Here is a 115,343-nt window from a genome sequence, read left to right as displayed (position 1 = left end):
TTTACAATACCTGTATTGGATGACACTTCAAAAGCTTCTGAGGCTGAAATCACGCCGTAACCGCCCCGTTTGGAGTCACGCACTTTGGCACCATAGAAGCTTACCACTCCTTTTTCGGTGTCCACTACGTAACTGGTATCTATCACTTTATCTTCGAGTGCCGCTATTAAGGACATGAGCTTGAAGGTAGAACCGGGCTCATGCGATTCGCCTACGGCATAGTTGAGCTTTTCGTAATATGTGCCTTTGGAAGTGCGCCCTAAATTGGAAATTGCTTTTACCTCACCGGTAGCTACTTCCATAACTACCGCAGTACCATGATCTGCTTCATATTTCTGCAACTGCTCCAAAAGAGCATGATGGGCAATATCCTGAATATTGATATCTATGGTAGAAATTACATCGTAGCCATCTTTAGGCTCTTTTTCATTGGTATCGCTAATAGGTTTCCACTGCCCCTTAGCTATTTTCTGCTTAAGTCTTCTGCCCTCTTCTCCTCTCAGATATTCTCCAAAAGCTCCTTCCAGACCTACTCTGGTAATATACCCCTCTTCATCAATCCGCTCGTACCCCACACTTCTTTCTGCTATTTTACCTAAAGGATGCTCTCTTACAGTTCTTTGTTCGGTAATAATGCCTCCTCTGTAGGGCCCAAGGTTGAAAAGCGGAAAGCTTTTTATACGCATATATTCGGCATACCCGAGATTACGGGTTACAAGTAAATATCTGTTTCTAAGTGTTCGCGCCTTTCTAAAAATATTTTGGTAATAGGATGCCGGCCTGCCCAACATAACTGAAAGAGAGTCTGACAGGGGCACCAGCAGGGATTCAAAATTCTTATCTCCTGGAGCCAGGGCATCAAAACGAATATCATATCGGGTTACTGAAGTGGCCAATAAACTACCGTCATCAGAATAGAGATTCCCTTTATTGGGGGGAATAATAAAATTTCTGATGGTACTTTTTTCTGCAAGCTCTTTGTATTTATCACCTTCTCCAATCTGGATATACATGAGTTTACCGGCAACGGCCAGCGCAAACAAAAAAAGTAAACCTGCCACAAAGTACAGGCGGTTTAACATATGTTTCTCTGCAATAGCCATACAATCAGTCTTCTTTTATGATCTTAATTTTTTTAGGAGGTGTTACCGAAGGCTCCAACCCTTTTTCTTTTACCCGGTAAGTTACCGTAGATTCAAGCTTTAACTTTTGAAGCCTGGAGCGCGTATCTACAAATTCGCTTCGCAACTCCTTTACTTCGTTATTCAGATCTGCTATTTTTAGCACTTTTCTATCTACGCTATGCGAACTGGCAATCATAATAACAGCCAGCAGGGAAGAAAAAAGAATAAATCGCCAGTTTTTAACTGAATCGTCACTCACCAGAAATTTTCCTTTTAAAATATCTATGAGGTTTTTTTTCATCCTGATCTTGTTTTAAATTCTTTCTGCGATCCGGAGTTTTGCACTCCTTGCCCTGTTATTATCTCTAATCTCTTCTTCCGAAGGCACTACAAGCTTTCCTACTTTTCGGAAAGGGACCTGAATGTTTCCGTAAAAATCTTTTTCAGCCTCCCCTTCAAACTTTCCGTCTCTAATAAACCTTTTTACCAGCCGGTCTTCAAGGGAGTGATAACTTATTAAACTCAACCGTCCTCCCTTTTTTATAAGCTGCGGGGTTTGTAAAAGGAACTCCCGAAGCACTTCTATTTCCTGATTCACTTCAATACGTATGGCCTGATACACCTGGGCCAGTATTTTGTTTTCGCGATGAGGTGGCAATTGTGACCTTAACACACTTTTTAAACTTTTAGTGGTCTTAATAGGCTCCTGCTCTCTACCCTTCACAATTAATCGCGCAAAAACGGTCGCATTCCTGATCTCTCCATAGGTTTGAAAAATGTATTTCAACTCGTTCTCGTCATATGTATTCACTACCTCATAGGCACTGAGCACTCCTGTTTGATTCATTCGCATATCGAGTGACGCATCAAATCGGGTAGAAAAGCCTCTGTCTGCTTCATCAAACTGATGAGAAGAGACCCCAAAATCTCCCAGTACCCCATCTACTTCTGTTATGCCATAGAACTTTAAAAACCTTTTCAGGTGCCTGAAATTCTCATTAATAAGCACAAACCGCGTATCTTTAATGATGTTTCTGAGCGCGTCTTTATCCTGATCAAATGCATACAGCTTCCCGTCTTTTCCCAACCTGCTCAGTATTTCCCTGGAGTGACCTCCCCCGCCAAAAGTAACATCTACGTACACCCCGTTCTCTTTTATAGCTAACCCGTCCACCGAGGGCTTTAACAATACCGGTTTATGATATATCTGGCCCATCGTCATCTCCCATTACTTCTTCTGCCAGATCTGCAAAATCTCCCGTAGCATCATCTATAGCCTGCTCGTACATTTCCTTATCCCATATCTCGATAATATTGATAGCTGAAGACAATACCACCTCTTTATCTAAAACAGCAAAACCAAAAAGGTCTTTAGGAATAAGCAACCTGCCCGTAGCATCTACCTCTACAACCTTTACACCTGCGGTGAACCTCCTTATAAAATCATTGTTTTTTTTCTTGAAACGATTTAGTTTGTTCATTTTAGCCATGAGTGCATTCCACTCAGACATAGGGTACAATTCAAGACACTTTTGGAACACTGCTCTTTTAATGACAAATCCTGACTGCAGCATGGGAGCTATCTGATTTTTAAGAGCTACCGGTATCATGATCCTGCCCTTGGAATCTGCTTTACACTCATATGTCCCAATAAAACTGCTCACAATGTGGTACGGGTTTCCAATATTTGGTTTTTCAAATATATAGAATTATTTACCACATTTTACCACATTTTACCACTTTGTTGATAAGTTTTGGTTTTTTCGCCAATAATCGCTAAGAAAACTTTGGTTATCAACAGGTTGAAAAGCAACTCTGCACTATAAGTACATACCTTTAAAAGGGCACAAAAAGTGCTTTTCAAGAGATTCGATAAACATTGATTTACATATGTATGAAATGCCTATATTTGTTTTTTTGAGAACTATAACTAACCATTGATGTTACATAGCGTTAAGAAGGAAAAAAAATTCAGTTATCTGGAAGTTGGCGAGGGCACTCCTATGATTATTCTACACGGACTCATGGGAGGATTGAGCAATTTTGAGGAGGTTACCCGATATTTTTCTTCAAAAGGCTATAAGGTGCTCATACCTGAACTTCCGGTGTATTCTATGTCTCTTTTAAAAACCAATGTTAAAAGTTTTGCCCTTTACCTGGAGCAGTTCATAGAATTTAAAGAGCTTCATGAAGTTATTCTTCTGGGCAACTCTCTTGGGGGCCATATTGGCCTGCTGTATTCTAAACTTTTCCCTGAGCGGGTTAAAGCTCTGGTTATTACGGGTAGTTCCGGGCTTTATGAAAGCGCTATGGGTGATGGTTATCCCAAACGCGGAGATTACGAGTTCATAAAGAAAAAAAGCCAGGACGTTTTTTACGATCCCGAAGTAGCCACAAAAGAAATTGTTGATGAAGTATATGCCACTGTTAACGACCGCAACAAACTGGTAAAAACACTCGCTATTGCCAAAAGCGCTATACGTCATAACATGGCAAAAGACCTTCCTCATATGCAGACACCTGTTTGTATAATATGGGGGAAAAATGATACGGTAACACCTCCCAACGTCGCCGAAGAGTTTCACAGCCTTTTACCGGATTCTGATCTATTTTGGATAGACCGATGTGGTCACGCCCCTATGATGGAGCACCCGATCACTTTTAACAAATTGCTGGATAGCTGGCTCAGCAAAAGGAACCTGTAATCTGTAAAAAATCATGAAAATCAAGTCGGCAGAATTTGTGGTTAGCAATTCTGACGTTGCCAAATGCCCGGGAGAACCTATCCCGGAATATGCTTTTATTGGCAGGTCTAATGTTGGCAAATCATCTCTCATCAATATGCTTACCCAGCGTAAACACCTGGCTAAAACTTCAGGAACTCCGGGAAAAACCCAATTAATTAATCATTTCAAGATTAACAAAGAGTGGTTTTTGGTAGATCTTCCCGGATACGGTTATGCCAGAACGTCTAAAACTAACCGGAAAACTTTCCAGAAGCTTATTACCCAATATTTTGAAAAACGCACGCAACTGGTATGTGCTTTTGTGCTAATAGATATCAGGCACGAGCCTCAGCCCATTGATATGGATTTCACGAAATGGCTGGGAGAAAACCAGGTGCCGTTTGCCATTGTTTTTACCAAAGCAGACAAGCTAAAACCGGGAGCGATTAAAAACCATGTAGAACATTATCAAAAACAGATGCTCAACTTTTGGGAAACACTCCCTCCTTTTTTTATAACCTCTTCGGCTAAAAATACGGGCAGAGAAGAATTGCTATCTTATATTGATGATATAAACAAACGGCTTTAAATCATTTATTTACCTGTGCAAAAAAAGAATCGAAACTCTGCGCGGCTTAAAAATCAATTCACCCTTTCCTGCACCAGGGCTATAAGCTGTGAAATATTCTCAAGCGCATTTAACTCTTCGGTTTTGATTAAAAGTTCAAGACCGTTAGCACTTTCTGCCAACACAACAGGGAATGTAAATTTGTAACCAAATTTGGATCTGTAACTACTCTCAAACTCATCGCGATGTAAAAAAGACATAGGGACCCCGGATGAGTCACAAAAGGTTTTCCATTCTTTTTTTTCACTTATCAACCCATAGGTAAGGCTACAAAGCCTGCAATCAATATTATAAGGATCTACCACTTTACGAACGGAATCAAGAAAAGCATTCATCTTCCCCGAATTGGCATTATAGATAAATACGAGTTTTTGTACGGGCGCTCTCACAGGGAGAAAGTATTTTTTTAAGAATAGTTATAATTTATGCAGTTCTTGTTTTTCTGCAAAATAGTCACAAAAATCTTTCATGGTAGCGACCATTTTTTCATCGTTCGTGGCTCTGAGAAAAGTGTCACTCATAGCGACCAGTGTTTGGTGAAAAAAAATTTTCATCTCATCCAGCGGCATGTCTTTAGTCCAAAGGTCTATTCGGAGAGTTTCTTTCTGCTCACTGTTCCATATAGACAAAAGCACAGCTTTTGCTTCTTCTTTTTCAACACCTCCGTCTGAAGCTGTCCATGTAATGGTTTCGGGAACCTTGTTATCGTCAAGCGCTACTTCGAGTTTTATGTCTGATATATGGGTTTCTGCCATTATCGTTGGGGTTTATAACCGGAGGCTGCAAATAATTCTTCTCCGGGCAGGTTTAATAAATGCTGCAAAGATACGGCATTATTTCTCATATATGCACGAACAATTTGCCAACCTATATACTGGCCTACCCTGCCGGGTGATTCTGTATCCAACTCAAGGTAAAACTTTGAAAATGGCGCCGGGTTTATAAAGCGTGCAGTCAAACCGGAATCTGTTGAAAAAAGCAATTCACGCTCTACAAAATACCTCCATATTTCCGGTTCGTTTTCCCGTACCCAGATGAACTCCTCTTCGCTATAACCCATTTTTCTCGCATCTGAAACCGAAGGAATGAGTTGATCTTTTAAATAGAGTAACTTCCCGTGATACACCATTCTTTCAATAAAAGAACGACTCTGTAACCCACCTACTTTTTGCTCCGCAAAAGCTACAGCCACATCAGGTATAATCTGATCTCTTGTAAAGTTTTTTCTTATGTACTGTTGAATCCCTTTATAGAACCTATGGTTTTCCCCCAGATATGTATCGAGCGAAATCAGCAACAAAGTATCGGTATAGATCACTTTGTTCCTGTAATCAACATCTGAGGTAAGGGTTACTACTTCTGGTATAGAGGTATCAGGGAAATAGTAGCGTATATATTGAAAAAGATTTTCAAGTTCTTTTTGCTCTTTTTTAAAATCAGGAAACGCTTTTATAGTTTCCTTTAAAAGTGATTTCTGTAAGGTATCTCTGAGGCGATATATCCAAATACTATCAGGAAAATTCTTTGGAAACAGATATGGAAAATCTGATCTTGTTTCTTCCAATGTTTCAAGAGTGGTTTTTGAAAAGGCTACCTCAAAACGCTTTACCTGTAACTGGATTTTTTCGCCAGGAGCAACGTTGTCATTGCCCTTGTCCTTTTTGCAGCCTGCAGTAAATAGCAAAAGCGATACTATTACTACATAGTTCTTTATGCTCTTAATATATGCACAAAACACTTTTATAATACGATCTTTTTCCAACTAAGGGGGTAACTTGCTTCAAACAGTTACAAATAAAGCACAAAAACAATGAATATCAATTATATGACAGAAACATTTATTTTTGTTTTATCAACAACCGTTTATAACAAAGAAACCTTGTATATGAAAACAGAAAAAGTGATTACCTATATATGTGACTGGCTTCGTGATTATTCGGCCAATGCCGGGACAAAAGGCTTTGTTATAGGCATTTCAGGTGGAATCGATTCTGCAGTTACCTCTACGCTTTGCGCCCGAACCAACCTCCCTGTTTTATGTCTTGAAATGCCCATACACCAGGCAGAAAATCAGATAACCCGGGCACAGGAACATATTTCTTGGTTAAAAAAGCGTTACCCAAATGTACGTTCAGAACACATAGAACTTACAGATGTGTTTGAAGAACTTATCAAAGCACTGCCTCCGGTTGCTGATGAAGAAGACCGTTTTATGTCTCTCGCTAATACGAGAGCCCGGCTTCGAATGACTACCCTGTACTATTTTGCAGCCTTAAACGGACTGCTAGTAGCAGGAACCGGAAATAAAGTAGAAGATTTTGGTGTAGGCTTCTTTACAAAGTATGGAGACGGCGGGGTTGACTTAAGTCCTATTGCTGATTTACTAAAAAGTGAGGTGTACGAAATTGCTGAATACCTCGATATTGTACAATCTGTTATTACAGCACCTCCCACTGACGGGCTTTGGGGTGACAACAGAACTGATGAAGATCAGATTGGCGCTACATATCCTGAGCTTGAATGGGCCATGAAAATGCAGGAACACGGGAAAAAAGCTGACGATTTTAATGACAGAGAAAAAGAGGTTTTCTTAATTTATGAGAAACTAAATATGCAAAATAAGCATAAAATGCTTCCCATACCTGTATGTAAACTTCCCGATGATCTAAAATAGTCGTCGTTAGAACGAAAATTTGTAAAGTTTTTGTTGTAATCTGATTTTTTAATTACTTTTACTTACTGAATACCCCTACTAATAGTAATATATAACTGTATTATTATTAAGTAAAGGTTTTTAAAAAGTTAAAAACTAACTCTAAACCCTTGTATTATGATTAAAGTTCTCGTGGCTGACAACCACCCCATCGTGCAGGCAGGCATAGCATCTGCTTTACAGGATTCTAAGGATATCCAGATATCCGGAAGTGTTTCAACAACTGAAGAGTTGTTTCAGAAACTTTCAAAGAAGAAGCCGGATCTGGTTTTACTGGAAATGGACATTCCTGAAGTGAATGGTATTACCGCCCTTAGAAAAATGAAGAAAGAATATCCTGATGTAAAAGTACTTATGTACAGTGCACAACCCGAAGATGTATATGCTTTGAGTACACTGCGTGCTGGTGCATCCGGTTATCTTTCAAAAAATGCGGAGACTTCGCTAATTGCTGAAGCTATCAGAAAGATCTCAAACGGAGGTGTTTTTATCACCAATGAACTGGCGCAACGCCTTGCGGTAGATGAAAGTACCAACAAACCAAGAAGATTTTTTAGAAAGCTTTCTACCAGAGAGATCGAAGTTCTTAAGCTGCTTGCTGCAGGAAAACGCAACAAACATGTAGCTGAAGAATTAAATCTTAATGAGAAGACCGTAAGTACTTATAAAGCGAGATTAATGAGAAAATTAAATGTTGATAATCTCGTTGATATGCTACAGCAGGCCAAGGCATTGGAACTTCTTTAAAAACAATAACGTGTTTATAAAACACGATTTAGTTTTTTAGATAACAATTTTTTTAACTGATGGTAATTCATGATCTCTTCTAAAAGTTCATGATTATCATCAGTTTTTTCTTTGGTTTTATCTCCCAGAGTAGCTACCTGTTTATCGATAAGATAACATCGTAAATTAAGAATGATCTCATTTACTAATTGTGCTATGGCAGATTCTTTCCCTTTCACAAAAATATCTTTTCGGCTCCAGTCATGAAGTATATACTTCTCTTCTTCCATCAAAATAGACGTTACGGCTGTTGAGATATCCTGGGTCGCATTTCTGATAAATTCCTCTGCACGAAAATTTTCTTTGCCCTGAAAGTTTTCAATAAGCACTGTATATATCTTACGAAATTCTGGATTGCTAAACTGAATTTCGTCCTGTTGCAGATCCAGATACACTTTTTCAAAGACTTTCATTTCATGGGTTTCCGGTTCCAGGATAAGTTCGCCATTTTCATTTTCTTTTAATATATAATCTTCAAAAGTCTCCTCTCGTAAACCGTATAACAACAATATTTCTATTACTTTCTTTTCCAACAGATGTTGCACATTTACTTTTTCAACCGGTGCTTCTGTCCTCACTACTTCAAAAGCTTCCTGCTTTTTTTTATGCTGTTTGGAAGCTTCTCGTAATTCTTTTTTTTTAATTTGGGCCAGGGTATTAAATAGTACCTGCTCTGAAATATCCATAAGGCGAGCACACTCCTGAATATATACCTCTTTTTTAATACGGTCTGGTATTTTGGAAATACTGTTAACTATATCACGTATGGTATCGGCCTTTTTAATAGGGTCATCACGGGTTTCTTCATAAAGAAGTGATGCTTTGAACTGAATAAAGTCACGGGTATGCGTTTCAAGATACTCCTTAATCTCTGCGGTAGAGTGCTCTCTCGCAAAACTGTCTGGATCTTCACCTTCGGGAAAGGTACATACCCGAACGTTCATCCCGGCTTCAAGAATAAGATCTATTCCTCTTAAAGAAGCTCTTAGCCCTGCCGCGTCCCCGTCAAAAAGTACCGTAATATTGGGAGTAAGACGGTTAATGAGACGTATCTGTTCCGCAGTTAGTGCCGTACCACTGGAAGACACTACGTTCTCAACTCCTTTTTGGTGTAGTTGTATAACATCGGTGTACCCTTCTACCAAATAACAGTTATTCTCTTTGGCTATGTGTTGTTTAGCATAATAAATGCCATAGAGTACTTTGCTTTTATGGTATATATCACTTTCAGGAGAGTTAAGATATTTGGCAGCTTTTTTATCACTTGTTAAAATACGCCCTCCAAAACCCAATACACGGCCACTCATGGAGTGAATGGGAAACAAAACTCTACCCCGAAAACGGTCAAAATGTTTTTCTTCTTTAACAATGGTGAGGCCTGTTTTTTCAAGAAACTCCAATTTATAGCCTTTTTCCAAAGCATGACTGGTAAAGGCGCTCCATTCATTGGGTGAGAAACCTAGTGCAAACTTCTCAATAGTAGCATTGGTAAACCCTCTTTCTTTGAAATAGGTGAGCCCTATGGCTTTACCACTTTCTGATTCCCATAAGGTGTTCTTGAAATATTTGGCCGCAAAATCAGTAACCAGATACATACTTTCCCGTTCATCGGCCTGCTGCCTGGCTTCATCACTCTGTTCGGTTTCTTCTACTTCTATATTGTATTTCCTGGCCAGGTACTTCAATGCTTCAGGATAGGTAAAATGTTCATGTTCCATTAAAAATGCAACTACATTCCCTCCTTTACCACTACTAAAGTCTTTCCATATCTGCTTTACCGGTGAAACCATAAAACTGGGTGTACGCTCATCGGTAAAGGGACTTAATCCTTTAAAATTGGTGCCTGATTTTTTTAATTGCACAAAATCACCAATTACCTCTTCAACCCTGGCAGCTTCAAATACTTTATCTATCGTGGTCTTTTTGATCAAAACAAACTGATTTTAATGATTTTTAGGACGCATCCCTTTTAGAAATGTAATCAATGCTTCTGGTTTCTGAGTGCCGATAAGTAGTGTTTTACCATCTCTGAAAGTAAGTTTTAAAAGGCGATTTCCTTTTACATTAAACACGGTGCCCTCTGGTGAAAACCTGATACCATACCCTAAAACTAATCTTTTTACTACCTCGGCAGACTCGATATCTTCCCATTTGTAGGTACGCTTAAACAACGGAAAGAAATGTATATGTATTTGTAACCTGTCAATATATGTGCGTAGCTCCAGGTTGTAGAAAAAAACTGTAAGCAGCACCATTAATGAGGCTGCAATGATCATGCCGAGATTTGACATACTGTTGGTACCAAAGTTTTTTTCTAAAACTAATTGCTGATACAATCCATAAGCAAAAAGCCCATTAATGCCAAGTAGAATGATCCATAACCAAAGCTGTGTAAACTTTTGATTTTCTTGAAAGACTTTCATATTTATTTCATAAATGATAAAAGTAAATAAATTTCATTGTATCCTAAAACAAAAACTCCGCATGACCTGCGGAGTTTTGAATGCTTCACCAGAGTACACTAGTCCATATCGAAACGAACACCTAGTGATATATTACGTTGTTCAGGCTGATTGTCATTGAATATAGGGGAGAGATCATACTTGGCGTAAAGACCTACAGTACCCCAGGAAATGTAACTACTGAGCCCGTAAACAAAATTGTTGGTATTAAAATCTCCTCTCATTTCTTCTTTAATACGCTCTCCGTCAAGATTGTACTTTAATTTTTGTTTGGTACCTATATTAAATCCGGCATATCCCCCTATTCCTATTTTAAACTTTCGGCGAATAGAGTAACGAACGTAGTCATCTCTTTGGATTTTTCTTGAAGGACCAAATTCAAAATGCACAGGAAAAACAAGGTTGGTAAATCTCAGTTTTGATTTGTCTAACTGTTCCGGAAATTCCTGTAGTACTGTTTCACCATTGTTATCTACAAAAAAGCGGTTGCCGGTGGGTTTAAGGTTATTAATATGAAGCGAAACCCCGTATCTGAATCTTACAAAATCAGAATTTTTAAATACCCAGGTTCTCCACGCCCATCCTATCTCAAAAAAGCGGGAACCTGCCAAACGGTATTCCGAATCGTTTAAAGACTGTTCTTCCTGTATCACGTTATTAAACCCAAGGGCCAGTACCAGATCTGAGGTAGTACGTCTTCGGTATCTTCGCTGTTTACGTCTCTCTTCCCAATCGTCAAAAACGACCTCGATTTTTGATGTTACGGAAGCTGCTTTGTTTAAGGCAGCCAAGGTTTTTTCTAGCTCAAGTGTTCTCACATTAATGTAAGTAACCCGCTTTTCGGCTGCTTCTTCTTTTAACTCCTGAGCCTTTGCTTCTGAAATCTCCCCCCGTTCCAAACGTTGGTTAATTTCCTCTACTTCTGCTTTTAAAGCAGCTCTCTCTTCTTTGTTTATAGTTTCAATTTTCAGCTTGATCGAGTCGATCTTTCGCATAATGTCTGCATCCTGAGCCCAGGTGCTCTGAAAACATGAAAGTACAGCCAAAACAACTATACAGAATAACTGTTTCATTTTAATTGATTTTAGATGAATGTAATTATGATGGTATCCCTTATACGTAGGATCTGTTTATTGATCTCTGTTGGCCACGGCTGAGCGTACTTTTACAAAACCATTTTTTAAAGCTTCAAAAACACGATCTTTAAAAGACCTGTCCAGTTCTTCTTCAACATCATCAAGCAAAGCGAGTGCTTCTTTTGAGATCTGCCCGGGGGCCGCCTTTACCCTTTTTTCCAATTTTTTTTGTGCATTCAGAATGAGGGTATCGATCTCTGCTTCGGTTACCTCTCCTTTTTGGGAATGAATTGCTTCGATTTGCTTAAGTACCTTTTCAACTTCGGCCTGCATTTCTGTATTTTCTGTAGTTTTTTGTGCAACCTGCTCTTCTACATTTGCTGTCGCCACCATTTCTTTCTTTTGCATTACTTGAACGGGAGTTTTCTTTACTTCCGGTGAAGCTGCTGCTTCTGCTACTGCTGATTTTGATGCGTTCTGTTTTTTAAAGGGAACGGGGGTATTTTTTGTGCGGTGTTGATCTTCTGAAAGTGGATCGTTTTCCTTTTCTGCTTTTACTTCAGGCTTTTCTATGGGCGCATTTTTAATAGTACCATCTACTACCGGCAGTTCATTTTCTGCCGGGAAACGACCTGAAAGACTAAAAAATACAGACCCCAGTAATACAATTACTGCAATAGCGGCCGCGATCCAATAGAATCTGGTAAAGTTATTTTTTCTTGCCGGAACCGCAGGCAGTTTTGCTTCCAGTTTATTCCAGGCATCACGGGAAGGTGTTAATGACCTGTCCTGCAGTTTTTCTCGTATTTCTTTTTCCATTGAATTCATCTCCATTTCACCTGAGTATTTAATTGTAAATAGTTTTGTTGTAAAAGTTTACGCGCTTTGAAAAGTTGCGATTTGGAAGTGCCTTCTGAGATACCGAGTTCTCTTGCAATTTCATGGTGTTTGTATCCTTCTACCGCGTACATTACAAATACGGTTCGGTAACCTTCCGGTAACATGTCCAGTAGTTGCTGTATTTCACCAACGGTCAACTCTGCTTCAAAAGTACTTTCTGCTACTACCTGAACATGATCTGTTATTTCAGAAACCAGCTCCATCTTTTTACTTCGTCGCAAAAACGATAAACATTCTCTTACCATGATCTTGCGTATCCACCCCTCCAGACTTCCTTCATTTCTAAAGGTGTGAAGGTTTTTAAAGACCTTTGCAAAAGCTTCGATCATCACATCTTCGGCATAGTGAATGTCATTTATATATTGCCGGCAAACACTTAACATTTTTGGCGCATGCTTTTCAAAAAGAAGCTTTTGGGCTTCTCTGTTCTGCCCCATCGCTTTTTTGACAAGCTTTTCCTGATTACTATAAAGTTGAATTACTTTCAAGCGCAACATATTTATGCTTTCTGTTTATATAGACGATACTTTTGGAAAAAGGGTTGCCTGTCTTTTTAATTTTTTACAAGTTATTTAATTTTTAGCGCATACTGTCCTGAAAAACAGCTTAAAGTGTTTTACAACCATAATCAAGAAAACCTAATGAAATGGGAAGTGCTGGTTTTACTTTTTACGATCTATCACGTAATTTATCATGGTTTCCAACGCATTTTTATATTCCGAATGCGGGTACCGATCCAGGATTTTACCTGCCTGCTCCTGAAATGTTCTCATTTTTTGTTCGGCATAATCCAGCCCCCCTTTTTCTTTTACAAAAGCAATGACTTCACGAACTCTCTTTTTATCCTTATTGTGGTTTTTTACAGAGTTGATGAGCCATTTTTTCTCTTTGTCAGATACATTGTTGAGAACATAAATGAGCGGGAGGGTCATTTTCTGTTCTTTTATATCTATACCGGTAGGCTTGCCTATGGGCCCTTCACTATAATCAAAAAGATCGTCTTTTATTTGAAAAGCCATCCCTATAAGTTCTCCAAATTTTCTGAGATTTTCTACTTCTTCACGGGAGGTATTTACTGAACAGGCACCCAAAGCACAACAGGAAGCTATGAGTGTAGCTGTTTTTTGACGTATGATCTCATAGTAAATTTCCTCTGTAATGTCCAGTCTGCGGGCTTTTTCAATTTGAAGGAGTTCGCCTTCACTCATTTCCCGCACGGCTACGGAAATGATCTCCAAAAGGTCAAAATCACCGTAATCTATAGAAAGAAGCAATCCTTTAGATAATAAATAATCTCCTACCAGTACGGCAATCTTATTTTTCCATAAAGCATTTATAGAGAAGAAGCCTCTGCGCCGGTTACTATCGTCAACCACATCGTCATGTACAAGGGTGGCTGTGTGTATAAGCTCTATAACTGAAGCCCCTCTATAAGTACGTTCATTTACATTTCCACCTGATACCATTTTAGCTACCAGAAACACAAACATGGGTCTCATTTGTTTTCCCTTCCGGTTTACTATATAATGGGTAATACGATTGAGAAGGGCTACTTTGGAGGACATGGATTCATAGAACTTCTTTTCAAAAAGCTCCATTTCCTGACGAATAGGCGTCTTTATCTGCTCTACAACTTTCATTGATCTCCCAAATATACTATTTAGGGCGTGAAAAAAAGAAAAAGAAGGTATTTAGACGTGGTAATTTTTTGTTTTAGGATGATTTATTGGCCAACTGCCCGCAGGCAGCATCTATATCTTTCCCACGAGATCTGCGCACGGTGACAATGATCCCGTTTTCTTCGAGAAGGTCACAATACATATTAACAGCTGTATCTGGCGCTTGCTGAAATTGATCATCATCAATGGTATTATACTCAATAAGGTTTACTTTTGACGGAGCAAAGCGGCAAAATTTCACTAATGCCTCTACATCTTTACGGGTATCATTGATACCTTTCCATACTACATACTCGTAGGTTATCCTGCTTTTGGTTTTTTGATACCAATATTGTAGCGCCTCACGCAAGTCTTTAAGCGGAAATGTGGCGTTGAAAGGCATTATGGACGTTCTTACCTCATCTATGGCCGAATGTAAGGATACTGCCAGTTTAAACTTAACCTCATCATCAGCCAGACGTTTTATCATCTTAGGCACACCCGAAGTAGAAACGGTAATACGTTTGGGGGACATTCCTAATCCATCGGGAGCAGTAATTTTATCGATGGCGGCCAGCACATTTTTATAATTCATGAGTGGCTCCCCCATACCCATAAAAACAATATTACTGAGAGGACGGTTAAAATAGAGTTTACTCTGATTATCAATCGCTACTACCTGGTCATATATTTCATCGGGGTTGAGGTTGCGCATACGCTTAAGGCGTGCAGTGGCACAAAACTTACAGTCAAGGCTGCACCCCACCTGGCTGGATACACAAGCTGTTGTTCTGGTATCGGTAGGTATTAATACTGACTCTACAATGAGCCCGTCATGAAGTTTTATGGCGTTTTTTATAGTTCCGTCTGCACTGCGTTGCATTCGGTCTACCCGTATATGGTTTATGACAAAATGCTCTTTGAGCATTTGACGGGTTTCTAAAGAAACGTTTGTCATATCTTCAAAAGAATGCGCTGCCTTGTTCCATAGCCATTCATACACCTGATTGCCTCTGAAAGCTTTTTCTCCTCTACTTTCAAAAAAATCTCTAAGCTGTTCCCGGGAAAGTGCCCGTATGTCTTTTTTTAAGGTCTGCATTCTTGTCTAATCAAACGTAGCGTTCAGAAGAAAGGTCTTTTTTATATGGTAAAAGGCCCTGTTTTCACAGGGCCATAATCTACACTTTTATAGTATAAGCATGGCATCACCATACGAATAGAACTTGTATTTTTCCTTAACAGCTTCTTCATATGCCTTTTTTATAAGATCATGCCCCGCAAATGCTGAAACCATCATTAACAAGGTTGATTTTGGGGTGTGGAAGTTGGTGATCATACAATCGGCAATACTAAAATCGTACGGAGGAAATATAAATTTATTGGTCCATCCTTCAAAAGGATTGAGGGTATGTTCTGAAGATACTGAACTTTCCAATGCTCTTATTACGGTGGTCCCCACTGCACAAACCCGTTTCTTTTTAATTTTTGCTTTGTTTACAACATCGCAGGCATCGGTATCAATAGATAGTTCTTCGCTATCCATTTTATGCTTAGACAGGTCTTCTACTTCTACAGGGTTAAAGGTGCCAAGCCCTACATGCAATGTAACTTCTGCAAAGTTAATTCCTTTTATTTCAAGTCGCTTTAACAGGTGTTTTGAGAAATGCAGCCCTGCGGTAGGTGCTGCCACGGCACCTTCGTGCTTGGCATATATGGTTTGGTAACGTTCTTCATCTTCCGGCTCAACACTTCTTTTTATGTATTTGGGAAGTGGGGTTTCTCCTAACTCTTTAAGTTTTTTTCTAAATTCATAATAAGACCCGTCATAAAGAAAACGCAGGGTTCGCCCTCTGGAAGTGGTATTATCAATAACTTCTGCTACCAGGCTCTCATCATCTCCAAAATACAACTTATTCCCAATTCGTATCTTTCTGGCCGGATCTACCAGTACATCCCATAAGCGTTGTTCGGCATTGAGTTCTCGTAAAAGAAACACCTCAATCCTGGCACCGGTTTTTTCTTTGTTACCATATAAACGGGCAGGAAATACCTTAGTGTTGTTAAGCACCATGACATCTCCTTCATCAAAATAATCGATCACATCTTTAAAAAGACGGTGTTCTATGGTATTGTCTTTTTTATTGACTACCATTAAACGTGCTTCGTCACGATTTTCGGAGGGATATTCTGCTAAAAGTTCTTTAGGAAGGTCAAAATTAAAATGAGATAATTTCATGTATCTTTTATTTTACATTATTAAGGAGTGGTTATCTGCTTGTACTCATTCCTCTATAGTGACCAATCATGGTATATTTTTGATCTACAGACCGATTTTATCACCCATTCTGTGGTAAAGAGGGCTGCAAATATACAACCCCGCAACAGGGGTTGTCAAGTATTCTGTAATATTTATGATTTTAAAGGGTTATAATGTCTGTTTAATATGATCAATTCCCGCTAATTTAAGATCATTCCAAAAATCAGGATACGACTTGGAAACTACCTCGGCATTATTAATAAGTATGGGTTCTTTCATCGCCAAAGGAGCAAAAGCCATAGCCATTCTGTGGTCATCATAAGTATTGATAGCCACTCCTTTTTTTATGGAACCTGAAGGCGAAAGTATGAGTTCAGAATCGGTAACCTGTATTTTTGCACCCAGTTTACCAAGTTCTGTTTTTAGTGCCTCAAGCCGGTCGGTCTCTTTTATTTTTAAAGTATGTAGTCCGGTAAGATGACACGCTTTTCCGGTAGCAAAACAGGTCACGGCTATAGTTTGGGCAATATCAGGGGCCTGTGTAAGATCTTGTTTTAAAACTGTATTTTTTGCTGCTCCCAAATGGGTAAGCCACATCACTCCGTCTGAAAACCGGGTATCTACACCAAAAAAACGGTAAATATCCTGTAAAATATGATCTCCCTGTAAACTGTTTTTGTGATAACTGGAAAGCCTTATATTAGCTTTGGGAGCGATGGCCGCCAAACTGTAATAATAAGATGCCGAACTCCAGTCAGATTCTACTGTAAACTCTGCCAATGGTATTTCGTGAAACGGAGATACTTTAACCGTATGCCCCTTAAAACTACAGGACACACCTAACTTTTTTAATAAAGTAAGTGTCATTTGTATATACGGAAGTGAAGTGACCTTGTCTTCCAACTCTATTTCAAGGCCGTTTTGCAGTCTGGCCCCAATGAGCAAAAGTGAAGATATATACTGACTGCTTACATTGGCTTTTAAGCGCACTTTCCCACCTGAAAGCTTTTTTCCACGAATGTGAAGTGGCGGATACCCTTGTTTTTCAAGGTACCTGATATCTGCTCCCAGACTGTTAAGTGCCTCTACCAGTATTTTAACGGGCCTTTCTTTCATTCGATGGGATCCGGTAAGTATCACACTACGGTTTTCCTGAATGGCAAAATACGAAGTGAGAAAACGCATGGCCGTACCGGCATGATGAATATCTATTTCATGTTCCTGAGAGGCAAGTGCCTTTTGCATTACCTGCGTATCATCAGAATTTGAAAGGTTGTTAATAGTGATTGAAGGAAATAGTGCTTTGAGTATCAATAAACGATTGCTTTCGCTTTTCGACCCGGTTATACGTATCCGGGCCTCTACGTTTTTGGTTGTATTTTGCAGGAGCAGCTTCACTGGTTTACTTTATTTTTCACCTTAAAAACACATATTCCCGCAAAAGCGGGAATATAAATTTATCGCTTATGCAAGATACGCGTATTATTTTAATTTTTTATTACCGTGATGCCGGTCATGGTCTCTTTTTGTTTTCTTTTCCATTTTGCGATCAAAGGCTTTCTGCAGGTCAATTCCTGTTTGATTGGCAAGACAAAGCACTACAAAGACCACATCTGCCAGTTCTTCTCCCAGGTCTTTATCTTTATCACTTTCTTTTTCGCTCTGTTCCCCATAGCGCCTGGCAATAATTCGGGCTACCTCACCTACTTCTTCCGTGAGTTGTGCCATGTTGGTAAGTTCATTAAAATATCGGACACCATGCTCCTGTATCCAACTATCTACCGCTCTTTGTGCATTTTTTATATCCATATCCGTTAAGCTTTAGTAAGTACTACTTTTTCATTCTCCTTATCGATCATTTGCTTATAAAACTCCTTAATACTATCATAATAGTGGGCTGGTATGACTGCCTGATCGATCTCTGTTGAGGTTAACAATTGTAAAAGATTATCTTTTACGGTCATTGTATATCGAAACATACCCATATCTTCCGGCAACTTCAAAGCTATGTTCTCGGGAACGGATTCTATTTTAAAGCCTTCCGGTAATTTAATATTCACCATGTACTTTTTATGTTTGGGATAGGTGAAATCAATAGGATATTCTCTTTTCTCCAATTTAAAAGGATTTTCGTTTATGGCCATAAAAAGCAGTGGAGAAATATACATTTTATCTCCTATGATCTCTACGGCATCTTCGGCATAGAAGCTATAAGTCTCTACAATAGGTTTGGATACATCATTTGCATTCTGTATCTCATAATCTGAAATCTCAATACCCCCGTGTGCATCTTCAAGTCTTTCCAGGTACTGTTCTCTTACCATAGGTTTTATGTTTTGCCTGAAAAAGAGCGCGGTTTGATCTGTGCTATGCACCCGAATCTTCCCTTCGGCAATTCCCGCATCATCAAGTGTAACGTTCATACTGTAGGTTTCTTTAGAGGGCTTTTTAGGGATTAAATTTACTCCGGAAGAACTACCATCTTCACGAATCAACCTGCCGTTCCAGTTTAAAACTCTTTTGGGGAGTACGTTGGGGTAGGCATATTTTTCGGTAGCATCCAACAGTATAAGTCCGTTTTCGATCTCAATAGCTGCAATTACATAATTAAAACCTTCCCGGGTGGGAAACAAGGGTATGCCGTGAGAACGGGTACTTACCAGCACAGGATTAGCGTTTACTCCCGCATGACGCAACATAGAAACCAGCATAAGGTTAATTTCGGCAACATTACCCACCCCATCTTTAAAGGCTTTTCTAACACCTACATCGGTTGTGACTGAGTTAAACTGATTCCAGGTCATTTTTTGTTGTACATAGTTGTAAACAAGTGCTGCTCTTTGCATTTTATCACTCACTCCTCCTATCAGGGCTTCCAGATCTTCTTCATAGTAGCCTTTTTTATCTAGTTCATTTCCAAAACTACTGAGCTGATAAATACTTTTTGCTACATTTTCCCAGGTTTGAGAGTAGAGCTTGTAGGTCTCTCCGGGCCATTGGGTGGATGATAGCTCAAAAGTTAGCGCAGTTCTGTAATTATCTATATTACTGGTATATTTTTCTTCTTTAAGCGAGGGTATATTTTGAGCAGACAGCAGATAAATGCTCTCTCTTACATTTAGTTCTTCCTGGCTGTAATTAGAACCGGATTTCAGTCCAAAATCATTAACCCTGTTATTATTTTTTTGGGTAAAAGAAAGTTTTCGGTTTTCCATACTTTCCTGATAACTTATAGGAAAAAAGCCTTTGCTATAGGTCTTGAACTTTAAATACTCCGGAATGTCGATCTTGGCATGTATTTCATCTACGGGAATATCGTATTGAAAAACAAATTCTCCTACGTTAAAAATAAATGGAGATACGGTTTTGTAATGCAGGTCTATCACACTGCCTTCTCTGGCATTAGGCATGGTTATTTTGGATACACTCCAGTACTTATTTCTATTTTCTTTGAATTTCCCGTCACTCTTAAGCTTACTTGTAACTATTTTCCCGTTTTCTGCATTAAATGTATATCCCTTTATAGACATTATTTTTTCTTCCTCACTTCCCGAATGGTAAAGAGGTATTTCAAAAGTGGCCCAATCCATGCCTTCTTTGTTATATATCTTGACACGAATTTCTACATCTTTTACCAGAGAAAACCCTTCTCGTTGTGTAAAATCGAAAAAACAGCGTTCTTTTCTGTAAATAATTGCAGCTCTTGCGTCTTTTTCGATTGGATGTTCTGACTGGGTTACTAATTCTTTTGAAGGTTTGCCTAATTTAAAATCTTTCTGAGCATTGCTTACCTTAAAAGTGAATACCAGGCATAGCAACCATAGAAAAAACGGTTTATTCATTTTTATTACTGTGTTTTGATTAAAACTATTTTTGCGTTATCTGTTTTGGCCACGGTTCTTTTAAATTTTCGATAGGCATCGTAGTCACCTTTATCATAAGTTCCCTTTTTTAAAAGCAGATCCCGGTAATAGTGAAGGGTTTGGCCGCTGACCTCAAGTTTCATTTTATAATGGCCATACTTGTTTTCTATATCAACCGGTTCGGGGAGTGCTTCTATTTTATACCCTGGGGGTAGTGTTATGGTATATTCGTCTTCATACCAATACCCTCTTTCAATTCTGAAGTCGGAAATACGGTTTCGATATCTTTGAGGCACATGAGTTTCTTTGTTAAAAAAATTAGGGGTGAGCAAAAGACGTTCTCCGCTGCTTGTGGCATAGGTATCAATCTGAACATTCAGGTGTTCTTTGAAACTAATATCGTCCCGGTTGTTCTCTAGAGAAACTGTGGAAACATGTAGGTTATTAAGATAGTGCCAGTCTCTTTTGTAAAATGCAATCTTATCTTTTTCTGAACTGTGCTCCAGATAAAAGCGACGGTCATACTCAATTCCCTTGGAGATAATACTGACTTCAGCATTTACTGTTCCTTCCGTATTTAAGGCAATCGATGCTTTGGTATGTTTATGATTAGTTTCATTGGCATATACCGGGGTCCTTTTTATGACTCCTCCTTCGGGTGTCATGACTAATACTTCCCGGTCATCAGTAAAATCGCCTACAAACCCGAACGGATGTACCTGACTTGTGCAATCCAGCCAAATTTCGTCATTCTCATTTGGGATATAAAGGATGGCATGATTTCCCTGGTTCATGGAAGCAAAATCATTTTCCATATCAATTTTTTCGGTACCTGCTTCTACATGAACGTAGTACGATTCTATACCCACGGCACTTAGCAGTGCCATAGTATAGTTGGTAAGGCCTTTACAATCACCGTATTTTACCCGGTCCACATCACTTGCCGGAATGGGTTGATATCCTCCTATGCCTACCTGTACACTAATGTACCGGGTATTGTCCTGAATATATTTATAAACAATTTTGGCTTTTTCCACAGGATCTTCCAAGTGTGCTGTAAGTTGCTGAACACGGCTTATGGTTTCAGGATCAAGATGGTCTCTGCCCTGAAGTAAATGATCGTACATCCATTTCCCAAATTCTTGCCAGTTAGAAGCAGATCCATGCACTCCGTGAGCGTTGAACTTTGTACTGGCTACCATAACACCGGGAGTAAACTCATTAATAGGCAAAGCCAGATATTCAGGTTTTAAAGCTTCTAAATTTGTAGCCTCATAATGTACTAAACCGTCAGTTGACTTATTTGCTATGGAAAAGCCATTAAAATGTCGTTCTTTTACCCTTACATCCATACCCTCGGCATAGGTAATTTTATAAACAGACTTTTGAACGCTTTGAAAATATCTGGAAAGTGGTGACCAAGAAGGGATAAAAACTGTTATGGGTGTTTTGGTTTCATAAGAAAACTCTATGGTATAAGGATAGGAAACCGGGGTATAATCTAAAAACTTCACCCGCGATTCAGAATAAAGCGTAGCGCCATCTACTGCGCTTTGATCCTTGAAATCTTTGTTTCTCACTTTTTTGATCTCATTTCCCATTGTATCATAAATCACTGCCTGAAGCTGTGTTATGCGCGTATCGTCATCATAAAAAGCGAAGGCACCTACTAACCGATTCCCTTCTTCATTGAGAACGGTAATTACCCTTTTATAAGAAATGATCATCTTATCTGTATTCTCGAGTAAGATATCTTTTTCCTCATATCGTACTACTGCATTGGCATTTTCCTTAAGTTCTTGTGGAACTGTGAGATAGGAATAGTTTAAATCCTGTGAGAAAGAAAGTAACGGAAATACGGCAAAAACTAACTGGAGGGCACAGAAATTAATTTTCATTAATTAACAATTTCTTAGGATGTGCAACTTACAAAAAGTTTACAAAAAAAGCAGATATCCCTGTTACTTTTCGACCTACTCCCTTTTCTTACTGTCAATGACAATAGTAACCGGTCCGTCATTTAAAAGTGATACTTTCATATCAGCACCAAAAACCCCTGATCCTATTTTTTTACTTAACAGATCTTCTAGCTTTTTAATGAAATTTTCATAGAAAGGAACTGCTATATCGGGGCCGGCAGAGTTAATATAAGAAGGCCTGTTCCCTTTTTTAACGGAAGCATGCAGAGTAAACTGGCTTACTACGATGGCATCCTGCCCGGTATCTGCCAGAGAAACGTTCATAACTCCTTTAGGATCATTGAAAATGCGCAATCTGGCTATTTTACCAGCCAGCCAGTCTATATCTTCTTGTGTATCATCATGGGTAACTCCCAATAAAATAAGGAGCCCGCCTTTTATAGACGCTACCGTTTTTTCATCTACGACCACGCTTGCATGAGATACTCTTTGAACCACTGCTCTCATAAAATGGTATTTTACTCTTCTCCGTAAATATCGGTGCGATACGGTTCTTCTTCTCCTTCCAGCATTTGCAAATAGCTTTTGTAACGGCTCCACGCGATCTCGTCATTCTCCAGTGCTTTTTTTACGGCACAGTTAGGCTCTTCCATGTGAAGGCAGTTATTAAACCTGCATTCTCCTTTAAGTGCAAAAAACTCGGGAAAATAATCTCCAATCTCATCTTTTTCCATATCTACAATCCCAAAGCCTTTAATTCCCGGTGTGTCAATGATCCGTATTCCATCGGGAAGGTCAAACATCTCTGCAAATGTAGTGGTATGTTGTCCCTGCCTGTGTTGTTCAGAAGTTTCGGCTGTGCGCAGATTGAGAGAGGGGTCTATACAATTAATGAGTGTAGATTTTCCGGATCCGGAATGCCCTGAGAACATACTTACTTTGTTTTTCATAAGCGTGATCACCTTATCTACATTTTTTCCGGTAACTGCTGAAATCCCTATACACCTATACCCTATTTTACGATATAAAGCAGCCAGATACTTGACCTCCAGTAATTCATCTTCATTATAAGTATCGGCTTTGTTAAAAAGTAAGATCACATCTATATCATAAGCCTCTGCTGTCACCAGAAAACGGTCAATAAAACCGGGAAGAGTGGGTGGATTGTTAAGGGTTACCAGCAGAAATACCTGATCTATATTTGCAGCGATTATGTGAGTACGCTTTGAAAGGTTCACTGATCTTCGAACAATGTAGTTGCGACGATCGTGTATTCTGGTGATAACACCCTTTTCAGTATCTGTATTTTCTTCCAGTTCAAAGGAAACATGGTCTCCCACTGCCACAGGATTGGTGCTTTTAATACCTTTCATCCTGAACTTGCCTTTTATACGGCATTCGTAGTTTTTTCCTTCTTCTGTCTTAACTGTGTACCAGCTTCCGGTAGATTTATAAACCGTACCCGTCATTTTGATAGTTTATTTTTGCAAGATACCATAATTTATATTTGTTAAAATGTTAAAAAAAGTATCTTAGCACAAACAATCACCTAAAACTAAGATTATGAAAAAACACTTTCTTTTTATTTTTTTCGCCGTATGTGCCTTTACAGACATGTATGCCCAACAGTATGAATACAGAGTGATTACTTCGGTAGAATCTATTGTTCCTAACGGACTGGGAAGATCCCGTATCATTTCGTCTGATGAGCAACGGGATTACAAAGAATTTACTTCACAACGCTCAGAACAGGATGATGAACGGAACAAATCAAATAGAGGGGAAATACGAGTGAAAAATTTTGAAGAAACCAAACTGCTTAACTTTTTTAATCTGGGAGGTATCCGTTTTCAGAACATTGCTGCCAATGATGCGGTAATTACTTCTAAAATAAACACAATGATCGAAGAAGGATGGGATCTTGCCTTTGTAACCAGTGGTGTGGAAAGTGACGCGGGAAAAGGAGATGGTAAAGGGATTTTCATTACCCGCTTTATTTTCAAGAGATTAAAATAATGGTAATAAAAGAGCGGCCCGGGCCGCTCTTCTCTTATCTTTTTATTATTTTTTCCTGATGATTAATGGACTCCTGATGAATTGCCTTGAAAAGGCGTAAAACAAATTCTTCACTAAGGCCCTTTTCTTCTCCTTCCAGGATCATCTTACCCAGGATCTCATTCCAACGTTTACTCTGCAAAACGGCTACATTTCTTTTTTTCTTGAGAGAACCAATCTCATCTGCCACTTTCATGCGTCTTCCTAAGTTTTCCAGTAATTGCTGGTCTATTACATCTATCTGAGTTCGTAAATTGGCCAGTTTCTGGGTGAAATCGGCTTCCTCATCGGTTTCTTTTCGTATTCTTAGGTCTTTCATGATCTGTACAAGGGTTTCCGGGGTTACCTGTTGTGCAGCATCGCTCCAGGCATTCGCAGGATCACTATGAGTCTCTACCATGAGTCCGTCATAATTAAGGTCAAGAGCGGTCTGGCATACATCAAACACCATATCACGCTTTCCTGTAATGTGTGAAGGGTCGCAAATAAGGGGGAGATCTGGAAAACGATTTTGAAGCTCTATAGGTAACTGCCATTCGGGTATATTCCTGTATTTGGTTTTCTCATAGGTAGAGAAGCCTCTGTGTATAGCCCCTAGCTTTTTAACATTGGCTTTGTACAGTCTCTCTATAGCTCCCAGCCATAGTGCCAGATCTGGGTTTACAGGGTTTTTAACCATTACTATTTTATCGGTTCCCTTTAATGAATCTGCTATTTCCTGCACTATAAAGGGGCTCACTGTACTGCGGGCACCAATCCAGAGTATATCTACATCGTGTTCCAGGGCGAGTTGCACGTGTGTTGGGTTTGCTACTTCGGTAGCAATTAGCATTCCGGTTTCCTGTTTTACTTTTTGCAGCCATTTAAGTCCAATGGCCCCTACTCCTTCAAACATACCGGGTCTGGTTCTGGGTTTCCATATACCTGCCCTGTAAACGGTAGCATCGGTATCTTTAAGAGCATGCGCAATTTGTAATACCTGTTCTTCGGTCTCTGCACTGCAAGGGCCCGCAATAACCAGCGGATGAGGCAGATCAAAGTGGTTTAGCCAGCTTCGTAATTCTTTATTGTTTTCCATAGCTTTTAGCTTTTCTCAGGTTTTTGTAAAGTTATTCCGTTTAATATTTCCCGTATATAATTGGTGTCTTCCATTTCTTTATATACTGATTTGAAGTCGCCTGCTTCCATATACGATTTAAACTTTTTGAGATTATTAATGTATTCATCCAGAGTTTCCAAAATATTCTCTTTGTTCTGATCGAATATGGGTGTCCACATGGCCGGAGAACTTTTTGCCAGCCTCACGGTACTTTCAAAACCGCTACCTGCCATATCAAAAATGTCTCTTTCGTTTTTTTCCTTTTCAATTACTGTTTTCCCAAGCATAAACGAACTTATATGGGAAAGGTGTGACACGTAAGCTATGTGCTTATCGTGAGCGGCGGCATTCATATACCTAATACGCATTCCCAGGTCATTGAACAGTTTTAAGGCTTTTTCCTGAAGTTTAAAAGCGGTCTTTTCTACTTCGCAAATTATATTGGTTTTTCCGTTAAACAATCCATTCACGGCAGCTCCCGGACCGGAAAACTCGGTGCCGCTAATGGGGTGTGCAGCTATAAAATTACGACGCCTGGCATGCTGCGCCACACTATTGCATATAAGGCTTTTGGTAGAACCCACATCAAATACCACGGTCTCATCGTTAATATGGTCCAGTACTGTGGGAAGCATTTCTACAATAGTATTAACAGGGGTGGCTACAACTACCAGTTGTGCCTTATACAGATCTGCAAATGCAGCCTGCTTATCTATGATCCCCAACTGCAAGGCTTGATCTATATGAGCGTTATTTATGTCAATACCCAAAACATGCGTGTCAGGGTATGCCTTCTTGATATCAAGGGCCAATGACCCTCCTATTAATCCCAATCCAATTACAACTACGTTCATTTTTTCTATTTGCAGGTTTTACTAAAATTCTACAACCTTCCCATGGCTTCTTCAATTTGCTCTTCTTTCACACACAAAGAGAACCGAATGTATCCTTCTCCATTTTTTCCAAATACAGTTCCGGGGGTTATAAAGATATTTTTGTCGTATAACAGGGCATCTATAAATTGCTCTGATGAAGGTACTCCGTCAGGTAACTTTGCCCACACAAACATACCGGCTCCTTTAGAATCGAAGGAACAACCTAATCTGGAGGCTATTTCAAAAATACCATCTCTTCGGGAACGGTACATGGCATTTAAAGAATTAAACCATTCGGAGGCACTGGAAAGTGCCTCTACAGCTCCTTTTTGTATGCCGTAAAACATGCCGCTGTCCATATTGCTTTTTACTTTGAGTATGGCCTTGAGGTATTCACTGTGTCCGGCCACCATACCAATGCGCCAACCGGCCATATTAAATGTTTTGCTGAGGGAATTGAGTTCCAGGACACATTGAAGACCGGGGTCTGCTTTTAAAAGGCTCAGGGGTTCATCATTCAATATGAAACTATAAGGATTGTCATTTACCAGGAGTATTTGATTTTTTGCGGCAAATTGAATGAGCTTTCTGCAAAATGAGAGGTCTGCCCTGGCACCGGTGGGCATGTGCGGGTAATTCACCCACATAAGTTTTACTCTACTCAGATCCATAGTCTCTAATGCTTCAAGGTCTGGCAGCCATCCTGTTTTTTCAGTAAGGTCGTAATATCTGGGAACAGCTCCTAACAAGTGGGTTACGGAAGTATAGGTAGGGTAGCCGGGATCGGGAATAAGTACTTCATCTCCTTCATTGAGAAAAGCCATGCTAATATGCATAATACCTTCTTTTGACCCCATAAGCGGAAGTACTTCCCGATCGGGATCGAGTACCACATCAAAATGGGTCTGGTAAAAATCGGCCATTGCCTGGCGGGTTTGCGGTAAGCCCTGATAGCTTTGATACTGGTGTGCCCCCGGCTCGGTTACTGCCTGCTGAATGGCTTTTATAACCATTTGTGCGGGAGGGAGATCAGGACTTCCTATTCCCATATTGATAATAGGTTTCCCCGCTGCAGCCAATTGGCTTACTTCTTTCAGTTTTTTAGAAAAGTAATACTCTTCTATGGTATTCAACCTGTGCGCCTTATGTATCATATTCTGGCTTTTTTATATTCTCCTAATACTTTAAAATGATCTGCCATAATAGTTATAATGGTTTTGGCTTTTTCAAAATCAGCATACCTGAAAAAAGTAACATCTACAAAAAATGAATATTTCCAGGGAGTCTCTATTTTTGGTAACGATTGTATTTTGGTGAGGTTTAATTTGCAATCACTCATCACGTTTAATATGGCAGCCAGGCTCCCTCTTTTATGATCGAGCTCAAACATAAGAGAAGCCTTATTAATTTGATGTGGAGGCAGCACATGGTTTTTAGTCTGAAGGATCACAAACCGCGTTTCATTATTCTGTATGGTCTGTATGCCAGCGGCCAGGATAGGTAGCGCATACATTTGAGATGCGGCTATACTGGCTACTGCTGCCAACCCCTTCATTTTTTTAACATGTATCCTTCGAGCGGTTTCTGCAGTATCTACATCTTCCACCAATTTGATGTGAGGATATTTTTTAAAAAATTCTTTACATTGAAGCAATGCCATGGGGTGTGTATGCACTTCTTTTATATCTTCAATTGCCTGCCCCTGTAAAGCCATCAGATTGTGCTGTATGTGTATATAGTGCTCGCCTACTATATGTAAGCCATTTTCGTTAATACGTGCATAATTAGGGATAATGGAACCTGCGATAGAGTTTTCAAGTGCCATAACTGCACGAGATGCTTCACCATCAATAAGGCTTGTGATCACTCCATCAAATGAAAGGCACTCTTTTACGGGAACATCTTTGGTAAAATACTCTTGTGCCACCTGATGGTGAAAAGACCCTTTAATACCCTGTATGGCAACTGTACTTTTGTTCATAAACCGGCATAAAAAAAGTCCCGGTTCACGGGACTTTTTATTTATAATTTTTGGATAAACTAATTAATTATAACATGGAAGTCCCTCTTTTCTTTTAAAATAAAAAAAGAAAAAATAAAAACTTTGCCAGATGTAATTAATGTTTAACACGATGTTTTTTTAGTTAAATCTATAGCTAAAGTAGCACTATTTTTCAAATAACAAAATAGTTATCTTATCTTTTTTAAACGATAACGTTTGCGAAATTCACAAATTTTACGGGCCATTGCCTTATAACTGGTTAGAATATTTATTTTTGAAAAAAAACAACATGTCAATCCAGGTAGAGAGCATTGTAAAACGCTATGGAGATCAGTTAGCGCTCAATGAGGTTTCATTCCATGCAGAAAAGGGGGAAATTGTTGGGTTTCTGGGGCCTAATGGAGCGGGTAAATCGACCATGATGAAGATACTCACCACCTATTTAAAGCCAGATGAAGGCCGGGCTTTAGTAAGTGGCTACGATGTATGTACGCATCCCAGAAAGGTACAGGCCTGTATAGGGTATTTACCGGAACACAACCCCCTGTATCCTGACATGTATATTAAAGAATACCTCAGGTTTAGTGCAGACATTTATGGCACGGCAAAGGAACGGATACCTGAAGTTATGCATCTCACCGGATTGCTCCCGGAAGGACATAAAAAGATAGGTCAGCTTTCCAAAGGGTACCGCCAGCGCGTTGGGTTGGCAGCAGCTATGTTGCATAACCCGGAAGTACTTATACTGGATGAACCCACTACGGGCCTCGATCCTAATCAGCTTGCCGATATACGGCAGGTAATTAAACAGGCGGGCACGGAGAAAACTATTTTGCTATCTACGCATATTATGCAGGAAGTAGAAGCAGTATGTGATCGTGTGGTTATTATAAATAAAGGGATTTTAGTAGCAGATAAAAAGCTTAAGGCCCTGCGTGAAGGTCAGGAGCAGATTGTTGAAGTAGAGTTTGACTACCGGGTAGAAGAAATTCTTCTGGAAAAACTTCCGTATGTGCAGCACATAAAAAATATAAACGGTTTTGTTTATGAGCTTTCATTTGCTACTGAAAAAGATATGCGTCCGGCTGTATTTGATTTTGCTCATGATAACGGGCTAAAAACTTTACAGTTGCGGCAAAAAAATAAAAATCTGGAAGGCCTTTTCAGGGAACTTACTACTTCTTCTCGGGATCAATAGCATTAATTACGGCATCGAGCAAGCGCCTGATCTTTTTATCCATACGGGGGTTGCTCATGTTAGTGAGCATAGAGAATACGATCTGTTGTTCGGGGTAGATCCTGAAAATAGCATATCCTCCAACACCACTGCCGGTATGCCCTCTATACGGGCGATTTCTATGATCATAACTTACCTCCCAGCCAATTCCGTAATAGGTAAGCTTATCCTGAATTTTTTGTGAAGTTAGAAACTGTGCTGCAGTACTTTTTGATAAAAAACCTTCTGTTAAATAGGCATTCCCCAATCGGCAAATATCTTCTGATGTAGATAGAAATCCTCCTCCAGCCAGTTTGAAAAAGTTATTTACGGGAGGAGCTTCCTTAAACCTCCGTATTCCTTTACGGCTGTAAAAAACAGCCATCTCGGGTATTTGTGTTCGGTCTTCTTTAAAAAAAGTGGATCGCATGCCCAACGGTTCCAACACTTTGGTATATACGTATTCTTCAAAGGGAATATTGGCTACCTTTTGTATGATAAGGGATAAGAGTACCCAGTCATAAGTATTGTATTGGTAACTTGTTCCGGGTTCAAAAAGCAGTGAGTCGTTTTCAAAGAGGGCCACTCCTTCCCGAATGGAAAGCGGTTGGTTACTAAAAAACTCATTCCCACGATATGAACGAATACCGGCTAAATGCCCACCTAATTGCCGCAAGGTAAAATCATACGGTTTTGGCGGATATTCTGGAAGGTAATCATAGACAGAAGCATCCAGTTTTACAAGGCCCTCTTCTACCATTTTGGCCAGAGCTGTTGCGGCCAAAGGCTTAGAAACACTGGCAATCCTAAAAACGGTTTTGGCGGGATGCACCGGGGTGCGGGTATTGAGATCGGCAAACCCCAGTCCTGCCTGCCATACCATATCTCCCTGATAACTTACTGAAATAGCCATGCCGGGTACTTTTCTCTGTCTTACAATCCTTTTGGCAATACGATGGGCTTTTTTAAACATCTTGTCTGATGGTGGTATATGCGAACGTTCCTGGGCTGATAGCTGATTTAAAAATGAGCTTATACTGAATATGCACAAAATAAAGCAGTGCCTAAATCTCATTCTCTTATAATTAATCTGCCACGATAATGTTCTATAACCTCTATTTCCAAAGGCTTTTTTACTAAAACAATATTGCCTGTACCAAAAATATTGCCGGCCACTTTATTGTTTACCTGTATGATCATGTCATTGGTTCCCCGGTGAAAGATAGTTGCGTTCTCCGCCACCAGATCTGCTCCTTCAAAGCGACCGTTCCCGGACTGGAACTGAAGGTTGATAGACTGGCTTTTTCCTTTAATAAAACAGTTAGAAAGGTTATTAAAAACCAATCTGAATGTTTCGGTATCAATTTCAAGATAAAAATTACCTACACTCTGTAGCGACCGGTTTAAAAAATCTTCGGAAATAACTGAAAATTCAGGATAACTCAGTACACCATCTGAACGTACATCAAATTGTGTAGAGCTTCTTATCTCTTTTAGGTCTGGTGCTGTCACATAAATAGTAGTTATCCCATAATCACGAACAAAATTACAGATATTATTATCGGTAAGGAGAAGTCTCCCTTCTTCTACTTTTACATCAATATCATTCATTAGATTTTCTCCGGTCTCTACTTTAACCGTATATTCCGTATCCTGTTTTACTATGAGTTCAATACCTTCATTAACGAGAATACGGGAAAACTCAGGCACCTGCCTTTGTTCGGTAATGATTGGCCCTGCAGTTTGAAAACAATCCGGTGCATTTTCACTATCGCATGAAAAGCAGAGAACTAAAACCAGACTATAAAAAAGTTTTTTCATTACAACCGTATGCCTATACCAAATTCAAGAGTTTCCGCTTTGGCCCCATGTGACCTGAGCGTTAGCTCTCCAAAAAATCTTTTTCCAAAATACCTTTTTAATCCTGCACGAAAATATACACGACCTTCAAACTCTACAGGATACAAAACATAATACCCTACCTGTGAAAGTACGGAAAACTTGTTTATGTACAATTCATGACCAACAAAAATACCGGCTCTTGTGAAATCTTCATCGCCATCTATACCAAATTCTCCGGGAAAGGCTATTCCGCGAAACCTGATGAATTCTTTGAGAAAATTGGAAAAAAGGACTTCGGCCCCTGCATGTATTCCACTTTTCCTGCTCAACCGTTTATCTACATACCCGGTAAAAATATAAAAAGGATACTGGCCGCTCCCTATTACATCACTTTCATTAGCCCCGGTCCTGAACACCAGATTGTAATGCAACCGCTCTGCATAATTTTTCCCTTCGGAAGGAATGGTTACAAACGGAGGGTCTTCTTCATCCAGATTATATACTACCCCTAAATTAAGGGTAATGGAATTAATACTTGTATTTGGGGCTTTAAAATTAGCATTGCTGTAATGAATAAGAGACAGCCCTGCCTGTAAGCCAAACCTTCCGAAAATACGCTCTTTTTTATAATTGAGCATGGCATAGGTACTACTCAAAAGGCGTGTGCCGAAAGCTACATTCCTAAAATTGGTTTCCCGGTCATAGGGGTTGGTGGTCACTGCCAGCCCCTGCCCAATACGAAACATTAATTTTCTTTTGAAAAAATAAAAATTATAATGTGCATAAAGGCCATAATTCTCTCCCAGAAACTCATTCTTAAGGTTTTGGTAAGTGAATGAAAATCCGTAATCGGGATAATTATACTCCTGATGCCACTCTTGGCTACCAAATGTTTTTTTGTTCCAACTTACGATAAGTCCTTCCGGGCGGTCGGTAATTAAATGAAGGATATCGTCATTATGTCTGGCAATTTTTCCATAAAAGTAGTTGACGTCTATGAACGAACTATTCTCTTTTTTCTGGGAGTAGAGAATAGTTGTACCGGTTATGAATACAAGTAATAGAAGCCGTTTGTTCATAAACAGCCGTAAAAGTAGTATTATTTAAAAAATTTCTTTGGCAATCGCTTTAATATTTTTTGCTTTGCCCATAGAATAATAATGTAATACGGGTACGCCTCTCTGTATGAGCTCTCTGCTTTGAGAAATGCACCACTCTACTCCTGCTGCTTTTACCTGTGCATCGGTAGTACATTGAAGAACACTTTTTACAAGGGCATCAGGAAGATCTACTTTAAAACGATGCGGTATCAAATTAAGTTGTTTTCTGCTGGCAATGGGTTTAAGGCCAGGTATAATAGGAACTTCGATCCCGGCAGCTCTGCACTTTTTTTCAAACTCAAAAAAACGTGAATTATCAAAAAACATCTGGGTTATTATATACGAGGCTCCGGCTTCTATTTTTTTCTTGAGAAAATGGATATCACTTTCCATACTGGGGGCTTCCATATGTTTTTCGGGGTATCCGGCCACACCTATACAAAATTCGGTTTTGGCTACGTTCAATACTTCTTCATCAAGATATTTACCTTGATTGAGATCCACTATCTGCTTTACCAGATCGATCGCATACTGGTGCCCGCCTTTTTCAGGCTTAAAGTAGGTTTCCGTTTTCACTGCATCACCTCTCAGGGCCACTACATTTTCTATTCCCAGAAAATTCAGATCTATCAAAAAGTTCTCGGTATCTTCTTTTGTAAACCCTCCGCAAAGTATATGGGGTACTGCATCTACGTTGTATTTGTTTTGAATAGCCGCACAAATACCCACGGTGCCGGGACGTTTTCGAACTACTTTTTTTTCCAGTAAACCATTCTCTCTTTCTTTATATACATATTCTTCACGGTGATAAGTTACATCAATAAACGGAGGGTTAAATTCCATTAATGGATCGATCCCGTCAAAAATGGACTGAATGTTCTGTCCTTTTAGAGGAGGCAGGATCTCAAATGAGAAAAGAGGGGAGCCATTGGCCCTGGTGATATGATCGGTTACTTTCATTTTTTAGATTCTGTTTTTTGAAGAGAGGATGTTCGCTGCTCTCTTAAATTAGGACTTAGCCATTTTCGGGCCTGATCAAGTGTAATTGCTCTTCTTTTAGCGTAATCGGCCAGTTGGTCTTCTGCTATTTTTCCCAAACCAAAATAGCGGCTTTCGGGATGCGCAAAATAATATCCTGAAACAGATGCTGCCGGCCACATGGCCATACTTTCGGTAAGGGTCACTCCTATGTTTTTTTCTACTTTCAACAATTGCCATAGGGTTTGTTTTTCCAGGTGATCGGGGCAGGCGGGATAACCCGGAGCGGGCCGGATGCCTTTATAGGCTTCCTGAATGAGCTCTTCTTTTGACCAGGCCTCTGCTCTGGCATATCCCCAGGTCTCTTTACGAACCTTTTCGTGTAAGAACTCGGCAAATGCTTCAGCCAGACGATCGGCCAATGCTTTTACCATAATGGCATTGTAATCGTCATGGTCGGCTTCAAATGCTTGCGCCATGGCATCGGTACCAAAACCGGCTGTTACACAAAAACAACCTATGTAATCCTGAATCCCTGAATCTGCCGGTGCTATAAAATCGGCCAGGGCCATATTGGGTTTTCCATCGTGTTTTTTTAATTGTTGCCGCAAGGTTAGAAAGCGATAATTATTACCGGAAAGTGTATCTTTTACTTCAATATCATCATCGCTTATGGCTGATGCTTCAAAAATACCATACACTGCTTTTGCGGTGAATTTCTTTTTGGCAATGATCTCTTTCAAAAGCCTGCGGGCATCTTCGTAAAGAGAAGTGGCCTGTTCTCCCACGACATCATCAGATAATATTTTAGGGAACTTACCATGCAGATCCCAACTTCTAAAGAAAGGCGTCCAGTCTATATAGCTTTCCAAAGTATAAAGATCCTGCTCTTCTATTACCTGAATCCCTGTTTTTTGAGGAGTTACGGGAGAAAAGGCGGCCCAGTTAAGCTTCAGTTTGTTCTTTCGGGCCTCTTCCAGACTCAAATACACTTTCTGTTTACTTCTTGAAAGGAATTGTTCCCTGAACTTGTCGTATTCCTCTCGTATGGATTGTTTAAATACATTTCTGTTTTTATGCAAAAGGCTTCCCACTACGGTCACGGCTTTAGATGCATCGGTCACATGAATTACGGCACTTGAGTATTCGGGTGCGATTTTAACAGCCGTATGTGCCCGTGAAGTGGTTGCGCCACCTATAAGTAAGGGAATTGAAAATGATTGTTTTTCCATTTCGGCAGCCAGATGCACCATTTCGTCCAGCGAAGGCGTAATAAGGCCGCTAAGCCCTATGACATCTACATTTTGTTCAAGGGCTTTTTGAAGTATCTTTTCGGGAGGTACCATCACCCCCATATCTATGATCTCATAGTTATTACACCCCAGTACAACTGCCACTATATTTTTACCAATATCATGAACATCACCTTTTACGGTGGCCATGAGTATTTTTCCTGCCGATTCTTTTTTCCCGCTTTTTTCTGCTTCAATATAGGGTAATAAATAAGCAACTGCCTTTTTCATTACTCTGGCCGATTTAACTACCTGTGGAAGGAACATTTTGCCACTTCCAAAGAGGTCTCCTACTACATTCATCCCTTTCATCAGGGGTCCCTCAATTACCTCAATAGGTTTCTCTACCAGTTGCCGGGCCTCTTCTACATCGACTTCGATAAATGCATCCAATCCTTTAACCAGAGCATGGGTAACTCTTTCCTGAAGGGGTAATGAACGCCATTCCTGTATCTTTTCTTCTGGACTTTTTTGATTTTCTTTTACACTTTCGGCATAATCAAGAAGGCGTTCGGTGGCATCTTCTCTTCGATCCAGTAATACATCCTCTACATAATCAAGTAACTCTTTGGGAATATCATCATATACCTCGAGAAGTTCGGGATTTACAATACCCATATTCATACCGTGTTGAATGGCATGGTACAAAAAAGCAGAGTGCATGGCCTCACGCACGGCATTGTTACCCCTGAAAGAAAAGGACACATTGCTTACCCCCCCGCTAACGTTAGCGTATGGAAGGTTTTCTCTGATCCAGCGTGTAGCTTTAAAGAAATTCACAGCATTCCTGCGGTGTTCTTCCATGCCGGTAGCTACCGGAAAAATATTGGGGTCAAAAATGATGTCCTGAGGCGGGTAACCTACTTCTTCCACGAGTATATTATATGAACGTTTGCATATCTCTATACGGCGTTCAAAAGTGTCGGCCTGCCCTTTTTCATCAAAAGCCATAACTATTACGGCAGCGCCATACCTTCTAATACGTTGTGCCAGTTTTATAAATGCTGCTTTCCCTTCTTTCAGGCTTATAGAGTTTACTACACTTTTACCTTGTACGACTTTAAGTCCGGCTTCAATAATTTCCCATCGTGAACTGTCAATCATGACAGGTACTCTGGCAATATCGGGTTCGGCTGCGATAAGGTTTAAGAAGGTGGTCATGGCTTCAACGCCATCAATGAGACCTTCATCCATATTAACATCGATGATCTGAGCGCCTCCGGCTACCTGTGCCCTTGCTACCTCAACAGCTTCCTGATATTGTTTTTCTTTGATAAGCCTCAGGAACTTTCGTGATCCGGTAACATTGGTGCGTTCTCCAATGTTAATAAAATTACTGGTTGGGCTCACTATGAGGGGTTCTAACCCGGAAAGCTTTAAATATTGTGTGGGGGCATGTTTTTCCTTGTCTGGTTTATACACGTGCAGGGATTTTTCGGGGTTGGTGCCTGGCGGCTACTTCTGCTATGAGCCGTATATGTTCTGGTGTGGTACCACAGCATCCGCCTACTATGTTAACGAGATGATCCTGTAGATACTTCTCTATATACGATTGCATTTGAAGGGGTGTTTCATCATATTCACCAAAAGCATTGGGCAGGCCGGCATTAGGGTGGGCCGATGTATAAAAACCGGTTTCCCGCGACAACCTCTTTAAATAAGGCATTAACTGTTCTGCACCCAAAGCACAATTAAAACCAACACTGAGCAAGGGAATATGCGATACGGAAATAAGAAAAGCCTCCACGGTTTGTCCTGACAAAGTTCGTCCGCTGGAATCGGTGATCGTTCCGCTTACCATAACGGGAATGTCTTTTTCAAGGTACTCTTTCACTTCTTCTATAGCGAAAAGGGCTGCTTTGGCATTTAACGTATCAAAAACGGTTTCTACTAAAAGAAGGTCACATCCGCCCTTGACCAGTGCTTCTGCCTGTTCAAAATAAGCCTCACGAAGCTGGTCGAAAGTAACGGCCCGAAAACCGGGATCGTTCACATCGGGCGACATACTGGCGGTTCTATTGGTAGGCCCTATGGATCCTGCTACAAAACGAGGTTTTTCCGGAGTAGCTGCAGTATATTCGTCTGCTGCCTTTCTGGCAAGCCGGGCTGACTCATAGTTAAGCTCAGCAACAATATCTTCCATTTGATAATCGCTCATGGCGATGCGCGTGCCGGAAAATGTATTGGTTTCTATGATGTCTGCTCCTGCCTCTAGATAGTCACGGTGAATATTCAAAATGGCTTCGGGCTGGGTAAGTGATAAAAGATCGTTGTTCCCTTTTAGTGGCAGGTGATACTTTTGAAAACGGCTCCCACGGTACTGGTCTTCGGTAAAGCCATGTTGCTGGATCATGGTACCCATAGCCCCGTCTAGTATGAGAATGCGCTTTGCTAACTCTTCAGAAATAGTATTCATTTTTGGTTTTCAGTATTCAAATAGTTGTGTAACAAAAATTTACACTAAATGTTGTAGTTATGAAAACAAGAAAACGCGATGGAATACGACTGAAAAGTCTGTATGTGTCATCTTCCCCTTTTAGGGTAGAATTTAGCACCTTCTCCTAAAAAGATAAGGAGGGTTGCTAAGGCTTCATAGGGTCTATTCCCTTCACCTTTCCTGATAACTACAATAGATGATTAGTGAACGTGTTTACAAAATAAAGTATAAATTTTATCTTAGACAATACTTTTAACTACTTCTTTACGAGCTTCTTTTTTACTACCGTCAAAACCGTTAATTCCGCTTACTGTGGTGTATTTCATAACGTATCTTTTCCCGGGGTTAATGCGTTGGTATGCGCTCTGGCACATAACGGCGGCTTCGTGAAAACCTGATAATATGAGTTTAAGCTTTCCGGGATATGTATTTACATCGCCAATGGCATAAATACCGGGAATATTGGTACTGTAATCATAGGCATTATTTACTTTAATGGCATTTTTTTCTATTTCCAGCCCCCAGTTAGCAATAGGTCCCAGCTTTGGCGAAAGCCCAAATAAAGGTATGAATGCATCGGTTTCCCGTAAGGTGGTCGTTCCGGAATTATAGGTAATGGTAACACCGGTTAACCGCGCATCACCATGAAGTGCGGTTACTTCTGCTTCTGTAATGAGCTCTATTTTTCCCTGTTTTGAAAGTCTGGCTACTTTTTCTACAGAATCAAGTGCTCCGCGAAATTCTTTTCTACGATGAACGAGTGTCACTTCTGCTGCTATATCGGCCAGATATACGGACCAGTCTAAAGCTGAATCTCCTCCTCCGGCTATCACCACTTTTTGACCTTTAAAGATCTCGGGGTCACGAATAATATAAGATACTCCTTTGTCTTCATACCCGGCTATATGGTCTATAGGTGGTTTTCTGGGCTCAAAAGAGCCTAACCCTCCGGCTATGACCACTATGGGTGCCTGATGTTGTGTTCCCCTGTTGGTTGTTACAATAAAAGTATCGTTCTCGTCTTTTTCTATAGTTTCTGCTCTTTCACCCAAAGTGAAACCGGGATTGAAAGGCTTTATCTGTTCCATAAGGTTCGAAACCAGATCTCCTGCAAGCACTTCAGGAAATCCGGGAATATCGTAAATGGGTTTTTTAGGGTATATTTCAGAACATTGTCCGCCTGGCTGAGGAAGTGCATCAATAAGATGTGTTCTCATTTTAAGCAGGCCTGCTTCAAATACGGTAAACAGGCCTGTGGGGCCCGCTCCTATTATAAGGATATCTGTCTTGATCATGGGTAGTGGTTTAGTAATTATATAATTCGAATGTTTTATTGGTTCTTTTGAATTGCTGGTTTATGAAAGTAATCCCCTGGTCACATCATTCATTTTTTCTACTTTCTCCTCAAAGTCTCCTTTAAGTGTTTTTCGGTATTCATGAAGGTTTTTTACAAGATCATCTATATCTTCGGGGAGCACTTCTTCAAAAAATTGACGCAGCCGTTTGGCGGTGGTAGGCGATTTGCCATTGGTGGAAATAGCCACTTTCACGTTGCCTTTAGTGACTATACCCCCTAAATAGAAATCACAATAATCGGGAGTATCTGCTACATTTACGAGAATATGGCGCTTTTTGCAATCATTATAGACCTGTTTGTTTACGTCTAACGAATCGGTCGCGGCAATTACCATATCTTTTTCCGCAAGATCACTTTTTTCATAGGCTTTTTGTACCCGTTTTACCTGAGGGTGGCTCTCACATAAGGCTATTAATTCTTCATGAAACCATGTAGCTACTATTTCTACCCGGGCACGGGGGCTGGACTTAAGCATAAAAAAAAGCTTTTCAAGACCTACGTTCCCGCCACCTACAATAAGTACATTAAGTGTGTGTACTTTTAGAAAAACAGGATATAATTCATTCTTTTCCATATCTCTTTTTTTTTATTATCCTGAAACGGCCATTGCCTGTCTGTAATATTGTTTTAGCTTATGACTTTCTCTTACTACTTCACCAATAACTATTACTGCGGGAGAAGAAAGTTGTTTTTCTTTTACCACATAAGTAATAGTATCTATGGTACCTACGCCTACATTTTCGTTTTGAGTGGTGCCGTTTTGAATAACTGCAACCGGCATGGCGCCTTTACCTTCATTTCTAAAAAGCCTTACGATCTCACCCAGCTTACTCATACCCATAAGAACAACAACGGTAGCGGTTGATCGTGATGCGTGATACAGGTCTTTAGATAGTTTTTGTTGCGAGGTGGTTCCTGTAATGACCCAAAAACTTTGGGCAGTACCACGTCTGGTGAGCGATACTCCCTGGCTGGCCGGTACGGCCAGTGCTGAAGAAATACCGGGTACCACTTCGCAAGGGATACCGAAGCTTTCAATGTATTCTATCTCTTCGGTTCCCCGGGCAAAAACGAAAGGGTCTCCTCCTTTTAATCGTACCACGTGCCCGTAAGAAAATGCATGTGACACTATAAGTTCATTGATCTCATCCTGAGCAAAGGCTTTAAACCCCTTACGTTTTCCAACAAAAACTGTTTTGGTCTTTCCCGGGACATACTGAAATAAACGGTGGTTTACGAGTGCATCGTACAACACAACATCTGCACTTGCCAGTGCCTTTGCGCCTTTTATGGTGAGAAGATCAGGATCTCCGGGCCCTGCTCCTACCAGGGTTACTTTTGGTGATTTATTGGTCTGCATACTCGAGTTCTTTTTTTCTAAAAACATCTATGGCATGATAGAAGCTCCGGGCATCCTGGTCGTACTTTTGAGCAAAGCTTTCTGTAGGTTCATGATCGCGAAGTTGATACACCAATCCATCAAAATCCGTTTCCAATGCCAGTTTGCCGGTATCTATAAATACCTCCTGAAATTGTTTGATAATGCCTGCGTGAGAATTGGTTGTTACATCTTCTGATAACAATAAAGCTTTAGCAGTATTTACTATGGCAGTATAGGAATGATAAATACTGTCTGCCCATTTTTTTTGCTCAATTGCCTCTTTTGATAAATCCAGTTTTTCTTCGCTTTCAAAAAGAAGGGTCGCTACCAGATCAATTACCACACCGGCACATTCTCCTATCCCTACGGCTTTGATATAGGGTTTATTATGGCCCCAGTCAATAAAATCAGATTCCTCAAGATTGGTTACATCTGCAAGGGGCTTTAGTAATTCATAAAAGTATTTTTGCCCTTTCTGATCATAATAATCTGTAAAAGAAGTTTCTTTTTGGGTATTTGCTTCATAATCATCAAGAATAATTCTAAGGGCCTCCGGGCCTCTTTTACTGGGTATCTTAATTACTTTATCGGCAAAGCGGCCCAGACCATTCCCCAAAACACCACCTCCCAGCAACACCTGAAGGGCCGGGGCCACCATTTTTCCTGACTTAACGGACATTCCCTGAAAACCAATATGCGCCATATTATGCTGTCCGCAGGCATTCATGCACCCGCTTATCTTTATGGTCATATCTTTATTCTCTACATAAGAAGGGTACTCTTCATGTAATACTTTCTCTAACTGTGAGGCGATCCCGGTACTGCTGGCAATACCCAGATTGCAGGTATCTGTTCCCGGACAAGCTGTAATGTCAACGGTAGAATTATATCCGAGATCTGTAAAGCCCAACTCTTTTAAAACATTGTAAAAGTGGGGTAGCGCCTCTTCTTTTACATATGGAATAAGAATGTCCTGGCGCAATGAAAGCCTAAGTTCATTAGCAGCATGCTCTTTTACCAGTTTTGCTAAAAGACGTGCTTTATCTGTATAAAAATCTCCGAGATAGACTTTCACTCCTACGGCTACATACCCCTTTTGTTTTTGTGAAATTACGTTGAGGGCTTTCCACCGGTCAAAATCTTTTTGATCACTCACTTCTACGTGAGGTGTATCTTTTAAATGGGTAAAATCTGGAACAAACCCTTCTTCGGGTATGGGATACTCTTTTACCGACAGAGCTTTATATTCCTGTTTAATAAGCTCTAGAAAAGTTTCAAGACCTATATCTTTGATCAAAAACTTTATTCGTGCCTTTAAGCGTTTGGACCGCTCGCCGTGACGGTCAAATATTCGAAGTACTCCTTCTGTAAAGGGTATTATTTTCTCAGTTTCAAGAAAATCATATACCACATCGGCGTGTCTGGGTTGTGCACCCAAACCTCCTCCCAGCAGTACTTTGAAACCTCGCTTTCCATTCTCCAATACGGGTATAAACCCCAGATCGTGAATATAGGTAAGCGCGGTGTCTTTGGCAGATGAGGAAAAGGCTATTTTAAACTTTCTCCCCATTTCCTGATTAATGGGGTTACGCAAAAAATAACGAAAAAGAGCATCGGCATACGGGGTAACGTCAAAAGGCTCGTCTGCATCAATACCAGCAGTTTCACTGGCGGTAATGTTACGAACTGTATTTCCGCAGGCTTCCCGAAGGGTTACTTCATCTTTTTCCAACTCTGCCCATAATTGTGGCGTTCTGTCCAGGCTTACATAATGAATCTGAATGTCCTGCCGGGTGGTAATATGTAACCTTCCGGTTGAATACTCATCAGATACATCTGCAATACGAAGTAGTTTTTGCGAAGTTAAGCGTCCGTAAGGTATTTTTATACGTATCATCTGTACGCCGGGCTGTCTTTGTCCGTAAACACCTCTTGCCAGGCGGAGGCTTCGAAACCGTTCTTCATCTATCTTGCCTTCTTTAAAAAGATGTATCTTTTTTTCGAGTTCTATAATATCTCTCTCTACGGTTGGGTTTTCTATTTCAGTTCTAAAGCTTTGCATGATTAATCTATTTAGTCTATAGATTTATAGTAATTTATTGCTAAAGTAAGATTTTCTGTTAAAACTTCTTACTTTTTTTTATTTTTTTAAGGTTACTAATGCCTGATCAATATCGGCTATGATATCATTTGCGTGTTCTAATCCCACAGACACACGTATGAGTCCGTCTGTAATCCCTACGCTTAACCTGTCTGCTTTTGTAAGTTTGCTATGGGTGGAAGAGGCAGGGTGGGTTACAATGGTGCGGGTATCTCCCAGGTTGGCAGATAAGGAACACATATGCAGGGTATTCAGGAATTTTTGACCTGCCTGTAAACCTCCCTGTATTTGAAATGCGACGATGTTGCCCCCCGCTTTCATTTGCTTTTTTGCTATTTCATACGCGGGATGTGATCTCATGAACGGGTATTTCACCTCATTAACCTGCGCGTGATTCTCCAGGAACTGAGCCACTTTAAGCGCGTTATCACAATGACGATCTACTCTTACAGATAGTGTTTCCAAGCTTTTTGATAAGATCCAGGCGTTAAAAGGAGATAGTGAAGGACCTGTATTTCGGGCAAATGTATAGATCTCTTTTATAAGGCTTTCTTTTCCTACGGTAATTCCTCCAAGAACACGCCCCTGCCCGTCCATAAGTTTGGTTGCAGAGTGTATTACCAGGTCTGCACCAAAAGTTATGGGTTGTTGCAAATACGGGGTAGCAAAGCAATTATCAATAATTAACAGGAGGTTATGAGCCGAGGCAATTTCACTTAATTTTTTCAGATCCAGGACATCCACTCCGGGATTAGTGGGGGTCTCTGCGTAGAGAATACGTGTAGATGGCCGGATCAAGGCACTAATTTCTTCCGGGTTATTGCAGTTAAAATATGATGTATGGATATCCCATTTGGGAAAGTACCGGGTAAACAGGGTGTGAGTGGAACCAAAAACCGATCTTGCCGATATAATGTGATCTCCGCTTTTCAGAAGTGCAAAAAAGGTGGTAAATATAGCTGCCATACCACTGGCAAATGCGTATCCCGCTTCGGCCCCTTCTAGCCGGCACACTTTCTCTACAAATTCTGAGGTGTTGGGGTTACTGTACCGGGAATAGATATCGCGCTCTTTTTCTTCGGCAAATGAGGCCCTCATATCTTCTGCATCCTCAAATACAAATCCAGATGTAAGAAAAAGAGGAGTAGTATGTTCCTGATACTTTGTTTTTGGGATACCTGCGCGTACCTGAACTGTTTCTATATTCTTATAACGCTTCATATTTTTCTCCGTTTACATGTACTTCGTACGAAATAGGCACTGTTTTTTCCAGCGTTTTGGAAACCGAGCAATAGGTATCAAAAGACAGTTTTGCTGCACGCAGGGCTTTGGCAGGTTCTATAGAGCCCTCTAAAAATATTTTCACATGAATACTTTTAAAAAGTGAGGGTACTACTCCTTCTTCCCTGTCGGCATCTACTTCTACGTCATACGCTGTAATTTCCTGTTTTTGTTTTTTTAAGATAGAAACAATATCTATACCGCTACAACCGGCAACTGCCATAAGCAAAAGTTCCATGGGCCCGGCGCCTTTCACCTCTCCGTCTTCTCTTCCCTTGTTATCCATAAGAACGGTATTGCCTCTTTCATTACGAGCTTCAAAAAGGTATTCCTGGTCTAATCTTTTAAGATGTATTTTCATGTGATTTGTATTTATCTGATTTTAATTATAAGTATGTACCTCTTGTTGGTATGGGTTTGTATTTCTGTTTTTATACGTACTGTTGGCTATAGCTGCTATATCTGCTAAAACACCACGAGCTGTGATCTCTTTACCTGCCCCTGCCCCTTGTATCACCAACGGTTTCTCTCCGTAAGAAGCTGTGTAGATCTCAAAGAGACAGTCGGAACTTTGCAATTGACCTAACGGCGAATTTAAGGGTTCAGAAATTAATTTTACTTCTAATTTATGGTTTCGCCTGTCATATTCTCCTATATACCTTAAAACATGATTTGGTTTTTGGGTGATCTTTGCGGTTTCAAAAGGTTTGTCAAGCTCTGATAAATTTCTGTTGAAGCAGGGTAAGGACACATTGTTATCTAAATTTGGGAGCAGCAATGACCGTACGTTTATTTGATGAGGTTCTGCCGTTATCCCTAATTCCCTTACCAGAATAAGCAGTTTGCGGGCTACGTCCTTACCGCACAGGTCTTCTCTCGGGTCTGGCTCGGTAAATCCTTTTTGAACGGCTTCCCTCACTATTTGCGAAAAACTGTTATTTTCATTACAAAACCTGTTAAATATATAGCTAAGTGAGCCGGAAAAAACACCTCTTATTTTTAGTACCTCATCTCCCGAAAGTAAAAGAGAGCGCAATGTATGAATAACCGGAAGTGCTGCACCTACGTTGGTCTCGTACAGAAATTGCCTTTTGTTCTTTACCAGGCTCTTTCGCAAAATGTCATAAAATTGCTGTGAACCTGAATTCGCAATTTTATTGGCTGTTACAATATGGAATCCGTTTTCTATAAGATATGGGTATTCTTCAGATCTTGTACTTCCTGAGGTAACATCGACTGCTATAGGGTCTTCAAATTTATGATCTTTACAAAAATTCACTACATTTTGAACAGTATAGGGGATGCTCTTTTCTTTAAAATTGCTTTTCCAGTTATCTGTAATACCTTCAGAGCTGTAAAGTATATGTTTCGAGTTGGCAATAGCTATTATTTTCAGGTCAATATGCCTGCTTTCGAAAAGAAGGTTCCGGAATGTGAGTATCTGATCGATCAAAGTGCCACCTACGCTCCCTTTTCCAAATACAATAATTGGGACGGATCTAGTTTTCATGCGTTTTTTCTAATGGTTTAAAAATGGGTTCTAGTAATTGAGTAACCTGCTGGTGCTCTATAAGAAAGGCATCGTGCCCGTGAATGGATCGTATTTCATTGTAAAAAACGGTTTCACTGTTTTGCCGCAGCAGGCGCCAGGTGTCTTTATTTTCATAAGCTGTAAAAAACACATCCGAATCTATAGCTATAATGTAAATATGTGCCTTTGACCGTGTGACTACCTCCTCAATGGTTTGTACACCAGATGTAGCATTAATGGTTTTTAACAACTGATTCATAAGTTTATATGCGGGCAGACGAAACCGGTCGTCTAATTTTTTCCCATGATGAAATAACCATTTCTCAACATCGAAATACCTGCTTTCACTGGTTTTTCCTCTGTGAAATTTATGTTTAAGTGATTCGGGAGAACGATAGCAAAGCATGGCATGCATACGGGCATCATGTACCGGGTTTTTTGAGTTATTGAGAATTTGTTCCTGAACGGCACAATTAGCGATTAACCAGTCGGTAGATTTCCAGTCACTTGCAATAGGTATTAAAAACCGGGTAAGATCTGGTGCCTGAGCAAGCATTTCCCAAGCGATACCACCGCCTACAGAACCTCCAATAATTGCATACAGTTTTTTAATTTTCAAGTAATTAAGACCTCGTATAAAAATACGGGCCGTGTCGGCAGCTACAAAATCCTGATAATTCTTTATATAGAAACCATCGTACCCGTTTCCCGGAATATTAAAAGCAATTACAGAGAAAACGTTGGTGTCTATTACTTTCCCGTTTCCTACTATTGCATTCCACCAACCTGTAGCACCTGTTACCTGAGAATTGCCTGTTAAGGCATGGTTTACCAATATCACGGGAGCTGTTCCCAAAGGCTTACCAAAAACCTGATAAGACAATGGGAGTATTGGATAGTATGCTCCGCTTTTGGTGGTAAAGCCAGCCAGATGTATTTTTTTGAGTTCTTTTTTCATACGTTCTCCTTTTTACTATTGGAGGGTTTTATATTTATAGTACCTGTACCTGATGCTTTACTTTGTCTAGTGCCTGCCTCAGATCGGTTATCAAATCTTCTATAGCTTCCAACCCTACAGATATTCTAATAAGGTCTCCGGTAACTCCTGTAGATACCTGTTGCGCCTCCGTAAGCTGTTGATGGGTTGTACTGGCGGGGTGTATGATGAGTGATTTGGTATCTCCTATATTGGCCAGTAGCGAGAAGAGTTTTGTTTCATCGGTTACTATTTTTGCGGCTTCAAAGCCTCCTTTTACTCCAAAAGTCACAATACCGCTTTGACCCTCGGGAAGGTATTTTACAGCAAGGTCATAATATTTGCTTTCTTCGAGTCCGGGATAATTTACCCAGGAAACTTCTTCCTGCTGCTGAAGCCATTTTGCCAGTTGCAACGCATTTTTACTGTGTTTTTTAATTCGTAACTGCAAGGTTTCCAGTCCCTGTATGATTTGAAAAGTATTAAACGGACTAAGGGCAGCTCCGTAGTCCCGAAGACCTTCAATACGCACTTTGGCTATAAATGCGGCTTCTTTTAAAGCTTCATGATATATGAGTCCGTGATACCCGGGAGAAGGTTCTGTAAACTCCGGAAATTTTCCATTAGACCAGTCAAAAGTACCGGCGTCTATAATAGCACCTCCTAAAGCGGTGCCGTTACCGTTGATGTATTTAGTTAACGAATGTATTACGATATTGGCTCCATGTTCAATAGGGTTGAGTAAATAAGGTGTAGCTACCGTGTTATCTACAATAAGCGGGACTTTGTTTTCCCTGGCCCATACTGCCACTTCTTTAATATCGATCACGTCCAGTTTAGGATTCCCTAATGACTCTAAAAAAAATGCGCGTGTATTGGGGCGTACTGCCTTTTGGAAGTTTTCCGGCTGGGACGGATCAACAAAGGTGGTTGTGATCCCCAAACGGGGTAAGGTTACATTTAAAAGATTGTAAGTTCCTCCGTATAAACTGGAAGATGCCACTAAATGGTCTCCTGCTTTTAGCAGTACGAGTAAAGTAGTAGCAATAGCTGCCGTACCGGAAGCGGTTACTACCGCAGCGATGCCTCCCTCCAAAGCGGCAAGCCGTTGCTCCAGGATATCATTGGTAGGGTTGTTAATACGTGTATAAATGTATCCCGGTTCTGCCAGGGAAAACAAACTTGCCGCATGATCTGTATTTTGAAATACATATGATGTGGACTGATAAATGGGCACCGCGCGTGTACTTTTGGTTTCGTTTACATTGTGACCCGTGTGTAATGCCTGCGTAGCAAATTTTTGTGTACTCATGATTTTTGTTTTAAGTATATTCATAAAAAAAGGGCCCTTTTAGCATTGCCAAAAGGACCCCGTGTTTAACCAACTATTAGATTACGTCTTTTTTCGGCAATGAGCTTTCGGGCTATAACACATAGCCATCATTATAAACATGCTCATTAAAACCGATATATTTTTCATAAATAATTAAAAAAATAAAGCCTCTGTCGTGACAGAGGCTTTATTGCTGGATTATATATTTTTTCGTTTATGCAATAGAACACTCTGCAGAATTAATCTGCATAAGCATACAAAAACAAGACATAAACTTTTTCATTTTGTTACTAATTGTTTTACAAAGATTAGGAAACTAAATTTTAAATTCCAAATTTTTAAACAAAAAGTGCTTGGTTCTTTCAAATACCAAACACTTCTTTTACTTTATCTACATGATCTAACTTTTCCCAGGTAAAAAGTTCTACTTCTTTTTCAATTTTTCCTTCGTAGGGAGATTCGAACACTTTTTTAACCAGGCGAGGTTCTTTACCCATATGCCCATAGGCGGCAGACTCCAGATAAATAGGGTTTCTCAATTTGAGCCTTTCTTCAATAGCAAAAGGACGCATATCAAAAATAGTTTCTACTTTTTTAGCGATCGTTCCGTCGCTTAAAGGTACTTTAGCGGTACCATAAGTATTCACGTAAACTGAAGTAGGTTGTACTACTCCAATGGCATAACTTATTTGTACCAAAACTTCATCTGCCACACCTGCTGCTACCAGATTTTTGGCAATATGTCTCGCAGCATAAGCAGCGCTTCTGTCAACTTTACTGGGATCCTTGCCACTAAAGGCCCCACCTCCATGAGCGCCTTTACCACCATATGTATCTACTATGATCTTTCGACCCGTAAGCCCGGTATCTCCATGAGGGCCTCCTATTACAAATTTACCTGTGGGGTTAATGTGATAATCAATATCTTCATTAAACAGTTTCTGAACATAGGGAGGTAATTGCGCTTTTACTTTCGGGATAAGAATATTTAAGATGTCGTATTTGATCTTTGCCAGCATTTTGGCATCATCTGTATCAAAAGCATCGTGTTGGGTAGAAATAACGATCGTATCTATTCGCTGTGGAATGTTATCATCGCTATATTCTATAGTAACCTGTGCTTTGGCATCGGGCCGCAGATAGCCAATTTCATCACCATTCCTGCGCAATTGTGCCAGCACCTGTAAGATCTTATGTGATATATCCAGTGCCAGGGGCATATAGTTAGCTGTTTCACTGGTTGCATACCCGAACATCATACCCTGATCTCCGGCTCCCTGCTCTTCGCGTGTATTTCTATCTACTCCCTGGTTAATATCTTTAGATTGCTCATGTATCATAGAGATGACACCGCAGGAGTCACCACTAAACTGATATTCTCCTTTTGTATAACCAATTTTGTTGATTACATCACGAGCTATATTTTGTACATCGAGGTATGTTTTACTTTTAACTTCACCTGCTAAAATAACCTGGCCTGTGGTAACCAGCGTTTCACATGCTACTTTGCTATCGGGGTCAAAAGCTAAAAAATTATCTAAAAGTGCGTCACTAATCTGGTCTGCTATTTTATCAGGATGCCCCTCACTAACCGATTCTGACGTAAACAAATATGCCATAAATTTATTTTAATTTAAAAGGGAGGAAGTATATAGTGTACTAAAGGAGGTTTCTACTGCTTTAGCATTTTTTTTCTGAGGTTGCAATCAGTTCAAATCTCTCCTCCCAATAATTCGGCACCAAAAGTAAACAAAAACATTTGTTTGGGGAAAGATTTAACATTTATTTCTTAACGAAGAAATGGAGGTTTTTACTTACAACCGTATTGTCACATGTAAAAACCTAAAGATAAATTTAGTATATTGTATAGAAATTTAGCTCGAAAGGCCCTCATAAACAATTACATGGTATTTTACGATAAACCCATATTCTTTTTTATTGGCTTATTTTTTTTGTTGGGGTGTACTGATAAGGATTCACCTCAATGTGATATCCTCGTTTCAAACGTAAATATTGTTGATGTAGTTTCGGGAGAAGTTATTCCTTTCCATAATGTTGCTATTTCCGGAAATGTAATATCCCTGGTTGAAAAAGTACATGAAGATAAAAAATATCGTGCCCGAAAGATTATTGACGGCACGGGAAAATATATCATGCCTGGTCTTTGGGATAACCATGTTCATTTAAGAGGTGGAAATGCATTGGTAGAGGCTAATAAAGAATTTCTTATTCTATTTTTGGTAAATGGTATTACCGGAGTGAGAGATGCCGGAGGAGACCTTACGAACGAGATATTACAGTGGAAAAAACAAATCCAAAATGGCTCACTGGTGGGGCCTCGTATATTTACAAGTGGCCCGAAAATAGATGGTAAAAATGCTTCATGGGAGGGGAGTCTTGAAGTAGAGACCCCTGAAGAGGTAAAGAAAGCTTTAGATTCTCTGGAAGTATTGCACGTTGATTTTGTCAAGATCTACGATAGTAAAATATCAAGAGATTTGTATTTACAAACACTGGAACAGGCACGTGAACGGCACTTTATTACTTCGGGCCATATGCCTTTTACTGTACTTCTGGAAGAAACGGTCAATCAGGGTATTGGTTCTATCGAGCATCTGTATTATGTTTTAAAAGGCTGCTCATACAGAGAAAAAGAGATAACCCTTGAAATTCAGCAGGGCACTGTGGGTTTTTGGGATTCATTCGGAAAGATCCTCGATACATATGACCCGGTAACGGCAAGACACACTTTTAACCTTCTAAAAGAGAAAAACACTTATGTGGTACCCACACTACACATTGGCAATGTACTTAGCAATATAGGGGCTGAAGATCATGAAAAGGACCCTTATTTACAGTATGTAAATACAGAACTTGTAGAAACCTATGACCGAAGAATACAAAACCTTACCAAGACAAGCCCCGAAATGAAAAAAATGAGATGCAGGTTACAACAAAGATTTAAAGATCTGGTAACCAAGCTACAAACGGCAGGAGTTCCGTTAATGGCGGGTTCTGATTGCGGAGCTTTTAATTCTTTTATATATCCGGGAGAATCTCTTCATTCCGAACTGGAAGCTATGGTAAATGCGGGCTTAACCCCCCTGGAAGCTCTAAGAACTTCTACTTTCAATGGTGCTTCCTTTTTACACAAAGACAACTTTTACGGAACCATTGATGTAGGTAAGTCTTCTGATCTTATTTTGCTTGATAAAAATCCTCTGGAAAACATTTCCCATACGAGAACTGTAAGCACGGTTATAATGAATGGTAAGATATACAATACCAAAAAGTTAAAGAACCTGCTTAATACTACTCTTAATCTTTAAGCAAATACACTACATCGAATAAACTGCCTGTCATAACAGATTATAACTGAAACCTTTTCTGGAAAACAGGGATAACTTGTATATTTACCGAACCACTGTTACGGTTATTAATAAGTTAAATTGTAATTTAAAGTACCATGCACGTTGCTATCGCAGGAAATATAGGAGCAGGAAAAACCACACTTACCAAGCTACTTTCCAAACATTACAAATGGGAGGCCCATTTTGAAGATGTGGTAGATAATCCTTATTTAGATGATTTTTACAATCAGATGGAACGGTGGAGTTTTAATCTTCAGATCTATTTCCTAAACAGCCGATTCAGTCAAATATTACAGATTCGCGAGAGTGGAAAAAAGATCATACAAGATCGCACCATTTATGAAGATGCTCATATCTTTGCTCCCAACCTGCATGCTATGGGGCTCATGACTAACCGGGATTTTAACAACTACCGGTCTCTTTTTGATCTTATGGAGAATCTTGTTCAACCTCCTGACCTTCTTATTTACTTAAGAAGCTCCATACCGAATCTGGTAAAACAAATACACCGAAGAGGACGCGAATATGAAAACTCTATTTCGATTGATTATTTGAGTAGGTTAAATGAGCGCTATGAGGCATGGGTACACAGTTATGATAAGGGAAAATTATTGGTTATAGATGTCGATCAACTGGACTTTGTAGATAACCCTGAAGATCTGGGAAATGTAGTGAACCGTATTGACGGAGAACTTTACGGACTTTTTTAGAGATCATTATTTGATAAAATAAAAAAACTCATCAGTGTACTGATGAGTTTTTTGTTATCATATATTTTAAAAGTAAACTGTTATTAAACAGTCTCTTCTTTCCATAATTATTCTGCTTTTTCTACAACCACGGCAGCGGTAGTGTGCTTAACAGTGGTAGTATCTTCTATCAAAATCTCTTTTTGTTGTATTTCTTCAGAAGCATGTGCTTCTCCCTCTTCCATATGTCCGCCTAATATAGGGGCGATCACTAAACCTACCAAACATGTTAATTTAATAAGGATGTTCATAGAAGGGCCCGAAGTATCTTTGAAAGGATCTCCCACAGTATCTCCTGTAACGGCTGCCTTGTGAGCTTCAGAACCTTTGTAGGTCATTTTTCCATCTATTTCTACTCCCGCTTCAAATGATTTTTTTGCATTATCCCATGCACCACCGGCATTATTTTGAAAAATGGCCCAAAGTACACCAGATACTGCAACACCTGCCATGTAAGACCCAAGTGCTTCGGGCCCCATTATGAAGCCTATAAGTACTGGAGTTACGATAGTAATAAGGCCGGGAAGCAGCATTTCTCTCAAAGCAGCCTTTGTAGAAATATCCACACATTTGGCATAGTCAGGCGTACCGGTACCTTCCATAATACCAGGTATTTCTTTAAACTGCCTTCTTACCTCTTTTACCATTTCCATAGCAGCTTTCCCCACACTTTGCATGGCCAGTGCCGAAAATACAACAGGTATCATACCCCCAATAAAAAGAGCAGCGAGAACATCGGCTTTAAAAATATTAATTCCATCAATACCGGTAAAGGTAACATAAGCAGCAAAAAGAGCAAGTGCCGTAAGCGCTGCAGATGCAATAGCAAAACCTTTACCAACGGCGGCTGTAGTATTTCCAACAGAATCAAGGATGTCTGTACGGCTTCTTACTTCTTCAGGAAGTTCACTCATCTCTGCTATTCCTCCTGCATTATCTGCTATAGGGCCAAAGGCATCGATAGCAAGTTGCATAGCTGTGGTAGCCATCATGGCAGATGCCGCGAGAGCAACGCCATAAAACCCTGCCAGAGAATAGGAGCCCCAAATAGCTAAAGCAAACAACAATACTGATGAAAATGTGGACATCATCCCTGTAGCTAATCCTGCAATAATATTGGTTGCCGCACCGGTAGATGAATTCTTTACGATGTTAAGAACCGGTTTTTTACCCAGTCCTGTATAATACTCAGTGAACGCAGAAATAAGTCCTCCTACTGCCAAACCTATTAAGGTAGCGTAGAATACGTTCATACTGGATACTTCTTTAATACCCTCTCCAAAAAAGTTCATGGCAATCGTATCAGGAAGCATCCACTGAATAAGGAAATATCCAGCAACTGCGGTTATTACGATGGATGACCAGTTACCAAGATTAAGTGCAGACTGCACCTGAGCTTCTTTGGCATTATTATCTTTAATTTTGATGAAAAGTGTACCTATTATAGAAGCAATAATACCTACTCCTGCAATTACTATAGGTAAAAAAATAGGCCCCATACCGCCAAAGGCATCTGTAAACGGAGAACCATTGGCCAGTGCCATATCTTTAATAATGTAATTACCAAGTACCATAGATGCCAGCACAGTAGCTACATACGAACCAAAAAGATCAGCTCCCATTCCGGCTACATCTCCAACGTTGTCTCCCACATTATCTGCAATGGTAGCGGGATTTCTGGGATCATCTTCAGGGATACCTGCTTCTACTTTCCCTACAAGGTCTGCACCTACATCGGCTGCTTTGGTATAAATACCTCCACCAACACGTGCAAAAAGGGCTATAGATTCTGCCCCTAAGGAGAAGCCGGCCAGCGCTTCCAGTACAATGGTCATCTCATCATAGAAAGATCCGTCTCCGGTTAAAAACATTTTTATAAAAACAAAAAAGAAAAGGCTTAAACCCAATACTGCCAAACTGGCTACACCCAGTCCCATTACGGTACCTCCCGAAAAAGAAACATTAAGTGCTTTTGGTAAACTGGTACGTGCCGCCTGAGTGGTGCGAACATTTGATTCGGTAGCGATACGCATACCAATATTTCCTGCCAGTGCAGAGAAAAAAGCGCCGAAAACAAAAGCTACAATAATCAACCAATGCGTGGTAGGCACAAAATAGGAAATAGCCCCCAATGCAATAGCTGCAATTATTACAAAAACAAGTAATAACCTGTATTCTGCATTAAGAAAAGCAAGGGCTCCGTCTTTAATACTTTTTGAGATACCCTGCATTTTTTCATTTCCTGCATCTTGTTTCTTAACCCATAGGGCTTTTACAAGCATAAATGCCAGCCCTAGAATAGCCATGGCTATTGGTATAAAAATAGTGTTTGATTCCATTCTAATAGTCTATAATTAAGCGGTGCAAAAGTATAAAAAGAATGCTATAATAAAAAGACGTACAGGGCTTTTGTTAAAAAAAGAACCCGAAGGCACCGGTAACGCTAAAGCGCCGTGCATCTGGCATGTCAAGATAGTTTCCTCTAAAGTTGAAATCAATACGAAACACTTTAAAAATATTACCTATCCCGAAAGAATACTCCCAATAGATCTCATCGGAAGGAGCTATAAGCTCTATGTTAGAAGGGGCACTCAGTGCACGATTGGCCTCAGAGAGTTCTCCCCATACACCACGAACACCAACAATTTCTCTAAGATTAAGGTCTCTTAGCCAGGGGATCCTGGAAAACAAACGCCCTCCAAAATTATGTTCAAAATGTACTGAAGTATAGGTATCGGTAACAAATTCATAAAAATCGAGGTTGGGAAAGGTGTTGAAAATCGAGAAATACGTCTGGTTACCGGGTACTATGTTTAACAACCCAAGAGGAACTTCTCCAAAGGTTTTTCCGGCTTCTATAGTGGTAAGTAATCTTCCAAAGCCTCCGATCTGAGTAGGCTTACGATAGAAAAACTGAATTTTCTTAAAATCAAAATCACTTTCCAGAAACCCCTGCATACCTACGGTATAGTTCACAAAAAAACGTGAATAGTCATCATTTACATCTTTTCGTTCTACTCCATACCCAATCACTCTGCGGCGAGGGGTAACTTCGAGTGAGATATTCATTTCAAACTGATTCACCTGAGAAGATACACCACCCTCCGCCTCGGGATCAATATAATCAATACTAAAGTCTTCCGGTAATGCCGAGCGCAAGGTACGGTATGCACCTCCTGTTTTTAGCACTATATTCCTAAAAGGCTCAAACTCTATGGCAGCCGTGGTAAGATTAATATTAGTGAGGGTGTTGTTGGCCCCTGCGGTAAACAGTGCGGAAGATGCAAAACTTCGCCCCAGTACATCGGTAGTCGCTGTGAGATTTACTCCTATTTGCTCTACATCTCTGCGGTTACCGGCAGAAATAATAATCCTGTTTTGACGATCTAAAAGCCATTTACCAGATATCCCGTATTTAAATTTACGATCGGTAAAACCATATGCGAGATACCCTTCAAGACGCCAGAGGTCATTTTGCCCAAAATAGGTACGCCCGCCGGTTCGTATGCGTACCCCTTCTGCAGGGTTAAACCCGAAGGTTGAAAAAACGGGACCGTAATCAAAATTCCATTTATCTATTTCGGCATATCCGGAAGCCAGAATGGTCCCAATATTAAATAATCTTTTAAACTTAGGTACATTTTTAAGAGTGTCGATAAGCTTATAAATGCTTTCTTCATCCTTGTTTAACTTTTCGAGCCGGTTTTCTGCCCAGAAACGATCATCTCTTGAAAAAACACGTTCATCAAAAGGATCTACTTTCTGGCTGTAAAAGGAGGCCGGCTTTTCTTCATTAAATTTATATCGGTCATAAACGGTTGTCCTTTTTCCATAAATGCCATTAGCTTCTTCTTTTTTTGACAGTGCAAAGTCACTAAGCATATAATCCCTTTTAAGCAAAAAAACAGAATCGTTCAAAACATCAAATTCCTGCTCGATATAGATCTCTTTTACCCAGTTAATATTAGCACTTTTGGTAACTGCCATTCGTATTCTTTTAATGGCATAGGTACTGTCACTTACCCAAAAGTCCCCTTTAAACGTGAGCTCGTTAGACCTTCTCGGATAAAAAATAATATTGAAGCAACGTTTATTATCTATATAAGTGGTATCTGTAAGAACATAATTATATACATCAATTCCTGTTCTGGAAAGCGGGCTTGTAAAACTTTTATCAAAAAACTTGAGGTAGTTATCATAAATATCATAATCGGCATAAAGATCCTGAACAAAGGCAATGATACTCTGGTTGCTGCTAAAGCCGGAATTTTTATTTCCTATGAGATCTTCTTTTTCTCTGTTAAGTGTATTATCTCCCCATACTTTGTAAAAAGCTTCATTTATAAACACGGGTAAATAGGTTTTTCCTGTGATACGGGAGGTATCTACCTGATCAAAAACAAACTCCAATCCGCGAAAAAGCCTGCTTTTCATCATAGTACTGTCAATTGTATTGAGGTCAAACTCTACCTTTTCATATTTATCATAGGCATATTGATCAAACATTTTCAGTCCGTTCACACGCTTGCGGGCCCAGATCTTCCTGAGCAGGTCAATAGCAGGGTTATTTTTCTTGGATTGCTTTCCCGAATAAACAATAACCTCATCTAACTGCTCACCCTCAGGTAAAACTATTTTCAGATCGTAGGTAACTTTTTTATCCAGCGTGATTTCCTGAGTAGTGTACCCCACAAAGGAGATAACGATCACGGTGTAATCATTATCAGACTCCAGGTAAAAACGACCGTTATCATTGGTAATAGTTCCTTCGGAAGAATCTTTGAAGAGAACATTGGCAAAAGGGACCGGCTGCTCGTTTTGATCAACTACAATTCCACCTACTTTAGTTTGTGAAAAAACGCACGATACTGAAAAGAAAAGAAAAAAGAGCCCTAAAACCTTATTCATATAAATTAAAAATAAAAAACTTCACCAACATACGCCGGTGAAGTTTATATAACGTAACTATACCATTATTATTTGTATAAAACTTTTTTTACAGCCTTTATTACATCTCCCGCATTGGGTAACCACTCTTGCAGAAGTACAGGAGAATAGGGTGCAGGGGTATCTGCTGTATTTATTTTTATAATAGGAGCATCCAGATAATCAAATGCCTGTGATTGTACCTGATAGGTAATTTCTGTAGAAACATTACCAAAGGGCCATGCTTCTTCCAGAATTACCAGTCTGTTTGTTTTTTTAACAGAATCTATAATAGTTTTGTGATCCATAGGACGTACGGTACGCAAATCGATCACTTCGCATGAAATGCCTTCTTCGGCAAGTTCCTCGGCGGCAGCCATAGCTTCTTTAAATATTTTTCCAAAAGATACGATAGAAACATCAGTACCTTCGCGTTTCACATCGGCCACACCCAAAGGTAAGGTGTACTCGCCTTCCGGAACTTCTCCCTTATCACCATACATTTGTTCTGATTCCATAAAAATCACCGGGTCATTATCCCGTATAGCACTTTTAAGAAGCCCTTTGGCATCATAGGGATTGGAAGGAACTACTACTTTCAGGCCCGGGCAGTTGGCGTACCAGCTCTCGAATGCCTGTGAATGCGTAGCAGCGAGTTGCCCCGCAGACGCGGTAGGCCCTCTGAATACCATAGGTATATTGAACTGCCCCCCGCTCATTTGTCTCATTTTTGCCGCATTGTTTATAATCTGGTCAATGCCTACAAGAGCGAAGTTAAAAGTCATAAACTCAATAATGGGCCGGTTACCGTTCATGGCCGAACCTACCCCTATTCCAGAAAAGCCCAATTCGGAAATTGGAGTGTCTATTACTCTTTTAGGACCAAATTCATCCAGCATTCCTTTAGAAGCCTTATAAGCACCGTTGTATTCTGCTACTTCTTCTCCCATGAGGTAAATAGACTCATCTTTTCTCATTTCCTCACTCATGGCTTCTGCCACGGCTTCCCTGAATTGAATTGTTCTCATATATGTACGATTATGAAAATGCGTATTAAAATTGAAAAGCAAAAATAGTAATATTTAAAAAACTTTTCCGGGCGATTCTGTATAAAAATTTACTATGCATGCATAGTATTTTTGAAAAAATATCAGTATCTTCGTGGCGATTTAAAAACATAAAATTCAGCTAGAAATGAAAATATTAGTTTGCATAAGTCATGTTCCGGATACGACATCAAAAATCAATTTTACCGATAATGACACCAAATTTGATGTAAACGGCGTACAGTTTGTTATTAACCCTAATGATGAGTTTGGGCTTACCCGTGCCATGTGGTTCAAAGAAAAGCAGGGTGCCGCGGTTACTGTAGTGAATGTAGGAGGGCCGGAAACCGAGCCTACCCTCAGAAAAGCACTGGCTATAGGTGCAGACGATGCGATTCGGGTAAATGCTAACCCTACCGATGGTCTTTTTGTTGCCAGACAACTTGCCAGCGTAGTGAAAGAAGGCGGGTTTGATCTCATTATTGCGGGAAGAGAGTCTATTGATTACAACGGAGGCATGGTACCCGGTATGCTTGCTGCCATGACCGATGCCAGCTTTGTAAACACCTGTATTGGCCTGGAGGTAGAAGGTGATACTGCTACAGCGGTAAGAGAAATTGACGGTGGGAAAGAGACCTTAAAAACCAAACTTCCCCTGGTAATTGGCGGACAAAAAGGACTGGTTGAAGAAAGTGACCTTCGAATACCCAACATGAGAGGTATTATGATGGCAAGACAAAAGAAACTGAACGTTCAGGAGCCTGTAGAAGCTCAGGCGCCTACTCAGGTTACCAAATTTGACAAACCGGCTCCTAAAGGTGCAGTAAAAATGGTAGATGCTGAAAACCTTGATGAACTGATCTCTCTGTTGCATAACGATGCAAAAGTTATCTAAGCTGAAAAAATATCTAAAGTTTAAACCTGTAAACTCCTTCTCTGTTGAAAAACAGAGATCTTAAATAAAAAAATACTATGTCTGTCTTAGTCTATATAGAATCTGAAAACGGAAAATTCAAAAAAAACGCACTTGAAGTAGCGTCTTATGCCAAAGAACTGGCAAACCAAATGGGAACTTCAGTAACTGCTGTTACCATCAATGCCAATCAAACCTCTGAGTTGTCACAATACGGTACAGATAAAGTACTCTCTGTTAAAAACGAGCAGCTTAACAGCTTTAGTGCAAAAGTGTATGCCAGTGTCTTAAAACAGGCCGCTGAAAAAGAAAATGCTAAGGTGGTAATAGTAAGTTCCAGTGCCGACAGTAAATTTATGGCACCTATTCTGGCTGTAAACCTCAATGCAGGGTACGTTCCTAACGTAGTGGCACTTCCTGAAAGTACTGAGCCTTTTACCGTGAGACGTACCGCTTTTACCAACAAAGCATTTGGGACCACTCAGATCCAGTCAGATATTAAACTACTGGGTATTTCCAAGAATTCTTTTGGACTTCACGAGAATGAAGGAGCCGCTACAGAAGAAGCTTTTTCTCCAGAATTGTCTGATGATCTTTTTGGAGAAGAGATAGTAACCGTAGAGAAATCAACCGGTTCTGTTACTATTGCAGATGCCGAAGTCGTAGTCTCCGGAGGACGAGGGCTAAAGGGTCCGGAAAACTGGTTCCTGATAGAGGATCTGGCCGAAGTACTGGGGGCAGCTACTGCCTGCTCCAAACCGGTTTCCGATCTGGGCTGGAGACCGCACAGCGAACACGTTGGGCAAACCGGAAAACCCGTTGCTACCAATCTGTATATCGCCATCGGAATTTCAGGCGCCATACAACACCTGGCAGGGGTGAGTGCTTCCAAAGTAAAAGTGGTGATCAATACCGATCCCGAAGCTCCTTTTTTCAAGGCAGCAGACTATGGCATTGTGGGAGATGCCTTTGAAGTAGTACCTAAACTCACCGAAAAATTAAAAGAATTTAAAGCTCAAAACGCATAATTTTTGTTAAATTGTGCCCGATTAGGGCTGCCTGAAAAAGGAATGATCCCAATTTTCAGGCAGCCCTTTTACTTTTATGACAGGTATGAGTTTAGTTCGATTAAATATAAAAGGAATTTCTTACAGCCAAACTCAGAATGGGGCATACGCCCTTATTCTTAATGAAGTAGATGGTGAACGCAAGCTTCCCATTGTTATTGGGGCTTTTGAAGCGCAATCTATTGCCATAGCACTTGAAAAAGAAATAAAACCACCCCGACCGCTTACCCATGATCTTTTTAAAAATTTTGCAGATCGCTTTGATATTGCGGTTAAACAGGTAATTATACATAAACTGGTAGATGGTGTATTTTATTCAAGTATTATTTGCGAAAGAGATAAAATTGAAGAGATTATAGATGCACGAACCAGTGATGCAATTGCTTTAGCTCTTCGTTTTAATGCGCCTATTTTTACCTATAAAACTATTCTTGATAAAGCAGGTATTTATCTTAAGTTTACACAGAAAGACGAAGAGGAAGAAGACGGGCAAACCGAAAGCATTGAGGTGGACGAAATAATGTCTGGCAAGGCCAAGAAATCTACCCCCTCTGCAGAAAATTACAAAACCTACTCTTTACAGGAATTATATACTATGCTTAATACTGCGGTTGCCAGTGAAGATTATGAAAAAGCCGCTAAAATACGAGATGAGATCTCAAAAAGGGAAAAGAAATAAGCAGCATACATGAGAAAATTTTGTTTTGTGTTACTCCTCTTTTTGTACACCACTACTCACTGGTCACAAGAATTGAGGAAGCAATGGCATTTTACTTCCATTCAAAATGAAAAACAGGAAAACCTTTTTGCAACTCACACTACGGATTATCTACAATTTAAAGAAGGTACATTTTACTATCAACTCACTGCCAGGAATAATTTAAAGGCAAAAGGTGTTTACATAAAACAGGAAAAGCAATTAATTTTCTATTATCAGGAGCCCACTGATACCATACGCTTCTATAAAATCAAAGAACTAACCGATTCAACACTTGTTCTTTCCGAAAACAATATAAAGTACTCTTTTCACTATACACCTGTACCAAATAATACAACAGGCATTTCAGAAGTGAACACGCCTGACATTATAAAAAGCAAAGGGTTCTCATTTCAAAGTATATGGAAAGGGATCCTGGGCATGGGTACCTTGCTTCTTATTGCCTTTATGTTTAGCAGCAACCGAAAATACATTAACTGGAAAACAGTGGGTATTGGTCTGTCTGCTCAGGTACTGCTTGCTATTGGTGTACTCAAAGTACCGGTTGTTCAGAAAGCATTTGAAGTAGTGGGAGGGTTTTTTGTAAAAATACTGGATTTTACCAGAGCAGGAAGTGAATTTTTACTGGGAGGCATGATGGATGTGGATAGCTATGGATTCATTTTTCTGTTTCAGGTGCTGCCTACTATCATTTTCTTTTCCGCACTTACTTCCGTTTTATTTTATTTAGGCATTATTCAGATCGTAGTAAAGGGAATGGCGTGGGTACTCACCCGCCTTATGGGGATTTCGGGTGCTGAAAGCCTTTCTGTTATTGGAAACATTTTTCTGGGGCAAACCGAGGCTCCCCTCATGATAAAAGCCTATCTTGAAAAAATGACCCGCTCAGAGATCTTACTGGTTATGGTAGGCGGTATGGCTACCGTAGCAGGCGGCGTACTGGCAGCTTATATTGGATTTCTGGGAGGTAACGATCCCGTAATGCGGCTTCAGTTTGCCAAACACCTTTTGGCAGCATCTGTTATGGCAGCTCCAGGCGCTGTGGTGATCTCCAAAATATTATATCCTCAACAGGAAGCCATTAATCAGGATGTAAATGTATCAATTGACAAAATAGGCTCTAATATTCTGGATGCCATTGCCAATGGAACCACAGAAGGACTCAAACTGGCAGCCAATGTAGGCGCCATGCTACTGGTATTCATCGCTTTTATTGCCATGATCAATTACGGTTTCTCATTAGTGGGTGGGCTTACTTCACTAAACGACTGGATCGCTACACATACACCATATAAAACCTTTTCACTCGAATTCCTGTTGGGGTATGTATTCGCACCGCTGATGTGGCTTATAGGTGTGGCTAAAGATGACATGGCACTCATGGGGCAACTTTTGGGTATAAAACTCGCTGCCAGTGAGTTTGTGGGATACATTCAACTGGCCGAACTCAAAAATCCCGAAAACCCCATACACTTTACCTATGAAAAATCTGTGATCATGGCTACCTATATGCTTTGTGGTTTTGCCAATTTTGCTTCTATTGGTATCCAGATAGGGGGTATTGGTTCACTGGCACCCAGCCAGCGAAAAACGTTGTCAGAGTTTGGGATAAAAGCAGTCATTGGCGGTACCCTGGCCTCGCTTATTTCCGCTACACTGGCAGGTATGATCATTGGCTAACGTTAATAACCTTTTAATAAATTGTATGTGCACAACAACCCGGGCTAACTCCTTTTTTTAGTATTTTAGACCCGTAGAATTTCTAGAGTGAAGGTAGTTATGAAGCAGTATCACGATCTTTTAAAGCATGTTCTTGAAAATGGTGACCTAAAAGGTGATCGTACCGGTACAGGCACCCGAAGCGTTTTTGGATATCAAATGCGCTTTGACCTTTCTGAAGGCTTTCCTTTGGTAACCACCAAAAAACTTCACGTAAAATCTATCATACATGAATTACTATGGTTCCTTAAAGGAGAAACCAATATAAAGTATCTTAAAGAAAACGGTGTTCGTATCTGGAACGAATGGGCAGATGAAAACGGTGACCTGGGACCTGTGTACGGGTACCAGTGGCGCAACTGGAACGGAGAAGATATCGATCAGATACAACAGATCATACATCTTCTTAAAAAAGATCCTAACAGCAGAAGAATGCTGGTTACCGCCTGGAACCCCGGTGTACTCCCCGACACTTCGCTGTCGTTTTCAGAAAATGTTGCACAGGGTAAAGCAGCATTGCCTCCATGCCATGCCTTTTTTCAGTTTTATGTAGCCAATAACAGGCTTTCCTGCCAGCTTTATCAACGTAGTGCCGATATTTTCCTGGGTGTTCCTTTTAACATTGCCTCGTATGCGTTGTTTACCATGATGGTCGCACAGGTATCGGGCTACGAACCAGGTGATTTTATACATACTTTTGGAGATGCCCACATTTATAATAACCATCTGGAACAGGTTACACTGCAATTATCCAGAGATCCAAGACCCTTGCCACAAATGGTAATTAATCCGGAAGTCAAAGATATTTTTAGTTTTACTTACAACGATTTTAACCTCCTTAATTATGACCCTCATCCGCATATCAAAGGAGAAGTCGCTGTGTAGGATTTTCATATAAATATGTAAAGATCAGACACACAGTAGTTTTTAAGCAATCTTTTTGAGAATGTAGGTTTAACAGCTTTTTAATTCGCTTTGACGAGGTACTTATCCAAAAATTATTACCTTTAACCAGGAATTAGTAATGCCGATATGATTCTTACAAATAATTTACTTACATTTTTTACAGATACCCGAAAACATACTGAAGATATATGTGCACCACTTGAAACCGAAGATTATGTAGTACAACCGGTAGTAGATGTATCACCTCCAAAATGGCATTTGGGACATACTACCTGGTTTTTTGAAGAGTTTATTTTAAAAAAACACCTTCCCGAATATCAGGTTTTCAATGACGACTTCGCCTTTATTTTTAACAGCTATTACGAAACCGTAGGCAAAAGAGTTGTTAGGGCCCATCGAGGTAACCTATCCAGACCAGGCGTTTCAAAAGTGTATGCATATCGTCGCCATGTAACCCGTGCTATGGAGAAACTTCTTGAAAGAGAACTACCCTCAGATATCATAGATGTTATAGAAATTGGGATACATCATGAAAAACAACATCAGGAACTGTTACTTACTGATATAAAATACATACTGGGTAACAACCCTTTGTTACCCGTTTATCATATTGACTTTAAAGAGAACCATCATACATCAGGTCTGGGAGACTGGATCAGGGTTCCCGAAAGCACCTACGAGATAGGGCACTATGGCAATCAATTTTGCTATGACAATGAACTGGGAAGGCACAAAGTCTATTTACATGAATTTGAAATTTCCAAAAATCTGGTTAGCAATGCCGATTTTCTGGCCTTTATTCAGGATAACGGATACAAACGTTTTGAATTCTGGCATGCAGAAGCCTGGGATTGGGTGAAAAATAAAAATATCACATCACCTCTATATTGGCATCTTGTGGATAACCAATGGCATCAATTTACCCTGAGCGGGCTTCAGGAACTAGACCTTCAGGCGCCGGTTACACACCTCTCCTACTATGAATCGTATGCATTTGCACAATGGAGATCACTAAGGCTCCCAACTGAATTTGAATGGGAAGCTGCTCAACACCTTTTTGACTGGGGGCAACGATGGGAATGGACCGAGAGTGCATACCTTCCTTATCCCGGCTATCAAAAAGCTCCCGGAGCACTGGGGGAATACAATGGCAAATTTATGGTGAACCAAAAAGTATTGAGAGGAGGGTCTATAGCAACCCCTTCAAACCACACGAGACCTACTTATCGTAATTTTTTTCACCCTTATTTACAATGGCAATTTACCGGATTAAGGCTTGCCCGATAACCACCACGAAACAAAGATGAAGACTGCAACTATTACAGAATTCGACACAAAATTTGAAGAAGATGTTTATAAAGGGCTAACCTCCTACCCAAAAAACCTTTCGTCAAAATATTTTTATGACGAAAAAGGAGATAAGCTTTTTCAACAAATCATGGAACTGCCTGAATATTATCTTACCAATTGTGAGTTTGATATTCTAAAACAGCATAAAGAGGCCATTGTAAACGCTTTTCAACATGAAAACGGTTTTGACCTTATAGAGCTGGGAGCAGGTGACGGCAAAAAAACAAAGATACTTCTCAATGAACTGGTAAATGAAGAGCTTGCTTTTAACTACCTCCCGGTTGATATTAGTCAGAATGCATTAAACCTTCTTAAAAAAGCACTTAATGATGAATTGCCTCAGGTAAAGGTTACTCCCAAACAAGGCACCTATTTTGAAATACTCGAAAAACTGGGTTCCTACAATCAACGTAAAAAAGTGATCATGGTGCTGGGGTCTAACATAGGGAACCTTCCTCATGCTAATGCCATTGATTTTCTTAAGCAGATACGGCAATCTATGAGTGCAGGAGACTTGCTTTTCATGGGGTTTGATCAAAAAAAAGATCCCCAGATTATATTGGACGCCTACAACGATAAAACCGGAGTGACCGCAGAGTTCAATAAAAATATCCTTACCCGTATTAACAAAGAAATGGGAGCAAATTTTGATATTGATACATTTAGCCACTGGGAAGTTTACGACCCTGAAACGGGAACAGCAAAAAGTTTTCTGGTAGCTAAAGAGGCCCATACGGTAAATATTGATGCACTATCTTTACAGGTTAGTTTTGACAAATGGGAAACCATTCATACAGAGATCTCTCAAAAGTATGACGACAAAGTAGTGGAATGGCTGGCCGAACAGTCTGGCCTTGCCATAGATTCATCTTTTAGCGACCTCAATAACTACTATAAAAATTATTTGTTTACCAAATTACCTTAGCGTATGAAAGCAATATGGAACGGACAGATTATAGCCGAAAGTGATGACACTGTAATTATAGAAAACAATCATTACTTTCCTCCTGGGTCTGTAAAAAAAGAATTTCTGCAAAAAAGTGAAACCCATACACACTGTCCATGGAAAGGAGAGGCTTCCTATTACCATATTCACGTAAATGGCCAAAAAAATGCAGATGCTGCGTGGTACTACCCCGAAACCAGTGAGCTGGCAAAACAGATAAAAGGTTTTGTGGCATTCTGGAAGGGTGTTCAGGTAACAGAGTAACTATCATATCCCGAACCCACAAGCTTGATATATAAATAGTTCGATCAATGAAAATGCTTCCTGACCATTTAAAAAACGGATTGAGAACAACAGGAAGCAAGTTCGGGATTAACTAACCAACAATTTAATTCATCATTATACGACCAGGACAGCATTTTCTGTACCCGCAAAATCATTCCATTGAAAACGATCGGCTTCCTGATCATTTACATATCTTCCGTCTATAATATACCGAAATTCATATGTTTTATCTTTTTCCAGGTTTACAGTTCCTTTAAAACTTCCATTCTTAAGTTTTTTAAGCATGGCACCTTCGGGGTTCCATTCATTAAAATCACCCACCACCGCTACGTTTTGAGCCTCTGCTGCAGGAACTGTAAAAGTAACCTTGCAAACAGGCTTGCTTTTTAAGTATTGTTTTGTTATTGCCATAATCTGTTTAGTTTAGTTGTTTATAAAACAAAAAAAAAGATAAATCGTCTCATAAACAACTACTTAACACAGAATTGCCATATTCGTAAAATAGCCTTTACAAAAATTTGTTTTTAGCAAAAGAGACCGCCTTAGAATGTAAAATTATTAGTACAAGATTATATACCAAGTACTTTCAAAAGCTTTTTAATATCTTTTTCTGTGTTGTACATATGAAAACTAATACGAATACCGCTTCCTCTCATAGAGGTCAAGATGTTATGAGATCTCAACTTGTTGTAAAGTGCCTGATCGCCTTTAATATTAAATATAGAAGAATGCTTTTCTTTTCGGTTTACAACAAATGCTTCTAAAAATCCTTTCTGCGAGAGTTTTTCAAACACTAATGCAGATAAGGTATCTACATGATCCTGAATTGTTTCTTTTCCAAGCCTGTCAAGAAACCTCAGCGAAAATTGAAGACTTCCAAAAGAAAGCGTATCCTGATGACCGGGCTCAAAATGGTTAATAAGGTGTGCCTGCTCTTCTGAGTATCCTGTATTGGCAGAGCGCATAGCATAAGTATGACTATAAAGCAATGGCAAAACGCCCTTTCTAAAAAACATAAACCCATTGCCATATCCCGCAAGCAGCCATTTATAACCACTGGCACCCAAAACATCGATCCCCGAATCTTCAAAGTGAAAAGGTTCCGTACCACAATACTGTGTACCATCTGCCACAATGAGTAATTCAGGAAACTTTTTTTTTAGGTTTTTTAGAAAATCGAGATTTACCTTAATCCCGTTTATATACTGCACAAGGCTCAAGGCCAGTACATCTGGTTTTTCAGCTATTACCTTTTCTTCGATCGTACTTTCCAGATTCTCGTCTATGGACGCATAACAAACTGAAAAACCTCCGGTAGCAACAGGCCAGCTCACAGAAGGGTAATCATCTTCCAGAAGAAGTATCTTTTTATCAGTACCCAAGCCTTTTAACAAAGTGTTATATCCAAAAGAAAAATTAGGTAATAACGCAATCCTTTCAGGTGCACAGCCAAAAAAAATGCCCAGGTCTTTTCTTACCCCTTTTAAAAAAGTATGATGTGCATCTCTAAACAGACTTCCTTTTATTAAAAAATCCATATCGTGCTCCTGTCGCCAATACATCAGGCTTTCAGAAAGCAGGCCCGAAGAGGCTGTATTCAAATAGGTGTATTGGGTAAGTAGCGGGAATTCTCTGGTGAAATCTTTCATCTGAAACTCTGGTTTAAAAGGCTTACATTTGTAAGGTTAAAGGTAAGAAAGTATGTTTTCAAAAAAGACCCCTCCACAAAAAATAGCACCCGAAGAGCATGAGCTGCTAGAGAATGCTCAAAAGAGAATACGACAAAAGAAAAGGCTTTATTATCATTTTGTATTTTTTCTTGTGGGAAGTGTTTTTCTTATCATAGTGAACAAGGTACTGGGTTATGGGGAGCCATATGACTGGTTTGTATGGGCGGTTTTTTTATGGGTCTTTCTTTTAATACTCCATTTTTTTAATGTTTTTGTTACGCATCGTTTCATGAGTAAAGAATGGGAGCGCGAACAACGGGAAAAACTGGTAGCTCTTCAAAAAGCAAAAATAGCCAGCATACAAAAGGAACTGGACAAAACAATCAGTACCGAAATCCCTCCAAAAAAAGATACCCCATGATCACCATAATAGCGGCTGCATCCGAAAACCATGTTTTAGGAAAAGAGAATGATCTGGTCTGGCATTTACCCGATGACTTTAAAAGATTTAAAGAACTTACAACCGGACACCATATTATCATGGGGAGAAAAACATTTGAAACATTTCCCAAACCTCTGCCCAATCGCACTCACATTGTACTTACACACCAAAAAGATTACCAGGCCAAAGGTGGTGTGGTAGTAAACACTATGGAAGAAGCCCTTGAGTTGTCTAAAAAAGATAACCAACCCTTTATCATAGGTGGTGGTGAAATTTACAGACTCGGAATGCCTTTTGCCGATAAAATAGAACTCACCAAAGTACACGAAACCTTTGAAGGAGATGCTTTCTTTCCTGAAATTGATCCTAATACCTGGCACCTTACAGAAAGTGTTTACCATCCAAAAGATGAAAAGCATGCCTATGCTTTTACCTATTTAACATACGTGCGAAAAGTATAACTTTTCACATAGGCCGCGATGGATGAAGTTTTTAAAAACTTTCTGGAAAATCAGTTAAACACCCGTATAGTTTCCGTTTCCCCTTTGCAAGGAGGCGATATCAACCAAGTGTACCATCTTAAAACTCAGTTACAGAATTTGGTTATCAAGACCAATAATGCCCGTAAATTTCCGGGAATGTTTGCTGCAGAAGAAAAGGGACTCAAAGCGCTTGCCGCTACTCATACCTTGAGAATACCAAGAGTAATTCTTGAAGGTACCTATAAAGAAAAGTCTTTTCTAATACTTGAATACATTCAAAGAGGTGTTCCCAAAAAAGATTTCTGGCCATACTTTGGGCAGCAACTCGCCCGGCTACACATACACACCCGCAGTCATTTTGGTTTTGATACTGATAATTATATAGGAAGCCTGCCTCAATACAATACACATTTTGAAAATGCCGGCACTTTTTATGTTGAGATGAGGCTTCGGCCACAATTCAAAACAGCTTTTGACAATCACTTTACCTTTCAACACCTGGAAAAGCTATTCAGAAATATCCAAACTATCATTCCTGAGGAAAAGCCTTCCCTTATTCACGGAGATCTCTGGAGCGGAAATTATCTTGTTGACAAGTGTGGAGACCCTTGTTTAATTGATCCGGCCGTTGCCTATGCACCACGAGAAATGGATCTGGCCATGATGTTACTGTTTGGCGGATTTCAAAAAGAACTTTTTAACGAGTATCAGGAGGTATATCCGTTAGAGAAAAACTGGGAAACCCGTATTGATCTCTGGCAACTGTATTACCTATTAGTACACCTCAACCTTTTTGGTTCTGGATACTATGAGCAGGTAAAGAACATCATATCAAAATACCGGTGAACTAAAAATCAAGGTACCTCGCTACAAACGCTGTATCTATATCCTTTAAAAACATTTTTAAAAGCTTCACATCAGCATTGGTATAAAAAGCGTGCGTTCCCGGAGTATTTTTATTGGTTAAAAGTTTTTCTTTTTCCAATACAGCTCTTGTTTGCCTTGCTACGGCCTCTCCAGAATCTATGATCTTCACAGAAAAAGGCATCATTTTTTCCAATAGCGGTCTCAAATAGGTGTAATGGGTGCAGCCCAGTACCAGATGATCTACGTTGCCCTCCAACATAGGTGTGATGTACGTATGTAACAGCGTCTCCATTTCTTTCGAATTGGCCAAACCCTTTTCAATAAGAGGTACCAGCCCTTCTCCTACTCTCTCAATAATTGCAACACCATTACGGTGCAAGTGAAAAGTTTGATGAAAAAGTTTACTGCTTAAGGTTCCTTTAGTAGCAAGTACGCCTACCGCTCCTGTATGGGTCTGCAAAGCAGCCGGTTTAATAGCAGGTTCAATTCCTATAAAGGGTATGTCATATTTCTGCCTAAGACAGCTTATGGCATTGGTAGTAGCCGTGTTGCACGCAACTACAATCAGCTTACACCCCATATTGAGTAAAAGCTCTGTGTTCTTGACACTCAATTGTACAATTTCTGCTTCAGTACGTTCCCCGTAAGGCGCATTTTTACTATCTGCCAAATATACCGTTGACTCATGAGGCAACAATGCCTGTACCTCTTTCCAAATAGAGATACCGCCAACTCCCGAATCAAAAAAACCTATGGCCCCTTTATAGTTCATGCTCCAAAAATATAAATTTAAGTTTTTAGCAGGTACGCAATACACAGAAAGTAATTTTCAAATTAGGATATTCCTTAAAAGCAAAGCATACAATATTTGTGATATTCAAAAGAGAACATCTCTTATATTCCTGAATTACCAACTCAATACCATAGAAAAAACACACTCTACAGTTTGTTAATTTTCCCTTAATAAAGATGTTTTTTATTGTAAATTTTGTAAAAAAAGAACTATATTCATGCCTCTTTTTATCTATTAAAATTCTTTACAAAAAATAGCTCATGGATCAGAAAGCCACGCTTGAAAAAAAACTGGAAGAAATAAGTGCCATTTTAAAAGACGAGTCTCAAAAAAATGAGCATCTCGGAGTTCTGGCCGGAATATCTGGAATTGCCCTTTTTAATTTTTATTACTCCAAATACCTCGATGTAGATACGTATGCAGATATTGGTGTTGACCTTCTTAACGAGTCTGTGAACCGTATTAATGAAGGGTACCAATATCCTACCTATTGTACAGGTATTGCAGGGGCGGCATGGGTATTCGATCATCTGGTAGAAGAAGATTTTATGGATTCTGAAAATGATGAGTTGTTAGCAGAACTTGATGAGTTTCTATATGCCATGATGGAGAGTGATATGAGCACCGGAAACTACGACTTCCTTCATGCAGCTATTGGCTATGCCTTCTATTTTTTAAAAAGATTCCGAAATACGAAAGACGACACATTAAAAGAAAAGTACCGCCAGTATCTTCTCAATATGCTGGCCATGTTAGAGAAAACAGCTCAAAAAGACGAAAATGGCCTTAAGTGGGAATCTACTCTTGATATTGAAAAAGGTACCCGAGGCTATAATTTAAGCCTTTCTCACGGTATGTCAAGTATTGTTATTTTCCTTTCCAAACTTCATGATTTCCCTGATTTTAGAGAGAAGGCTGCCCCTTTGTTAAAAGGCGCATTAGATTATATTTTAAGCAAGGAGCTTACAGCACCAGACCGTACCGTTTACTTCCCCAGTTGGATAACGGAACCGGCGCGGGAGGAACAGGGTAGCCGACTTGCCTGGTGTTACGGTGATCTGGGCCCGGGCCTTGCATTGTGGAGAGCGTCTAAAACCCTTAATGATAAAGTAATGGCGCAAAAGGCCCTGGAAATATTCCGGCATTCGGCCGAGCGTACCCAGCCAGATGATACCGGAGCCCGTGATGCAGGTTTGTGTCATGGTTCTTACGGAAATGCACAAATATTTAACAGGCTCTATAAAGAAACCGGCGAAGACATCTTTAAGAAAGCTGCTAATTTCTGGATAGATTCTGGTATTGCTATGGCTGTGCATCCCGACGGCTTTGCCGGATATAAGCAATGGCATGGTATGGATAAAGACTGGAGACCCGAAAACAACCTGTTGGAAGGTATTGCCGGCATAGGACTCTCCATAATAGATCATCTGGCCGACTTTGACACCCATTGGGACGAGTGCCTAATGATCAGCTAGTAATTGCCCGCATTACCCTTAATTTTATTACAATTCTAAATACGAGCTTACGCTTGTCATAACTATGAAGAAATCAACAAATCCTTATAAAAGTTTTGATAATTTTGTTTTAAGAACCCCGCTGCTTCCTCTAAGTTTTTTTAAAGACCTTACTTCGGAAAAAACGGTGAGTGATGAAAAACTAAAAGAAGTCTTTAAAATACCCACCATTAGAGAAGCCATATTTCTGGCATCACCCTCTCTCTATTTTGAAGCCGAAAAGTGGGCTGAAGACCCCGAAAAAAAGGATGAAAAATTAAAGTTTTCTCTACTAAAATACATCGCAAGAATGTCTTCCAGATGTACACCCTTTGGGCTTTTTGCAGGGTGTTCTGTTGGGGATTTTAGTGATGAAACCCATATTTCCCTCAATAAGCCCGAAAAAAATAAGCGTCACACACGTCTGGACATGAACTATCTGGTAGCCTTGTCACAAGACCTCGTAATATCTGAAAACATTCGGAAACAGTTATTGTTTTACCCCAACTCCAGTATTTATAAAACCGGGAACCAACTGCGTTATGTAGAATACAAATATGTAAACAGTAAAAGACACCATCATATCGTGGCTGTAGATCATACCGATTATCTTCAGCTTATTCTGGACAAAAGCCGTGAAGGTGCATATCTTCAAGATCTCGCCCGGGAACTCGTAAGTGATGAAATTGCTATTGAAGAGGCCCAGGAGTTTATTACCGAACTGGTTAACAGCCAGCTTTTAATAAGTGAACTGGAGCCATCTGTTTCCGGACCCGAATTTCTTGAACAAATTCTCAAAGTATTAAAAAAGCTTAAAGGCACTGAACAGATTGTAGATTTTCTTACCAATGCCGACAAAAAAATTGCAGATATTGATAAACGTATTGGCAACAGCCCTTCTGCCTATACAGACCTGAGTGAAGACCTAAAAAAGCTGGATACCAATTTTGAATTAAAGTTTCTTTTTCAAACCGACATGGAACTGTCACCCAAATCCAACACTCTTAATAAAGAGTTATTAAGCTCCATGAAAAAGGCTATAAACTTTCTCAATAACATTAGTGTTTCTGCGAGAGAAACCAATCTCACCAAGTTTAGAGATGCTTTTTATGAACGCTATGAGGAACGGGAGGTTCTTCTTGCCAATGCTATGGATATAGAAGTTGGTGTTGGTTATCGTCAAAATCAGGGAAGCGGTGATGTAAATCCGTTAGTAGATGATCTGGTACTGCCTCCACGAAACAACAATGGAGGAATGAGTGTACAGGATATTCAGTGGAACTCCCTGCACTCTATTATCCATCAGAAAATGATCAATGCTTTTAAAAATAATGACCATACCATAAAACTTAAGGAGTCTGATTTCAAAGATTTTTCACAGGAGTGGTCAGACCTGCCGGATACCATGTCTGCTATGGTTGAATTAGTAGTAGAAAGCGGAGAGCAGAAAATACGGTTTTCCGGTTCAGGTGGTTCCAGTGCAGCCAATCTTTTAGGGCGTTTTTGCCATGGTGATGAAGCCCTCAATGCCTATACCCAATCTATCATTGATACAGAAGCGCTCATCAATAAAGATAAGATCATGGCAGAGATCGTTCACCTGCCCGAATCCAGAGTGGGTAACATACTTATGCGACCTGCCTTCAGGAAATATGAAATACCCTATCTGGCAAAATCTATACTGGACGAAACAAATCAGCTCCCGTTAGACGATCTAATGGTATCTATCAAGAATAACAGCAGAGTAGTACTCCGCTCCAAAAAGAATGACAAAGAGGTCATTCCGCATTTAACCAATGCTCATAATTTTTCTTTTAACTCACTTCCTATCTATCATTTTCTCTGTGATTTACAAACACAGGGCATACGTGGCGGTATTGGTTTTAATGCAGGGCCATTTACCGGTGAATATGAATTTGTTCCGCGATTTGAATTTGAGAACATTATTTTGAGCGAAGCCTTCTGGAACCTCAAAAAAGCAGATATTGAAAAAATGCTGAAAGTTATCAATGACGATGACGCACTGGAGAAAGAACTGCAGGCATTTATGAAAACAAAGAAAATTCCTCAATACGTAATGCTTTCTGACGGTGATAACGAGCTATTGGTAAACCTTCGTAACCTCACTTCTGCACGTATGTTACTTGATACTGTTAAAAAACGGGGTAGCTTCAAACTCACAGAATTCCTGTTTGATGAAAATAGCCTGGTAAAAGGAGATGATGGATATTACACCAATCAAATAGTACTTTCTTTTTATAACGAAGATAAACTCCCCGCAGAAGAAAATAATTAATTACGCATGGAAAAGAAAACACAACGCAACTTTATTCTAGGAGACGAATGGTTATATTATAAAATATATACAGGGCCCAAAACCTCTGATCTGGTTCTCACCGAAATTATTAAGCCCAGTGCTGAAAAACTGCTGGAGGAAAATATTATCACACAATGGTTCTTTATCAGGTATGCAGATCCTAAACACCATATAAGGGTACGCTTTAAATATGCAAAACCCGAGGGAGTAGGTGTGATCATTAATAACCTCTATCCTTACCTGAAACAATTTGTTGAAGAAGACCTTATCTGGAAATTACAAATTGATACGTACCAAAGAGAACTGGAACGGTATGGAGATAACACGATTGATCTGGGAGAAGAACTTTTCTTTTATGACAGTAAAATGATTACTGATTTTCTGAGCCTTATTGAAGGAGATGAAGGAGAAGAATTAAGATGGCTTTTTGGATTGAGAAGTATTGATAACCTACTCGATTCTTTTGAATATACTGATGATGCAAAGCTTACTTTGTTAGACCGTTTAAAAACCGGTTTCGGAAACGAGTTTGGTATGTCCCGGCCTTTGAAAAAACAGTTGGATGATAAGTTCAGGAAGGAAAGAGAACAGATTGAGCATTTCATGGTATTTACCCGTGAAGAAAATGAAGAATTCTCACCTATTATTGATGTACTGGATGAAAAAACGCAAAATACGGCAACAGTTGCACAAAAAATTCTTCAGCATCAGGAGAAAGAGACCTTAAAAGTAGAACTGGATAGTCTTATGGGGAGCTATATCCATATGCTTATGAACCGATTATTTAAATCGAATAACCGATTACATGAAATGGTATGTTATGATTTTCTGTACCGATATTACAGATCTATGATTGCCCGTAAAAAGAAAAAGCAAAAAAGCAAAACTATGGTATGATCAAAGACCAAAAAGACCATAACAAAGTACTCATCAAAACAAAAAAAGGAGCATTTATAAGGCCCATTAACGACATTATGTTTATTCTGGCCGAAGGGAGTTACAGTGAGCTTTTTTTTACTAAAGGAGACAACCTTATGATGAGTAAAAATCTGTCTCAAATACGCTTACCAGATGAGCGATTTTGTAGAATTCATGCCTCTGTTATCATCAATATATCATTTATTAAAAGAGTAAGAAGCGATCATGTGGTACTCACAAATGATCGAAAGTTTGCAGTGTCTCAACGCAGGCGAAAACACTTCTTTGAACTTTTGGATAAAGTATTCTACAACCTCTGAGTTACTGTTTTAGGATCTGGCAAATAAGATCTTTAAAAGCGCCGCTTATCCTTAAAAAACAGTTCATTTCGAATTTATTACCCGAAACCACTATTGCCAGGAAGTGTATTGCTATCCCGTGAACCGGTAATGGCCACTCCAGGATCACCATAAAAAAATCATCTCTTTTTACTACTGCCATAAACACCAAGATCTATCCCCACATCTTTTTAGCCCATATCTATCTGGCATGTTTTTATTACCACACCTCATTATTAATACACTACCTATTTAACATTTTTATAAAGACCCTATGATTTTAATAGTTAATTAATACATATATAAACAAAAAATATGCTTTTATTGTTTATTTCATTACACATATAAAGTATTTGCTTCACTGTTAATACAAAATAGAGAAAACGCATATATTGTGACCTGAAAAAAAATTGTTATGAAAAAGAAATTAGTAAAAACGACACTTACACTTAACAGAAAAGTAGTTTCAAAACTGGATGCTCGCGAAGTAACCGGTGGGTTAAGCAGAGGTTGTTCTCAAACTATGTGTGGCAGCTGTAGCTGCCCCGAAGCATGTTTTGACGGCCCCGCTCCTACCCGGGATGATGCTTCAATGTGTATTTGTCTGTAAGAAATTTGTAAAGATCGATCACTGTTAAGAGATTTCTAAACCTGAACAATATTGATCTTAAAAACACTTTTCACACAATAGCCACTTAGCAAACAGCGTAAGTGGCTATTTTTATATCACTTTACAGTACACATATTTACGAAGGAAAATCAAAAACAGAAAGTTTCAGGAAATCATTCTGTTTTCACAAATACATTTATTTATTACCAACCCTTATTTGGTGTTAAATACCATCAAATCCAAAAATTAGGTATTATGAAAAAAAAGCTCGTAACCCCACTGACCTTGAGAAAAAAAGTGATCTCAAATTTCAAATCAGAGGTAGCCAAAGGCGGTGGTGCATCAAATGAACCCACGGAGTGTTGTATTGACCCAGGGGCTTCTGCATCCTGCGCCCCCACGTATTGCCGTACCTGTGATATTACCTGTCGGTTTTGTTAATCAAATATTAATACAGTAAGCTATGAAAAAGAAAAATCATTTAAAAAAACTACATTTTACAAAGAATACCATTTCGCATTTGTCATTAAAAAAAGTAATAGGTGGTACCCGTACGTCAGATCTTTGTACCGTGTTTTGTACACTTCCCTGCGGAACGGAAGTTTCCTGTGAGATTGGTTGTGAAACTTTTGACTGCCCTGAAGAACCTACTCTTGAAGAGAACTCAAATTGCAGATGCCTTTAATTTAAAAAGTGTTTTAGGAAGTACTTTTTATAGTCTATGAGACCGGAAAGTCCTGTTATATCGTAAAAAGTACTTCTCTTTGGCATATTCAACACAAACTTTTGTAGGGTTCCTGATCAAAAAAGCTGCACACAACCATTTACTTCAGCGACAACTGCCTTTTACAGGTACTCTGGCAAAGTAGCGAGAATCTCTTTTGTCTTCATCACTGCATTATCTTTTCAAAGAAAAAATATTTTATAAAATAAGGCAATTACTACAATAAAAAATTGATTTTATGTATATTTATAGAAATCCTTTATAAGTTAAATCATGAAAAAGCAACAAATTAAAAATCTTTCATTGAAGAAGCGTGTTGTTTCTACATTCAATTCTGAAATCAAAGGCGGACAGGATCTATCCTGGATAGAGACCTGCTATTCAGACTGTGGTTATACCGAAAACTGTGCCACGCGAAGGAACTGTGGTACCGGAGGCGGATCACAAAACTGTGGTACTATACATTGTACCGGAGGCATTTCCTGTCCCGGGTATATATGTTAAACAAATTATTTTATAAACTCTAATTCCATACATTATGAAAAAAAGCAAAGTAAACACATTAAGATTCAACAAAAGCACCGTATCCCGATTTAGGATTCAAAAAGTGGCAGGGGGTAACGGAACCATCTCTACCGCAGAGTGGTGTATTGCTACCGGTGTACCTGACGGGTGTATTATTTCTGAAAATTGCCGGACCAATGGATGCGGGGGTGGCGGTGGCGGAACCCACACCTGCCAGACGGTTTGCCAGATAGACCCTTGTTATGGATAAATGAAAAAGATTTTTATTTAAGGCCTTGGTTTCATGTAATTGTTACACAAAATTACTTCAAGTATAATTCTTACCAAATGAATAAAACAAGTGTATTCTGACTTAACAAAAGTACTGTTTCCAGACCGGGGAAGCCATAAATTAAATAGGTGGCAGAACCCTTTCTGTTAAACCATTTGCTAAGCACATACTTGTTCTCCATAAAAAGAAAGGCTTACTTTTTCTGAAACTTTTTAATCCCCGGCTCTCACCGGGGATTCTTATTTTGTTTTTTGGTTTCCTTTCCGTTCTGTTAGGTGGCTCCTAACACTTCCCGAAGTTGATAAAAAATACGTTGTAAAATAGTTAATTCTTCTACAATTATCTCTGCCGAACCCTGCATTTCCTGTCTAAATTCAATTTCTTTATCATAAGAGGTTTCCAGTGTATTGATATCGACATACATGGCATAATACGGAGCCTCTGATCCTGCTGCCTGTTTAGGCACGTCTGATATATTGGTGATACGGCCCCGTAAACTGCCCCATTCCTGATTAGGGTAATTATCAAGTTTAATGATGACTTCCTGCCCCAGTTTTACTTTACCTGAATTTTGAATAGGCATAGATACCTTTCCTATGAGTTTCTGATAGTCTGATGGTACAATGGTAAAAATTACTTCTCCCGCAGTAACGTTCTGGTATTTGTTCCAGATATCAAAAATGGTGATCCTTCCGTCTATGGGGCTCTTAAGAATAAACATCTGTTCCCAATTCCTGATCTCATTGAACAAATTCTGATACGCTTTTTCAAGCTGTTGCCTGTAGTTATTACTAAACTCTTCGCCCTGTATATTGGTTTGGGTAAGCATATTGTTATTGTTGGCAATCGAGATCTCTGTATTAGAAATAGCTGTTTCCAGATTTTCATAACGCTGACGGTCTGATAAATAGGCACGGGAAGCATCTTCAAACTCTGATTTTGACAGTACTCCTTTTTCGTAGAGCGTCCGGCTCCTTTCAAAAGCAGCTTTTGAGAATGTTAATTCTTCATTAAAAAGTGATAATTGTTTTCGTTGTTTAGACAATAAATCTTTCTGTTCTTCTATCTGTTTTTTAATAACTACCGACTCCCTCCTATTGGGCTCAAGGGTATTAAAAAGGATATAGTTTTGATACTCGGTAATAAATGCCCCATAGGCAGTTTGTATAGGCCCTAACTCCAGTAAAGAAGGAAAAACTAAACGCAAAGAATCTATGTTATAGATGGAAGGAACAAAGTTTTCAATTTTACTTTTCAACAGGTACACATCATCAAAATTTGCTGTATTCTCTATCTCTGCCAACACTTCTCCTTCTTCTACCATTTGATCGGCTTCTACAAAAATATTGGTAAGCCTGCCCGAAGTTTTGGCAGCGAGATAGACCGGAGGATTCTCTGAGGTAATCACAATACGTGCCGGGATGATATCATTATAACTTATTAAAGCCGCTCCCAGCAATATGACGATCACAATAATGAATACTACGGTAATACCCCATTGTATTACCCAATTAGGGGCTCTACCCAGGATCTCTTTTACCTGATCTGAACGTTCGTCCAGTGCTTCAAGCTTATTTTTTTTCTTCTTTTCGGTTTTTTCTTCTTCTTCAGCCATATACTAATTTCCTAGTTCTAACTGGTTTTTTACCAATGTGTAATAAGAACCTCTTTCTTCTGTTAACTCTTTATGGGTTCCCCGTTCAATGATTCTTCCCTGATCCAGCACTATGATCTGGTCTGCATTTTTCACTGTACTTAAACGGTGTGCTACCACCACTACAGTTTTTCCTTTATAGAACTCCTGCAGGTTTTCCATAATTACCTTTTCATTGTTGGCATCTAACGCGCTGGTTGCCTCGTCAAAATAAATAAATTTGGGATCTTTATACACAGAGCGGGCAATAAGGATACGTTGCTTCTGTCCGCCACTAATGTTCACTCCACTACTACCTATTTTAGTATTAAAACCAGAGGGTAATCCTTCAATAAAATCATCAATATTGGCTACGTTTACGGCATGTTGCAATCGGGCTTTATCTGTAATTCCCTCAGAATCAGATTCTGTAATATTACGGGAAATAGTGTCTCCAAAAAGAAAACCATCCTGCATAACCGAACCACATGATCTACGCCATACATTAGTGCTTATATTACTCAGTTTAGTGTTTCCTACTAAGATATCGCCATTAGTAGGTTCATAAAACTTCAACAATAATTTTATAAGGGTTGTTTTCCCACTACCACTTGCGCCTACTATAGCTGTCACTTTTCCTTCGGGAATCTCAAAGTTAAGATCTTCCAGAACCCATGGTGAAGAGGGCCCTCCATAACGAAAACTCAGGTCTTTTAGTTTTATACTTTTATCTTCCGGGAGTTCTCTCACAAAATCTTCATCTCTACTTTCCTCATCGTCTTTTAGGTGAATTTCTGCCAGACGCTCCAAACTTATTTTAGCATCCTGTCCGGTTTGAATAAATGAAATGAAGTTATTTATGGGTAGGTTAAGCTGCCCAATGATGTATTGTACAGACAGCATCATACCCAAGGTAAGATCTCCATTGATCACTGCCCGGGCTGCAATAAACGTTATTAATATGTTCTTTAATTCGTTGAGAAACTGCCCACCGGTATTTTGGGTTTGTGAAAGCGCCAGTCCTTTAATAGATATTTTGAATAACCGAACCTGGATAGCTTCCCATTCCCAGCGTCTTCTTCGTTCTGAACCGTTTAATTTTATTTCCTGCATCCCTGAGATAAGCTGGTAGAGGCTACTTTGATTGTCTGATGATTGATCGAACCTCTTGTAATCCAGTTCTGCCCGTTTTTTCAGAAATAAAAGGGTCCATCCTATATAAGCGATCGAACCTACGAAAAAGAGCAGAAAAATAGTTAAGTTGTAATAGGCCAGGATAACTCCAAAGATCACAAAGTTAAATGCGGAAAACAGTGTGTTTAGTGTGGTTGATGACAAAAAGTTCTGAATACGGTTGTGATCATAAATACGTTGGATAATATCTCCCGTATTTTTCGAATCAAAGAAAGCAATGGGCAACCTCATTAATTTAATAAGAAAATCTGAGATAAGGTTAATGTTGATCCTGCTGGTCATATGCAGTAATATCCACCCTCTTATAAGCTCTACTGTAGTTTGTGAAATAAACAGCGTTAATTGCGCCAGGAGAATAAGGTACACAAAACCCAGATTTTGATAATTAATACCATAATCTACCACTGCCTGGGTTAAAAAGGGAAATATAAGCTGTAGTAAACTACCTACTACTAATCCTAAAATTAATTGGGCAATATATTTTTTATAAGGGCGAAAATACCAGAATAGGAATTTAAAACCATATTCCTTTTTTTCATCGGGGTCAACATTATAGAACTCGGGAGTTGGCTCCAGAAGTAGCAAATACCCTTCTGAGCTGTCTATATCTGCACTCTTTCCTATCCACCCCTGTATAAAATCATTTTTATGGTATTTTACGAGCCCGTGTGCCGGGTCTGCAACGTAAACAGTATCTTTTTTAATTTTATATACTACTACGAAGTGCCTTTGCCTCCAATGGGCAATACATGGTAGCGGTACTTCTTCATCGAGCGTTTTGTAATCTATACTTACTGCGAGCGTATGAAGGCCTATATCTTCAGCAGCTTCTGCAATGCCTCCTAATGAAACGCCTTCTCTGGTAATATTCGCTCTTTTACGCAAGAAATCAATAGGAATTGATCTTCCGTGATGCTTAGCTACCATTCTTAAGCAGGTAGGGCCACAATCCATTTGATCCAGCTGCTTATAAAATGGGAACTTTCTTAACTTCATATAAATATTTTAGCTATAAAAATATTACAATTATTTGGATTACCTACTAATAGCTCCAATATTAAGAAATACTTAAGAAGTAAACTCTGCATCTATAAAAAGAAACAACCTGCCTAACAAAGTAGGCAGGTTGTATTCCTGATTTTACCTTTAGAAGATATACTATCCTAGAACCCTAGTTCCTGCTTTACATCTGCCATAAGGTCTTTACCGTCTGCCAGGATCACAGAGCCTCCCGTACTTGCATCAAGTACATATTCATAACCTTGTGCACGCGCTACTTTTTGTATGGCTGCGTTTGCTTTTTCAAAAATAGGCTGTAGTAATTCTACCTGCTTTTTCTGGAGTTCCTGCCCGGCCATTTGTTCTGCCTGACGAATACTCAATTCTTTTTGTCTTACTTCCTCTGCACGTTTCTCGTTCTCTTCATTGGTTTTAGACGGTGCTTCATTTTGATACTTGGTATAAAGGCTTTGCAATTCTTTAGCCGAGTTCTGAAGATCTGCTTTATACGTCTGTTCCAATTTTTTAATTTCTTCCTGCGCTGCTTTGGTTTCCGGCATTTGATTTACCAACTCTTGTACATTAATATGAGCAACTTTGCTTTGTGCATTCGCAAAACTGGCAGCTCCTACAACTAATGCAACAGCAATTACAAAAGATCTCAACTTTCTCATGGTATTACTAATTGTTTAAGTGTTATTTTAAATTATTATCATTTTCATCGGACTCATCTTTATTTTTTTGGTCCTTCTCTTTTTTCTTCTTTTCTCTGGCTTCCTGGGCTGCTTTCTTTTTGGCTTCCCGCTCAGCAAGCAATTTTTGCCTACGCTCTTCGTATGCTTTTTTAAGCTCTTCTCTTTCCTCTAATCGTTTTTGCCTTCTTTCTTCTAAGGTTTTGGCCTTTTCCTGCCTCATTATTTCTGCTTCTTCTTCTCTGGCCTGCAAGGTAGGATTGGGAGAGGCATCTTCAAACTTATCTTTTTCACTCTCTCCGGGAGGAGTATTCCTTCCTTTTCTCTCGTCCTGCTTACGTGTTCTGTCAATACTTCTTAAAACCAGGTCGCTAATATCGTAACTTTTATTTGAATACAGCATAACCACGTCTGCAGATTTATCAAAAATAAAATCATACCTTCTTTTGGCCGCAATATCCTGCACTGCATTAAACACCTGGTCTTGTATGGGCTGCACCAGTACTCTTTTTTGAATCACCAGATCGCCCTCGGGACCAAAACGGTCCTGCTGGTACTCCAGCATTTCTTTTTCCAGTATATCGATTTCTTCTTGTCTTTCATCAATAAGCTCTTTCGTGAGAAGTACTTTTTCTGCATCCAGGTCTTTCTTCATCCGATCAACCTCACTCTTTTTTTGCTCGATCTCTATCTTCCACTTTTGAACTCTTGAAGCCAACTGCTTATTTGCTTCCTGGTATTCTTCCACATTTTCCAGTATATATTCCATGTCTATATACCCAATACGAACTCCTCTTTGTGCCTGCAGCGCTCCTGCTGCAAACAGTACAAGGAGAATAAAAACCTTTGTTTTCATAAGCTTGCATCTTTATGATAGAAAATATCGTGCCAAAGTTAAAACTGTTGACCAATAATAAAGTGGGTTTCCCAACCGTTTGCTCCGGTGGCTCCGGGTATAGGATCAAATCCGTACCCAAAATCAATACCCAATAAACCAAAGGCCGGCATAAAGATCCGTATTCCAAATCCGGCCGACCTGTTAAGATCAAACGGATTATAATCCCTAAAATTGTCAAAGGCCTGACCTCCTTCGAGAAATGCTAATCCGAAAATAGTGGCAGAAGGATTAAAAGTGATCGGGTAACGAAGTTCCAGTGATAACCTGTTATAAATGGTAGAGCCATCATTATTAGGAAGACCGGTTTCCTCGTTTATGGTCCTGATAGACTGGTTGGGATATCCTCTTAAAGCAATATTCTCTCTTCCGTCGAGTGTAAAGTTCCCTAAACCATCACCTCCCAGGAAGAAACGCTCAAAAGGAACAACGCCTCTGTCATTATTATACGCACCTAAGAAACCAAATTCTGTTTGGGTCTTTAATACCAGTTTATCAATAATATTGGTGTACCATGCACCATTGAATTTTACTTTATAGAATTCCAACCAGCGAAAACGCTGCTGGTCTATTTCTTCTACCCGATTCCGGTCATTATCGGCCAGTGCCTGTTCTCTTTCTTCGCTCAATGCGCTGTAATCGGTATTGTCAAATAATGAATAGGGCGGTGTAAGTTTAGCCGTTAGGCTAAATTGTGACCCCCCCATAGGAAAAATAGGGTTGGTATAAGTATTATTTCTGCTTATACCAAACGTATATGATATGTTATTTGAGAAACCGTCTCCAAAGGTAAACAACCCGGTATTATAATTCTTGAGGTCATAGTGCTGGAAGCTCAAAGAGTGTGAAATTGTAAAAAAGTTATCTGGCCATTCCAGTCTTTTAGCCAACCCGAATGTAATACCGGTAATGAGGAAACGACGATCTCTGTCAACATTTATTCTTCCGTTATTGGTAAAACGGTCAAACAAAAAGTTTACGGTATGTGACAGGGAAGCGGAAAACTGAACGGGTTTTCTTCCTCCAAGCCAGGGCTCTGAGAATGAAAAACTATAGGTTTGGAAAGCCTGACTTGCCTGTAGTCGCAAAGCAAGACTTTGCCCGTCTCCCATAGGTATAGGTTTGTATGCATCTTTTTTAAAGATGTCTTTAATAGAGAAGTTACTAAAGGAAAGTCCCAAAGTGCCTATGAAACCACCGCCACCAAAACCTCCCTGAAGTTCTATCTGGCTGGAGCCACGTTCAACAACACTGTATTGTACATCTACGGTACCTGCATTAGGATCGGCATTTTGAATATCAGGTACTACCTGTTCCGGGTCAAAAAAGCGCAATTGCCCTAATTCACGTATGGTACGTATAATATTACTTTTGTTGTATAGCTGTCCGGGTCTTATACGTAACTCTCGATAGATCACGTGGTCATTGGTCTTTTCATTACCTACGATACGTACATTATTAATGTATGCAGGTTTTCCTTCGATAATACGTATTTCAAAATTTATGGTGTCGTTTTCTGCGGAGACCTCTACCGGGTTTATACGGGAAAACAAATAACCATTGTTTTGATAAAGGTTGGTAATATCTTCAGCATCGGGTTTGGTATTATCTGCAATACGCTTTTTCAGCATTACCCCGTTGTATGTATCTCCTTTTTCAATTCCAAGAAGTGTTCTTAACTGTTCATCAGTATAAGCCGTATTACCTACAAAATCAATTTCTCCAAAATAATATTTATTCCCCTCTTCCAGAGTAATGCCAATATCCAGGGTATTCTTTTCGCGGTCATACACTACGGTATCTGAAATAATACGGGCATCTCTGTATCCTTTTTCTTTATAGGCATCTACTATAGAGACAAGGTCTTCTTTAAAATCTTCAGGAATGTATTTTGACTTTTTCCAGAAACGCAAGGGCACTTTGCGCTTGGTATTTTTCATGGCCGACCTTAGTTTCTTGTCTTTTAGCTTTTCATTCCCTTCAAAATTAATTCTCCTGATCTTTACTTTATCGCCTTTGTCTATGTTCACCAGCAATTTGAGTGCGTTTGCTTCAGTAGTATCTACTTTGCTTACCAGATTAACTTTGGCATTTAAAAACCCTTGTTTTTTGTATTTGTTTACAATATAGTTTTTGGTATTGGTAAGAAAGCTTTCTGTTAATTTCTTTCCTTTTTTGAGTTCGGTGTCTTTCACTATCTCCTGTGCCTTTCGCTTTTTTATACCCGTAACTTTCACTTCTGACAATGTAGGCAGTTCTTGTATATCTAGCTCAAGAAAAACACGGTCTCCTTCTATATTGGTAATATAGAGGTTAATGTCGCTAAATAATTCGAGTTTCCAGAGTTTATTAAGCACTTTACTAATCTCCTCACCGGGAATGGTAATTACTTGTCCTTCTCTCAGGCCTGTATAAGCCACTACGGTTTGCTCATTGTAACTTTTTATACCGGTTACGGTAAGTCCGCCAAGGATATATTCTTTCCCTTTGTCAAAAGGGATATCTTGTGCGGTCATGTTTTGTTGGTTTAAAAATAAAAAGGCCAGGATTACTAGACTAAAATATCCTCTCAGCATGATATTTTTAGTTAAGTTGTTCGCTTGTTTTTCCAAATCTCCGTTCTCTATTTTGATAGTTTAATATGGCTTTAAACAAATCTTCTTTTGTAAAATCGGGCCAAAGAATATCGGTAAAATACAATTCGGCATAGGCTATTTGCCACAATAAAAAATTGCTTATTCGGTGCTCTCCACTGGTACGAATAAGCAGGTCTACGTCTGGCAGATCATGCGTGTAAAGATGTGCATTAATAATCGATTCGTCAATATTTTCTAAAGAAATTATATTATTTTTAACTTTGGAACACAGTGAGATAAAGGCATTTTTAAGTTCTTCTCTTGCCCCATAGCTAAGCGCAAGTGTAAGTGTCATTCTATTATTATGGGCCGTTTTTTCTATTACTTCTGAAAGTTCTTTTCGGGCGGTTTCAGGGAGGTTGTTTAAGTTCCCAATACTTTTTAGCCTGATATTGTTTTCATTGAGAGTTTTCATTTCTTTGCGCAGCGCGTTCACTAACAGTTTCATAAGGGTATCTACCTCTAGTTTGGGGCGATTCCAGTTTTCTGTAGAAAATGCATATAGCGTTAAATAATCTACTCCTAATTCAGCACAACCCTCTACCACCTGTTTAACAGATTTGGTGCCGTTTTCATGTCCGAAAATGCGAAGCTTACCTTTTAATTTAGCCCAGCGACCATTGCCATCCATAATGATCGCAATGTGCTTTGGAAGTTTCTTTGTATTTATTAGATCTTTCGCATTCATTCTATCAAACTACTCGTAGCAGTAATAACATGGCCTCCTGCCAAAAGTATATGTTAAGGTAAATCCTGTAAACACGTACCAGTCATCACTAAATATATTTCCAAACCTAAGGTCTCTATTATTACTTACATCCGGATTGCTACCATCCAGATTATCGGTAAACGCATATCTTGCGCCTATCTCTGCACCCAATACCAAGTGCTGGCCAATTTTACCTTTTACTCCAAGGGTCATTGGAATTGCAAATGTATTACGATTTCCATTATCTACGACCTGATTTCCTTGAAAAAAGAAATCGGAATGGTTAAGGTATGAGATCCCCCCATAAATATAGGGTGTAAACGGCTTTCTGAAATTATGCAGGTTGAAAGGTAAAAAATTAAATTCCATTCCTATAGAAAATTCAGTAACATCACTACTAAACTCCAAACCCCGTTCTTGCCGTGATCTTATATCCGAATCAGCATCATTAGCCGCTAGCCTGGAAAAAAGTATACTTGCCCGGTATGAATACCTGCTACTTTTATTCCACTTATAGATCACCCCCAGTGCGAGGCGATTAGGGTTTATATAATCAGTAGCACCTACATCACCAATGTAATTGCTTCCTCCTGAAAAGATACCAATTTCATGTATTTGAGAATTAACGGAAAACATCCCCATGATCAGAAAAAACAAAAGCACTATTCCTCTCATAAAACTTAAAGTTTGCAAATATAACAATTATGATTGCTCAAGGGCAATTTCACACAAAAACGATGTGTTTGATAAACACTTTTTGTACCTTTTTATTGTTTAATTGCGTTTGTCCTCTCCCCATAAAAGCTTTTTTCTCAGGGTTTTTAAAAAACTTTCAGAGGTTAACTCAATCATTTTAATAGAAAAGGGGGCTTTTTGTATACAAATTTCGGTTTCGTTATCCAGAGTTGCTATACGGGAATCCAGTGAAACCAGAAAGCTTTTCTCTCTTCCGGATACTTCAAGCTTTATTTGCTTATCATCCGGAATAACCAGGGGCCGTGCATTTAAATTATGAGGTGCTATGGGGGTGAGTACAAAGGCACAAGTTTCCGGGGTAATTACCGGCCCTCCACAGCTTAAGGAGTACCCGGTAGAACCTGTAGGCGTAGAAACAATGAGACCGTCTGCCCAGTAAGAAGTAAGATACTCATCATCAATACTGGTAGCTACTGTAATCATGGAAGTAGTATTCTTTCTGCTAACCGCTATCTCATTGAGCGCAAAACTAAGTTCTGACAGTTCTTTATTTTCGGGCCTGGTCTGTATCTCGAGAAGGCTTCTTTTTACTATACGGTAATCATGCTTAAAAACCTTATCAATAGCTGCGGAAATAAATTCTTTTTGAATAGTAGCCAGAAAACCGAGCCTTCCCGTATTGATACCCAGAACAGGGATCCCCAGATCTCTTATATAAAGTACTGTACGTAAAATGGTACCATCTCCTCCTATACTAAAGAAAAAATCAAAAGACGTGTCCAGATCCTCATAATTATCAAAAACCTGATAATCCCCTTCGAGCCCTACCTCTTTTTTAAGAATAGAAAGATACGAGCGCTCTATAATAATGACTGCTTTTCTGGCATGGAGCTCGTGCAATAAACTCTGGATACAACCGTCTGACCCTTCATGATAGAACTGGCCGTAAATTCCAATTTTCATGATTTTCTTTTAAATGTTAAGAAATTTTCTGAGGTAATTGGAGCGTTCTTTAAGGTCTTCTATATACACATCATCTTCATTACCGGAGATGATATTATACCCATAGCGCCTTAATGATTGAAGGATAGATGTGAGTCCCACACTACCTCCTACTTTTAGTGTTACCTGAATGATATCATCCCGACTGTCTGAAATAAATGCTCCCAGAAGTTTTCCATCAGCGGTTTCTACAATCTGAGAAATTTCGCTAAATGAATAGTCACGAATACCTTTTTCTATAATAATAATACCTCCGGGCTCATATAAAAAAGGCGTTTCATTAAACAGCGTGATAATATCTATAAGTTCATAATATCCCACATATTCATTGTTCTCTCCTATTACCGGCATTATGTTTGCATTGTGTTGTGCAAAAGCTTCCAGTACATCCAGCCAGTTGGTGCTTCTACGAACAAAAAACGCATGAAAGGCATATGAGTATTCTTTTATTTTTTTGGAACGATCAAAAGCCTGAACATCGTCTTCCGAAATACAGCCCAAAAGAAAACCATCTTCTACCACGGGTAAATGCGTATAGGTAAGGCTTGTGAACCCGGCAATAACTTTTTCCACCGTTTCTTCCGAAGTTAACGGCTCAACATCATAAAGTATATAGGAGTTTATTTTTATCATAACTACTCTTATGGGTGGCAAATTAATTAATTTATATGACAAAAAGAGATACCTACTTCGTATTTTTGATATCATTTTACATATTCATAATACTGCATAGATGACGAAACTTAGTGTAAACATTAATAAAATTGCTACTCTCAGAAATGCCCGGGGCGGCAATATGCCCGATCTATTAAAGACGGCTACTGATATTCAGGAGTTTGGCGCACAGGGTATAACCATACACCCCAGACCAGACGAAAGACATATACGTTATAATGATGCACGTGATCTCAAAACTTTAGTATATACCGAATACAACATAGAAGGGAATCCTGTAAAAAAGTTTATTGACCTTGTTATAGAAGTACAACCTACTCAGGTAACCCTTGTTCCTGATGCTGAAGATGCTATTACTTCCAATGCAGGCTGGGACACCATTACCCATGAGCATTTTTTAAAAGAAATTATAAGTGACTTTAAAAAAGCAGGGATACGTACATCCATTTTTACAGACCCCATACCTGAAATGGTAGAAGGTGCTGCCAAAACAGGAACTGATCGTATTGAACTCTATACAGAACAGTATGCTGCTTTGTATTCTAACGACCCTGAAAAAGCGATTACTCCTTATCGGGAAGCAGCACGCATAGCCAATGAACTAGGACTGGGAGTTAATGCCGGACACGATCTTAATCTGGACAATATTCGGTTTTTCAAAGAAAATATACCGGGATTACTGGAAGTATCTATAGGCCATGCGCTTATTTGTGAATCCCTGTACCTGGGCCTGGAAAATGTAATTACCATGTACCTGAACAAACTTTCATAAATGTCACAGCTTTTACACAGTAAAATATTGGGCAAAGGAACGCCTCTTATCATTCTCCACGGGTTTCTGGGTATGTCTGATAATTGGAAAACCCTGGGTAATCAATACGCCCAATCAGGTTTTGAAGTACACCTTACCGATATACGAAATCACGGCAGGAGTTTTCACTCTCCCCACTTTACGTATGAGCATATTATGAGTGATCTGGAGTATTACATGAAGTACTACCATCTTAGTAATGCAGCTGTTTTAGGCCATTCAATGGGAGGAAAAGCCGCTATGTTTTTTGCCACACAGTTCCCGGAGAAAGTCAATAAATTACTGGTAGCAGATATTGCTCCAAAATACTATCCGGTTCATCATCAAACCATATTAGAAGGGCTCAATACACTTCATCTTAACCAAATTCAAAATCGTAACGAAGCTAATGAACAACTCAGCCTCTATATTCCGGATTATGGAACGCGACAATTTTTGCTAAAAAACCTGTATCGTGTGGACAAAGACAACTTTGGCTTCCGGTTTAATCTGGAAACCCTCACCAAAACCATTGATAATATTGGTGTTTCCTTACCAGATACCTTTACTTATAAAGGCCCGGCTCTTTTTTTAAGAGGTGAGAAATCAGATTACATTGTTGAACAGGATCAGTATGTTATTCAGAAGCACTTTCCGGAAGCGCGTATTGAGACCATCAAATCTGCAGGGCATTGGTTGCATGCTGAAAACCCTGCTGATTTTTTGACCACCTCTTTAAAATTTTTTAAATAGGCTCTCGTTTTATGTAATGTGTAACAATTCACCTATATAAAAACTGTTTTGTATATTTAAAAAGTAAAAAAACAACCATGAAATATCTTATCAGAATTCTTTTATCTGCGCTGGCTGTAGTAGTTTTATCCAAAATACTACCCGGGGTTTTTGTAGAAAGCTATTTAACCGCTATTATTGTAGCTTTGGTACTGAGCTTTCTTAACTTTTTAGTAAAGCCCATACTTATTATACTTACACTTCCGGTTACTATTATCACACTGGGCCTGTTCCTGTTAATTATTAATGCCCTTATAATTGTTTTTGCAGATAAGCTTATTGACGGTTTTACGGTAGATAGTATTTGGTGGGCACTGCTTTTCAGCTTACTGCTTTCACTGTTTCAATCTATTCTTTTCTCATTGCTTAAGGAAGACCGTATAGATTAACATATCCTTTGAATTTCAAGCGCTTAAAAACTTGTTCGACTGGCAAAAAAGCACTAATTTTGCAAGCCGTTTTAAAATGGCTAGTTTAAATTATTAAAATCAATCATGGATATAACCAGAGAGCATATTGACGATCTTAATGCAATCGTAAAAGTAGCTATCAGCAAGGAAGATTACAGTGATAAAGTAGATGAAATATTAAAAGACTATCGCAAGAAAGCTAATATTCCCGGCTTTCGAAAAGGCCATGTACCTTTGGGCCTGGTAAAAAAACAATACGGACGTGCCGTATTGGTAGATGAAGTAAATAAGTTACTTCAGGATGCCCTTGAAAAATATCTGACAGAAGAAAAGCTGGATGTTCTGGGTAATCCGCTTCCAAGACAACAAGATGATTTTAACTGGGAGGCAGAAAACTTCTCATTTGAATTTGAACTTGGCCTGTCTCCGGAATTTGAAGTGGAATTAGCATCTAAAAAACCTATAACGCAATATAAGATTGTGGCCGATGATAAAATGATCGATCGCCAGATCGAGAGTATGCGTAAACAATACGGAAAACTCATTACCAAAGAAACCGCCGAAGAAAGTGATGAGATTACCGGAACTTTTCTTAATGAAGAAAACAATATTAATAATAAAACCACCTTCCCTTTATCGAGAATAAAAGGTAAAAAGAATACAGACCTGCTTAAAAATGCGAAAAAAGGGGATGAAATTACCCTTAATACCAAAGGGCTTTTTGAAGATGATCATGACCTTATGCGCCATCTTAAACTAGATCATGAAGGAATTCATGACCTGAAGGCAGAGGTTGTTTTTAAAGTAGAGGAAATAAATGGTCATGAGCTTGCTGAGCTTAACCAGGAATTGTTTGATAAACTTTTTGGGAAAGATACGGTTACATCGCTGGAAGAAATGAAGGCACGCATAAAAGAAGATGCCGAACAGCAGTTTAAGCAACAGGCAGACCAGAAACTCATAAATGATATGACCACCTATCTGGTAGAGAACACTAAGTTTGATCTTCCTGCCAACTTCCTGAAAAAATGGATACAAGTAACGGGTGAGGCAGAATTATCAGAAGATGAAGCATCTCAGGAGTTTGAAAAATCAGAAAAAGGCCTGCGTTATCAACTTATAGAGAAGAAGATTGTGCAGGAAAACGACCTACAGGTATCTTTTGATGAGCTTAAAGAATTTGCCAAAGGTTTTATTAAAGCACAAATGGCTCAATTCGGACAAGTTAACCCTTCCGAAGAAGACCTTGAAAATATTGCCTCCAGAGTACTTTCCAATCAGGATGAAGTAAGACGCCTTTCAGACCAGTTAATGAGTCATAAATTATTAGAGGTCTATAGAGAAAAAGCCAATTTAAAGTCTAAGGAAATAACTTACGATGACTTTATAAAAGAGGTATATGGAGATTAATTTTGTAAAAAATATTTTACCTATATTTAAGCGTTGAATAAGGTTTAACGCTTTTTTCGATAAAAACCATTTTTGAAAAAATTTATGGACTACGGAAAAGAATTTAAAAAATATGCCACCGGCCATCACGGAATTAACAGCATGTATTACGACAAGATCGTGAGCAGCATGACTCCTTATATAATAGAGGAACGCCAGTTAAATGTAGCACAAATGGATGTTTTTTCCCGTTTAATGATGGACAGGATCATTTTTATGGGAACCGGAATAGATGACCAGATCGCTAATATTATACAGGCACAGTTGCTTTTTCTTGAAAGTGTAGATGCTTCCAAAGACATTCAGATATATATCAATTCTCCCGGAGGAGGTGTGTATGCAGGCCTCGGTATTTATGACACCATGCAATTCATAAAACCCGATGTTGCTACCATTTGTACCGGTATTGCGGCCTCCATGGCCGCGGTATTGCTTTGTGCCGGAGAAAAAGGGAAAAGAAGCGGGCTCACACACTCAAGGGTTATGATACACCAGCCGCTTGGAGGAGCTCAGGGACAGGCCAGTGATATTGAGATCACTGCCCGTGAGATCCTGAAGCTGAAAGATGAATTGTACCAGATCATCGCAAAACATTCAGACCAGCCTTTTGATAAAGTTTATGAAGACAGTGACAGAGATTACTGGATGAAAGCCGGGGAAGCAAAAGAGTACGGAATGATCGATGAGATCCTGGCACGAGAATAAAATAAAAGTATCGGGTTTTTTAGAAACCGGATGTTAGACACAAAATAAAATGGCAAAAGAAGAACTGGAATGTTCGTTTTGTGGTAGAAAGAAGCCCGAAACCAACCTGCTTATTGCAGGACTGGATGCTCATATTTGCGACCGTTGTATTGAGCAGGCACATGGTATTGTTCTGGAAGAGTCCAGGCAATCTCGTACCAATGAGCTTTCCCAGGAGTTAATCCTAAAAAAACCCCGTGAGATCAAGACTTTTCTTGATCAATTTATAATAGGCCAGTCTGCTACCAAAAAAGTAATGTCTGTAGCCGTTTATAATCACTACAAACGACTTTTACAACCGGGCGGTGACGATACAGAAATTCAAAAGAGTAACATTATTATGGTAGGGCAAACCGGTACCGGAAAAACCTTAATGGCCAAAACCATTGCCCGTATGCTTAATGTTCCTCTTGCTATTGTAGATGCTACCGTACTCACAGAAGCCGGTTATGTGGGAGAAGACGTTGAAAGTATTTTAACCCGTCTTTTACAGGCTGCCGATTATAACCTGGAAAAAGCAGAAAGAGGTATTGTTTTTATTGATGAGATCGATAAAATTGCAAGGAAAAGTGATAACCCCTCCATTACGCGTGACGTTTCCGGTGAAGGGGTACAACAGGCACTGTTAAAGTTACTGGAAGGTACTGTAGTTAACGTTCCTCCTAAAGGAGGGCGAAAACATCCCGATCAAAAATTTATTGAAGTAAATACCGAAAATATTCTTTTCATAGCAGGTGGTGCTTTTGACGGTATTGAAAAAATTATCACCAGAAGACTTAATATGCAGGCCGTAGGTTATAGCGCATCTAAAAGTGAAGATGCCATAGACCAGTCTAACCTGTTGCAATATATTACTCCAAAAGACCTGAAAGATTTTGGACTCATACCCGAAATAATAGGAAGACTGCCAGTTCTTACACATATGGACCCTCTGGATTCAAAAACTCTGAGATCAATATTAACAGAACCAAAAAATGCCATCATCAAACAGTACACCAAGCTGTTTGAAATGGATAATATAAAATTTAAGATCACCGGTGATGCCTTAGATTATATTGTTGAAAAGGCTATTGAGTATAAACTGGGAGCACGGGGTCTTCGCTCTCTCTGCGAGGCCATCCTTACCGATGCCATGTTTGAGCTTCCAAGTTCAGAAGAGAATAATCTGGAAGTAAACAGGAGCTATGCAGAAAAGAAACTCTCCAAAGCCAGGTTCAAAAAATTAAAAGCAGTATCATAACAAAAAAAGCGGATTTATCACCCGCTTTTTTTAATTCATACGAATTAATTCTTCAAGGTAATCCCTCTGATTAGACAATCTTGGGATTTTGTGCTGCCCTCCCAGCTTATCTTTTGTTTTTAACCAGTCGTGAAATAAATTCTTTCTCGCTGTTTGCACCATGGGTTTATTAAGTGTCATATTGTTGTAGCGTTTGGCTTCATAATCAGAGTTAAGTGCTTTCAATGCATTATCAAGCAACTCTGAAAAATAACCTATATCTTCCGGATGTTTTCTAAATTCAATGAGCCATTCATGAGACCCTTTTTCTTTACCATTCATAAAAACAGGAGCTACCGTATAGTCAACAATCTCACTATTTGTTTTTTCGCAGGCCTTTTTCAAAGCTTCTTCTGCATTTTCAATAATAAGTTCTTCACCAAAAACATTTATATGATGCTTTGTACGGCCGGTTACTTTAATACGATACGGGCTTATGCTGGTAAACCGTACCGTGTCACCAATAATGTAACGCCATAATCCTGCATTCGTAGTAATTACCAGAGCATAGTTCTTATTCTTTTCTACTTCCCAAAGTGGTATTACTTTTTGCTGAGGAGTTCCGTAGGTATCCATGGGAATAAACTCATAAAAAATACCGTAATCTAACATAAGCAGCAACTCATCAGAATCATTACTGTCCTGTATGGCAAAAAAACCTTCTGACGCGTTATAAATCTCATAATATTTAAAAGAGTGGTCTGGCAGCAACTTACGATATTGCTCCTTATATGGGTTAAAACTCACTCCCCCATGAAAATACACTTCCAGATTTTCCCATATTTCAAAAAGATGCGACTTTTTGGTTTCTTCCAGTACCTTGTTTAGCAACACTAACATCCATGAGGGTACACCTGCCATACTGGTAACATTTTCACGGGTACTCTCTTTTATGATAGCCTCAAGTTTTGATTCCCACTCACTCATAAGTGACACACGATTACTGGGGGTGCTACTCAGTTCGGCCCAAAAGGGAAGATTGTCAATAATAATAGCTGAAAGATCACCAAAAAAAGTATCATTATCTTCATAAAGTTCTTTACTACCTCCTAAACGCAAACTTTTCCCGGTAAATAATCTGGAGTCTTCATTGTTATTGAAATATAAAGACAGCATATCTTTTCCGGCTTTAAAATGGCAGTCTTCCAGAGCTTCACTACTCACGGGGATAAATTTGCTCTTGGCATTGGTAGTACCACTACTTTTGGCAAACCACTTTATAGATGTAGGCCAGAAAACATTTTGTTCGCCTTTACGGGTACGCTCTATTAAGGGTTCAATTTGCTCATATCTATTTACCGGTACCAGATCCTGAAACCGCTCATACTTATTAATAGTACTAAATCCATGCTGTTTACCGTACTCAGTGTGTTGAGAAGTAGAGAGTAATTGATGAAGCAATTCTGTCTGTACTTCTGCCGGATATTTCATGAACAGCTCCATTTGGTGAATACGCTTTTTAAGAAGCCATGATGCAATAGAATTGAACAGAGGAATTGGCATATTTACATTATCTTTAGGCACTAAAAATAACAAATCTTTTAGCATGTTTGAAGGAGTTTTGACAAAAATGAGAACTGAGTTTGGTACACCTATACAGTATTATCTAAATATGAAAGGTGATTTTATTCATATGAACCAGGCATTAGACAAAAAGGTTAACATCTCTTTCATTAAGTACGAATGCCTGAACTGCCACCTAGACCGCCCTATTTATCGACAGGGGTTTTGCAAAAATTGCTTTTTTGAAGCACCTCAGGCAGCAGACTGGGTATTAAAACCAGAGCTTAGCAAAGCGCATTTGGACCAGGAAGAGCGTGATCTGGTCTTTGAGAAAAAAATGCAACTACAACCCCATATTGTGTACCTTGCCAACTCCAGCGATATTAAAGTAGGCGTTACACGCAAAAGTCAGGTGCCTACACGATGGATAGACCAGGGAGCTCATGAGGCCATTGAAATAGCCGAAGTTCCCAATCGGTATCTGGCAGGGATTACTGAAGTTGCGCTAAAAGCACATATTGCTGATAAGACAAACTGGCGAAAAATGCTTACCAACCAGATAGAAGATAAAGATCTGTTTGAATATCGTGAAAAATTAAAACCTTTTATTCCGGAAGAAGCCTCTGAATATTTTATTAGCAGCACCCGGGAAACGGCTTTGGAGTTTCCGGTATCGCGTTATCCCGTAAAACCTAAAAGCCTGAATATGGAAAAAACACGGGAGTATGAAGGTACCTTAAAAGGGATCAAGGGGCAATATCTTATTTTTGAAGATGATACCGTTTTTAATGTTAGAGGAAACGAGGGATATTACGTAAGCTTATCAGTTTCGTAGTTCGCATGTAATTAACTACTCTACAATTATATCTTTATTATCAATTTTATAGTTATCAAAACGGTCGTCAAAATCTTTTCCAAAAAAGTATGTTAAGGTTAAAATAAAGTTCGTGGTCTTATTACTGGTAAGTATGAACTGGTTAAACGCATCAAAATTACTGCGTTCTATTCTTTCTGTGTTAATGGCAAACAGATCCTGATAAGTAAAACGTACTTCAAGATTATCTTTAAACAAATTAGTTCTTAGATTGATATTCATTCCCGGAAAGGTAGTAACTCTTGAGATCAAAGAGTATACGGGTCCCGTGAAATATCCGGTAAAGGAAACATTGAGTTTGTTTTTAAAAAGATTTGAACCAAAATAAAAATTGGTATTAAAGGTATAGCCATCATTTTGTTCGGTGAGGGTCTCTCCCGGCGAATTGTTGAATTCATGATACGCAAGACCTACATTTAAGTTGGTAAAAATCTTCTTGAACAGCCTGGTACGTGCCGCAATATTAAAACCGGTAGTACGATAACTCGCTGCATTTTCAAGCGACTTGATCAGTACACCATTCTCAGAAGTTTCATAAGCATTAGTGATCAGCCCGTCAGTAGAGGCAGTAAACAATCTTAAAGAAAAGTAATTTCGCTTAAAAAACTTGCTAATGCTTACAAAGTAATAATCTCTTACCTGGGGGTCCAGTTCGCTGTTACCTCTTTCCAGTAATCCCGGATTTATAAAAATCTCATTTTCGTTCAGGTCGTCTGCACCCGGTCTTATTATTTTTCTGGAGTATCCTGCCCTAAGGTCCACATTTTTATTGAAATGATAGACTGTATTGATCGTAGGTAAAAAAAAGAGATAGGTATCTCTAAATGTTTCGTTTTGGTTTCTGGTTTCATCCAGAGAGAAGGCTATGTTATATGAAAATCGTTTTGACCAGGTGACATCAAACTCAACAAAACCATTGATAATACGTTGAGAGACACTAAAATCCGCAGCCAAAAAATTAAAATCCCTGTCTATTACTTTTAGCCCAGTATTGAGCGAAGCTGATTTACCGAATAACTTCCAGTTCCTGTGTTCATAACTTATTACACCTGTTAACTCATTAGTAGAAGATTCAACATCATTCGATAAACCATCTCCAAAATCAAAATTATTAATATCATCATAGTTAAAATACTTACCTCTGATGAAAAGACGACCATTGCTTCCTATTTTTTGCACAAAGGCAGATGCAATATCCCATCTGGTATTCTTTTGCCTGCTAAATGTTTCCAGGTTCTCATTGTCGCCTTCAGAGCTTTCAAAAAACCCGCTACCCGCATTGGTAAAACTGTAGCTTGAAAGACCTGATGACAGTAATAACTTAGACTTATCTGATATCTTAATACTGGCATTGGTTTCAAAGAATTCCTGATTTACATCAGCAGTTGACAGGGTTTGTTGTCTGTAAAACCCTCCATCTGTATCCTGTCTGTCAAGTTTATAGTCAATGAGTTGTTCATTACTCAAATTCCAGAACATAGACGTAACGATCACATTTTTGCTTTTATATGACAATGTGGGTGCCGTACTTACATACTCATTTCTAATTCCGGCAGCTCCTTCTAAAGTTCCTTTAAGAAAATGTTCTATTTTTTGTTTCAACACAATGTTAACGATAGCACCGGTAAAATCAGCTCCAAAAGAGGCCGACGGGTTTGAAATAACCTCTACTCTGTCAATATCATCTGCCTGTACTGTTCTTAAAAACTGTAGGTTTGACTGAATACCATCAATGAGTACCGATCCTTTGAGGGTACCTTCAACAAAAATCTGATCATCCTGAATGGATACCGAGGGTATTCTATTCAGCACATTGGTCGCTCTGGAGTTTTTTATAAAATCTTTTGAATTAACTTTGAATGAAGTTTTGTAGGCACTGGTACTTACATTTTTTTCTCCTGTTACCACTACTTCTTCCAGGTTTTGAACGATTTTTTCAGTGAGATGAAAATTTACTTCTTCGACGGCTTTTGAAATGGTAATTCTTTTTTGTGAAGGTTCATAACTCATAAAAGAAGCAGTAAGCACAATGGTGTCCTGGGTACTTATCAATATCTCATCAAACTTATAATTACCTTTTTGGCCGGTAAGGGCATACTTAACTGTTCTATTTGTTTTTAATTCTATCAAGGCACCTTCCGCGGGTTCTTTATCTATGGTAACCACTCCTAAAACGGTTACGTTGTTTTGAGAAAAAATAATACCACTAAACAATAAAAAGAATACTGAAGTTAATTTTCTGATAGTCATTATAAAAATAAGGAGAGTTTAGTACTTCGAGACTTTGAAATCTTCATTGAGAAGTACTTTTCATGAAGGATTCATTCACCAGGATATAATGTCAATATACCCTAAAGAATTAGGCTTTTTTATGAACAAAAACCCCTCTAAAACATTAGAGGAGTTTTCAAAACATGTTTTATCTTGCTGGATCTATGGTCCAGCTACCGTTTAGCTTAACACCACCCGGAGTTGTTCCGCAATCACCAGTTCTTCTACATCCTTCTGTAGGCTGTTGATCTGTGTCTAAATCAGTAGAAATATCTTGATTTGCTACCTGATACTGATTTCCATTTGTAGCCTGAACGTCGAACGAGCTGAAGGTAGCCAGCGTAATACCTGCTGCCACTACCATTACTTTTAGATAGTTTTTCATAATTAAAAATTAAAGGTTTTTGTTAGTAATTAATTGATCATCATTTATATATCTCGAGAAATCAAAAGATGCAAAGTATGTATCAAAAAGGAAAACAATTCTCTCTTTAGTTCCATAAGTACTCAATATATCATAAGAACTGAATCCTTTGTAATTTGTGCGATAACTGCGTTTATACTCGAAATCGCTTAATGAATAAAAATCGGTAATGATCACATTCGCCTCTTGGGTTCGAGCCGAAAAAACTCCTATTTCACCGTCTCCAAAAAGAAGCCCGTGGTTGTTGTTCCAGGTACTTCCCCGTTTGTAATAATTCATTCCTTCTTTAGATGTAATTACTACAGGGGCAGGGGTTCTGTCTGCCGTATCCATTTCTTTTTTAAAAGTACCTATACTGTTAAAAAAGTATATTTTTGAGTATTTGGTGCAGTAATATACTATAAGATCGTTCGCCGATGATTTTTTAAAATATCCTGAATATTTGAGCATATTCACAGTAATTTTACTTTCTTCATTGTTTTCCAGTGCTTTTACAGGGGTTATCTCATTAGTAGCGGCATCTATTAGATAAAACCCTGTTTCAAAACCGTTACGTTTGTCATATTCAGCTAAACACAAATATTGATTTGGGGTATTAGTTGGTATTAAAGAGGATATTTGTAAGCCTTTGAGATCTATTAACTTTATTTCACCGGTTTCAAAAAAGTATCGATATAGTTTAAATGAAAAAACAAATAGTAATTTTTGAGTATCGGTATAAAGAACATTCACATTTTTTGGAACTACTGCCTTATAGGTACCTAAATTATTAAAGTAGGTGTCATAGTAGTAAAATGAATAGTTTAAAGAGTCTTTTTGCTCGGTTTCTTCATAATCGTAACAAACTACCATGTTCTCGTCTGAAGTTATCCCTAAAACATACTGTGATCTGGAAGGATTTTCAAGTTTATCTGCATACGTCAGTATCTCTTTGGCATCTTTAAAATTCCTTTCAAAACTATAAATCTTAATATTTGGTGAAGTGGTAAAGTTGAGATACACTATCATTAATATAAACACCCCGATAACGGTTAATACTATGGTTAAAAACTTATTTTTCATAAACCCCTTTCTTATATTGCATTAAAACAAAAAGTGCTCCCGCTATTAAGCCCAGATTGACTAAAAGATGGTACTTGTATTGCATTCCGTTAAGTATTCCACCGCATCCGCACACTTCGTATAATTGATTGTAGTTTAAATAGGATATATAAATCGTGAAAGCCATTAACATTGCACTGAAAAGATACAGTCCTAAAACACGTTTAGAGATTAAAATTATGATTAAGATAATTTCAGAAATCACAACGGCATAAGACAAAGGTTCTATGATGTGTTCACTAAAAACCCCGGTTTTGAAAATATTGGTTTGAAAGGAAGACATATTCATCATTTTAAAAAATGATGTATAAGAAAGGAAAAGAATAAGAAAGAGATAAACCATCTCCTTTATAATTCTGGCAAAACTGTTTCCAATTTTCATTTAATTCTAGCTTTTTTTCATATAATTCTTAGCACAAATTACATATAAAATTTCTCGTTTATGTACGTTTTTTCCACACAATATGTTAAAGTTCAAATGGTAAGAAATTACAGATGTATATATAATTTTAGATAAGTCCTCTTCTTTTGGCTTCACTCAACAGGTCCATATCACTAGTGCTCTTATTGCAAAGCACTGTTTTTAGCTTTGCTTTACGTTTTTCTATAGCACTTAATGAAAGAGGAAGATGTTTCGGAATATCTTTTGTTTTAACACCTCTGGCCAGACATTGCAAAATGATTCGGTTATGTTTTTTTAATAAAACCTCTATACCCGAAAGCTGTTTAATTTTTTTTGAAATTAAAGGGCTTACATAGCGGATACCGTTAATAACATTGTTACATGCTGTTTCAAACTCTTCAAAACTGAGATTAAACGTAGTTAGAAAACCATCTGGGACTACTTTTTTTATCATATCATACATACTAATAGCGTCACTACATGATGAGAATATAATAAGTCTGGCGTTGGGTACTTTATTTTTTAAGAGCACTCCCACATCTTCTCCTTTTAGGATACTATCAGATGAGGTAAACACAGAACTCATACTTAAGAGTATGAGATCATACTTCTCGAAGCCCAAAAAATCATTTGATATATGGTTTCTCATATGCTCGTAAGATTTAATTATAGTTAGACTGGAAACTGAAGAAGAGAAAGAATTATTCAAAAAATTTTTATACCCCTCGATAACCAAAAGGTTTTGGTCAATAATTAAAAAATTCATTGGTTTTCAGGTTGTTATTTTTTTATAAAATTATAAGAAAAAATCATTTAATATTAATTTTCTTATAAAATATTAATAATCAACCTTCATGCTTTTAAGTAAAATCATATTTTTTTGTATGGAGAGTAAGCTATATCTGAATAATTCTAATAGAAGAAGATTGTTAAACCTCATTTTGTGAAAAATCAGATCTTATGGGCAAAGAAAAGGTTTACGGTTAATTGGTAAACAGTGAAAGTAATTTCCTCATGTGATCAAGAAATTAAAGAGTTCTGTTTTCTGATTTTTTAATTCAATAATTGAAAAATAGCAATTACCAAAAGCACCGCTCTTACTATAGTATTCATAGAATATGATATGGTTTCGGTTTTTTCTTTCGGATAATGACTTCCCTGGCCATATATGTACAGAGCACTTGTTTTTGCGTATATAAGGCTGTTGTTTTTCACAAAAAATAAGGCGTCATTTCCCTACCCCAGATGGTTATAAATATTGGCCAGACTTTACAACTTCATGGCATTGGTAATTAATCTAAAAAAACCTGAATTACCCCTTATTGTTTATTTACTGAGGTTGTGTCTTTTTCCTTTTTAGTGTTTTTAAGAAGTTTATTAAAAAGTCCGCCGGCCGCTTTTTTAAGCGGGTCAGGCTTCTTTACAGAATCGGTTTGGGTTGTGTCTTTCTTCTGATCTTTACCTAAAAGTCCGCCCAGCGCATCTTTCACGGCATCTTTACCTTTATTTACCAGTTGTTTCTTTTTTCTTTCGGCCAGCTGTTGTGTTAGATTGGTAACTGCCTGTTTGAGGTCTGTACGTATTTCGGGAGCAGTTATGCTTCCTCCTATACTTGCGAGCACCGGTACTGTAATTTCATCCGCTTCCCTGTCTTCTATGCCCGCCAGTAATGAAGATACTTCTTTTCCCAGGTATTTGGCAGGTACATTAAAGGTAGCCTGATAGTTGAGTGATCTGTCAAAACCGTGCCCGCCGGAAACCTCTATAGCCACGTCTTTATATTTTAATTGCAAAGGGCTAATGGTAACCTGCCCGTTCTCAAATGTAAATGATGTTTTAAGGTTGTCCAGATTCACTTCTTTGAGATCTATAAAACTGAGATTATTATCCAGGATATTTAGAGCACTGGAAGATTCCGGACTAAGGGAAGATGCCAGTAACTCTGCAACGGCATCACCACTTATGGTAGAAAGGTTAGGAGTGAGATCACTATTAAGAGCACCAGATAAAGAGAGTGCCGAGTTGAGTTTTCCCTGTATGGCAGCTGCCAAGGGTGAAAGTACTTTAAAAAGCTCCAATGCTTTGAAAGACTCACTAATGTTAAAGGCATTTATACCGAGAGCCATATCAAACACAGGGGTTTCCTGTTTGGTGGAAACACTGCCATTAAGGGCCAGTTGCCCGTCAAAAAGAGAAGAGTTCAGGTTTTTAAGGGAGGCGGTCTCGTCTTTAATCACAAGTGTCCCTTTTACATTTTTAAGTGTAAGGTTATCATAATGTACCTGATCTGCCTGTGCGGTAATGGTACAGTCCAGAAAAGAAGGAATCTTCAGAGCTTCACCATTTTGGCTATTTTGAACATCTTTGGTACCCTCTCTTTCTTCTTCCATCATAAAATCACTTACGGTAAAAGAACCGGAACGAAGGGTAAATACACCTTCCAGATTTTCTTTATTTACCATAAAACCGATAAGATTGTTTATGGTTCCACTGGCCTGAATATCTGAAGTACCTGTGGTGGCATCCAGTTCTTCCAGGGTTACCGTTGTCGGGTTAAAAGTAAGGGCGGTGTTTTTTATGAGCAAAGGGTTTTCCATTTCATCAGACTGGTACTCAAACCCCATTAAGGATATTTGGCCTTTACTACGGGTACGGGCAAAATTTTTAGTTTTAACTGCTTCCATATCAAATGCTGTAGTAACGTCTGCTTCCAGGATGCCTTTAAGGGGGATAGTCAAAGATATAGGGTATGCTTTGCTTACATTGGCAAGATCAAGTCGCCCGTTTATGTCTGCCTGAACATACGGATTGGTAGTGAGGTGCTCAAGGCGGGCTTTTGCATTAAATACGTCTTTATCTATACGAAAGGAAAGTGCCTCTATATCTATGTAAGTGTCATCGGTATTCCCCGTTTTATTAACTACTCTGGTGCGCATCTTGATATCGTTTACTGCTTTGGGCAGGTCGGGGTATTTAAACATAGCATCTTCAGATATTAGAGAAATGTCAAACTGAGGAATACTGTTTTCATCTACCAAGCCATTGATTTCTCCTTTTACGGTAAAATTTCCCCGGGTTTCTATGGTTTCCAGGTTTTTTACGTAGGTTTCCGGGATCACTGCGAGGAAATTACGGAAATCGGAAGATGGGGTTTCAAAAGTAATAGCTACTTCCTGATTGTTTTCATTAACTTTTACAAATCCGTCAAAAACAAGCGGTAATTTATGAACAAAGGCCTCGTTTTCCAGAAAAGAATATTTGTTTTGAGAAAGATCAATTCCCAGAAGTGCATTGAGTTTAACAGGATGTCTGTTCAAGTAATTAATACTATCCATCTCAAACGATACCACTGCCTCCGTACGGGTTTCCAGCTTTGAATTAGTAAGAGAGAGATCCCCTTTTCCTGAATGGTTCATATCTTCAATTACCATATCTATGCCACTCTCCCGGGTGTAATACCGCACTCTTGCATTTGAAATTGAATATTCTTTAAGGGAAAGGGTAAAATCACTCGCTTCTTTGTTTTTACTCCCCTCTTCTATGCTCTTGGGTTTGGCAATGTCATAGTTGGTGTTTCCTTCGGCATCTTCCAGAATGGTAAGCTGTGCTTCATCCAGTGAAAAACTGTGAATATTTAAGGGGGTTCCTGCTCCTTTAAACAACTCCTTTACGGAAAGCTGAAGTTTTAACGTGCCTGCGGCAAACAAAGTATCTCCTTCAAAGGGGGCATGGTTAACCAGTGAGATATTTTTTAGTGCCACAGTAGCTTTCGGGAAATTTCGAAGCAAACTAATATCAGAATCCTCGATAGCCAGGGTCGCATTAAGATTTTTATTGATATTGCTTTTTATAAGCCCTACTATTTTATCTTCAAATAGCATAGGAGCCGCTATAAGAATTACAATAAGAAGGGAAAAAACAATAACTAAAACTTTAAGTATCTTTTTAAACTTTTTCACGATATACCGATTTAATTAGGGCTATAGTTTATATAAATATTTAAATTATTTTTTGAAGGGGTATTTCTTCCCCTAATGCCAATTTAAAGCGCTTTCTAAGAACATATACAAAAAGGTAGAGCAACGGGGTATCCAGAGCGGCTACCATAACTTTAAATACAAAACCGCTAACGAGCAATCCGTAAAACATATGCCAGGGCAACACTTCAAAAACGCACAATAGCAATACTACGGTAAAAGTATCAATGAATTGTGAACTGAATGTAGAAAAATTATTACGTAACCACAAATATTTACCGCCGGTAAGCCGTTTCCAGAAATGATAGATGGTAATATCTATATATTGGGCAAACAGATATGCCAGCATAGAAGCTAAAACGGCAATGGGTGACAATGCAAAGACCGAGGAAAACATTTCATCGCCTACGGGAGATGTAGGTATGGCAGGTACTATATTGGCCAGTAAAATAATTCCCATAGAGAAAAAAGAAGCAAAGATACCGGCAGTAACTACCTGATTTGCCATTTTCTTACCGTAGATCTCTGAAATGAGATCTGTAATAAGAAAGGTAATAGGATAGGGTAATATCCCAACAGATATCTCAAACAGTGGGGCTCCAAAAATCTCTATGTTTCCAAAAGGATGCCAGTAAAAAAACTTTTGGAAAATAAGATTGGAAACTACTAATGAGGTAATAAACAAAGAACCCAGGAAAAGATAGATCCTGAATGCTATTTTCCGGTCTTTTTCAGACATACTTATTGTATTTTGAGTTCGTACGGCAACCGTGCCTGTACCCCACTTTGCCCTGCCAGGTTTTTAATTCTCCGGAGAAGGTTATATGCTTCTGCTCCTATTTCTTCTTTTAAGATACGTTCTTTGCTCATAATACCTGGTATCCCGAATAAGTTTTCAAACATTTCTTCGAAACTGGTTTTATACACAGGATAGCTTACAAGTCCATATTCCTCTACTTGGGCTATTTCTGCGGCATATTTCACTGCATCATCCAGCCCTCCCAATGCATCTACCAACCCAAGATCCAGCGCTTCTACCCCACTCCAGACACGCCCCTGAGCCATACTATCTACCTGGGCAACGGTTAAATTACGTCCTTCGGCAACACGTTGCAAAAATGTGTCGTATATGGTTTCTATACCTTCTTTTGCTTCTGTGTAATACGCTTCAGACATAGGTTCAAAAACCGAATACCCCAAAGATTGTTCATGGGTGGTTACCTGCTCTGCATTAATACCTATCTTATCTGCAAGTCCTTTTATATTGGGTAAAACACTAAACACTCCTATAGAGCCGGTTATGGTAGTAGGTTCTGCAAATATTTTTTCGGCTCCCACTCCCAGATAATACCCGCCGGAAGCAGCCACATTTCCCATAGAAACTACTACGGGCTTTTCTTTTTTGGTAACTTCTACTTCACGCCATATAATATCTGAGGCCAGCGCACTACCCCCGGGAGAATCAATACGTAAAACAATGGCTTTGACCTTGCTGTCTTCCCTGGCTTCCTTAAGTGATTTGGCAATAATACCCTGACCAATTGCCTCATCATTCCCTTCACCATAGAGAATATCTCCCTGCGCATAGATAACCGCTATTCTATTGGCGCGTTTTTTTACTTTATTTTTACTTTGGGCATATTCCGAATATTCTTCTAAGGAAATGAACTCTACATCCTGGGTAGCATCTGCCATTAGTACATTTGCAATGGTTTTGAGATACTCGTCATGGTACAGTGATCTGTCTATGAGGCCCGATCGTACGGCCAATTCGGGAGTACGTGCTCCCAATTCATCGGCAATACGATTTAGGGTTTGTTTATCAACTCCCCGATCGCGAGATACATCGTCTATCATTTCATTCCACAAGGCATGTAATAAAACTGAAATCTGCTCACGGTTAGCATCGCTCATCTTATTTGACAAAAAGGGCTCTACGGCACTTTTATATTTTCCGTGACGCACTACTTCCATAGAGATCCCTGATTTTTCCTGAATATCTTTAAAATATAACACTTCTGAGGCCAGCCCTCTAAAAAACAATTCGCCATGAGGGTTTACAAATACAGAATCTGCCACCGAGGCGAGATAATATTCTTTTTGCCCGTAAATATCAGCATACGCATACACAAATTTACCCGATTCTTTAAAATCAATAAGTGCTTCTCTAAGCGCTTTTATCTGTGCCAACCCCGCGATCATAAAATCGGCATGAATGTTTATTCCTTTTATTTTATCGTCATTTTTTGCATGGGCAATGGCCTGTAATGCATGATTTAACCCATTGTAGTTCTCAAAAGTATAATCCAACTCCTCAAAAAGGTATTTACCCCCGTAATCTTTTAACGGCTCTTTAAAAGAGACGGTCAATACTGAGTTGTTTTTTACTTTTACGGTCTCTTCAGACCCTGCACTTAAGAGAGCAATAAACATGAAGAATACTACAAAAAGAATACCTGCTGCAATGAGTACCCCGAGTGTAGCAGAGAGTACATTTTTAAGAAAATTCATAGCGTCAAAACTTATTAACAATAACAAGCAAAGATAATTGTTTGTGAATTTGTTTTACTTACTTTGCCTTTCTATTATGAAAAGTTTAAGAAGGGTATATATCTCTTTAGGCAGTAATATTGGGGACCGGTGGCAAAATCTAAAATCGGCATTACAGGCACTTGATAAAAATGCAGGAACGGTAAAGGCCGCTTCAGGGGTATATGAAAGTCCGTCCTGGGGCTTTAAAAGTGACCCATTTCTAAATGCCTGTATAGCTTTGGACACAGAACTGTCTCCCGATGAATTACTACAGAAATGCATTGAAATTGAAAAATCACAAGGCAGAGAGCGCTCTTCTACCTCTGGTTACCAGGCCCGAACCCTAGATATTGACATACTGTTTTACAATGACCAGGTTCTGGAAAAAGACATTTTAAAAATACCTCATCCGCAGTTGCAAAACAGAAGGTTTGTACTGTTGCCCCTGGCTGATATTGCTCCGGGTAAAGTACACCCTACTTTAAAAAAACCGGTTATAGACCTTCTTCATGAATGTACTGATAAAAGCCTGCTACGGCAAACACATCATACTTTTGAGATAAATCGTAAAAATGATTTTTCCCGGTTCAATTTTGTTGCTATAGAAGGAAACATTGGGTCTGGAAAAACCACTCTGGCTACCAAAATAGCCAATGACTTTAATGGAAAGCTCATATTGGAGCGATTTGCAGACAATCCGTTTTTACCTAAATTTTATGAAGACCGAAACCGATATGCGTTTCCGTTAGAAATGTCTTTTCTGGCAGACCGGTATCAACAATTTACCGAAGATACTTCACAGCACGACCTTTTCTATCATTTTATGGTAAGTGATTACGATATTTTTAAATCGCTCATCTTTGCAAGGGTCACGTTGCAGGAAGAAGAGTTTAAACTCTACCGTAAACTTTTTAATCTTATGTATAAAGAGGCGGTAAAACCTGATCTGTATGTTTATCTCTATCAAAATACTGAGAGGTTACTTGAAAACATAAGAAAAAGAGGGCGGGATTATGAAAAAAACATTCCTGCAAGCTACCTGGAAGAAATTAATCAGGGATATTTTGAATTTATGAAAACACATAAAGATCAAAAAATACTGATACTGGATATTTCAGATAAAGACTTTGTAAAGAACAGCACTGATTATCAGGAAATAATTTACAAAATACACGATTTTGTCGATTAAACTATACGAAAAAATATTTTTTAAGACTTTTTTTGCATTTATCAAAAAGGTTTGTTTACTTAGTTCACTCAAAAACAGAAAACTAGCTAACTTTACTTAATAAATCAACACCAGGGATCCTTTTGTAAAGGATCCTTTTTTAATGCCTGTTATCGTAATTGCATTTTACTAAACATATCCCACAGAACGATACCTGCACTTACCGAAATATTTAGAGAGTGTTTTGTACCAAATTGAGGTATTTCAAGTACTCCGTGACATGCGGTGACTACTTCCTGTGAGACCCCTTTCACTTCGTTCCCAAAAACTAACACGTAGTGTTTTGTAGTCTCGGGAGTAAAAGTATGTAGCATTTGAGCCCCCTCTGCCTGTTCTACTGCAAGAGTAATCCTATTTTCTTCTTTAAGGCGTTGAATAAGGTCCAAGGTATTTTCTGCGTAGGCCCAGTTCACACTTTCGGTGGCGCCCAATGCTGTTTTGTGTATGTCTTTATGAGGGGGTGTAGCCGTAATACCACACAGCCAGATCTTCGCAATACGAAAGGCATCTGCAGTACGAAATACAGATCCAATATTGTTAAGGCTGCGTATATTATCCAGAACTATCGTAACGGGAGTTTTAGGTGCTGCTTTAAAATCAGACACTTCCATACGCTGGAGTTCATGGTTACTCAATTTTCTCATATCTGTTATTTTTTAAGACCATAGGAAAAAAAACTTCCTTTTCTTCCTGTTTTTGTTTACAAACAAACCTGTAGGTTCGGGCAGGATTCGCCCAAAAAAAGTAACTTCGCAGTTGATTATATTTTTTGCAAAAATAACCTAATAAAAATACATTGGCAGCCAAAAGCAAGAAAGAAACACCCTTAATGAAACAGTTCAACCAGATCAAGGCAAAGTATCCTGATGCCATGTTGTTGTTTCGGGTGGGTGATTTTTATGAAACCTTTGGAGAAGATGCAGTAAAGGCTTCCCGCATACTGGGTATTGTACTCACTCACAGGAATAACGGAGGCGATAGAACAGAACTGGCCGGTTTTCCGCACCACTCTATGAACACCTACCTTCCCAAACTGGTAAAGGCGGGAGAGCGGGTGGCGATCTGTGACCAACTCGAGGACCCAAAACTGACTAAAACCATTGTAAAAAGAGGGGTTACTGAACTGGTTACGCCCGGAGTGGCTTTGAATGATGATATTTTACACTCCCGGCAAAATAATTTTCTTTGTGCCCTTCACTTTGGGAAAAAAGCTTTGGGTATAGCTTTTCTCGATGTTTCCACCGGAGAATTTCTTACAGCACAGGGGCCCCCGGAACATATTGATAAACTACTGCAGAATTTTTCTCCCAGTGAGGTACTGGTTTCTAAAAATAACAAGCTCCTTTTTTTAGATACATTTGGAAAAAACCATCATATCTTCTTTCTGGATGACTGGGTTTTTAAAGAAGATTATGCCAATGAAACACTTACCGTACATTTTCAGACCAATTCACTTAAAGGTTTTGGTATAGACCACCTTAACGAAGCTATTATTGCCTCCGGGGCGGCCCTTCACTACCTCTCAGAAACCCGGCACAGCCAATTAGGCCATATTACCACTATAAGCCGAATTGCTGAAGAGCAACATGTATGGATGGATCGTTTTACTATTCGCAACCTGGAATTATACCACTCTGCTGCTCAAAATGCCGTTACCCTGCTCGAGGTTATAGACCGTACCCTGTCTCCTATGGGAGGAAGGCTTTTAAAGCGCTGGCTGGCCCTTCCTTTAAAAGATCCCGAGGCTATTGCTCAAAGACATGACGTAGTAGGGTTGCTGTTGGCTCAAGATGAGCTCAATGAGCGTATTCGTGAACATATTAAGCAGATAAGTGACCTTGAAAGGCTTATTAGCAAAGTAGCCACCGGAAAGATCAATCCGCGGGAAGTAATACATCTTAAAAATTCGCTGGAAGCCCTTATCCCCATTAAGAGTGTCACCATGAATTCTGAACAGACAGTTCTGAAAACTATAGGGAAAAAACTCAACCCTTGCGATGCTTTACGCGATCGCATAAAACAAACTCTTTTGGAAGAGGCACCTGTACAACTTACTAAAGGTAATGTAATTGCTCCGGGATTTTCTGAGGAGCTTGATGAACTTCGCAATCTCTCTTCTTCCGGAAAAGCGTATCTGGATGCTATGCTGGAACGTGAAACGCAACGTACCGGGATCACTTCTCTTAAAATTGCATTCAACAACGTTTTCGGGTACTATATTGAAGTACGCAATACCCATAAAGATAAAGTGCCCGGAGAATGGATACGCAAGCAGACTTTGGTAAGTGCCGAAAGGTATATTACAGAAGAGCTCAAAGAATATGAGACCAAGATACTGGGAGCCGAAGAAAAAATACAACAGCTCGAACAGCAATATTTTTCAGAACTGGTAACAAACCTTCGGGATTTTATCGTTCCGGTACAGGAAAACGCTTTGTTGATAGCACAGCTAGACTGCCTTTCGGGCTTTGCCAAACTGGCTTCTGAAAACCGCTATGTACAACCCGAGATGAATTCTTCATTTGAACTGGATATACGCAACGGGCGTCACCCGGTAATTGAGAAGCAACTGCCTCCCGGCGAGATGTATATAGCCAATGATGTATATCTGGATCGTGAGAAACAGCAAATTATCATGATCACCGGGCCCAATATGAGTGGTAAATCGGCTATACTCCGGCAAACGGCTCTAATTGTACTTCTTGCTCAAATGGGTAGTTTTATACCGGCAGAACAGGCAACCATTGGGGTTATTGACAAGATCTTTACACGTGTAGGGGCCAGTGATAATATTTCTATGGGAGAATCTACTTTTATGGTAGAGATGAACGAAACGGCTTCTATTCTGAATAATATTTCTGAACGCAGTCTGGTACTGCTGGATGAGATCGGTCGCGGTACCAGTACCTATGACGGTATTTCTATTGCCTGGGCCATCTCCGAATATTTACACGAACATCCGGCCCGGCCCAAAACGCTCTTTGCCACCCATTATCACGAACTCAATGAAATGACTGAAACCTTTGGGCGTATTAAAAACTTCAACGTTTCGGTAAAAGAACTGGAAGATAAAGTACTTTTTATTCGTAAACTGGTGCCCGGTGGCAGCCATCACAGTTTTGGTATTCACGTAGCCCGTATGGCAGGTATGCCACAACAGGTACTAAGCCGTGCCAATAAGATCCTGAAAAAACTGGAAAGGTCACATTCGGGAGAAGAACTTACAGATACCCTGCGAACTGTTCCGGATGATATGCAACTGAGCTTCTTTAATCTGGATGACCCGTTATTGGAGGAGATACGGGACGAGATCATGCAAACAGATATAGATACCTTAACCCCGGTAGAAGCCCTTATGAAACTTAATGAAATAAAAAGAATGCTAAAAAAGACCCGAAAAGGTTCCTTATAAATTAGTCAATTACTTTTTTGCACTCCTTTTTCAAAAAAAATGCTTTGCTTTTTATAGAATTATATTAAATTTGCATCCGCGTTAAAGCATTGCACGTTCTTTACACACTATGCGAAAATAGCTCAGTTGGTAGAGCGCAACCTTGCCAAGGTTGAGGTCGCGGGTTCGAATCCCGTTTTTCGCTCCAGAGATCGCTGACCTTATCAGCGATTTTTATTTTAGACCATCTGATGGGCTCGGGTGGTGGAATTGGTAGACACGCTGGACTTAAAATCCAGTGGGCAGTAATGTCCGTATGGGTTCAAGTCCCATCCCGAGTACAATAAAAGCCGAGATATATATCCCGGCTTTTTTTATTTACCAGGCTAATTGCTTATGCCCCGATTACAGTTTTTTAAGAATAAAGAAACGAGTGTTGGTATCAACCAAATACAATTATAAAAGCTCATCCTTAAGTCCATAATACTTAATAGCCTTTTCCTTTAGAGGGTGGGTGCTCCATTCTTCCCACTCAGCAGTATAAGGGTTGTACCCGCATTTTAAGGGTTTTGAATACATATCAACAGGGTCTTCCAGATAGGCTCTGCAATCGGTACATATATGCCTGAATTCGCAATCTTTACATACATGGATTTGATCTTTATCAATATTCCACACCTTTCTAAAGTCTTTGTTTTCTATGACATCTTCTAAGTTAATATCACTTATATGTCCGTAATTATTCGTGAAGGAAGGACAATTTTTAATATAACCTTCTTTATCAACAGATATTTTTCGATTAAGACATGAATTGAATTGGAGAGATTCAGTAAAGAGCTTTAGATTGATAGCAAAAAATGAAGAATCTATCATTCCGCAACCTCTTTCGTCTATAACTTCTTCTTCTGTAAAAACAATATATCCTCTTTTGTCAAATAAAGGAGGACAAAATCGCGAACTTTTGGCATTATACTGTCTGAGTGAAGTCAATCTTGGGTAAACGGAAAATAACCTTGCACTTTCTGATTCCTGAAATTCAAGTGAAAATGGTAATACCGCTTCTATTGATAGAATTGAAGATTCAACACGGTCTAAATACGTAACAATAGTTTCAATTTCGCTGCGCTTTACCAGTCTAAAAAAACGTAACTCCAAATGTTTACACTGTAAATCAGAAAGCTGAGAAAGTACGGGAAAAACATCATACTTTTTTTCGTGTCCAATATCTATTATAGCATTGGTAATACGCGTTGGTTCTGACCATCTTCTGGATAGCCCGGGGAATAAAGCAGGGGTGTCGGTAAAAAAAATAAACTCTTTTTCCAGTAAAAAATCAAAATATTCATCGATAATATCGTCATACTTATTTTCGTATACCTTCTTAATATATTGAATACTTTTCCCGTTATACCTAAGGAGAATATCATAAAGGTCATTGGGAATGAATTCAAGGTCGTTCCGTTGTAAATCGCAAATAACGCTTCTCACGGCTCCCTTAACGGGTATACAGTTTGCCATGAGTTTAAAACATCTACCCTTCATTATCAAATTCTCTAATAGGTATGATTTTGGAAATAGGTTTATAAAAGTTTTCTACAAATACCCTTTGTGATTGAACATGGTGTATCGCTGCATATGCAGTAACTGGTTTACTTGTGCCTGAAGCTTTGACTTCTGCATTTTGAAAGGTGACGGGTAACTTTCCTTTAAGTTCTGTTATTGACTTCATAGTCATTTAAATAGTTAGCGATTTTTTCTTCAATGTAATAATTGCAGTTTTTTGATAACCAGTCCAATTGTCCCTGGGGATTCACTTCCAGAAAATAGTATTCCTGCTCAGGACTCACTATGAGATCAATAGACCCTGATGTAAGCTTCGATATTCTAATAAAGTTTCTTATTTTTCTGTCCATTTCTGCCGGAAGTTGAAAAGGTACATTCCTATTAGGCTTTTTTACATTGTAATTTCTATAATCAATTCTCGTTTTTTCATCTGCCTGTGAAAAGATGGCCATGGAAAACAACTCGTCCAAAAAGAAAAATATTCTTATCTCATATTCTTTAAAAATCATTTTTTGAAATAGTGAAGGAAAAAAATGATCCTGCATTTCATCAAGGATTTGTGTAGTAAATTTAAAAGTTCCTCCAGACGACCATACTTTTTTACCTTCATATAGATGAATAGGGTATCTGATATCTTTGCAGATTACATGAACCTCCTGTTCTAAAAATTTTTTTAATGTTTTCTTCGATGAGGTAATTAAGGTTTCCGGTATTTGAAGGCCCGCTTTCATAGCAATTTCCAGATATTGGATTTTGTAATTTTCAATTTCATCAAAATATGAGCCAATGTATTTTGCTTCTGCCTTAAATCTCTCCTCCAGACTTTTAAGAATACTTTCCTCTTCTTTTTTAAGATATCCATATACATTGTAAGCAGAGTTTCTAAGCTCTAAAGGCATAAGCCTGGGGGTACCTCTTCTATGCCAAACAATACAGATATCCTGAAGTATATGCTCATTACCTATCGTTAACTGTGTCTTTTTCTGATTTCCCAAATGAAAGGCTTCCAGAATAGTGAAGTCTTCTCCATTAACCCTCTTAAAGTTAGCCCCTAAATAATAAAGATATTCGGAAACAATGTTACACGTCACATCATTGGATTCACCTATTACCAGAATCATTGTTTTGAAAATTAGTTAAAACTAAATGGCTGCCCGGTTCGGCCATTTACATTCCATAGAATCAGGGAATACTCTGCTTTACCAATTCTTTGTGCTTCCAGCTCTTTTTGAAGTAATGGTTTTATATCCTGATGGTATTTTTCAGTGGCATGATGAAATATTAACCAAACGGGTTCAGGAATTCCCGTTCTGGTTGGATATGGAAATCCGTACTCTTTGGTAAAAGCAATAAGTTTGCGCGTATTCTGATCATCAATTTCTTCCTGTAAAGACCAGAGGGAATCCCTTATTACCTCATAATTTAGGTCAGCACTATTGAGATTCCTGATCATACCTCGATATTTTTGATCGCCATCCATCATTTCACATAAAAATTCTTTTAACTTAACTTTATCCAATAGAGATATCTTACTATCCAATGTTTCATATGTTATTGGTTTGGAGGTACAACTCAAAAATGCACTTAAGGAAAGTATTAAAATGAAAGCCTTTACCATAAAAGTTTTAAGTATTTAATTAAGAATTTGTTTTTAGCATTAGTAAGCAGGGGCAATTGTACTATTTTAATAAACCACTTTTCCATTTTTGTCCATCATAGGAGGCATTGATCTTCTTCCTTCCAGATGCCATTGTATATATGCATATTCATACTCTGAGATCCGTTTATTGTGATATTCTGCATTGAGTAAAACTCTAATCTTCTCATGATATTCTTCTGCGGAGTGTACAAAAATGAAATATGCTTTTGCCTTTTTTTCATTGAGTCTTTCTCTACTGGGAAACCCGTACTTAGAGGTCATTTCAATAAGACGAATTGTATTTTTTTTATCAATTTCCAACATGAGCGCAATTAAACTATCTCGCCTGGTAATATAAGCCTGGTAACGATTTCCCAAAAATTCCTTTTTATTTACAATAAACCCTCTTTCCGGGGAAACCCCGAAAAGAGAGTCATTAACAGCCAGTGCTTTTCGAATAGACTGGTCTTTATTATACATCTCGTTTATTTCTTTTCTTATAAGATGTAGGGTACTCTCATTAAGATCATACTTTGAACCACAAGAAACTAAGATTATTTGTAGAAAAAAGACCCATAAAAAAGAATTCGACAAACACCTCACCGCCATACTGCATAATTTAAACACAGCCTCCACTGCTTCCGCAATCTCTTTCAGTACATAAAGATCCGGACTCATTAGCTTGTCTTTGCCCATCACCATTCAAGTCATCAAATGCATCATGAACATGTGTTATGCAGCCACCTGATGATTCTGCCCAATAGGATGTAACCCAACCACCCCCAAGTACTGAATTAATTTTATTTGCCTTTTTAATGATAATATTATCTCTAAATGATTTTAAACTTTTCATAAAATTGAATTTAAGTTATTATCAACAGCTTATTTCTGTACAACTGCTTCCACTTTCATCAACATCCCAAACACCATTACAGTTAGCATCTTGATAAATGTCACTAGTTGTTACCGTGCAGCCGGCAGCATCTTGCGTTACACTATGGGAACGTGCACCGCCATTAATGTTATAAACACTGGCGACTTCTCTTTTTATTTCTTTTTTTCTTAAGTTACTTAAAGACTCCATGTCTGATTTTTTATATTTTTCCTACTCTTTTAAGGATTTTCGGTTTCTCCTGATACTAATTTGCTCGAACATGCTGGTATCTTTTTCCAAAATTGAAAAATAAGAATGATACCGCCAAAATAATTTCTGTTCTAAATTGTTAGATTTTCTTACTATTATTAGTGAGCAAATAACTCTAAGTCGCACAAAATAAGCAGTTTAGCATGCCATTTTAATTCAACTTTTTTTTTACAAATTCTCTAAAATAATTCAACCTGATAAAAAAATCGGGAATATGTGTCTGAAGCCTTACCCTTTTTAGGACAATGCTAAATTCATAAAAATATCTTTATCGTTGACCGTTT

Annotated in this window: 111 protein-coding genes, 2 tRNA genes and 1 riboswitch (1 of these 114 running past the window's edge); of the genes, 39 read left to right on the top strand and 74 right to left on the bottom strand. The window is 39.0% G+C overall.

The window, feature by feature from the left end; genetic code table 11:
* The 4 genes in view from WAO84_RS10470 to mraZ are tightly spaced (at most 12 nt apart) and all read right to left on the bottom strand, a layout consistent with a single transcriptional unit that may run on beyond the window.
* Positions 1 to 1,103, bottom strand: the 5' portion of a protein-coding gene (locus WAO84_RS10470) for a penicillin-binding protein (RefSeq protein WP_340065617.1). Its footprint begins 910 nt before the window's first position; 1,103 of the gene's 2,013 nt are visible here — the first part of the coding sequence; the start codon lies at positions 1,101 to 1,103; the stop codon falls past the left edge of the window.
* A gap of 4 nt (positions 1,104 to 1,107) precedes the next feature.
* Positions 1,108 to 1,425, bottom strand: coding sequence for an FtsL-like putative cell division protein (locus tag WAO84_RS10465; protein WP_340065615.1), 318 nt, complete (start codon positions 1,423 to 1,425; stop codon positions 1,108 to 1,110).
* Positions 1,426 to 1,437: 12 nt separating this feature from the next.
* Complete coding sequence (gene rsmH, locus WAO84_RS10460; protein ID WP_340065614.1) at positions 1,438 to 2,340, bottom strand: 16S rRNA (cytosine(1402)-N(4))-methyltransferase RsmH; 903 nt, start codon at positions 2,338 to 2,340, stop codon at positions 1,438 to 1,440.
* Positions 2,321 to 2,788: a division/cell wall cluster transcriptional repressor MraZ gene (gene mraZ / locus WAO84_RS10455; RefSeq protein ID WP_340065612.1), complete on the bottom strand. Its 468-nt coding sequence runs from the start codon at positions 2,786 to 2,788 to the stop codon at positions 2,321 to 2,323. Before mraZ ends, rsmH begins: the two co-directional genes overlap by 20 nt.
* Before the next feature lie 276 nt (positions 2,789 to 3,064).
* Between mraZ and WAO84_RS10450 the strand changes: the two genes are divergently transcribed.
* Both WAO84_RS10450 and yihA read left to right on the top strand, forming a co-directional pair.
* Positions 3,065 to 3,829, top strand: a complete 765-nt coding sequence (locus WAO84_RS10450; RefSeq protein ID WP_340065610.1) for an alpha/beta fold hydrolase — start codon at positions 3,065 to 3,067, stop codon at positions 3,827 to 3,829.
* Between the two features lie 13 nt (positions 3,830 to 3,842).
* Positions 3,843 to 4,439 carry a ribosome biogenesis GTP-binding protein YihA/YsxC gene (gene yihA, locus WAO84_RS10445; protein WP_340065609.1) on the top strand — a complete coding sequence of 199 codons (597 nt, stop codon included), beginning with the start codon at positions 3,843 to 3,845 and terminating at the stop codon, positions 4,437 to 4,439.
* A gap of 53 nt (positions 4,440 to 4,492) precedes the next feature.
* Here yihA and WAO84_RS10440 read toward each other — a convergent pair whose 3' ends face one another.
* Genes WAO84_RS10440 through gldB form a run of 3 tightly spaced genes read right to left on the bottom strand, consistent with a single transcriptional unit; the run spans position 4,493 to position 6,201 of the window.
* Positions 4,493 to 4,867 carry a GTPase gene (locus WAO84_RS10440; protein ID WP_340065607.1) on the bottom strand — a complete coding sequence of 125 codons (375 nt, stop codon included), beginning with the start codon at positions 4,865 to 4,867 and terminating at the stop codon, positions 4,493 to 4,495.
* Positions 4,868 to 4,894: 27 nt separating this feature from the next.
* The gene (gldC, locus tag WAO84_RS10435; protein ID WP_340065605.1) at positions 4,895 to 5,233 is read right to left on the bottom strand and encodes a gliding motility protein GldC; all 339 of its coding nucleotides are present in this window, start codon (positions 5,231 to 5,233) and stop codon (positions 4,895 to 4,897) included.
* Positions 5,233 to 6,201: a gliding motility lipoprotein GldB gene (gldB, locus tag WAO84_RS10430; RefSeq protein ID WP_479686284.1), complete on the bottom strand. Its 969-nt coding sequence runs from the start codon at positions 6,199 to 6,201 to the stop codon at positions 5,233 to 5,235. Before gldB ends, gldC begins: the two co-directional genes overlap by 1 nt.
* Positions 6,202 to 6,363: 162 nt before the next feature.
* Between gldB and nadE the strand changes: the two genes are divergently transcribed.
* Together nadE and WAO84_RS10420 are read left to right on the top strand one after the other, a co-directional pair.
* Entirely contained in the window at positions 6,364 to 7,152 is a 789-nt protein-coding gene (gene nadE, locus WAO84_RS10425) for an NAD(+) synthase (RefSeq protein WP_340065602.1), read from the top strand.
* Positions 7,153 to 7,308: 156 nt separating this feature from the next.
* Complete coding sequence (locus tag WAO84_RS10420; RefSeq protein ID WP_340065601.1) at positions 7,309 to 7,938, top strand: response regulator; 630 nt, start codon at positions 7,309 to 7,311, stop codon at positions 7,936 to 7,938.
* 14 nt (positions 7,939 to 7,952) lie between these two features.
* Here the strand turns inward: WAO84_RS10420 and dnaG are convergent, their stop codons facing one another.
* The 14 genes from dnaG to rsgA all read right to left on the bottom strand — a co-directional run bounded on the left by dnaG (position 7,953) and on the right by rsgA (position 23,581).
* Complete coding sequence (gene dnaG / locus WAO84_RS10415) at positions 7,953 to 9,908, bottom strand: DNA primase (protein ID WP_340065599.1); 1,956 nt, start codon at positions 9,906 to 9,908, stop codon at positions 7,953 to 7,955.
* A gap of 12 nt (positions 9,909 to 9,920) precedes the next feature.
* The gene (locus WAO84_RS10410) at positions 9,921 to 10,400 is read right to left on the bottom strand and encodes a hypothetical protein (protein ID WP_340065597.1); all 480 of its coding nucleotides are present in this window, start codon (positions 10,398 to 10,400) and stop codon (positions 9,921 to 9,923) included.
* A gap of 98 nt (positions 10,401 to 10,498) precedes the next feature.
* Positions 10,499 to 11,512, bottom strand: a complete 1,014-nt coding sequence (locus WAO84_RS10405; RefSeq protein ID WP_340065595.1) for a coiled-coil domain-containing protein — start codon at positions 11,510 to 11,512, stop codon at positions 10,499 to 10,501.
* 57 nt (positions 11,513 to 11,569) lie between these two features.
* Entirely contained in the window at positions 11,570 to 12,349 is a 780-nt protein-coding gene (locus WAO84_RS10400; protein WP_340065593.1) for a hypothetical protein, read from the bottom strand.
* Entirely contained in the window at positions 12,340 to 12,903 is a 564-nt protein-coding gene (locus tag WAO84_RS10395; RefSeq protein WP_422614485.1) for an RNA polymerase sigma factor, read from the bottom strand. The genes WAO84_RS10400 and WAO84_RS10395 overlap by 10 nt, the downstream gene beginning before the upstream one ends.
* 174 nt (positions 12,904 to 13,077) lie before the next feature.
* Positions 13,078 to 14,055, bottom strand: a complete 978-nt coding sequence (locus WAO84_RS10390; RefSeq protein WP_340065588.1) for a polyprenyl synthetase family protein — start codon at positions 14,053 to 14,055, stop codon at positions 13,078 to 13,080.
* Positions 14,056 to 14,128: 73 nt separating this feature from the next.
* Positions 14,129 to 15,172, bottom strand: a complete 1,044-nt coding sequence (rlmN, locus tag WAO84_RS10385) for a dual-specificity RNA methyltransferase RlmN (protein WP_340065587.1) — start codon at positions 15,170 to 15,172, stop codon at positions 14,129 to 14,131.
* 87 nt (positions 15,173 to 15,259) lie between these two features.
* Positions 15,260 to 16,309: a tRNA preQ1(34) S-adenosylmethionine ribosyltransferase-isomerase QueA gene (gene queA, locus WAO84_RS10380; protein WP_340065586.1), complete on the bottom strand. Its 1,050-nt coding sequence runs from the start codon at positions 16,307 to 16,309 to the stop codon at positions 15,260 to 15,262.
* Positions 16,310 to 16,498: 189 nt separating this feature from the next.
* Positions 16,499 to 17,728: a 3-phosphoshikimate 1-carboxyvinyltransferase gene (gene aroA, locus WAO84_RS10375; protein WP_340065585.1), complete on the bottom strand. Its 1,230-nt coding sequence runs from the start codon at positions 17,726 to 17,728 to the stop codon at positions 16,499 to 16,501.
* A gap of 84 nt (positions 17,729 to 17,812) precedes the next feature.
* The gene (locus WAO84_RS10370) at positions 17,813 to 18,139 is read right to left on the bottom strand and encodes a nucleotide pyrophosphohydrolase (RefSeq protein ID WP_340065584.1); all 327 of its coding nucleotides are present in this window, start codon (positions 18,137 to 18,139) and stop codon (positions 17,813 to 17,815) included.
* A 5-nt stretch (positions 18,140 to 18,144) separates the two neighbouring features.
* Complete coding sequence (locus WAO84_RS10365) at positions 18,145 to 20,172, bottom strand: transglutaminase family protein (protein ID WP_340065583.1); 2,028 nt, start codon at positions 20,170 to 20,172, stop codon at positions 18,145 to 18,147.
* 5 nt (positions 20,173 to 20,177) lie between these two features.
* Complete coding sequence (locus WAO84_RS10360) at positions 20,178 to 22,091, bottom strand: DUF3857 domain-containing protein (RefSeq protein WP_340065582.1); 1,914 nt, start codon at positions 22,089 to 22,091, stop codon at positions 20,178 to 20,180.
* Between the two features lie 75 nt (positions 22,092 to 22,166).
* Positions 22,167 to 22,619, bottom strand: a complete 453-nt coding sequence (dtd, locus tag WAO84_RS10355; protein WP_340065581.1) for a D-aminoacyl-tRNA deacylase — start codon at positions 22,617 to 22,619, stop codon at positions 22,167 to 22,169.
* An 11-nt stretch (positions 22,620 to 22,630) separates the two neighbouring features.
* Positions 22,631 to 23,581: a ribosome small subunit-dependent GTPase A gene (gene rsgA, locus WAO84_RS10350; RefSeq protein WP_340065580.1), complete on the bottom strand. Its 951-nt coding sequence runs from the start codon at positions 23,579 to 23,581 to the stop codon at positions 22,631 to 22,633.
* Between the two features lie 94 nt (positions 23,582 to 23,675).
* On the opposite strand from rsgA, the gene WAO84_RS10345 reads away from it, so the two are divergent.
* Entirely contained in the window at positions 23,676 to 24,128 is a 453-nt protein-coding gene (locus tag WAO84_RS10345) for a hypothetical protein (RefSeq protein ID WP_340065579.1), read from the top strand.
* 34 nt (positions 24,129 to 24,162) lie between these two features.
* On the opposite strand, the gene WAO84_RS10340 is transcribed toward WAO84_RS10345, so the two are convergent.
* The 4 genes from WAO84_RS10340 to WAO84_RS10325 are packed head-to-tail and all read right to left on the bottom strand — an operon-like array spanning position 24,163 to position 28,122.
* On the bottom strand, positions 24,163 to 25,245 hold the full coding sequence (locus tag WAO84_RS10340; protein WP_340065577.1) for a chorismate mutase: 1,083 nt from the start codon (positions 25,243 to 25,245) through the stop codon (positions 24,163 to 24,165).
* A gap of 5 nt (positions 25,246 to 25,250) precedes the next feature.
* Positions 25,251 to 26,120, bottom strand: coding sequence for a prephenate dehydrogenase (locus tag WAO84_RS10335; protein WP_340065575.1), 870 nt, complete (start codon positions 26,118 to 26,120; stop codon positions 25,251 to 25,253).
* Between the two features lie 29 nt (positions 26,121 to 26,149).
* A complete protein-coding gene (locus WAO84_RS10330) occupies positions 26,150 to 27,295 on the bottom strand; it encodes a pyridoxal phosphate-dependent aminotransferase (RefSeq protein ID WP_340065574.1) in 1,146 nt (381 codons plus the stop codon).
* Positions 27,292 to 28,122, bottom strand: coding sequence for a prephenate dehydratase (locus WAO84_RS10325; protein WP_340065572.1), 831 nt, complete (start codon positions 28,120 to 28,122; stop codon positions 27,292 to 27,294). Before WAO84_RS10325 ends, WAO84_RS10330 begins: the two co-directional genes overlap by 4 nt.
* A 310-nt stretch (positions 28,123 to 28,432) precedes the next feature.
* Here WAO84_RS10325 and gldA point away from each other — a divergent pair, with 310 nt between their 5' ends.
* Positions 28,433 to 29,341 carry a gliding motility-associated ABC transporter ATP-binding subunit GldA gene (gene gldA, locus WAO84_RS10320; protein ID WP_340065571.1) on the top strand — a complete coding sequence of 303 codons (909 nt, stop codon included), beginning with the start codon at positions 28,433 to 28,435 and terminating at the stop codon, positions 29,339 to 29,341.
* Here gldA and WAO84_RS10315 read toward each other — a convergent pair.
* The 16 genes from WAO84_RS10315 to metK all read right to left on the bottom strand — a co-directional run bounded on the left by WAO84_RS10315 (position 29,319) and on the right by metK (position 48,587).
* Positions 29,319 to 30,332 (bottom strand): serine hydrolase domain-containing protein, encoded by a 1,014-nt coding sequence (locus WAO84_RS10315; RefSeq protein WP_340065570.1) that lies wholly within the window; start codon positions 30,330 to 30,332, stop codon positions 29,319 to 29,321. The two genes, gldA and WAO84_RS10315, sit on opposite strands and share 23 nt — an antisense overlap.
* A gap of 98 nt (positions 30,333 to 30,430) precedes the next feature.
* On the bottom strand, positions 30,431 to 31,180 hold the full coding sequence (locus WAO84_RS10310) for a head GIN domain-containing protein (protein ID WP_340065569.1): 750 nt from the start codon (positions 31,178 to 31,180) through the stop codon (positions 30,431 to 30,433).
* Positions 31,180 to 32,280, bottom strand: a complete 1,101-nt coding sequence (locus WAO84_RS10305; protein WP_340065568.1) for an acyloxyacyl hydrolase — start codon at positions 32,278 to 32,280, stop codon at positions 31,180 to 31,182. Before WAO84_RS10305 ends, WAO84_RS10310 begins: the two co-directional genes overlap by 1 nt.
* A gap of 24 nt (positions 32,281 to 32,304) precedes the next feature.
* On the bottom strand, positions 32,305 to 33,261 hold the full coding sequence (gene metF, locus WAO84_RS10300; RefSeq protein ID WP_340065567.1) for a methylenetetrahydrofolate reductase [NAD(P)H]: 957 nt from the start codon (positions 33,259 to 33,261) through the stop codon (positions 32,305 to 32,307).
* Positions 33,258 to 35,993, bottom strand: coding sequence for a methionine synthase (gene metH, locus WAO84_RS10295; RefSeq protein ID WP_340065565.1), 2,736 nt, complete (start codon positions 35,991 to 35,993; stop codon positions 33,258 to 33,260). Before metH ends, metF begins: the two co-directional genes overlap by 4 nt.
* Positions 35,986 to 36,987: a homocysteine S-methyltransferase family protein gene (locus WAO84_RS10290; RefSeq protein ID WP_340065564.1), complete on the bottom strand. Its 1,002-nt coding sequence runs from the start codon at positions 36,985 to 36,987 to the stop codon at positions 35,986 to 35,988. The genes metH and WAO84_RS10290 overlap by 8 nt, the downstream gene beginning before the upstream one ends.
* 104 nt (positions 36,988 to 37,091) lie before the next feature.
* Positions 37,092 to 37,198: riboswitch (SAM riboswitch) on the bottom strand.
* Positions 37,199 to 37,247: 49 nt separating this feature from the next.
* Positions 37,248 to 38,303, bottom strand: coding sequence for an NAD(P)/FAD-dependent oxidoreductase (locus WAO84_RS10285; protein ID WP_340065562.1), 1,056 nt, complete (start codon positions 38,301 to 38,303; stop codon positions 37,248 to 37,250).
* Positions 38,304 to 38,363: 60 nt separating this feature from the next.
* Positions 38,364 to 38,939 carry a precorrin-2 dehydrogenase/sirohydrochlorin ferrochelatase family protein gene (locus tag WAO84_RS10280; RefSeq protein ID WP_340065561.1) on the bottom strand — a complete coding sequence of 192 codons (576 nt, stop codon included), beginning with the start codon at positions 38,937 to 38,939 and terminating at the stop codon, positions 38,364 to 38,366.
* A 15-nt stretch (positions 38,940 to 38,954) separates the two neighbouring features.
* A complete protein-coding gene (gene cobA / locus WAO84_RS10275) occupies positions 38,955 to 39,725 on the bottom strand; it encodes a uroporphyrinogen-III C-methyltransferase (protein ID WP_340065559.1) in 771 nt (256 codons plus the stop codon).
* Complete coding sequence (locus tag WAO84_RS10270) at positions 39,712 to 41,808, bottom strand: HEPN domain-containing protein (RefSeq protein ID WP_340065558.1); 2,097 nt, start codon at positions 41,806 to 41,808, stop codon at positions 39,712 to 39,714. The genes cobA and WAO84_RS10270 overlap by 14 nt, the downstream gene beginning before the upstream one ends.
* 78 nt (positions 41,809 to 41,886) lie before the next feature.
* Positions 41,887 to 43,068, bottom strand: coding sequence for a trans-sulfuration enzyme family protein (locus WAO84_RS10265; RefSeq protein WP_340065557.1), 1,182 nt, complete (start codon positions 43,066 to 43,068; stop codon positions 41,887 to 41,889).
* Positions 43,055 to 43,489, bottom strand: coding sequence for an OsmC family protein (locus WAO84_RS10260; RefSeq protein WP_340065555.1), 435 nt, complete (start codon positions 43,487 to 43,489; stop codon positions 43,055 to 43,057). Before WAO84_RS10260 ends, WAO84_RS10265 begins: the two co-directional genes overlap by 14 nt.
* A 21-nt stretch (positions 43,490 to 43,510) precedes the next feature.
* Positions 43,511 to 44,638 carry a homoserine dehydrogenase family protein gene (locus WAO84_RS10255; RefSeq protein WP_340065554.1) on the bottom strand — a complete coding sequence of 376 codons (1,128 nt, stop codon included), beginning with the start codon at positions 44,636 to 44,638 and terminating at the stop codon, positions 43,511 to 43,513.
* Positions 44,628 to 45,617 carry an alpha/beta fold hydrolase gene (locus tag WAO84_RS10250; protein ID WP_340065553.1) on the bottom strand — a complete coding sequence of 330 codons (990 nt, stop codon included), beginning with the start codon at positions 45,615 to 45,617 and terminating at the stop codon, positions 44,628 to 44,630. The genes WAO84_RS10255 and WAO84_RS10250 overlap by 11 nt, the downstream gene beginning before the upstream one ends.
* 34 nt (positions 45,618 to 45,651) lie before the next feature.
* On the bottom strand, positions 45,652 to 46,947 hold the full coding sequence (locus tag WAO84_RS10245; protein ID WP_340065552.1) for an O-acetylhomoserine aminocarboxypropyltransferase/cysteine synthase family protein: 1,296 nt from the start codon (positions 46,945 to 46,947) through the stop codon (positions 45,652 to 45,654).
* A gap of 383 nt (positions 46,948 to 47,330) precedes the next feature.
* Positions 47,331 to 48,587 carry a methionine adenosyltransferase gene (metK, locus tag WAO84_RS10240; protein ID WP_340065549.1) on the bottom strand — a complete coding sequence of 419 codons (1,257 nt, stop codon included), beginning with the start codon at positions 48,585 to 48,587 and terminating at the stop codon, positions 47,331 to 47,333.
* Between the two features lie 285 nt (positions 48,588 to 48,872).
* On the opposite strand from metK, the gene WAO84_RS10235 reads away from it, so the two are divergent.
* Positions 48,873 to 50,297: an amidohydrolase family protein gene (locus WAO84_RS10235; RefSeq protein WP_340065546.1), complete on the top strand. Its 1,425-nt coding sequence runs from the start codon at positions 48,873 to 48,875 to the stop codon at positions 50,295 to 50,297.
* A gap of 137 nt (positions 50,298 to 50,434) precedes the next feature.
* Positions 50,435 to 51,049, top strand: a complete 615-nt coding sequence (locus tag WAO84_RS10230; RefSeq protein ID WP_340065545.1) for a deoxynucleoside kinase — start codon at positions 50,435 to 50,437, stop codon at positions 51,047 to 51,049.
* 107 nt (positions 51,050 to 51,156) lie between these two features.
* Here the strand turns inward: WAO84_RS10230 and WAO84_RS10225 are convergent, their stop codons facing one another.
* The 3 genes from WAO84_RS10225 to WAO84_RS10215 all read right to left on the bottom strand — a co-directional run bounded on the left by WAO84_RS10225 (position 51,157) and on the right by WAO84_RS10215 (position 57,084).
* Entirely contained in the window at positions 51,157 to 53,427 is a 2,271-nt protein-coding gene (locus WAO84_RS10225) for a sodium-translocating pyrophosphatase (RefSeq protein WP_340065544.1), read from the bottom strand.
* Positions 53,428 to 53,500: 73 nt separating this feature from the next.
* Positions 53,501 to 55,996 (bottom strand): DUF5686 and carboxypeptidase-like regulatory domain-containing protein, encoded by a 2,496-nt coding sequence (locus WAO84_RS10220; RefSeq protein WP_340065543.1) that lies wholly within the window; start codon positions 55,994 to 55,996, stop codon positions 53,501 to 53,503.
* A gap of 68 nt (positions 55,997 to 56,064) precedes the next feature.
* A complete protein-coding gene (locus WAO84_RS10215) occupies positions 56,065 to 57,084 on the bottom strand; it encodes a pyruvate dehydrogenase complex E1 component subunit beta (RefSeq protein ID WP_340065542.1) in 1,020 nt (339 codons plus the stop codon).
* A 124-nt stretch (positions 57,085 to 57,208) separates the two neighbouring features.
* Between WAO84_RS10215 and WAO84_RS10210 the strand changes: the two genes are divergently transcribed.
* The 8 genes from WAO84_RS10210 to WAO84_RS10175 all read left to right on the top strand — a co-directional run bounded on the left by WAO84_RS10210 (position 57,209) and on the right by WAO84_RS10175 (position 64,943).
* Positions 57,209 to 57,955 (top strand): electron transfer flavoprotein subunit beta/FixA family protein, encoded by a 747-nt coding sequence (locus WAO84_RS10210; RefSeq protein WP_340065541.1) that lies wholly within the window; start codon positions 57,209 to 57,211, stop codon positions 57,953 to 57,955.
* A 77-nt stretch (positions 57,956 to 58,032) separates the two neighbouring features.
* Positions 58,033 to 59,001, top strand: a complete 969-nt coding sequence (locus WAO84_RS10205) for an electron transfer flavoprotein subunit alpha/FixB family protein (protein WP_340065540.1) — start codon at positions 58,033 to 58,035, stop codon at positions 58,999 to 59,001.
* Positions 59,002 to 59,086: 85 nt separating this feature from the next.
* Entirely contained in the window at positions 59,087 to 59,719 is a 633-nt protein-coding gene (locus WAO84_RS10200) for a bifunctional nuclease domain-containing protein (protein WP_340065539.1), read from the top strand.
* Between the two features lie 9 nt (positions 59,720 to 59,728).
* Positions 59,729 to 61,438 carry a NupC/NupG family nucleoside CNT transporter gene (locus WAO84_RS10195; protein ID WP_340065537.1) on the top strand — a complete coding sequence of 570 codons (1,710 nt, stop codon included), beginning with the start codon at positions 59,729 to 59,731 and terminating at the stop codon, positions 61,436 to 61,438.
* A gap of 99 nt (positions 61,439 to 61,537) precedes the next feature.
* Complete coding sequence (locus WAO84_RS10190) at positions 61,538 to 62,362, top strand: thymidylate synthase (protein ID WP_340065536.1); 825 nt, start codon at positions 61,538 to 61,540, stop codon at positions 62,360 to 62,362.
* A gap of 147 nt (positions 62,363 to 62,509) precedes the next feature.
* Entirely contained in the window at positions 62,510 to 63,670 is a 1,161-nt protein-coding gene (gene egtB, locus WAO84_RS10185; protein WP_340065534.1) for an ergothioneine biosynthesis protein EgtB, read from the top strand.
* A 16-nt stretch (positions 63,671 to 63,686) separates the two neighbouring features.
* Positions 63,687 to 64,658 carry an L-histidine N(alpha)-methyltransferase gene (egtD, locus tag WAO84_RS10180; RefSeq protein WP_340065532.1) on the top strand — a complete coding sequence of 324 codons (972 nt, stop codon included), beginning with the start codon at positions 63,687 to 63,689 and terminating at the stop codon, positions 64,656 to 64,658.
* Between the two features lie 3 nt (positions 64,659 to 64,661).
* Complete coding sequence (locus tag WAO84_RS10175; RefSeq protein ID WP_340065529.1) at positions 64,662 to 64,943, top strand: DUF427 domain-containing protein; 282 nt, start codon at positions 64,662 to 64,664, stop codon at positions 64,941 to 64,943.
* A gap of 135 nt (positions 64,944 to 65,078) precedes the next feature.
* On the opposite strand, the gene WAO84_RS10170 is transcribed toward WAO84_RS10175, so the two are convergent.
* Together WAO84_RS10170 and WAO84_RS10165 are read right to left on the bottom strand one after the other, a co-directional pair.
* A complete protein-coding gene (locus WAO84_RS10170) occupies positions 65,079 to 65,375 on the bottom strand; it encodes an isoamylase early set domain-containing protein (RefSeq protein ID WP_340065527.1) in 297 nt (98 codons plus the stop codon).
* A gap of 158 nt (positions 65,376 to 65,533) precedes the next feature.
* The gene (locus WAO84_RS10165; protein ID WP_340065525.1) at positions 65,534 to 66,613 is read right to left on the bottom strand and encodes an aminotransferase class V-fold PLP-dependent enzyme; all 1,080 of its coding nucleotides are present in this window, start codon (positions 66,611 to 66,613) and stop codon (positions 65,534 to 65,536) included.
* Positions 66,614 to 66,665: 52 nt separating this feature from the next.
* Between WAO84_RS10165 and WAO84_RS10160 the strand changes: the two genes are divergently transcribed.
* The 3 genes from WAO84_RS10160 to WAO84_RS10150 are packed head-to-tail and all read left to right on the top strand — an operon-like array spanning position 66,666 to position 68,404.
* Positions 66,666 to 67,055, top strand: coding sequence for a 2TM domain-containing protein (locus WAO84_RS10160; protein ID WP_340065523.1), 390 nt, complete (start codon positions 66,666 to 66,668; stop codon positions 67,053 to 67,055).
* On the top strand, positions 67,052 to 67,537 hold the full coding sequence (locus tag WAO84_RS10155) for a dihydrofolate reductase (RefSeq protein ID WP_340065521.1): 486 nt from the start codon (positions 67,052 to 67,054) through the stop codon (positions 67,535 to 67,537). Before WAO84_RS10160 ends, WAO84_RS10155 begins: the two co-directional genes overlap by 4 nt.
* Before the next feature lie 18 nt (positions 67,538 to 67,555).
* Positions 67,556 to 68,404: a fructosamine kinase family protein gene (locus WAO84_RS10150; RefSeq protein ID WP_340065520.1), complete on the top strand. Its 849-nt coding sequence runs from the start codon at positions 67,556 to 67,558 to the stop codon at positions 68,402 to 68,404.
* A 1-nt stretch (position 68,405) separates the two neighbouring features.
* Here WAO84_RS10150 and murI read toward each other — a convergent pair whose 3' ends face one another.
* Positions 68,406 to 69,197 (bottom strand): glutamate racemase, encoded by a 792-nt coding sequence (gene murI / locus WAO84_RS10145; RefSeq protein WP_340065519.1) that lies wholly within the window; start codon positions 69,195 to 69,197, stop codon positions 68,406 to 68,408.
* Between the two features lie 281 nt (positions 69,198 to 69,478).
* Here murI and WAO84_RS10140 point away from each other — a divergent pair, with 281 nt between their 5' ends.
* The 4 genes from WAO84_RS10140 (at position 69,479) to WAO84_RS10125 (ending at position 74,266) form a co-directional block, all read left to right on the top strand.
* Entirely contained in the window at positions 69,479 to 70,693 is a 1,215-nt protein-coding gene (locus tag WAO84_RS10140) for a lanthionine synthetase C family protein (RefSeq protein ID WP_340065518.1), read from the top strand.
* Positions 70,694 to 70,757: 64 nt separating this feature from the next.
* The gene (locus WAO84_RS10135) at positions 70,758 to 73,007 is read left to right on the top strand and encodes a lantibiotic dehydratase family protein (protein ID WP_340065517.1); all 2,250 of its coding nucleotides are present in this window, start codon (positions 70,758 to 70,760) and stop codon (positions 73,005 to 73,007) included.
* Positions 73,008 to 73,013: 6 nt separating this feature from the next.
* Positions 73,014 to 73,925: a thiopeptide-type bacteriocin biosynthesis protein gene (locus tag WAO84_RS10130; RefSeq protein WP_340065516.1), complete on the top strand. Its 912-nt coding sequence runs from the start codon at positions 73,014 to 73,016 to the stop codon at positions 73,923 to 73,925.
* Positions 73,922 to 74,266, top strand: a complete 345-nt coding sequence (locus WAO84_RS10125) for a LytR/AlgR family response regulator transcription factor (protein WP_340065515.1) — start codon at positions 73,922 to 73,924, stop codon at positions 74,264 to 74,266. Before WAO84_RS10130 ends, WAO84_RS10125 begins: the two co-directional genes overlap by 4 nt.
* Position 74,267: 1 nt before the next feature.
* Here the strand turns inward: WAO84_RS10125 and WAO84_RS10120 are convergent, their stop codons facing one another.
* A complete protein-coding gene (locus tag WAO84_RS10120) occupies positions 74,268 to 74,447 on the bottom strand; it encodes a hypothetical protein (RefSeq protein ID WP_340065514.1) in 180 nt (59 codons plus the stop codon).
* A 252-nt stretch (positions 74,448 to 74,699) separates the two neighbouring features.
* On the opposite strand from WAO84_RS10120, the gene WAO84_RS10115 reads away from it, so the two are divergent.
* The 5 genes from WAO84_RS10115 (at position 74,700) to WAO84_RS10095 (ending at position 76,393) form a co-directional block, all read left to right on the top strand.
* A complete protein-coding gene (locus WAO84_RS10115; protein ID WP_340065513.1) occupies positions 74,700 to 74,894 on the top strand; it encodes a hypothetical protein in 195 nt (64 codons plus the stop codon).
* Positions 74,895 to 75,149: 255 nt separating this feature from the next.
* A complete protein-coding gene (locus WAO84_RS10110) occupies positions 75,150 to 75,335 on the top strand; it encodes a hypothetical protein (RefSeq protein WP_340065512.1) in 186 nt (61 codons plus the stop codon).
* Between the two features lie 22 nt (positions 75,336 to 75,357).
* On the top strand, positions 75,358 to 75,579 hold the full coding sequence (locus WAO84_RS10105; protein WP_340065511.1) for a hypothetical protein: 222 nt from the start codon (positions 75,358 to 75,360) through the stop codon (positions 75,577 to 75,579).
* Positions 75,580 to 75,891: 312 nt separating this feature from the next.
* Entirely contained in the window at positions 75,892 to 76,122 is a 231-nt protein-coding gene (locus tag WAO84_RS10100) for a hypothetical protein (RefSeq protein WP_340065510.1), read from the top strand.
* 34 nt (positions 76,123 to 76,156) lie between these two features.
* Positions 76,157 to 76,393, top strand: coding sequence for a hypothetical protein (locus tag WAO84_RS10095; RefSeq protein WP_340065509.1), 237 nt, complete (start codon positions 76,157 to 76,159; stop codon positions 76,391 to 76,393).
* Between the two features lie 292 nt (positions 76,394 to 76,685).
* Here WAO84_RS10095 and WAO84_RS10090 read toward each other — a convergent pair whose 3' ends face one another.
* The 9 genes from WAO84_RS10090 to WAO84_RS10050 form a co-directional block, all read right to left on the bottom strand.
* A complete protein-coding gene (locus tag WAO84_RS10090; RefSeq protein WP_340065508.1) occupies positions 76,686 to 78,029 on the bottom strand; it encodes an HlyD family secretion protein in 1,344 nt (447 codons plus the stop codon).
* 3 nt (positions 78,030 to 78,032) lie between these two features.
* Complete coding sequence (locus tag WAO84_RS10085) at positions 78,033 to 80,237, bottom strand: peptidase domain-containing ABC transporter (protein WP_340065506.1); 2,205 nt, start codon at positions 80,235 to 80,237, stop codon at positions 78,033 to 78,035.
* Between the two features lie 167 nt (positions 80,238 to 80,404).
* Positions 80,405 to 80,914, bottom strand: a complete 510-nt coding sequence (locus WAO84_RS10080; protein ID WP_340065504.1) for an OmpH/Skp family outer membrane protein — start codon at positions 80,912 to 80,914, stop codon at positions 80,405 to 80,407.
* Positions 80,915 to 80,936: 22 nt separating this feature from the next.
* Positions 80,937 to 81,788 carry an OmpH/Skp family outer membrane protein gene (locus tag WAO84_RS10075; protein WP_340065502.1) on the bottom strand — a complete coding sequence of 284 codons (852 nt, stop codon included), beginning with the start codon at positions 81,786 to 81,788 and terminating at the stop codon, positions 80,937 to 80,939.
* Between the two features lie 38 nt (positions 81,789 to 81,826).
* A complete protein-coding gene (bamA, locus tag WAO84_RS10070) occupies positions 81,827 to 84,403 on the bottom strand; it encodes an outer membrane protein assembly factor BamA (RefSeq protein ID WP_340065501.1) in 2,577 nt (858 codons plus the stop codon).
* A gap of 7 nt (positions 84,404 to 84,410) precedes the next feature.
* Positions 84,411 to 85,151, bottom strand: a complete 741-nt coding sequence (locus tag WAO84_RS10065) for an isoprenyl transferase (protein WP_340065499.1) — start codon at positions 85,149 to 85,151, stop codon at positions 84,411 to 84,413.
* 9 nt (positions 85,152 to 85,160) lie between these two features.
* Positions 85,161 to 85,847, bottom strand: coding sequence for a type IX secretion system protein PorG (gene porG, locus WAO84_RS10060; protein ID WP_340065497.1), 687 nt, complete (start codon positions 85,845 to 85,847; stop codon positions 85,161 to 85,163).
* A gap of 99 nt (positions 85,848 to 85,946) precedes the next feature.
* A complete protein-coding gene (locus WAO84_RS10055; protein WP_340065496.1) occupies positions 85,947 to 86,831 on the bottom strand; it encodes an NAD kinase in 885 nt (294 codons plus the stop codon).
* Between the two features lie 9 nt (positions 86,832 to 86,840).
* Positions 86,841 to 87,503 (bottom strand): CBS domain-containing protein, encoded by a 663-nt coding sequence (locus WAO84_RS10050; RefSeq protein ID WP_340065495.1) that lies wholly within the window; start codon positions 87,501 to 87,503, stop codon positions 86,841 to 86,843.
* 100 nt (positions 87,504 to 87,603) lie between these two features.
* Here WAO84_RS10050 and WAO84_RS10045 point away from each other — a divergent pair, with 100 nt between their 5' ends.
* The 6 genes from WAO84_RS10045 (at position 87,604) to clpX (ending at position 92,970) form a co-directional block, all read left to right on the top strand.
* Positions 87,604 to 88,317 (top strand): pyridoxine 5'-phosphate synthase, encoded by a 714-nt coding sequence (locus WAO84_RS10045; RefSeq protein ID WP_340065494.1) that lies wholly within the window; start codon positions 87,604 to 87,606, stop codon positions 88,315 to 88,317.
* Positions 88,318 to 89,088 (top strand): alpha/beta fold hydrolase, encoded by a 771-nt coding sequence (locus WAO84_RS10040; protein WP_340065493.1) that lies wholly within the window; start codon positions 88,318 to 88,320, stop codon positions 89,086 to 89,088.
* Between the two features lie 77 nt (positions 89,089 to 89,165).
* Entirely contained in the window at positions 89,166 to 89,516 is a 351-nt protein-coding gene (locus tag WAO84_RS10035) for a phage holin family protein (protein WP_340065492.1), read from the top strand.
* A gap of 105 nt (positions 89,517 to 89,621) precedes the next feature.
* On the top strand, positions 89,622 to 90,947 hold the full coding sequence (tig, locus tag WAO84_RS10030) for a trigger factor (protein ID WP_340065491.1): 1,326 nt from the start codon (positions 89,622 to 89,624) through the stop codon (positions 90,945 to 90,947).
* 84 nt (positions 90,948 to 91,031) lie between these two features.
* Positions 91,032 to 91,691 carry an ATP-dependent Clp endopeptidase proteolytic subunit ClpP gene (clpP, locus tag WAO84_RS10025; RefSeq protein ID WP_340065489.1) on the top strand — a complete coding sequence of 220 codons (660 nt, stop codon included), beginning with the start codon at positions 91,032 to 91,034 and terminating at the stop codon, positions 91,689 to 91,691.
* A gap of 49 nt (positions 91,692 to 91,740) precedes the next feature.
* Positions 91,741 to 92,970, top strand: a complete 1,230-nt coding sequence (gene clpX, locus WAO84_RS10020) for an ATP-dependent Clp protease ATP-binding subunit ClpX (protein WP_340065488.1) — start codon at positions 91,741 to 91,743, stop codon at positions 92,968 to 92,970.
* Positions 92,971 to 93,000: 30 nt separating this feature from the next.
* On the opposite strand, the gene WAO84_RS10015 is transcribed toward clpX, so the two are convergent.
* Positions 93,001 to 94,512 (bottom strand): GH3 auxin-responsive promoter family protein, encoded by a 1,512-nt coding sequence (locus tag WAO84_RS10015; RefSeq protein ID WP_340065754.1) that lies wholly within the window; start codon positions 94,510 to 94,512, stop codon positions 93,001 to 93,003.
* Between the two features lie 43 nt (positions 94,513 to 94,555).
* Here WAO84_RS10015 and WAO84_RS10010 point away from each other — a divergent pair, with 43 nt between their 5' ends.
* Positions 94,556 to 95,347 (top strand): DUF2797 domain-containing protein, encoded by a 792-nt coding sequence (locus WAO84_RS10010; RefSeq protein ID WP_340065487.1) that lies wholly within the window; start codon positions 94,556 to 94,558, stop codon positions 95,345 to 95,347.
* A gap of 15 nt (positions 95,348 to 95,362) precedes the next feature.
* On the opposite strand, the gene WAO84_RS10005 is transcribed toward WAO84_RS10010, so the two are convergent.
* From WAO84_RS10005 to sppA, 8 genes are all read right to left on the bottom strand, one after another.
* Positions 95,363 to 97,636 (bottom strand): TonB-dependent receptor, encoded by a 2,274-nt coding sequence (locus tag WAO84_RS10005; RefSeq protein ID WP_340065486.1) that lies wholly within the window; start codon positions 97,634 to 97,636, stop codon positions 95,363 to 95,365.
* 169 nt (positions 97,637 to 97,805) lie between these two features.
* Positions 97,806 to 98,042 (bottom strand): hypothetical protein, encoded by a 237-nt coding sequence (locus WAO84_RS10000; protein WP_340065485.1) that lies wholly within the window; start codon positions 98,040 to 98,042, stop codon positions 97,806 to 97,808.
* Positions 98,043 to 98,051: 9 nt separating this feature from the next.
* On the bottom strand, positions 98,052 to 99,143 hold the full coding sequence (locus tag WAO84_RS09995) for a hypothetical protein (RefSeq protein WP_340065483.1): 1,092 nt from the start codon (positions 99,141 to 99,143) through the stop codon (positions 98,052 to 98,054).
* Entirely contained in the window at positions 99,133 to 99,564 is a 432-nt protein-coding gene (locus WAO84_RS09990) for a MauE/DoxX family redox-associated membrane protein (protein WP_340065482.1), read from the bottom strand. Before WAO84_RS09990 ends, WAO84_RS09995 begins: the two co-directional genes overlap by 11 nt.
* Before the next feature lie 127 nt (positions 99,565 to 99,691).
* Positions 99,692 to 100,234: a hypothetical protein gene (locus WAO84_RS09985; RefSeq protein WP_340065480.1), complete on the bottom strand. Its 543-nt coding sequence runs from the start codon at positions 100,232 to 100,234 to the stop codon at positions 99,692 to 99,694.
* A gap of 670 nt (positions 100,235 to 100,904) precedes the next feature.
* Positions 100,905 to 103,544, bottom strand: a complete 2,640-nt coding sequence (locus WAO84_RS09980) for an AsmA family protein (protein WP_340065479.1) — start codon at positions 103,542 to 103,544, stop codon at positions 100,905 to 100,907.
* Positions 103,545 to 103,584: 40 nt separating this feature from the next.
* Positions 103,585 to 104,301 carry a queuosine precursor transporter gene (locus WAO84_RS09975; protein ID WP_340065478.1) on the bottom strand — a complete coding sequence of 239 codons (717 nt, stop codon included), beginning with the start codon at positions 104,299 to 104,301 and terminating at the stop codon, positions 103,585 to 103,587.
* Between the two features lie 2 nt (positions 104,302 to 104,303).
* Positions 104,304 to 106,073, bottom strand: a complete 1,770-nt coding sequence (gene sppA / locus WAO84_RS09970; protein ID WP_340065476.1) for a signal peptide peptidase SppA — start codon at positions 106,071 to 106,073, stop codon at positions 104,304 to 104,306.
* Positions 106,074 to 106,149: 76 nt separating this feature from the next.
* Between sppA and folK the strand changes: the two genes are divergently transcribed.
* Entirely contained in the window at positions 106,150 to 107,283 is a 1,134-nt protein-coding gene (gene folK, locus WAO84_RS09965) for a 2-amino-4-hydroxy-6-hydroxymethyldihydropteridine diphosphokinase (RefSeq protein ID WP_340065474.1), read from the top strand.
* Positions 107,284 to 107,432: 149 nt separating this feature from the next.
* Here the strand turns inward: folK and WAO84_RS09960 are convergent, their stop codons facing one another.
* Positions 107,433 to 107,966 carry an RNA methyltransferase gene (locus tag WAO84_RS09960; protein WP_340065473.1) on the bottom strand — a complete coding sequence of 178 codons (534 nt, stop codon included), beginning with the start codon at positions 107,964 to 107,966 and terminating at the stop codon, positions 107,433 to 107,435.
* Positions 107,967 to 108,151: 185 nt separating this feature from the next.
* Between WAO84_RS09960 and mutS the strand changes: the two genes are divergently transcribed.
* The 3 genes from mutS to WAO84_RS09945 all read left to right on the top strand — a co-directional run bounded on the left by mutS (position 108,152) and on the right by WAO84_RS09945 (position 111,054).
* Positions 108,152 to 110,734, top strand: a complete 2,583-nt coding sequence (gene mutS / locus WAO84_RS09955; RefSeq protein ID WP_340065472.1) for a DNA mismatch repair protein MutS — start codon at positions 108,152 to 108,154, stop codon at positions 110,732 to 110,734.
* Between the two features lie 111 nt (positions 110,735 to 110,845).
* Positions 110,846 to 110,921 (top strand) — tRNA-Gly (locus tag WAO84_RS09950).
* Between the two features lie 47 nt (positions 110,922 to 110,968).
* Positions 110,969 to 111,054: transfer RNA gene (locus WAO84_RS09945), tRNA-Leu, on the top strand.
* A 115-nt stretch (positions 111,055 to 111,169) separates the two neighbouring features.
* Here the strand turns inward: WAO84_RS09945 and gwsS are convergent.
* The 7 genes from gwsS to WAO84_RS09910 all read right to left on the bottom strand — a co-directional run bounded on the left by gwsS (position 111,170) and on the right by WAO84_RS09910 (position 114,999).
* Entirely contained in the window at positions 111,170 to 112,231 is a 1,062-nt protein-coding gene (gwsS, locus tag WAO84_RS09940) for a grasp-with-spasm system SPASM domain peptide maturase (RefSeq protein WP_340065471.1), read from the bottom strand.
* Between the two features lie 13 nt (positions 112,232 to 112,244).
* Entirely contained in the window at positions 112,245 to 112,442 is a 198-nt protein-coding gene (locus WAO84_RS09935) for a hypothetical protein (protein WP_340065470.1), read from the bottom strand.
* Entirely contained in the window at positions 112,420 to 113,397 is a 978-nt protein-coding gene (locus tag WAO84_RS09930) for an ATP-grasp domain-containing protein (protein WP_340065469.1), read from the bottom strand. Before WAO84_RS09930 ends, WAO84_RS09935 begins: the two co-directional genes overlap by 23 nt.
* Positions 113,398 to 113,408: 11 nt before the next feature.
* Complete coding sequence (locus WAO84_RS09925; RefSeq protein WP_340065467.1) at positions 113,409 to 113,795, bottom strand: hypothetical protein; 387 nt, start codon at positions 113,793 to 113,795, stop codon at positions 113,409 to 113,411.
* A 165-nt stretch (positions 113,796 to 113,960) separates the two neighbouring features.
* The gene (locus WAO84_RS09920) at positions 113,961 to 114,395 is read right to left on the bottom strand and encodes a hypothetical protein (protein WP_340065466.1); all 435 of its coding nucleotides are present in this window, start codon (positions 114,393 to 114,395) and stop codon (positions 113,961 to 113,963) included.
* 139 nt (positions 114,396 to 114,534) lie between these two features.
* Positions 114,535 to 114,768, bottom strand: coding sequence for a hypothetical protein (locus tag WAO84_RS09915; RefSeq protein ID WP_340065465.1), 234 nt, complete (start codon positions 114,766 to 114,768; stop codon positions 114,535 to 114,537).
* Between the two features lie 21 nt (positions 114,769 to 114,789).
* On the bottom strand, positions 114,790 to 114,999 hold the full coding sequence (locus WAO84_RS09910; protein ID WP_340065464.1) for a hypothetical protein: 210 nt from the start codon (positions 114,997 to 114,999) through the stop codon (positions 114,790 to 114,792).
* Positions 115,000 to 115,343: the final 344 nt, after the last annotated feature.

The organism is Ascidiimonas aurantiaca, assembly GCF_037646345.1.
Classification (GTDB): domain Bacteria; phylum Bacteroidota; class Bacteroidia; order Flavobacteriales; family Flavobacteriaceae; genus Ascidiimonas; species Ascidiimonas aurantiaca.
The sequence above is the reverse complement of the archived record's forward strand: the minus strand, read 5'-3'. Positions and strand labels throughout refer to the sequence as shown.

What these genes read in the sequence shown, in the direction of transcription:
- WAO84_RS09930 (WP_340065469.1), bottom strand. Translation starts at nt 113,397, where the DNA reads ATGATTCTGGTAATAGGTGAATCCAATGATGTGACGTGTAACATTGTT.
- WAO84_RS10260 (WP_340065555.1), bottom strand. Translation starts at nt 43,489, where the DNA reads ATGAAAATACATCTTAAAAGATTAGACCAGGAATACCTTTTTGAAGCT.
- WAO84_RS10325 (WP_340065572.1), bottom strand. Translation starts at nt 28,122, where the DNA reads ATGAACAAAAGTACAGTTGCCATACAGGGTATTAAAGGGTCTTTTCAC.
- WAO84_RS10010 (WP_340065487.1), top strand. Translation starts at nt 94,556, where the DNA reads ATGTTTGAAGGAGTTTTGACAAAAATGAGAACTGAGTTTGGTACACCT.
- nadE (WP_340065602.1), top strand. Translation starts at nt 6,364, where the DNA reads ATGAAAACAGAAAAAGTGATTACCTATATATGTGACTGGCTTCGTGAT.
- WAO84_RS10035 (WP_340065492.1), top strand. Translation starts at nt 89,166, where the DNA reads ATGAAATATCTTATCAGAATTCTTTTATCTGCGCTGGCTGTAGTAGTT.
- clpP (WP_340065489.1), top strand. Translation starts at nt 91,032, where the DNA reads ATGGACTACGGAAAAGAATTTAAAAAATATGCCACCGGCCATCACGGA.
- mutS (WP_340065472.1), top strand. Translation starts at nt 108,152, where the DNA reads ATGAAACAGTTCAACCAGATCAAGGCAAAGTATCCTGATGCCATGTTG.
- WAO84_RS10055 (WP_340065496.1), bottom strand. Translation starts at nt 86,831, where the DNA reads ATGAAAATTGGAATTTACGGCCAGTTCTATCATGAAGGGTCAGACGGT.
- WAO84_RS10040 (WP_340065493.1), top strand. Translation starts at nt 88,318, where the DNA reads ATGTCACAGCTTTTACACAGTAAAATATTGGGCAAAGGAACGCCTCTT.
- WAO84_RS10235 (WP_340065546.1), top strand. Translation starts at nt 48,873, where the DNA reads ATGGTATTTTACGATAAACCCATATTCTTTTTTATTGGCTTATTTTTT.
- WAO84_RS10045 (WP_340065494.1), top strand. Translation starts at nt 87,604, where the DNA reads ATGACGAAACTTAGTGTAAACATTAATAAAATTGCTACTCTCAGAAAT.
- WAO84_RS10120 (WP_340065514.1), bottom strand. Translation starts at nt 74,447, where the DNA reads ATGGCAGTAGTAAAAAGAGATGATTTTTTTATGGTGATCCTGGAGTGG.
- rsmH (WP_340065614.1), bottom strand. Translation starts at nt 2,340, where the DNA reads ATGGGCCAGATATATCATAAACCGGTATTGTTAAAGCCCTCGGTGGAC.
- WAO84_RS10130 (WP_340065516.1), top strand. Translation starts at nt 73,014, where the DNA reads ATGGAAAAGAAAACACAACGCAACTTTATTCTAGGAGACGAATGGTTA.
- rsgA (WP_340065580.1), bottom strand. Translation starts at nt 23,581, where the DNA reads ATGACGGGTACGGTTTATAAATCTACCGGAAGCTGGTACACAGTTAAG.
- WAO84_RS10245 (WP_340065552.1), bottom strand. Translation starts at nt 46,947, where the DNA reads ATGAGTACACAAAAATTTGCTACGCAGGCATTACACACGGGTCACAAT.
- WAO84_RS10140 (WP_340065518.1), top strand. Translation starts at nt 69,479, where the DNA reads ATGGATCAGAAAGCCACGCTTGAAAAAAAACTGGAAGAAATAAGTGCC.
- WAO84_RS10205 (WP_340065540.1), top strand. Translation starts at nt 58,033, where the DNA reads ATGTCTGTCTTAGTCTATATAGAATCTGAAAACGGAAAATTCAAAAAA.
- WAO84_RS09995 (WP_340065483.1), bottom strand. Translation starts at nt 99,143, where the DNA reads ATGAAAAATAAGTTTTTAACCATAGTATTAACCGTTATCGGGGTGTTT.
- WAO84_RS10150 (WP_340065520.1), top strand. Translation starts at nt 67,556, where the DNA reads ATGGATGAAGTTTTTAAAAACTTTCTGGAAAATCAGTTAAACACCCGT.
- WAO84_RS10310 (WP_340065569.1), bottom strand. Translation starts at nt 31,180, where the DNA reads ATGAAAAAACTTTTTTATAGTCTGGTTTTAGTTCTCTGCTTTTCATGC.
- WAO84_RS09910 (WP_340065464.1), bottom strand. Translation starts at nt 114,999, where the DNA reads ATGGAGTCTTTAAGTAACTTAAGAAAAAAAGAAATAAAAAGAGAAGTC.
- WAO84_RS10360 (WP_340065582.1), bottom strand. Translation starts at nt 22,091, where the DNA reads ATGAAAATTAATTTCTGTGCCCTCCAGTTAGTTTTTGCCGTATTTCCG.
- WAO84_RS10200 (WP_340065539.1), top strand. Translation starts at nt 59,087, where the DNA reads ATGAGTTTAGTTCGATTAAATATAAAAGGAATTTCTTACAGCCAAACT.
- WAO84_RS10015 (WP_340065754.1), bottom strand. Translation starts at nt 94,512, where the DNA reads ATGCCAATTCCTCTGTTCAATTCTATTGCATCATGGCTTCTTAAAAAG.
- WAO84_RS10135 (WP_340065517.1), top strand. Translation starts at nt 70,758, where the DNA reads ATGAAGAAATCAACAAATCCTTATAAAAGTTTTGATAATTTTGTTTTA.
- WAO84_RS10270 (WP_340065558.1), bottom strand. Translation starts at nt 41,808, where the DNA reads ATGCAAAGCTTTAGAACTGAAATAGAAAACCCAACCGTAGAGAGAGAT.
- WAO84_RS10190 (WP_340065536.1), top strand. Translation starts at nt 61,538, where the DNA reads ATGAAGCAGTATCACGATCTTTTAAAGCATGTTCTTGAAAATGGTGAC.
- WAO84_RS10450 (WP_340065610.1), top strand. Translation starts at nt 3,065, where the DNA reads ATGTTACATAGCGTTAAGAAGGAAAAAAAATTCAGTTATCTGGAAGTT.
- WAO84_RS10340 (WP_340065577.1), bottom strand. Translation starts at nt 25,245, where the DNA reads ATGGAAAACAATAAAGAATTACGAAGCTGGCTAAACCACTTTGATCTG.
- WAO84_RS10125 (WP_340065515.1), top strand. Translation starts at nt 73,922, where the DNA reads ATGATCAAAGACCAAAAAGACCATAACAAAGTACTCATCAAAACAAAA.
- WAO84_RS10160 (WP_340065523.1), top strand. Translation starts at nt 66,666, where the DNA reads ATGTTTTCAAAAAAGACCCCTCCACAAAAAATAGCACCCGAAGAGCAT.
- WAO84_RS10075 (WP_340065502.1), bottom strand. Translation starts at nt 81,788, where the DNA reads ATGAAAACAAAGGTTTTTATTCTCCTTGTACTGTTTGCAGCAGGAGCG.
- WAO84_RS10090 (WP_340065508.1), bottom strand. Translation starts at nt 78,029, where the DNA reads ATGGCTGAAGAAGAAGAAAAAACCGAAAAGAAGAAAAAAAATAAGCTT.
- WAO84_RS09920 (WP_340065466.1), bottom strand. Translation starts at nt 114,395, where the DNA reads ATGTATAATAAAGACCAGTCTATTCGAAAAGCACTGGCTGTTAATGAC.
- WAO84_RS10095 (WP_340065509.1), top strand. Translation starts at nt 76,157, where the DNA reads ATGAAAAAAAGCAAAGTAAACACATTAAGATTCAACAAAAGCACCGTA.
- WAO84_RS10335 (WP_340065575.1), bottom strand. Translation starts at nt 26,120, where the DNA reads ATGAACGTAGTTGTAATTGGATTGGGATTAATAGGAGGGTCATTGGCC.
- murI (WP_340065519.1), bottom strand. Translation starts at nt 69,197, where the DNA reads ATGAACTATAAAGGGGCCATAGGTTTTTTTGATTCGGGAGTTGGCGGT.
- tig (WP_340065491.1), top strand. Translation starts at nt 89,622, where the DNA reads ATGGATATAACCAGAGAGCATATTGACGATCTTAATGCAATCGTAAAA.
- yihA (WP_340065609.1), top strand. Translation starts at nt 3,843, where the DNA reads ATGAAAATCAAGTCGGCAGAATTTGTGGTTAGCAATTCTGACGTTGCC.
- WAO84_RS10000 (WP_340065485.1), bottom strand. Translation starts at nt 98,042, where the DNA reads ATGAAAAACTATCTAAAAGTAATGGTAGTGGCAGCAGGTATTACGCTG.
- gldC (WP_340065605.1), bottom strand. Translation starts at nt 5,233, where the DNA reads ATGGCAGAAACCCATATATCAGACATAAAACTCGAAGTAGCGCTTGAC.
- WAO84_RS10390 (WP_340065588.1), bottom strand. Translation starts at nt 14,055, where the DNA reads ATGAAAGTTGTAGAGCAGATAAAGACGCCTATTCGTCAGGAAATGGAG.
- WAO84_RS10400 (WP_340065593.1), bottom strand. Translation starts at nt 12,349, where the DNA reads ATGGAGATGAATTCAATGGAAAAAGAAATACGAGAAAAACTGCAGGAC.
- WAO84_RS10280 (WP_340065561.1), bottom strand. Translation starts at nt 38,939, where the DNA reads ATGGAAAAGAATGAATTATATCCTGTTTTTCTAAAAGTACACACACTT.
- WAO84_RS09935 (WP_340065470.1), bottom strand. Translation starts at nt 112,442, where the DNA reads ATGAAGTCAATAACAGAACTTAAAGGAAAGTTACCCGTCACCTTTCAA.
- queA (WP_340065586.1), bottom strand. Translation starts at nt 16,309, where the DNA reads ATGAAATTATCTCATTTTAATTTTGACCTTCCTAAAGAACTTTTAGCA.
- WAO84_RS10265 (WP_340065557.1), bottom strand. Translation starts at nt 43,068, where the DNA reads ATGAAGCGTTATAAGAATATAGAAACAGTTCAGGTACGCGCAGGTATC.
- WAO84_RS10220 (WP_340065543.1), bottom strand. Translation starts at nt 55,996, where the DNA reads ATGAATAAGGTTTTAGGGCTCTTTTTTCTTTTCTTTTCAGTATCGTGC.
- WAO84_RS09985 (WP_340065480.1), bottom strand. Translation starts at nt 100,234, where the DNA reads ATGAGAAACCATATATCAAATGATTTTTTGGGCTTCGAGAAGTATGAT.
- porG (WP_340065497.1), bottom strand. Translation starts at nt 85,847, where the DNA reads ATGAGAGGAATAGTGCTTTTGTTTTTTCTGATCATGGGGATGTTTTCC.
- WAO84_RS10175 (WP_340065529.1), top strand. Translation starts at nt 64,662, where the DNA reads ATGAAAGCAATATGGAACGGACAGATTATAGCCGAAAGTGATGACACT.
- WAO84_RS10080 (WP_340065504.1), bottom strand. Translation starts at nt 80,914, where the DNA reads ATGAGAAAGTTGAGATCTTTTGTAATTGCTGTTGCATTAGTTGTAGGA.
- WAO84_RS10410 (WP_340065597.1), bottom strand. Translation starts at nt 10,400, where the DNA reads ATGAAAGTCTTTCAAGAAAATCAAAAGTTTACACAGCTTTGGTTATGG.
- WAO84_RS09915 (WP_340065465.1), bottom strand. Translation starts at nt 114,768, where the DNA reads ATGAAAAGTTTAAAATCATTTAGAGATAATATTATCATTAAAAAGGCA.
- gwsS (WP_340065471.1), bottom strand. Translation starts at nt 112,231, where the DNA reads ATGGCAAACTGTATACCCGTTAAGGGAGCCGTGAGAAGCGTTATTTGC.
- gldA (WP_340065571.1), top strand. Translation starts at nt 28,433, where the DNA reads ATGTCAATCCAGGTAGAGAGCATTGTAAAACGCTATGGAGATCAGTTA.
- WAO84_RS10005 (WP_340065486.1), bottom strand. Translation starts at nt 97,636, where the DNA reads ATGACTATCAGAAAATTAACTTCAGTATTCTTTTTATTGTTTAGTGGT.
- WAO84_RS10330 (WP_340065574.1), bottom strand. Translation starts at nt 27,295, where the DNA reads ATGATACATAAGGCGCACAGGTTGAATACCATAGAAGAGTATTACTTT.
- sppA (WP_340065476.1), bottom strand. Translation starts at nt 106,073, where the DNA reads ATGAATTTTCTTAAAAATGTACTCTCTGCTACACTCGGGGTACTCATT.
- WAO84_RS10115 (WP_340065513.1), top strand. Translation starts at nt 74,700, where the DNA reads ATGAAAAAGAAATTAGTAAAAACGACACTTACACTTAACAGAAAAGTA.
- clpX (WP_340065488.1), top strand. Translation starts at nt 91,741, where the DNA reads ATGGCAAAAGAAGAACTGGAATGTTCGTTTTGTGGTAGAAAGAAGCCC.
- rlmN (WP_340065587.1), bottom strand. Translation starts at nt 15,172, where the DNA reads ATGCAGACCTTAAAAAAAGACATACGGGCACTTTCCCGGGAACAGCTT.
- WAO84_RS10405 (WP_340065595.1), bottom strand. Translation starts at nt 11,512, where the DNA reads ATGAAACAGTTATTCTGTATAGTTGTTTTGGCTGTACTTTCATGTTTT.
- WAO84_RS09990 (WP_340065482.1), bottom strand. Translation starts at nt 99,564, where the DNA reads ATGAAAATTGGAAACAGTTTTGCCAGAATTATAAAGGAGATGGTTTAT.
- metF (WP_340065567.1), bottom strand. Translation starts at nt 33,261, where the DNA reads ATGAAAGTAACCGATCATATCACCAGGGCCAATGGCTCCCCTCTTTTC.
- WAO84_RS09975 (WP_340065478.1), bottom strand. Translation starts at nt 104,301, where the DNA reads ATGTCTGAAAAAGACCGGAAAATAGCATTCAGGATCTATCTTTTCCTG.
- egtB (WP_340065534.1), top strand. Translation starts at nt 62,510, where the DNA reads ATGATTCTTACAAATAATTTACTTACATTTTTTACAGATACCCGAAAA.
- WAO84_RS10105 (WP_340065511.1), top strand. Translation starts at nt 75,358, where the DNA reads ATGAAAAAGAAAAATCATTTAAAAAAACTACATTTTACAAAGAATACC.
- metK (WP_340065549.1), bottom strand. Translation starts at nt 48,587, where the DNA reads ATGGCATATTTGTTTACGTCAGAATCGGTTAGTGAGGGGCATCCTGAT.
- WAO84_RS10195 (WP_340065537.1), top strand. Translation starts at nt 59,729, where the DNA reads ATGAGAAAATTTTGTTTTGTGTTACTCCTCTTTTTGTACACCACTACT.
- WAO84_RS10365 (WP_340065583.1), bottom strand. Translation starts at nt 20,172, where the DNA reads ATGAATAAACCGTTTTTTCTATGGTTGCTATGCCTGGTATTCACTTTT.
- WAO84_RS10315 (WP_340065570.1), bottom strand. Translation starts at nt 30,332, where the DNA reads ATGTTTAAAAAAGCCCATCGTATTGCCAAAAGGATTGTAAGACAGAGA.
- folK (WP_340065474.1), top strand. Translation starts at nt 106,150, where the DNA reads ATGAAAAGTTTAAGAAGGGTATATATCTCTTTAGGCAGTAATATTGGG.
- WAO84_RS10050 (WP_340065495.1), bottom strand. Translation starts at nt 87,503, where the DNA reads ATGATAAAAATAAACTCCTATATACTTTATGATGTTGAGCCGTTAACT.
- egtD (WP_340065532.1), top strand. Translation starts at nt 63,687, where the DNA reads ATGAAGACTGCAACTATTACAGAATTCGACACAAAATTTGAAGAAGAT.
- WAO84_RS10370 (WP_340065584.1), bottom strand. Translation starts at nt 18,139, where the DNA reads ATGGATATAAAAAATGCACAAAGAGCGGTAGATAGTTGGATACAGGAG.
- WAO84_RS10465 (WP_340065615.1), bottom strand. Translation starts at nt 1,425, where the DNA reads ATGAAAAAAAACCTCATAGATATTTTAAAAGGAAAATTTCTGGTGAGT.
- WAO84_RS10225 (WP_340065544.1), bottom strand. Translation starts at nt 53,427, where the DNA reads ATGGAATCAAACACTATTTTTATACCAATAGCCATGGCTATTCTAGGG.
- WAO84_RS10250 (WP_340065553.1), bottom strand. Translation starts at nt 45,617, where the DNA reads ATGAAAAAAGAACTCAAAAAAATACATCTGGCTGGCTTTACCACCAAA.
- WAO84_RS10085 (WP_340065506.1), bottom strand. Translation starts at nt 80,237, where the DNA reads ATGAAGTTAAGAAAGTTCCCATTTTATAAGCAGCTGGATCAAATGGAT.
- WAO84_RS10165 (WP_340065525.1), bottom strand. Translation starts at nt 66,613, where the DNA reads ATGAAAGATTTCACCAGAGAATTCCCGCTACTTACCCAATACACCTAT.
- WAO84_RS10155 (WP_340065521.1), top strand. Translation starts at nt 67,052, where the DNA reads ATGATCACCATAATAGCGGCTGCATCCGAAAACCATGTTTTAGGAAAA.
- WAO84_RS10345 (WP_340065579.1), top strand. Translation starts at nt 23,676, where the DNA reads ATGAAAAAACACTTTCTTTTTATTTTTTTCGCCGTATGTGCCTTTACA.
- WAO84_RS10285 (WP_340065562.1), bottom strand. Translation starts at nt 38,303, where the DNA reads ATGATCAAGACAGATATCCTTATAATAGGAGCGGGCCCCACAGGCCTG.
- WAO84_RS10100 (WP_340065510.1), top strand. Translation starts at nt 75,892, where the DNA reads ATGAAAAAGCAACAAATTAAAAATCTTTCATTGAAGAAGCGTGTTGTT.
- WAO84_RS10230 (WP_340065545.1), top strand. Translation starts at nt 50,435, where the DNA reads ATGCACGTTGCTATCGCAGGAAATATAGGAGCAGGAAAAACCACACTT.
- WAO84_RS10210 (WP_340065541.1), top strand. Translation starts at nt 57,209, where the DNA reads ATGAAAATATTAGTTTGCATAAGTCATGTTCCGGATACGACATCAAAA.
- WAO84_RS10290 (WP_340065564.1), bottom strand. Translation starts at nt 36,987, where the DNA reads ATGAATACTATTTCTGAAGAGTTAGCAAAGCGCATTCTCATACTAGAC.
- WAO84_RS10305 (WP_340065568.1), bottom strand. Translation starts at nt 32,280, where the DNA reads ATGAACAAACGGCTTCTATTACTTGTATTCATAACCGGTACAACTATT.
- dtd (WP_340065581.1), bottom strand. Translation starts at nt 22,619, where the DNA reads ATGAGAGCAGTGGTTCAAAGAGTATCTCATGCAAGCGTGGTCGTAGAT.
- WAO84_RS10255 (WP_340065554.1), bottom strand. Translation starts at nt 44,638, where the DNA reads ATGAAAACTAGATCCGTCCCAATTATTGTATTTGGAAAAGGGAGCGTA.
- WAO84_RS10420 (WP_340065601.1), top strand. Translation starts at nt 7,309, where the DNA reads ATGATTAAAGTTCTCGTGGCTGACAACCACCCCATCGTGCAGGCAGGC.
- WAO84_RS10170 (WP_340065527.1), bottom strand. Translation starts at nt 65,375, where the DNA reads ATGGCAATAACAAAACAATACTTAAAAAGCAAGCCTGTTTGCAAGGTT.
- cobA (WP_340065559.1), bottom strand. Translation starts at nt 39,725, where the DNA reads ATGCAGACCAATAAATCACCAAAAGTAACCCTGGTAGGAGCAGGGCCC.
- WAO84_RS10065 (WP_340065499.1), bottom strand. Translation starts at nt 85,151, where the DNA reads ATGAATGCGAAAGATCTAATAAATACAAAGAAACTTCCAAAGCACATT.
- bamA (WP_340065501.1), bottom strand. Translation starts at nt 84,403, where the DNA reads ATGCTGAGAGGATATTTTAGTCTAGTAATCCTGGCCTTTTTATTTTTA.
- WAO84_RS10110 (WP_340065512.1), top strand. Translation starts at nt 75,150, where the DNA reads ATGAAAAAAAAGCTCGTAACCCCACTGACCTTGAGAAAAAAAGTGATC.
- WAO84_RS09960 (WP_340065473.1), bottom strand. Translation starts at nt 107,966, where the DNA reads ATGAGAAAATTGAGTAACCATGAACTCCAGCGTATGGAAGTGTCTGAT.